The organism is Rhodobium gokarnense (assembly GCF_025961475.1).
Classification (GTDB): domain Bacteria; phylum Pseudomonadota; class Alphaproteobacteria; order Rhizobiales; family Rhodobiaceae; genus Rhodobium; species Rhodobium gokarnense.
The window spans coordinates 1-115,343 of the sequence record NZ_JAOQNS010000010.1 but is presented as its reverse complement, the minus strand read 5'-3'; the positions used below and the strand labels follow the sequence as shown (position 1 = coordinate 115,343).

At 63.0% G+C, this 115,343-nt stretch carries 93 protein-coding genes, 1 tRNA gene and 4 pseudogenes (1 of these 98 running past the window's edge); 36 read left to right on the top strand and 62 right to left on the bottom strand.

All coding sequences use genetic code 11. The features are described from left to right. The 3 genes in view from M2319_RS16845 to M2319_RS16835 are tightly spaced (at most 49 nt apart) and all read right to left on the bottom strand, a layout consistent with a single transcriptional unit that may run on beyond the window. Window positions 1-467: the 5' portion of a molybdopterin guanine dinucleotide-containing S/N-oxide reductase gene (locus tag M2319_RS16845; RefSeq protein ID WP_264602627.1), read on the bottom strand. 1,837 nt of this gene lie to the left of the window's left edge; 467 of the gene's 2,304 nt are visible here — the first part of the coding sequence; the start codon lies at window positions 465-467; its stop codon lies beyond the left edge, outside the window. 49 nt (window positions 468-516) lie between these two features. Next, window positions 517-1,416, bottom strand: coding sequence for a PCC domain-containing protein (locus M2319_RS16840; protein WP_264602626.1), 900 nt, complete (start codon window positions 1,414-1,416; stop codon window positions 517-519). 20 nt (window positions 1,417-1,436) lie between these two features. Beyond that, window positions 1,437-2,264 (bottom strand): IclR family transcriptional regulator, encoded by an 828-nt coding sequence (locus M2319_RS16835; RefSeq protein WP_264602625.1) that lies wholly within the window; start codon window positions 2,262-2,264, stop codon window positions 1,437-1,439. 200 nt (window positions 2,265-2,464) lie between these two features. On the opposite strand from M2319_RS16835, the gene M2319_RS16830 reads away from it, so the two are divergent. From M2319_RS16830 to M2319_RS16805, 6 genes are all read left to right on the top strand, one after another. After that, window positions 2,465-3,484 carry a TRAP transporter substrate-binding protein gene (locus tag M2319_RS16830; protein ID WP_264602624.1) on the top strand — a complete coding sequence of 340 codons (1,020 nt, stop codon included), beginning with the start codon at window positions 2,465-2,467 and terminating at the stop codon, window positions 3,482-3,484. A 95-nt stretch (window positions 3,485-3,579) separates the two neighbouring features. Further along, complete coding sequence (locus M2319_RS16825) at window positions 3,580-5,454, top strand: TRAP transporter large permease (protein WP_406682186.1); 1,875 nt, start codon at window positions 3,580-3,582, stop codon at window positions 5,452-5,454. A 95-nt stretch (window positions 5,455-5,549) separates the two neighbouring features. After that, window positions 5,550-6,404: a transketolase gene (locus M2319_RS16820; protein ID WP_264602623.1), complete on the top strand. Its 855-nt coding sequence runs from the start codon at window positions 5,550-5,552 to the stop codon at window positions 6,402-6,404. After that, on the top strand, window positions 6,401-7,405 hold the full coding sequence (locus tag M2319_RS16815) for a transketolase family protein (RefSeq protein ID WP_264602622.1): 1,005 nt from the start codon (window positions 6,401-6,403) through the stop codon (window positions 7,403-7,405). Before M2319_RS16820 ends, M2319_RS16815 begins: the two co-directional genes overlap by 4 nt. Before the next feature lie 25 nt (window positions 7,406-7,430). Continuing rightward, a complete protein-coding gene (locus M2319_RS16810; protein WP_264602621.1) occupies window positions 7,431-8,180 on the top strand; it encodes an SDR family NAD(P)-dependent oxidoreductase in 750 nt (249 codons plus the stop codon). A gap of 116 nt (window positions 8,181-8,296) precedes the next feature. Continuing rightward, complete coding sequence (locus M2319_RS16805; RefSeq protein ID WP_264602620.1) at window positions 8,297-9,913, top strand: acyl-CoA synthetase; 1,617 nt, start codon at window positions 8,297-8,299, stop codon at window positions 9,911-9,913. A gap of 14 nt (window positions 9,914-9,927) precedes the next feature. Here M2319_RS16805 and M2319_RS16800 read toward each other — a convergent pair whose 3' ends face one another. Then, complete coding sequence (locus tag M2319_RS16800; RefSeq protein ID WP_264602619.1) at window positions 9,928-10,587, bottom strand: GntR family transcriptional regulator; 660 nt, start codon at window positions 10,585-10,587, stop codon at window positions 9,928-9,930. 237 nt (window positions 10,588-10,824) lie between these two features. On the opposite strand from M2319_RS16800, the gene M2319_RS16795 reads away from it, so the two are divergent. From M2319_RS16795 to M2319_RS16775, 5 genes are all read left to right on the top strand, one after another. Next, a complete protein-coding gene (locus tag M2319_RS16795) occupies window positions 10,825-11,811 on the top strand; it encodes a TRAP transporter substrate-binding protein (RefSeq protein ID WP_264602618.1) in 987 nt (328 codons plus the stop codon). After that, complete coding sequence (locus M2319_RS16790) at window positions 11,811-12,311, top strand: TRAP transporter small permease (RefSeq protein ID WP_264602617.1); 501 nt, start codon at window positions 11,811-11,813, stop codon at window positions 12,309-12,311. The genes M2319_RS16795 and M2319_RS16790 overlap by 1 nt, the downstream gene beginning before the upstream one ends. 5 nt (window positions 12,312-12,316) lie before the next feature. Continuing rightward, complete coding sequence (locus tag M2319_RS16785; RefSeq protein ID WP_264602616.1) at window positions 12,317-13,582, top strand: TRAP transporter large permease; 1,266 nt, start codon at window positions 12,317-12,319, stop codon at window positions 13,580-13,582. 10 nt (window positions 13,583-13,592) lie between these two features. After that, on the top strand, window positions 13,593-14,492 hold the full coding sequence (locus tag M2319_RS16780) for an amidohydrolase family protein (RefSeq protein ID WP_264602615.1): 900 nt from the start codon (window positions 13,593-13,595) through the stop codon (window positions 14,490-14,492). Window positions 14,493-14,570: 78 nt separating this feature from the next. Then, on the top strand, window positions 14,571-15,410 hold the full coding sequence (locus M2319_RS16775; RefSeq protein ID WP_264602614.1) for a fumarylacetoacetate hydrolase family protein: 840 nt from the start codon (window positions 14,571-14,573) through the stop codon (window positions 15,408-15,410). A gap of 142 nt (window positions 15,411-15,552) precedes the next feature. Here the strand turns inward: M2319_RS16775 and M2319_RS16770 are convergent, their stop codons facing one another. Then, window positions 15,553-16,794 carry a Zn-dependent hydrolase gene (locus M2319_RS16770; protein WP_264602613.1) on the bottom strand — a complete coding sequence of 414 codons (1,242 nt, stop codon included), beginning with the start codon at window positions 16,792-16,794 and terminating at the stop codon, window positions 15,553-15,555. Between the two features lie 134 nt (window positions 16,795-16,928). Here M2319_RS16770 and M2319_RS16765 point away from each other — a divergent pair, with 134 nt between their 5' ends. From M2319_RS16765 to M2319_RS16745, 5 genes are read left to right on the top strand one after another with little or no spacing between them, the layout of a single operon-like run. Further along, entirely contained in the window at window positions 16,929-18,488 is a 1,560-nt protein-coding gene (locus M2319_RS16765) for an ABC transporter substrate-binding protein (protein WP_264602612.1), read from the top strand. Between the two features lie 58 nt (window positions 18,489-18,546). Then, window positions 18,547-19,491: an ABC transporter permease gene (locus M2319_RS16760; protein WP_264602611.1), complete on the top strand. Its 945-nt coding sequence runs from the start codon at window positions 18,547-18,549 to the stop codon at window positions 19,489-19,491. Beyond that, window positions 19,491-21,419, top strand: coding sequence for a dipeptide/oligopeptide/nickel ABC transporter permease/ATP-binding protein (locus tag M2319_RS16755; RefSeq protein WP_264602610.1), 1,929 nt, complete (start codon window positions 19,491-19,493; stop codon window positions 21,417-21,419). Before M2319_RS16760 ends, M2319_RS16755 begins: the two co-directional genes overlap by 1 nt. Then, window positions 21,412-22,395 (top strand): ABC transporter ATP-binding protein, encoded by a 984-nt coding sequence (locus tag M2319_RS16750; protein WP_264602609.1) that lies wholly within the window; start codon window positions 21,412-21,414, stop codon window positions 22,393-22,395. The genes M2319_RS16755 and M2319_RS16750 overlap by 8 nt, the downstream gene beginning before the upstream one ends. A gap of 6 nt (window positions 22,396-22,401) precedes the next feature. Beyond that, window positions 22,402-23,187 carry a FadR/GntR family transcriptional regulator gene (locus tag M2319_RS16745; RefSeq protein WP_264602608.1) on the top strand — a complete coding sequence of 262 codons (786 nt, stop codon included), beginning with the start codon at window positions 22,402-22,404 and terminating at the stop codon, window positions 23,185-23,187. Between the two features lie 78 nt (window positions 23,188-23,265). Here M2319_RS16745 and M2319_RS16740 read toward each other — a convergent pair whose 3' ends face one another. Further along, window positions 23,266-29,361 carry an SIR2 family protein gene (locus tag M2319_RS16740; protein ID WP_264602607.1) on the bottom strand — a complete coding sequence of 2,032 codons (6,096 nt, stop codon included), beginning with the start codon at window positions 29,359-29,361 and terminating at the stop codon, window positions 23,266-23,268. Window positions 29,362-29,529: 168 nt separating this feature from the next. Between M2319_RS16740 and M2319_RS16735 the strand changes: the two genes are divergently transcribed. Beyond that, on the top strand, window positions 29,530-31,755 hold the full coding sequence (locus M2319_RS16735) for a hypothetical protein (RefSeq protein ID WP_264602606.1): 2,226 nt from the start codon (window positions 29,530-29,532) through the stop codon (window positions 31,753-31,755). A gap of 28 nt (window positions 31,756-31,783) precedes the next feature. Here the strand turns inward: M2319_RS16735 and M2319_RS16730 are convergent, their stop codons facing one another. The 7 genes from M2319_RS16730 to M2319_RS16700 form a co-directional block, all read right to left on the bottom strand. Next, window positions 31,784-32,734, bottom strand: coding sequence for a carbohydrate kinase family protein (locus M2319_RS16730; protein WP_264602605.1), 951 nt, complete (start codon window positions 32,732-32,734; stop codon window positions 31,784-31,786). A gap of 114 nt (window positions 32,735-32,848) precedes the next feature. Beyond that, the gene (locus M2319_RS16725; RefSeq protein WP_264602604.1) at window positions 32,849-33,877 is read right to left on the bottom strand and encodes an ABC transporter permease; all 1,029 of its coding nucleotides are present in this window, start codon (window positions 33,875-33,877) and stop codon (window positions 32,849-32,851) included. After that, a complete protein-coding gene (locus M2319_RS16720; protein WP_406682180.1) occupies window positions 33,874-35,460 on the bottom strand; it encodes a sugar ABC transporter ATP-binding protein in 1,587 nt (528 codons plus the stop codon). Before M2319_RS16720 ends, M2319_RS16725 begins: the two co-directional genes overlap by 4 nt. A gap of 139 nt (window positions 35,461-35,599) precedes the next feature. Continuing rightward, window positions 35,600-36,604: a substrate-binding domain-containing protein gene (locus tag M2319_RS16715; protein ID WP_264602603.1), complete on the bottom strand. Its 1,005-nt coding sequence runs from the start codon at window positions 36,602-36,604 to the stop codon at window positions 35,600-35,602. Window positions 36,605-36,678: 74 nt separating this feature from the next. After that, on the bottom strand, window positions 36,679-37,662 hold the full coding sequence (locus M2319_RS16710) for an ABC transporter permease (RefSeq protein ID WP_264602602.1): 984 nt from the start codon (window positions 37,660-37,662) through the stop codon (window positions 36,679-36,681). Window positions 37,663-37,715: 53 nt separating this feature from the next. Then, window positions 37,716-38,366: a dihydroxyacetone kinase subunit DhaL gene (gene dhaL, locus M2319_RS16705; protein WP_264602601.1), complete on the bottom strand. Its 651-nt coding sequence runs from the start codon at window positions 38,364-38,366 to the stop codon at window positions 37,716-37,718. 15 nt (window positions 38,367-38,381) lie between these two features. Beyond that, on the bottom strand, window positions 38,382-39,380 hold the full coding sequence (locus M2319_RS16700; protein WP_264602600.1) for a dihydroxyacetone kinase subunit DhaK: 999 nt from the start codon (window positions 39,378-39,380) through the stop codon (window positions 38,382-38,384). 572 nt (window positions 39,381-39,952) lie between these two features. On the opposite strand from M2319_RS16700, the gene derI reads away from it, so the two are divergent. The 4 genes from derI to dhaL (M2319_RS16680) all read left to right on the top strand — a co-directional run bounded on the left by derI (window position 39,953) and on the right by dhaL (M2319_RS16680) (window position 44,735). Further along, a complete protein-coding gene (gene derI / locus M2319_RS16695) occupies window positions 39,953-40,426 on the top strand; it encodes a D-erythrulose-4-phosphate isomerase (RefSeq protein WP_264602599.1) in 474 nt (157 codons plus the stop codon). A 392-nt stretch (window positions 40,427-40,818) separates the two neighbouring features. Beyond that, entirely contained in the window at window positions 40,819-41,625 is an 807-nt protein-coding gene (locus M2319_RS16690; protein WP_264602598.1) for a DeoR/GlpR family DNA-binding transcription regulator, read from the top strand. 250 nt (window positions 41,626-41,875) lie between these two features. Beyond that, window positions 41,876-43,951 (top strand): bifunctional sugar-binding transcriptional regulator/dihydroxyacetone kinase subunit DhaK, encoded by a 2,076-nt coding sequence (locus M2319_RS16685; protein WP_406682178.1) that lies wholly within the window; start codon window positions 41,876-41,878, stop codon window positions 43,949-43,951. Between the two features lie 133 nt (window positions 43,952-44,084). Continuing rightward, complete coding sequence (gene dhaL / locus M2319_RS16680) at window positions 44,085-44,735, top strand: dihydroxyacetone kinase subunit DhaL (RefSeq protein WP_264602596.1); 651 nt, start codon at window positions 44,085-44,087, stop codon at window positions 44,733-44,735. 13 nt (window positions 44,736-44,748) lie between these two features. Here dhaL (M2319_RS16680) and M2319_RS16675 read toward each other — a convergent pair whose 3' ends face one another. The 6 genes from M2319_RS16675 to M2319_RS16650 all read right to left on the bottom strand — a co-directional run bounded on the left by M2319_RS16675 (window position 44,749) and on the right by M2319_RS16650 (window position 51,348). Then, window positions 44,749-45,912: a serine hydrolase domain-containing protein gene (locus M2319_RS16675; RefSeq protein WP_264602595.1), complete on the bottom strand. Its 1,164-nt coding sequence runs from the start codon at window positions 45,910-45,912 to the stop codon at window positions 44,749-44,751. 19 nt (window positions 45,913-45,931) lie between these two features. After that, window positions 45,932-47,344, bottom strand: coding sequence for an amidase (locus M2319_RS16670; protein WP_264602594.1), 1,413 nt, complete (start codon window positions 47,342-47,344; stop codon window positions 45,932-45,934). Window positions 47,345-47,385: 41 nt separating this feature from the next. Continuing rightward, a complete protein-coding gene (locus tag M2319_RS16665) occupies window positions 47,386-48,417 on the bottom strand; it encodes an extracellular solute-binding protein (RefSeq protein WP_264602593.1) in 1,032 nt (343 codons plus the stop codon). Window positions 48,418-48,515: 98 nt separating this feature from the next. Further along, the gene (locus M2319_RS16660; protein ID WP_264602713.1) at window positions 48,516-49,265 is read right to left on the bottom strand and encodes an ABC transporter permease; all 750 of its coding nucleotides are present in this window, start codon (window positions 49,263-49,265) and stop codon (window positions 48,516-48,518) included. Between the two features lie 46 nt (window positions 49,266-49,311). Continuing rightward, complete coding sequence (locus M2319_RS16655) at window positions 49,312-50,238, bottom strand: ABC transporter permease (RefSeq protein WP_264602592.1); 927 nt, start codon at window positions 50,236-50,238, stop codon at window positions 49,312-49,314. A gap of 3 nt (window positions 50,239-50,241) precedes the next feature. Continuing rightward, entirely contained in the window at window positions 50,242-51,348 is a 1,107-nt protein-coding gene (locus M2319_RS16650; protein ID WP_264602591.1) for an ABC transporter ATP-binding protein, read from the bottom strand. 193 nt (window positions 51,349-51,541) lie between these two features. Between M2319_RS16650 and M2319_RS16645 the strand changes: the two genes are divergently transcribed. After that, entirely contained in the window at window positions 51,542-53,161 is a 1,620-nt protein-coding gene (locus M2319_RS16645) for an amidohydrolase (RefSeq protein ID WP_264602590.1), read from the top strand. Between the two features lie 14 nt (window positions 53,162-53,175). On the opposite strand, the gene M2319_RS16640 is transcribed toward M2319_RS16645, so the two are convergent. From M2319_RS16640 to M2319_RS16585, 12 genes are all read right to left on the bottom strand, one after another. Beyond that, window positions 53,176-54,225, bottom strand: coding sequence for a LacI family DNA-binding transcriptional regulator (locus tag M2319_RS16640; RefSeq protein ID WP_264602589.1), 1,050 nt, complete (start codon window positions 54,223-54,225; stop codon window positions 53,176-53,178). A 230-nt stretch (window positions 54,226-54,455) separates the two neighbouring features. After that, window positions 54,456-55,277 carry a sugar phosphate isomerase/epimerase family protein gene (locus tag M2319_RS16635; protein WP_264602588.1) on the bottom strand — a complete coding sequence of 274 codons (822 nt, stop codon included), beginning with the start codon at window positions 55,275-55,277 and terminating at the stop codon, window positions 54,456-54,458. A gap of 77 nt (window positions 55,278-55,354) precedes the next feature. Continuing rightward, entirely contained in the window at window positions 55,355-56,329 is a 975-nt protein-coding gene (locus M2319_RS16630; RefSeq protein ID WP_264602587.1) for an ABC transporter permease, read from the bottom strand. Continuing rightward, complete coding sequence (locus M2319_RS16625; protein WP_264602586.1) at window positions 56,313-57,773, bottom strand: sugar ABC transporter ATP-binding protein; 1,461 nt, start codon at window positions 57,771-57,773, stop codon at window positions 56,313-56,315. Before M2319_RS16625 ends, M2319_RS16630 begins: the two co-directional genes overlap by 17 nt. Before the next feature lie 127 nt (window positions 57,774-57,900). Next, window positions 57,901-59,004 (bottom strand): substrate-binding domain-containing protein, encoded by a 1,104-nt coding sequence (locus M2319_RS16620; protein ID WP_264602585.1) that lies wholly within the window; start codon window positions 59,002-59,004, stop codon window positions 57,901-57,903. Window positions 59,005-59,107: 103 nt separating this feature from the next. After that, a complete protein-coding gene (locus M2319_RS16615) occupies window positions 59,108-59,938 on the bottom strand; it encodes a sugar phosphate isomerase/epimerase family protein (RefSeq protein WP_264602584.1) in 831 nt (276 codons plus the stop codon). A 25-nt stretch (window positions 59,939-59,963) separates the two neighbouring features. After that, window positions 59,964-62,033 (bottom strand): oxidoreductase, encoded by a 2,070-nt coding sequence (locus M2319_RS16610; protein WP_264602583.1) that lies wholly within the window; start codon window positions 62,031-62,033, stop codon window positions 59,964-59,966. Window positions 62,034-62,145: 112 nt separating this feature from the next. Next, window positions 62,146-63,159 (bottom strand): Gfo/Idh/MocA family protein, encoded by a 1,014-nt coding sequence (locus M2319_RS16605; protein ID WP_264602582.1) that lies wholly within the window; start codon window positions 63,157-63,159, stop codon window positions 62,146-62,148. A gap of 497 nt (window positions 63,160-63,656) precedes the next feature. Continuing rightward, window positions 63,657-64,814, bottom strand: a complete 1,158-nt coding sequence (locus tag M2319_RS16600; protein WP_264602581.1) for a mandelate racemase/muconate lactonizing enzyme family protein — start codon at window positions 64,812-64,814, stop codon at window positions 63,657-63,659. Beyond that, the gene (locus M2319_RS16595; RefSeq protein ID WP_264602580.1) at window positions 64,802-66,943 is read right to left on the bottom strand and encodes a TRAP transporter permease; all 2,142 of its coding nucleotides are present in this window, start codon (window positions 66,941-66,943) and stop codon (window positions 64,802-64,804) included. The genes M2319_RS16600 and M2319_RS16595 overlap by 13 nt, the downstream gene beginning before the upstream one ends. 127 nt (window positions 66,944-67,070) lie before the next feature. Further along, on the bottom strand, window positions 67,071-68,084 hold the full coding sequence (locus M2319_RS16590; RefSeq protein ID WP_264602579.1) for a TAXI family TRAP transporter solute-binding subunit: 1,014 nt from the start codon (window positions 68,082-68,084) through the stop codon (window positions 67,071-67,073). 204 nt (window positions 68,085-68,288) lie between these two features. Continuing rightward, window positions 68,289-69,200 (bottom strand): LysR family transcriptional regulator, encoded by a 912-nt coding sequence (locus M2319_RS16585; RefSeq protein ID WP_264602578.1) that lies wholly within the window; start codon window positions 69,198-69,200, stop codon window positions 68,289-68,291. A gap of 375 nt (window positions 69,201-69,575) precedes the next feature. On the opposite strand from M2319_RS16585, the gene M2319_RS16580 reads away from it, so the two are divergent. Together M2319_RS16580 and M2319_RS16575 are read left to right on the top strand one after the other, a co-directional pair. Continuing rightward, window positions 69,576-69,911: a type II toxin-antitoxin system Phd/YefM family antitoxin gene (locus tag M2319_RS16580; RefSeq protein WP_264602577.1), complete on the top strand. Its 336-nt coding sequence runs from the start codon at window positions 69,576-69,578 to the stop codon at window positions 69,909-69,911. After that, window positions 69,908-70,345 carry a hypothetical protein gene (locus tag M2319_RS16575; RefSeq protein WP_264602576.1) on the top strand — a complete coding sequence of 146 codons (438 nt, stop codon included), beginning with the start codon at window positions 69,908-69,910 and terminating at the stop codon, window positions 70,343-70,345. Before M2319_RS16580 ends, M2319_RS16575 begins: the two co-directional genes overlap by 4 nt. A 36-nt stretch (window positions 70,346-70,381) precedes the next feature. On the opposite strand, the gene M2319_RS16570 is transcribed toward M2319_RS16575, so the two are convergent. The 7 genes from M2319_RS16570 to M2319_RS16540 form a co-directional block, all read right to left on the bottom strand. Further along, the gene (locus M2319_RS16570; protein WP_264602575.1) at window positions 70,382-71,107 is read right to left on the bottom strand and encodes a 6-phosphogluconolactonase; all 726 of its coding nucleotides are present in this window, start codon (window positions 71,105-71,107) and stop codon (window positions 70,382-70,384) included. Beyond that, window positions 71,104-71,985, bottom strand: a complete 882-nt coding sequence (locus M2319_RS16565; RefSeq protein ID WP_264602574.1) for an ROK family protein — start codon at window positions 71,983-71,985, stop codon at window positions 71,104-71,106. Before M2319_RS16565 ends, M2319_RS16570 begins: the two co-directional genes overlap by 4 nt. After that, on the bottom strand, window positions 71,982-73,100 hold the full coding sequence (locus M2319_RS16560; RefSeq protein WP_264602573.1) for a hypothetical protein: 1,119 nt from the start codon (window positions 73,098-73,100) through the stop codon (window positions 71,982-71,984). Before M2319_RS16560 ends, M2319_RS16565 begins: the two co-directional genes overlap by 4 nt. Before the next feature lie 96 nt (window positions 73,101-73,196). After that, window positions 73,197-74,144 (bottom strand): sugar ABC transporter substrate-binding protein, encoded by a 948-nt coding sequence (locus M2319_RS16555; protein WP_264602572.1) that lies wholly within the window; start codon window positions 74,142-74,144, stop codon window positions 73,197-73,199. Window positions 74,145-74,203: 59 nt separating this feature from the next. Further along, window positions 74,204-75,133 (bottom strand): ABC transporter permease, encoded by a 930-nt coding sequence (locus tag M2319_RS16550; RefSeq protein WP_264602571.1) that lies wholly within the window; start codon window positions 75,131-75,133, stop codon window positions 74,204-74,206. After that, window positions 75,130-76,092 (bottom strand): ABC transporter permease, encoded by a 963-nt coding sequence (locus M2319_RS16545; RefSeq protein ID WP_264602570.1) that lies wholly within the window; start codon window positions 76,090-76,092, stop codon window positions 75,130-75,132. The genes M2319_RS16550 and M2319_RS16545 overlap by 4 nt, the downstream gene beginning before the upstream one ends. Next, the gene (locus M2319_RS16540; protein WP_264602569.1) at window positions 76,089-76,853 is read right to left on the bottom strand and encodes an ATP-binding cassette domain-containing protein; all 765 of its coding nucleotides are present in this window, start codon (window positions 76,851-76,853) and stop codon (window positions 76,089-76,091) included. The genes M2319_RS16545 and M2319_RS16540 overlap by 4 nt, the downstream gene beginning before the upstream one ends. Window positions 76,854-76,935: 82 nt before the next feature. Here M2319_RS16540 and M2319_RS16535 point away from each other — a divergent pair, with 82 nt between their 5' ends. Further along, window positions 76,936-78,129, top strand: a complete 1,194-nt coding sequence (locus tag M2319_RS16535; RefSeq protein ID WP_319801791.1) for an ROK family transcriptional regulator — start codon at window positions 76,936-76,938, stop codon at window positions 78,127-78,129. 26 nt (window positions 78,130-78,155) lie between these two features. On the opposite strand, the gene M2319_RS16530 is transcribed toward M2319_RS16535, so the two are convergent. The 3 genes from M2319_RS16530 to M2319_RS16520 all read right to left on the bottom strand — a co-directional run bounded on the left by M2319_RS16530 (window position 78,156) and on the right by M2319_RS16520 (window position 81,047). Continuing rightward, window positions 78,156-79,424 (bottom strand): TRAP transporter large permease, encoded by a 1,269-nt coding sequence (locus M2319_RS16530; RefSeq protein ID WP_264602567.1) that lies wholly within the window; start codon window positions 79,422-79,424, stop codon window positions 78,156-78,158. A gap of 79 nt (window positions 79,425-79,503) precedes the next feature. Beyond that, window positions 79,504-79,998, bottom strand: a complete 495-nt coding sequence (locus M2319_RS16525) for a TRAP transporter small permease (protein WP_264602566.1) — start codon at window positions 79,996-79,998, stop codon at window positions 79,504-79,506. A 68-nt stretch (window positions 79,999-80,066) separates the two neighbouring features. Next, complete coding sequence (locus M2319_RS16520) at window positions 80,067-81,047, bottom strand: TRAP transporter substrate-binding protein (RefSeq protein WP_264602565.1); 981 nt, start codon at window positions 81,045-81,047, stop codon at window positions 80,067-80,069. A 157-nt stretch (window positions 81,048-81,204) separates the two neighbouring features. Here M2319_RS16520 and M2319_RS16515 point away from each other — a divergent pair, with 157 nt between their 5' ends. After that, window positions 81,205-82,179 carry a LysR family transcriptional regulator gene (locus M2319_RS16515; RefSeq protein WP_264602564.1) on the top strand — a complete coding sequence of 325 codons (975 nt, stop codon included), beginning with the start codon at window positions 81,205-81,207 and terminating at the stop codon, window positions 82,177-82,179. 21 nt (window positions 82,180-82,200) lie between these two features. Here M2319_RS16515 and tkt read toward each other — a convergent pair whose 3' ends face one another. From tkt to M2319_RS16485, 6 genes and pseudogenes are all read right to left on the bottom strand, one after another. Next, the gene (gene tkt, locus M2319_RS16510; protein ID WP_264602563.1) at window positions 82,201-84,183 is read right to left on the bottom strand and encodes a transketolase; all 1,983 of its coding nucleotides are present in this window, start codon (window positions 84,181-84,183) and stop codon (window positions 82,201-82,203) included. Between the two features lie 20 nt (window positions 84,184-84,203). Further along, the gene (locus tag M2319_RS16505; protein WP_264602562.1) at window positions 84,204-85,160 is read right to left on the bottom strand and encodes a D-2-hydroxyacid dehydrogenase; all 957 of its coding nucleotides are present in this window, start codon (window positions 85,158-85,160) and stop codon (window positions 84,204-84,206) included. Between the two features lie 9 nt (window positions 85,161-85,169). Further along, entirely contained in the window at window positions 85,170-86,075 is a 906-nt protein-coding gene (gene ltnD, locus M2319_RS16500) for an L-threonate dehydrogenase (RefSeq protein ID WP_264602561.1), read from the bottom strand. Between the two features lie 73 nt (window positions 86,076-86,148). Next, window positions 86,149-87,165, bottom strand: a complete 1,017-nt coding sequence (locus tag M2319_RS16495; RefSeq protein WP_264602560.1) for a transketolase family protein — start codon at window positions 87,163-87,165, stop codon at window positions 86,149-86,151. Further along, a complete protein-coding gene (locus M2319_RS16490) occupies window positions 87,162-88,013 on the bottom strand; it encodes a transketolase (RefSeq protein ID WP_264602559.1) in 852 nt (283 codons plus the stop codon). The genes M2319_RS16495 and M2319_RS16490 overlap by 4 nt, the downstream gene beginning before the upstream one ends. Window positions 88,014-88,373: 360 nt before the next feature. Then, a pseudogene (locus M2319_RS16485) lies at window positions 88,374-88,817 on the bottom strand (SDR family oxidoreductase); the annotation flags it as partial. Here M2319_RS16485 and M2319_RS23205 point away from each other — a divergent pair. The 5 genes and pseudogenes from M2319_RS23205 to M2319_RS16465 form a co-directional block, all read left to right on the top strand. Further along, window positions 88,740-88,988 (top strand): annotated as a pseudogene (locus M2319_RS23205) (hypothetical protein); the annotation flags it as partial. The pseudogenes M2319_RS16485 and M2319_RS23205 sit on opposite strands and share 78 nt — an antisense overlap. Before the next feature lie 160 nt (window positions 88,989-89,148). Next, window positions 89,149-89,262 (top strand): annotated as a pseudogene (locus M2319_RS16480) (LysR family transcriptional regulator); the annotation flags it as partial. A gap of 573 nt (window positions 89,263-89,835) precedes the next feature. Next, window positions 89,836-90,312 (top strand): hypothetical protein, encoded by a 477-nt coding sequence (locus M2319_RS16475; RefSeq protein ID WP_264602558.1) that lies wholly within the window; start codon window positions 89,836-89,838, stop codon window positions 90,310-90,312. Beyond that, on the top strand, window positions 90,309-91,412 hold the full coding sequence (locus M2319_RS16470) for a relaxase/mobilization nuclease domain-containing protein (protein ID WP_264602557.1): 1,104 nt from the start codon (window positions 90,309-90,311) through the stop codon (window positions 91,410-91,412). The genes M2319_RS16475 and M2319_RS16470 overlap by 4 nt, the downstream gene beginning before the upstream one ends. Beyond that, window positions 91,409-91,567, top strand: a complete 159-nt coding sequence (locus tag M2319_RS16465) for a hypothetical protein (RefSeq protein ID WP_264602556.1) — start codon at window positions 91,409-91,411, stop codon at window positions 91,565-91,567. The genes M2319_RS16470 and M2319_RS16465 overlap by 4 nt, the downstream gene beginning before the upstream one ends. Before the next feature lie 28 nt (window positions 91,568-91,595). Here M2319_RS16465 and M2319_RS16460 read toward each other — a convergent pair whose 3' ends face one another. Continuing rightward, window positions 91,596-91,793 (bottom strand): hypothetical protein, encoded by a 198-nt coding sequence (locus tag M2319_RS16460; RefSeq protein ID WP_264602555.1) that lies wholly within the window; start codon window positions 91,791-91,793, stop codon window positions 91,596-91,598. A 98-nt stretch (window positions 91,794-91,891) separates the two neighbouring features. Then, on the bottom strand, window positions 91,892-92,278 hold the full coding sequence (locus tag M2319_RS16455) for a hypothetical protein (RefSeq protein ID WP_264602554.1): 387 nt from the start codon (window positions 92,276-92,278) through the stop codon (window positions 91,892-91,894). Between the two features lie 332 nt (window positions 92,279-92,610). On the opposite strand from M2319_RS16455, the gene M2319_RS16450 reads away from it, so the two are divergent. After that, entirely contained in the window at window positions 92,611-94,290 is a 1,680-nt protein-coding gene (locus tag M2319_RS16450) for a type IV secretory system conjugative DNA transfer family protein (RefSeq protein WP_264602553.1), read from the top strand. Between the two features lie 21 nt (window positions 94,291-94,311). Here M2319_RS16450 and M2319_RS16445 read toward each other — a convergent pair whose 3' ends face one another. Continuing rightward, complete coding sequence (locus M2319_RS16445) at window positions 94,312-94,704, bottom strand: hypothetical protein (protein WP_264602552.1); 393 nt, start codon at window positions 94,702-94,704, stop codon at window positions 94,312-94,314. Between the two features lie 17 nt (window positions 94,705-94,721). Continuing rightward, window positions 94,722-95,546, bottom strand: coding sequence for a hypothetical protein (locus M2319_RS16440; RefSeq protein WP_264602551.1), 825 nt, complete (start codon window positions 95,544-95,546; stop codon window positions 94,722-94,724). 267 nt (window positions 95,547-95,813) lie between these two features. Here M2319_RS16440 and M2319_RS16435 point away from each other — a divergent pair, with 267 nt between their 5' ends. Next, a complete protein-coding gene (locus tag M2319_RS16435; protein WP_264602550.1) occupies window positions 95,814-96,371 on the top strand; it encodes a recombinase family protein in 558 nt (185 codons plus the stop codon). A gap of 37 nt (window positions 96,372-96,408) precedes the next feature. On the opposite strand, the gene M2319_RS16430 is transcribed toward M2319_RS16435, so the two are convergent. Then, window positions 96,409-97,068 carry an Abi family protein gene (locus M2319_RS16430; RefSeq protein ID WP_264602549.1) on the bottom strand — a complete coding sequence of 220 codons (660 nt, stop codon included), beginning with the start codon at window positions 97,066-97,068 and terminating at the stop codon, window positions 96,409-96,411. Between the two features lie 92 nt (window positions 97,069-97,160). Beyond that, window positions 97,161-97,652 (bottom strand): helix-turn-helix domain-containing protein, encoded by a 492-nt coding sequence (locus M2319_RS16425; RefSeq protein WP_264602548.1) that lies wholly within the window; start codon window positions 97,650-97,652, stop codon window positions 97,161-97,163. 548 nt (window positions 97,653-98,200) lie between these two features. Between M2319_RS16425 and M2319_RS16420 the strand changes: the two genes are divergently transcribed. Further along, window positions 98,201-99,367: a Fic family protein gene (locus tag M2319_RS16420; RefSeq protein WP_264602547.1), complete on the top strand. Its 1,167-nt coding sequence runs from the start codon at window positions 98,201-98,203 to the stop codon at window positions 99,365-99,367. Window positions 99,368-99,372: 5 nt separating this feature from the next. After that, window positions 99,373-99,522, top strand: coding sequence for a hypothetical protein (locus tag M2319_RS16415; RefSeq protein WP_264602546.1), 150 nt, complete (start codon window positions 99,373-99,375; stop codon window positions 99,520-99,522). Here M2319_RS16415 and M2319_RS16410 read toward each other — a convergent pair. The 5 genes from M2319_RS16410 to M2319_RS16390 all read right to left on the bottom strand — a co-directional run bounded on the left by M2319_RS16410 (window position 99,506) and on the right by M2319_RS16390 (window position 110,618). Next, window positions 99,506-99,916 (bottom strand): hypothetical protein, encoded by a 411-nt coding sequence (locus M2319_RS16410; protein WP_264602545.1) that lies wholly within the window; start codon window positions 99,914-99,916, stop codon window positions 99,506-99,508. The two genes, M2319_RS16415 and M2319_RS16410, sit on opposite strands and share 17 nt — an antisense overlap. Window positions 99,917-100,249: 333 nt before the next feature. Further along, on the bottom strand, window positions 100,250-102,322 hold the full coding sequence (locus M2319_RS16405) for a UvrD-helicase domain-containing protein (protein WP_264602544.1): 2,073 nt from the start codon (window positions 102,320-102,322) through the stop codon (window positions 100,250-100,252). Then, entirely contained in the window at window positions 102,304-104,373 is a 2,070-nt protein-coding gene (locus M2319_RS16400) for an ATP-dependent nuclease (RefSeq protein WP_264602543.1), read from the bottom strand. The genes M2319_RS16405 and M2319_RS16400 overlap by 19 nt, the downstream gene beginning before the upstream one ends. A gap of 425 nt (window positions 104,374-104,798) precedes the next feature. Then, entirely contained in the window at window positions 104,799-109,415 is a 4,617-nt protein-coding gene (locus M2319_RS16395; RefSeq protein ID WP_264602542.1) for a hypothetical protein, read from the bottom strand. 672 nt (window positions 109,416-110,087) lie between these two features. After that, window positions 110,088-110,618, bottom strand: a complete 531-nt coding sequence (locus tag M2319_RS16390; protein WP_264602541.1) for a hypothetical protein — start codon at window positions 110,616-110,618, stop codon at window positions 110,088-110,090. A gap of 517 nt (window positions 110,619-111,135) precedes the next feature. Here M2319_RS16390 and M2319_RS16385 point away from each other — a divergent pair. Next, window positions 111,136-112,152: pseudogene (locus M2319_RS16385) on the top strand (recombinase family protein); the annotation flags it as partial. 604 nt (window positions 112,153-112,756) lie between these two features. Here M2319_RS16385 and M2319_RS16380 read toward each other — a convergent pair. The 4 genes from M2319_RS16380 to M2319_RS16365 form a co-directional block, all read right to left on the bottom strand. Continuing rightward, a tRNA-Met gene (locus tag M2319_RS16380) sits at window positions 112,757-112,833 on the bottom strand. 620 nt (window positions 112,834-113,453) lie between these two features. Beyond that, entirely contained in the window at window positions 113,454-113,921 is a 468-nt protein-coding gene (locus M2319_RS16375; protein ID WP_264602540.1) for a hypothetical protein, read from the bottom strand. Beyond that, complete coding sequence (locus M2319_RS16370; RefSeq protein WP_264602539.1) at window positions 113,918-114,193, bottom strand: hypothetical protein; 276 nt, start codon at window positions 114,191-114,193, stop codon at window positions 113,918-113,920. Before M2319_RS16370 ends, M2319_RS16375 begins: the two co-directional genes overlap by 4 nt. Before the next feature lie 316 nt (window positions 114,194-114,509). Continuing rightward, window positions 114,510-115,079, bottom strand: a complete 570-nt coding sequence (locus M2319_RS16365; protein WP_264602538.1) for an O-acetyl-ADP-ribose deacetylase — start codon at window positions 115,077-115,079, stop codon at window positions 114,510-114,512. Between the last annotated feature and the right edge of the window lie 264 nt (window positions 115,080-115,343).

Sequence of the window (115,343 nt, the reverse complement as noted above, 5' to 3'; positions counted from 1 at the left end):
GTCGCCACCACATGGGGCAGGATCACATGCGCCGCGCCGAGGCTGTAGGAGTTGAGGTGGCGCACATAGCCGCCGATGGTGTTGAGGAAGCGATGGACCTGGCTCTGGGCGTGGTGGAACCGGCCGGCGCTGGCCCAGCCATAGGACCCGCCGAAGATCGCCGCATTGCCATATCGGGTGCGCACGCGCTGAAGCTCGGCGGCAACGAGGTCGAGCGCCCGGTCCCAGTCCACTTCCACGAACGGCTCGCGGCCGCGCAGATCGGTCCGGGCGCCGGGACCGTGCTCCAGCCAGCTCTTGCGCACGGCAGGCCGCCGCACCCGTGTGCGGTTGAGCGCCGGGTCCAGTTGATGAAGGCCTATGGACGACGGGTCCGGATCGCCGGCGACCGGCCGGATGCGCGGCCCCTCCGCCGCGGACGGCTCCACTTCATAGACGCCCCAATGGGCTGCGGTGTAGGTCGTCATCGGCAAGGCCTTCTTGTTGCGGAAACGGTATCGCAGTCCGGCAGGCGCCTCAGGACGCCGTTTCCTCGACCACCAGTTCCAGCGAGATGAGGATCGGGTTGTCGCCGCGCACCGGCTTGCCGGTGTGGACGGCCCCGGACGCATCGATCAGAAAGATCTCCACATCTGCCCTCGGCTTCCCGTCGGCGCCGGTCGAGACCCGTCCGTTGAGGACGGCAAGTTCGGTCGGCGGCTCGTCATTGGCAAGGCCGTCCTCGAACCGCACGCCGACGGTGCTGCCGATGCCGCTGCGCACGACAGCTTGTCTGAAGCCATGGCGGGCGCAGAGCGCCTCGATGGCCTCGATCATGTCCTCGTTGGGCCGTACCCGGGCGATGACCGCGCGCGGGCCGGTCTCGCCGGCCGATGCGTCTCCGGCCGAGGGCTGGAACAGCGTGAAATTGGTCTCCGGGTCGTAGGTCGCGGCCATTCTCGTCCCGGTGACGCCATAGAGAACCGCGGAGCCCGGCTCCGCGATTCGCGTCATATGCGGCCAGAGGTGTCCGCCGCAAACCGTGCCGTCGGCGTCGCGCCACAGCGCATGGCAATGCAGGAACGTCTCGCCCTCGCGCTCGCCGACCGTCGCATAGGCGCGCTCGATGCGCACCACGCCCTCCGGCTTGTGGGTTTCGCTGTAATAGGCGACCCGCTCCGGGGTGTCGGAATAGGTCGGCTTGACATATTCCATCGGCGAGAAGGCGACGTCTGAAAATTCGAGGCACCCGGCGGCGAGGCCGGCCGCGCCGAGCGCCTCCGTGACCGCCTCAAGCAGCGTCTGACCCTGCCGGAACGCGACGTCGACGCGCCGCGCATGCCCTTCTGAGCTTGCGATGCGCTCAGGATCGACCGGTCCCGGATGGACGAGGCGGCGATCCCCGGAGGAAGCGGCGGACGTGTTGATCTGTGACATGGGTGCTGTCCTTTCGACTTCTAAGCCTGTTTGGCCGGCCGGGCCGGCGCACCGCGGCGAACCTTGCCCACCTGCCTTGCCAGCTTCGCCTCGATGGTGTTGGCCTCGGTGCGCAGGAGCTCGGCAAGTTCCTGCTGGCGCGCGCCCTGCAGGCGCTGCTCGATGGAGCCGATGGAAAGACCGCCCACCGGAACGCCATCGGCATTGCGCACGGCAACGCCGATGGCCCAGGAGCCGGGATGGAAGATCCCCGGATTAAGCGCAAAGCCGCGCTCGCGCGTCTCGGCGATGACCTGGCGCAGGAGTTCATCCGTCAGCATCGGATAGCGCTCCCGGTAGACGGGCGTGTTGGCCTCGATCACCGCATTCATTTCATCGTCGGGCAGCGCCGCCAGGATGGCAATCCCGTGCGCGGCGACGCCAAGGGGATGGAACTGGCCGACGCTCAGAACATGTGAGCGGATCGGGTGCTGGCCGTCCTCGCGGATGAGACAAGTCGTGTGGTCGCCCCGCCGAAGCGAGAAGAAGGCCGTGTCTTCTGAGGCGCGCGCGAGGCGAATGACGCTGGCATGCGCGAGCGGATGCAGGCCGAAACGGTCGGACGCAATGACGCCGAGAATGTAGCAGCCAGCGCCGAGGCGGTACTGGCGGGTGTCCTCGTCCTGATCGACGAGGTCGGCACGCATCAGGGCCACCAGCAACCGGCGGACCGTTGCACGGGTCAGCCCGCTGGCCGAAACGAGGGTCCCCAGCGAAGCGCCGGAGCGGTGGTGTTCCGCGACGATGGCAAGAAGGCTTGTCGCCCTCTCGATGCTCTGGCTGCCGGTCGCGTCCTTTGTGGTAGCCATCGTTTCCATTCCCAAGTAATTTCTTATATGTCCATATTATGGACTTCCAAAAATTTGTAAACATCATAAAAACCTAGACATATATGTCAATTGGATATAGCATTAGATCGTCGTTCCACATTATGGACATCTTTAAAGGGCGAACGACAATTTCGCGACGGCCGGCAAGCGGCCGCACAGACGTTCCCTGGGAGGAAAGAATGGCTCTTACGATCGATCGGCGACGCTTTGTTCTGGCTGGTGGCACCGCTGCCCTTGCGGCACCCTTTATCCTGTCCGGCAAGGCCCGGGCCGCCGAGTTCAATTACAAATTCGCCAACAACCTGACCACCGACCACGCGCTGAACGTTCGCGTCAATGAGGCGATCGAGCGGATCCGCGAGGAATCCGGCGGCCGGGTCGACATCATGGTGTTCCCGAACAACCAGCTCGGCTCCGACACCGACACGCTCAGCCAGCTCCGCTCCGGCGCCGTTGAGTTCTTCACGCTTTCCGGCCTCATCCTGTCGACGCTGGTCCCGATCGCCTCGATCAACGGCATCGGCTTTGCCTTCCCGGATTACGAGACCGTCTGGAAGACCATGGACGGCGACCTCGGCGCCCATGTGCGCGCCGGCATCGAGAAGTCCGGCCTCCACGCCATGGAGAAGATCTTCGACAACGGCTTCCGCCAGGTCACCACGTCGACCAAGCCGATCACCGGCCCCGACGACCTCGCCGGCCTCAAGATCCGCGTCCCGCCGAGCCCGCTGTGGACCTCCATGTTCCAGGCCCTCGGCAGCGCCCCGGTCTCCATCAACTGGAACGAGGTCTACACCTCGCTGCAGACCCACGTCGCCGACGCCCAGGAAAACCCGCTGTCGACGATCAAGATCGGCCGCCTCTACGAGGTGCAGAAATACGTCTCGATGACCAACCACATGTGGGACGGGTTCTGGTTCCTGGCCAACAGCCGCGCCTGGGGCGCCCTGCCGGAGGACCTGCAGGAGATCGTCTCGCGCAACATCAACCAGGCGGCCGTCGAAGAGCGGGCAGACTCCGAAGAAAACAACCACAATCTCCGGGCGGAGCTGGAAGGCCTTGGCCTCACCTTCAATGCGCCCGAGACCGGACCGATCCGCGAAAAGCTTCGCTCCGCCGGCTTCTACGACCAGTGGAAGAAGGAATACGGCGAAGAAGCCTGGTCCTTGCTGGAACAGACCACCGGCAAGCTCGGCTGACCGCCGCCTTTCGCAGCGCCGGGCTCCGAGCGGGCACGGCTGGCGCAACCGCCCGTGCGTGAGCGCGCCGGGCGCAGCAGAACCGGTCCTTCATCATGCAAAGCACCACAATGGTTGCGGACGACGATACGTTGCCGCAAGTCAGCGAAAACCCGGAAGCCCGCAAGGGCTCCCGGTACCTTTGGCCGGTCGAGTTCGTCGCTGCGATCCTCATGGTCGGCATCGTGGCGCTGCTGTTCCTCGGCGTCGTCACCCGCTACTTCCTGAACCTGCCGCTGATCTGGGTCGAGGAAGCCGCCTCCCTCTGCTTCCTCTGGCTGGCCATGCTCGGCGCGGCGATCGCCATCGACCGCAACGAGCATCTCCGGCTCACCCTCGTCGTGCACCTGCTGCCGAAACGGCTGCAGGACTTCGTCGAGGCCCTGGCCCTGGCCGTGGTTGCGGCCTTCCTGATCGCCCTCTTCCCATCGGCCTATGAATATGCCGTCGCGGAATGGGCGATCACCACGCCGGCCCTGCAGATCCCCGGCACCATCCGCGCCGCGGCCATTCCCTTCGGCATGGGGCTGATGCTGCTGCTGGTCGCCGTCTATGCCCTGCAGACCTGCAAGCTCTGGCATCTCCTCGCCTCCGCAGCGATTCTTGCCGTCATTGGCGGACTGCTGTGGCTGACCTCGCCGGCCCTCATCTCCATGGGCTCGTCGTCGCTGTTCCTGTTCCTCCTGGCCTTCGTCTCGCTGGCGCTCGCCGCCGGCGTGCCGATCGCCTTCTGCTTCGGCATCGGCACGCTGACCTATCTCGCCTTCGGCACCCACGTCCCGGTCTTCGTGATGATCGGCCGCATCGACGAGGGCATGTCCGGCGTCGTGCTGATGGCAGTTCCCATTTTCGTGCTGCTCGGCTGCATCCTCGATGCCACCGGCATGGGCAAGGCGATCGTCTCCTTCCTGTCGGCGATCCTCGGCCATGTCCGCGGCGGCATGTCCTATGTCCTGCTCGGCTCGCTGTTCGTCGTCTCCGGCATCTCCGGCTCCAAGGTCTCCGACATGGCGACCGTCGCGCCGGCCCTGTTCCCGGAGATGAAGCGGCGCGGCAACAAGCCGCCGCAGATGGTGGCGCTGCTCGCGACCGGCGCGGCGATGGCCGATACCGTGCCGCCGAGCATCATCCTCATCGTCATGGGCTCGGTCGCCGGCATCTCGATCGCTGCTCTCTTCACGACCGGCATCGTCATCGCCCTGGTGCTTCTGATGGTGCTCGCCATCCTCGCCCGGTTCCTGGCCCGCACCGACGACATGACCGGCATTTCCAAAGCCCCGCGCTCGGTCGTCAAGCAGACCCTCGTGGTCGCGATCCCGATCCTCATCCTGCCCTTCATGATCCGCTTTGCCGTCACCGACGGCATCGCCACGGCAACCGAGGTCTCGACCGTCGCCGTGCTCTATGCGCTGATCGTCGGCGCCACGCTCTATGGCGGGCTCAGCGGCAGGAAGCTCTACGAGATCCTGGTCGAGACCAGCGCGCTGACCGGCGCCATCCTGCTCATCCTCGGCACGGCGCTCGCCATGGCCTGGGCGATCACCCAGGCCGGCGTCGCCCACCAGCTCGCCCGCATGATGTCGGACCTGCCCGGCGGCTGGATCTCCTTCATGGCGCTGTCGATCGTCATGTTCATCGTCCTCGGCTGCGTCCTTGAGGGCCTGCCGGCGATCGTGCTCGTCTCGCCGCTGGTGTTCCCGATCTCGCGCCAGCTCGGCATCCACGACGTCCACTACGCGATGGTGATGATCACGGCGATGAACATCGGCCTGATGACGCCGCCGGTCGGCATCGGCTTCTACCTCGCCTGCCGCATCGGCGACGGCCGGCCGGACGAGGCGATCAAGGCGATCTGGCCGTTCCTCGGAGCGCTGCTCGTCGGCTGCCTGATCATCGCCTTCCTGCCCTGGATTTCGACCTTCCTCCTGTGAGGACCACCGTTTCCGACCTGGCCCGCCGGCCGCCCGTTGCGGCGGCCGCGGCGGGCCTCGGGCGCCGCCCGCAAGAACCGAAAGGACCGCATCCGATGGACGCACCAGCCCTTGGCGACAACAGCCAACTCGCCGAACACTCCTACCGGGTTCGAAAAAATGCCATCCGCATGGCGGAGGTGCACAAGCAGGGCTACATCGCCCAGGCGCTCGGCGTCGCCGACGTCCTCACGGTGATGTATTTCCACGCCATGAATGTGCGCCCCGAGGAGCCGGACTGGGAGGAGCGCGACCGCTTCCTGCTCTCCGTCGGCCATTACGGCATCGCCCACTATTCGATCCTGACCGCGGCCGGCTACCTGCCGGAAGAAGAGCTCGTCACCTACGGCCTCGACGACAGCCGACTGCCGATGTCGGGCATGACCCACTACACGCCGGGCGCGGAAATGTCCGGAGGCTCGATCGGCCTCGGCCTGCCGATGGCCGTCGGCATGGGTCTCGGGCTGAAGCGCAAGAAGTCCGATTCCTTCGTCTACACCCTGATGGGCGACGGCGAACTGGCCGAAGGGCCGACCTGGGAAGCGGCGATCTCCGCCTCCCACTACAAGCTCGACAACATCATCGCCGTCGTCGACTTCAACGCCATCCAGGCCGACGGGCCGTCGCGCGAGGTGATGCGCACCGAGCCGCTGATCGAGAAGTTCGAGGCCTTCGGCTTCTTCGCCCAGCGCGTCGACGGCAACGACCTCGACGCGCTCGTCAAGGCGTTCGACGCCGCCCGCGAATATGACGAGCCCAAGCCCCGCATCATCATCTGCGACACCCGGCTCGGCAACGGCGTGCACTTTCTGGAAAACCGCGAGAAAAGCCACTTCGTCCGCCTGACCCAGGAAGAATGGGACGACGCCTACGAAGCGCTTGATGCATGGAAGACGACGAGGACCCGATGAGCACTGCCCAGACCGAAACGGCCGCACCGGCCAAGAACGCACCCGCCATCATCGCCTCGTCCGTCGACGAAGGGCACCGCACCAAGCAGGCGCCGTTCGGCGAGACGCTGGTCAGCCTTGCGCGGACCATGCCCGAGATCGTCGGCATGAGCGCGGATCTCGCCAAATACACCGACATCCACATCTTCGCGGCGGCCTATCCCGATCGCTTCTACCAGATGGGCATGTCGGAACAGCTCATGATGACGGCGGCCGGCGGGCTGGCCAAGGAGGGCTTCATTCCCTTCGCCACCACCTACGCCACCTTCGCCGCCCGGCGCTGCTACGACTTCATCTCCCAGGCGGTCGCCGAGCAGAACGCCAACGTCAAGATCGTCGGCGGCCTGCCGGGCCTGACCACTGGCTACGGCCCGAGCCACCAGTCGACGGATGACCTGGCGATCTTCCGCGCCATGCCGAACCTCACCGTCATTGACCCGTGCGACGCCCACGAGATCGAGCAGCTTGTGCCGGCGCTCGCCAAGCATGACGGACCGGTCTACACGCGCATCCTGCGCGGCGCCGTGCCCCTGATCCTTGACGAATACGACTACCAGTTCGAGCTCGGCAAGGCCAAGCTCCTGCGCGGCGGCCGCGACGTCCTCATCATCGGCACCGGCTTCATGACCATGCGCGCCCTCGACGCCGCCAAGAGGCTGGCCGCCGATGGCGTCGACGTGGCCGTCCTCCACGTGCCGACGCTGAAGCCGCTCGATGAGGCGACCATCATCCGCGAGGCGAGCCGCACGGGCCGCCTGGTCGTCACCGCCGAGAACCACTCCTGCATCGGCGGCCTCGGCGATGCGGTGGCGAGCCTCCTGTTCCGCTCCGGCGTGACGCCGGCCATGCGCCAGATCGCCCTGCCCGACGCCTTCCTCAAGGCCGGCTCGCTGGAGGTCCTGCAGCATCGCTACGGTATCTCGACCGATGCGATGGTCCACTCGATCAAGTGCTGGCTCTGACGGCCACGAACGGAGACGACTAGCGATGCCGGACAAAACCATCGTCATCACGGGCGCCGGATCCGGCATCGGACTGGCAACCGCCGAGCTTCATGCGGCCAAGGGCTGGCACATCGCCGCCGTCGACCGCGACGCCGCCGCGCTGGAGCGTATGAAGGACCAGCTCGGTGACGCGTCGGTCAGCATCCATGCCGCCGACATCACCGACGAGGCCGCAGTCGAGACCGTCGCCGCGGAGTGCCGCGACGGGGCGCCGCCGGTCGCGGCGCTCGTCAACAGCGCCGGGATCGGCGCCGCCATGCCGATCGCCGACACCACGTCGGAGATGATGCGGCGCATCTACGAGGTCAACGTCATCGGCGCCTTCCAGCTCGCCAAGGCGCTGACCCCGCTGATGACCGAGGCCGGCGGCGGCGCCATCGTCAACATCGTCTCGGTCTCCGGCATCAAGGGCAATTTCGGCCGCTCGGCCTATGGCGCCTCCAAGGGCGCGCTGATCACGCTGACCAAGATCATGGCGGTGGAGCTGGCCTCCGCCGGCATCCGCGTCAATGCGGTGGCGCCGGGGCCCATCGAGACGGCGATGTCGCGCGACCACCACAGCGAGTCGACCCGCGAGGAATGGCACCGGACCATCCCGATGCGCCGCTACGGAACGCCCGAGGAAGTCGCCGAGGCGGTGCTCTTCCTCGCCGATCCGCACACCTCGTCCTACGTCACTGGCCAGATCCTCAGCGTCGACGGCGGCTTCGTCAGCGCCGGCCTGATGGTCTGAAGCGCCGCGCGGGAGCGGGCGGGCGACATGCGGCTCGACGGTGGGCGGAGTGCCGGTGTATGGAGGATCGGCGGCGGTCCCGTCGCCGATGATTTCCGCATTCTGGAACGGGTGACATGAAAGCTGGTCCCGACAGCAACCGCCCCCCTTCGACGAAGGTCTCCAACCTCGCCCACTTCCTGACCCGCAACGCGGCCCGCCTCGGCGCGCGGCCGGCGATCGTCTGGGGCGACACGGTCCTCACCTGGGCCGACCTCGACGCCCGCGTCTCTGCACTGGCCGCTGCGATGCGCGAGGACTATGGCATCGGCTTCGGCGACCGGGTGCTGCTGCATTCGCCCAACAACACCGAGATCACGGAGACCATGCTCGCCTGCTGGCGGCTCGGCGCCGTCTGGGTACCGGCGAATTTCCGCCAGAGCGCCGACGAGGTCGCCTTCCTCGCCGAAAAAGCCGACGTCTCGCTGATGGTCTGCGAGGCCGGATTCCCGGACCACGCCGCTGCCTGCCTCAAAGGGAGGCCGCAGCTTCAGAACGTGCTGCGCATCGGGCCCGGCGATTTCGGCGACGACTATGGGGACGCCGTCGCCCGCCACCTCGGCACCGACGTCGCCAATGCCGAAGTCGACCGCGACGACCCCTGCTGGCTGTTCTTCACCTCCGGCTCCACGGGCCGGCCCAAGGCCGTGGTGCTGACCCACGGCCAGCTCACCTTCACCGCCCTCAACCACCTCGCCGACCTGATGCCCGGGACGGCGCCGGAAACCGACGCCAGCCTCGTCGTCGCGCCGCTCTCGCACGGTGCCGGCATGCACCAGCTCACCCAGATCGTCGCCGGCGTCACCAGCATCCTGACGCCGAAGGGAAAGTTCGATCCGGCGAAAGCCTGGGAACTGATCGAGCGCTATCGGATCACCAACCTCTTCACCGTCCCGACCATCGTCAAGATGCTCACCGAGTCCCCGGCCGTCGACGCCTTCGACCATTCCAGCCTGCGCTATGTCATCTATGCCGGGGCGCCGATGTACCGGGAAGACCAGAAATATGCGTTGAAGAAGCTCGGCAAGGTGCTGGTGCAGTATTTCGGGCTTGGCGAGGTCACCGGCGCGATCACCGTGCTGCCGCCGGGCGAGCACTTTGAGGAGGACGTGCCGGAGGCGCGCATCGGCACCTGCGGCATCGAGCGCACCGGCATCGAGGTCAGCATCCAGGACGATTTCGGAAAACCGCTCGGGCCGAACGAGACCGGCGAGATCTGCGTGACCGGACCGGCCGTCTGCGCCGGCTATTTCCGTGACGACCATGCCAATGCCGCGGCCTTCCGCAATGGCTGGTTCCGCACCGGCGACCTCGGCCATCTGGACGCCGAGCGCTTCCTCTACATCACCGGCCGCGCCTCCGACATGTACATTTCCGGGGGATCGAACGTCTATCCGCGCGAGATCGAGGAGATCCTCCTCTCCCATCCGGCCTTGAACGAGGTCGCCGTGCTCGGCGTGCCCGACCCGCAATGGGGCGAGTGCGGCCTGGCGGTCTGCGTGCCCGCATCGGGCGCCGCGCCGTCCGCGGAAGAGCTGGCCGAATTCCTTTCCGCCAGGCTGGCCCGCTACAAGCTCCCGGCCCGCTACGTCTTCCTCGACGAAATGCCGAAGACCGGCTACGGCAAGATCACCAAGAAACTCGTCCGCGAGCACCTCGCCGCCGAGGGCCTGTTGGAGACCGCCCCGTCCTGAGCGGCTAAGGCCGGCTATTCCTCCGACAAATGATCGCGAATGAAGGACGCCGTCGCCTCGTAATGGGCGGCGAGCAGGTCCTTTGCCTTGTCGGCATCGCGCGCAAGGGCGGCGTCGAGGATCGCCCGGTGCTCGGCCGCCACATCGCGCGAGCCCGTCTCCATCGACAGCGAAAACCGCCGATAGCGATCCGCGCGGCTGTAGAGCGTGCGGCAGAATTCCAGAAGGATCGGCGAGCCGCATGCCGACACCAGATTGTCGTGGAACTCCGCGTGCCGCGCCTCCCAGCGTTCGTCGTGCAGATTGGCGCCGTTCTCGCGCCGCCGCGGCAGGTGCTCCAGCAGGTGCAGGCTGGAGATCAGCGCCGCCTCCCAGTGCTCGTCGCCGAGCCGGATGGATTCTTCCAGCGCCCAGCCCTCCACTCGGCTGCGCGTGCGCACCAGATCGTCGAGCTCCGAGACGACGAGCTTGGTCACCCGGTAGCCGCGATTGTGCTCGACCTCGACGAGGCCGGCCGCGACCAGCCGCGTCAGCGCCTCGCGCACCGGCGAAACGCTCATGCCGCAGAATTCCTGCAGCTCCTGGAACCGGAGCTGCGCCCCGGGCGGGAACTCGCCGTTGATGATGGCGGATTGCAGGATCCGCCACGCCGTTTCGCTTCGACTGCCTGTCATGCTCTCGTCACCGATTTTCGAAAATCTTGACCTTCTTTGAAAATCATGCTCCTTTTCAATAGTGCCTGGCGTCGGGATTGAAAAGGAAAATGTCTCCGGCAGCCCCGATTTCCGCCAACCGGCAGCGGCCAAGTGACGGCCCTTCCGGGCGTGCGGACCTGGGCACAGGAATTCCCGCGGCGCCGGACGGTGCGTCCAAGGCAATAGAAGAATTTTGCAAGAAGGGAGAAAGAAGCCGTGTTCAAACCCATTATTGGCGTGCTCGCGCTGGTTGCCGCATCCGCGATCAGTTTTACGGCACACGCCGCGGAAGTGACAATTCGCTTCCCCATCGAGTACTCGCTGGAAATCACGCCGGGCAAGGCGAACGCCGAGTTCAAGCAGCTCGTCGAAGAACGCTCCAACGGCCGCATCGAGGTCAAGCTGTTTCCCAATGGCAGCCTCTACAAGGGCCTCGACCTGGTGCAGGCGGTGCTGCGCGGCGATGCGGAGATGACGACGCTGATCCAGGCCTACTGGAGCGCCCTGTCGCCGAAGACGGCCGTCTTCGAGCTGCCTTACGTGTTCCCGACCAAGGAATCCTTCTACCGCGCGGTCGACGACGGCTTCTTCCAGGTCGCCTACAGCGAGGTCGAGGAAAAGGGCGCCAAGCTGATCACGGTGCTGCCCTTCGACTATCTGGTGCCGGGCGCCCGCGATACCGCGATCATCGAGCCGACCGACTTCAAGGGCCTGAAGTTCCGCGGCCTCGGCAAGGTCAACCTCGCCATGCTCGAGCTTCTCGGCGCCACGCCGGTGTCGCTCAACTTCGCCGAGGTCTCGCCGGCGATCCAGCAGGGCCTCATCGACGGTCTCAACGTTCCGACCGACAACTACATGATCTACAAGTGGAACGAGACCATCAAGAACGTCACCTACGCGCCCTATTACATCGCCTACTACCCGTGGACGGTGAACGCGGAATGGTGGAACGGCCTCGATCCGGAACTGCGCGACATCATCCAGAAAGCGGCAACCGACGTCGCCGTCAAATACCGGCCGATCGCCGCCGCCAACTCCGAAAAAGCCATCGCGGACATGCAGGCCGCCGGCGTCAACGTCCACGTCCAGACGCCGGAAGACATCGAGAAGTGGATCGCCGCCACCCAGCCGGTCTGGGACCAGTTCAAGGGTCAGATCGGCGAGGACTTGATTGACCGCGTGCTGACCTACCGCGAGGAATGATGCTGCATCGCTTCGAGCGCATCCTGGCACGCCTGGAGGACGCCCTTGCCGGCGTCCTCCTTGCCGCCGTGCTCTTCGTCATCACCTACGAAATGGTCCTGCGCGGGCTGTTCGGCCACTCCAACCTGTGGACCGACGAACTCTCGCGCGTCCTGCTGGTGACCATGGTCTATATCGGCGTCATCGGCGTCACCCGCGACGGCTCCAACATCAAGGTGGAGCTGATCGTCTCAGCGCTCGGCGAAAAGACCCAGAAGGTGCTGGTCAAGGTCGTCGACGTGCTGTGCCTCGTCTTTGCCGTGACGGCGACCTGGCTCGGCATCGAATATGTCGCGGAATCCATCCGCTTCGGCATTTCCTTCGCCCATTCCAACCTGCCCTTCCCGGTCTGGGTCTCGCAGCTCGTCGTCCCCATCGCCTTCGGGATGATCAGCATCCGTCTCGTTCTGCGCATTGCCGGCATCGGCCCGAGCGAGCCCGCGCCAAGCGTCGAGGTCTGATCCCGGTGGCCGCAACCCTCATCATCCTCGTCCTCGGCTTTCTGGCCATCGGCATGCCCGTCGCCTTCGCCCTGTGGCTGACCGGCCTGATCACCGTCGTCCTGTTCGGCGTCACGTCCTTCACCCAGATTGCCCAGTCGATCTATTCCGGGCTCGACAGCTTCATCCTCTTGGCCATCCCGTTCTTCATCCTCGCCGGCAACATCATGCTGCACTCGGGATTCGCCCGGTATCTGTTCGACTTCATGCAGAGCCTCGTCGGCGGCATTCCGGGCGGCGCCTCGGTCGGCGCCAGCGGCTCGGCCGCCGTCTTCGGCGCCATGACCGGATCGTCGGTCGCCTCCGCCGCGGCGCTCGGCCGGGTCATGATCCCGGTGATGGAGACCCTCGGCTATCCGCGCCGCTACACCGCCGGCCTGATGGCCGCCGGCGGCACCCTCGGCCTGTTGATCCCGCCGAGCGTCACCCTCGTCATCTATGGCGAAATGGCCCAGCAGTCGGTCCGCGACCTGTTCATCGCCGGCGTCGTGCCCGGCATCTTCGCCGCCAGCGTCATCTCGCTCGTCGGCTTCGCCATCGCCATCCGCAAGCGCTACGGCCTCAGTTCAGAGGCCTTTTCCTTCGAGCGCGTGCGCAAGAGCTTTGTGAAGGCCGCCCCCGCCCTCGTCATGCCGGTGGTCGTCCTCGGCGGCATCTATTCCGGCGTCTTCACGCCGACCGAGGCGGCGGCCGCATCGGTTGTCTACGGCCTCGTCGTCGGCATGCTGGTGTATCGCAGCATCAAGGTCTCCGACCTGCCGCGCATCTTCGTGGAAAGCGCCCGCGGCACCTCGTCGGTGCTGTTCATCCTCTCCGGCGCCCTCTTCGTCGGCTTCCTGGCAACGCTCGCCGGCATCCCGCAGTCGATCGTCCATGCCATCGAGGTGCTGGACCTTTCGCCGCTTGCGTTCCTGGCCATCACCAGCATCATCCTGATCGTGCTCGGCTGCTTCCTCGACGGCTTCACGCTGCTGACGGTCGTCGCACCGCTCCTCCTGCCGAGCGTCGTCAGCCTCGGCATCAACCCGATCCACTTCGCCATCGTTCTCGTCCTCAACATCGAGATCGCGGCGATCACCCCGCCGATCGGGCTCAACCTGTTCGTGATCGCGGGCATTTCCGGCACCACCATGCAGGAGGTCGTCGTCGGCTCGACGCCCTTCGTGCTGGCCCTGTTCGCCGTGCTCGTGGTCGTCATGCTGTTCCCGACCCTGTCGCTCATTCTAATCTAGAGGTTGACCGGTGACCCTCCCCATAGTCGATGCCCATCACCACGTCTGGCGGCTGGCGGACCAGCCCTGGCTCCAGGGCCCGCCCGTGCCGCGCATCTTCGGCGAATACGACCCCATCAAGCGCGACTACCCGATGGCGGAATATCTCGACGACATCAAAGGCTCCAACGTCGTCAAGTCGGTCTATGTGCAGACCAACTGGGCCAAGGACCGCGCCGTCGAGGAGGTCGAGTGGGTCCAGTCGATCGCAGATGAGACCGGCTGGCCGCACGGCATCGTCGGCTTCGTCGACTTCTTCGCCGACACGGCCCTTGAGACCCTGCAGCAGCACGCCCGCTCGCCCCTGATGCGCGGCGTGCGCCAGCAGCTCCACTGGCACGAGAACCCGCAATACCGCTTTGCGAGCGGCCCCAACGACATGGCCTCCGAGACCTTCCGGGCGAACCTGGCGCACCTTCAAGAGTTCGGCTGGCTGTTCGAGCTGCAGGTCTTTGCCCCGCAGATGGCGGATGCGGCGGACCTCGTCAAAGCCTTCCCGGACATCACCTTCGTGCTGGAACATGCCGGCATGCTGGAGGACACCTCCGACAAGGGCCGCGCGGACTGGCGCGAGGGCATGAAGCGGCTCGCCGAGCACGCCAACGTCCACACCAAGCTCTCCGGCCTCGGCACCTTCGTCCATGAGAACGACCCCGAGCATATCGCCAAGATCTTCGCCGACACGGTCGAGATCTTCGGTGCGGAGCGCTGCGTCTGGGGCTCCAACTTTCCGATCGAAAAGCTCTGGACTGACTACGCCTCCCTCGCCGACGCCGCGAGAGCGGCCGTTGCCGGGCTGCCCGAAGCAAGCGCCCGGGCGATCCTCCACGACAATGCGGTGACGCTTTACGGGCTCGATAGCGCGGGCTGATCCCGCGCATCGCTCCCGGACGCTTCACTCCACGACCCTCCCAAGACACACGACTACGACATTAGAAAGGACATCAGCATGCGGTTGGTCCGCTATGGTGCGCCGGGTAAGGAAAAGCCCGGCATTCTCGACAAAGACGGCCGGGTGCGCGACCTATCTGGCACGCTCGACGATTTCGGCGGCGCCTCCCTCGGCCGCGACGCGCTGGAGCGCCTCAAGGGCGTCGACGTCGCCGGCTTGCCGCTCGTGCCCGAGGGCACGCGGCTCGGGCCGTGCGTTGCCAATGTCGGCAATTTCGTCGCCGTCGGCCTCAACTACTCCGACCATGCGGCCGAGACCGGCGCCGCAATCCCGGCCGAGCCGATCCTTTTCAACAAGGCGCCCTCCTGCGTCATCGGTCCGAACGACGACGTCGTCATCCCGCGCGGCTCCACCAAGCTCGACTGGGAGGTCGAACTGGCGCTCGTCATCGGCGAGACCTGCAGCTATGTGAGCGAGGAGGACGCCCTGTCCTACCTCGCCGGCGCCTGCCTCTGCAACGACGTCTCGGAGCGCGCCTTCCAGAACGAGCGCGGCGGCACCTGGACCAAAGGCAAGGGCTGCCCGACCTTCGGCCCGCTCGGCCCCTGGCTCGTCACCCTCGACGAGATCGAGGACCTTCAGGACCTCGACATGTGGCTCGACGTCAACGGCGAGCGGCGGCAAACGGGCAATACGTCAACCATGATCTTCGGCTGCGCCTTCCTCGTCCACTACATCTCGCAGTTCATGATCCTTCGGCCGGGCGACGTCATCACCACCGGCACGCCCCCCGGCGTCGGCCTCGGCATGAAGCCGCAGACCTTCCTGAAGGCGGGCGACCGCATGAGCCTCGGCATCAAGGGCCTCGGGACCCAGGAACAGACGGTCCGCGCCTGACACGAAATCGTCGGGTCGGCTGGAGCGTATTCCCGAAAAGTGGGAACCGGTTTTCGGATGAGAATACGCGTCAAAACAAAAAGTTAGAGCGTTTCGGGCGATTTCCTAATCGCGTGAAACGCTCTAAGTCCTCCAGCATCCATTAGCCGGCAAGGCGCAAGAGGGCGTTCAGCAGAAGCTGGGCGCCCTTTTCGATGTCGGCCCGGTCGCTCCATTCGGAAGGCGCATGGCTGATGCCGCCGCGGCTCGGGATGAAGATCAGCCCGGAGGGGCAGAGCGACTGCATGGTCTGGGCGTCGTGACCGGCGCCGGACGGCATGGAGAGGGCCTCGATGCCGAGCGTGTGAGCCTCGCCCATCAGTATCTCTTGCAGGCCTCCATCGAGCGCGACCGGCGACAGCCAGCTTTTCTCCGCCATCGTATGCGCCAACCCGTGCGCCTTCGCGGCAATCTCGATGTCGCGGACGATGCCTTCGCGCAAGGCCCGCATAACCTCTTCCGACGTATCGCGGATGATGACCGAGAACTCGGCAACGCCCGGAATCGTGTGGGCGAAATTCGGCTGCACATCGACCTTGCCGATGGTGACGCGGCTTTCCTCCGTCCCGAAACGCCCGATGAGGGCCGGGATGCCGGCAGCAACGGAGGCAAGGCCGGCGAATGCGTCGGCGCGCATGTCCATCGGCGTCGTGCCGGAATGGTTGGCGACACCGTCGAACCGCACCTGCAAGAAGCAGACGCCGGAAATGGCGGTGACGATCCCGAGCGGGATGTCGACCCGCTCAAGGATCGGCCCCTGCTCGATATGAAGCTCCAGGAATGCCTTGATCGCGCCCGGCGGCCACGCCGCATCGAGGGCCCCATACGCATCGAGCCCCTGTGCCGACATCGCATCGACGAGACGAATGCCATCGGCATCCGACGCCCTGTCGATCCAGTCGCGCGTCACCCTTCCGGCAATCGTCTGCGAGCCCAGCATGCCGCCGAACCGGCCTTCCTCCTCGGCGGTGGCGACGACCGTAACCGCCGTCTTGGGGTCGATCCCGGCATCCTTCATCGCCCGCACGCATTCCAGCGCGACGCTGACCCCGAGCGATCCGTCGAAAGCCCCACCCTCCGGCACCGTGTCGAGGTGCGAGCCGACCATCACGCATGGTCCCTCAGCCGGACCGAAGCGGCCGAAGAGATTGGCGACGGCATCGCGGCTGACGGCGAGCCCATCAGCCATCATTTCGCCGGCTAACCACTCCCGCGCCGCCATATCGGCATCGGAATAGCCGATGCGATTGTGGCCGCCGGTCGCCGCGTTGGCGCCGAAGGCGTTGACGCCGTCCAGAAGCCGGCGGAGGCGATCCATATCGATGGCGGGAAGCGGTGTGGGCATGGCGCGCCGGGCGTTCTCTCAAGGACGGCTGTTTGGGAGCATCAGGATTGCACAAAAATTTATCATAATAAATTGTTGCGCATATTTTAATTTTCAGGATTAATTGACTCCGGTCCGAAACGAAGGAGATCGCCATGAAGACCCTTCTGGCTGCCGCGATGACCATTGCCGCGCTGGCATTCGCTTCGCCGTCCCTCGCCCAGACGCCCCCGAACGTTTTGATCGTCGGCCAGATTGCCGAGCCGAAATCCCTCGACCCGCACGCGGTGACGGCGGTCAACGACTTCCGCATCCTGATGAACGTCTATGACGGTCTGGTCCGCTACAAGGACGGCACGCTTGAGGTCGAACCCGCGCTGGCCGAGAGCTGGACAATCTCCGACGACGGCACGGTCTACACCTTCAGCTTACGCGACGGCGTCACCTTCCATGACGGCACGCCCCTCGACGCGGAAGCCGTGAAGTTCAATTTCGAGCGCATGCTGAACGAGGACCACCCGTTCCACGACACCGGCCCGTTCCCGCTCGCCTTCTTCTTTTCCGCGGTCGACACGGTCACGGCCGCCGACGACCTCACGGTGGAGTTCAAGCTGAAGGAGCCCTACGCCCCGTTCCTCTCCAACCTTGCCTATCCGACCGGCCTCATCGTCTCGCCCGAGGCGGTGAAGCAGTACGGCAAGGATTTCGGCCGCCATCCGACCGGCACCGGCGCCTACAAATTCGCCGAGTGGGACGCCAACGCCAAGGTCGTCGTCACCCGCAACGAGGACTACTGGGACGGCGCGCCGTCGCTGGAGGCCGTCATCTACCGGCCGATCACCGACGCCAACACCCGCATCGCCGAAATGCTTTCCGGCGGGCTCGACATCATGGTGGAAGTGCCGCCGGACAGCCTGCAGCAGTTCCGCAGCGATGCCGCCTTCGCCGTCCATGAGCAGGCCGGCCCCCATCTCTGGTTCCTGATCCTCAACGCCAAGGAAGGCCCCTTCGCCAAGAAGGAAATCCGCCAGGCGGCGAACTACGCCATCAACAAAAAGGCCCTCGTCGACAACATCCTCCAGGGCACCGCCGAAGTCGCCGCCGGCCCGACGCCGCCGGCCTTCGCCTGGGCCTACAATGACGGCCTATCGCCCTACCCCTATGATCCGGAAAAGGCCAAGGCCATGCTCGACGAGGCCGGCTATGACGGCAGCCCGGTCACCTTCTACGTTACCGAAGGCGGCTCCGGCATGCTCGATCCGGTCGCCATGGGCACCGCCATTCAGGCCGATCTGGAAGCCGTCGGCATGGACGTGAAAATCGAGACCTACGAGTGGAACACCTTCCTCGGCAAGGTCAATCCGGGCCTGGAAGGAAAGGCGGACCTCGCCGAAATGGCCTGGATGACGAACGACCCGGACACCCTGCCGTTCCTCGCCTTGCGCACCGGGGCCTGGCCCGACAAGGGCGGCTTCAACTCCGGCTACTACTCCAACCCCAAGGTCGACGAACTCCTGGAAAAGGCGCGCAGCGCCACCGACCAGGACGCGCGCGCGGACCTCTATAAGGAGATGCAGGAGATCGTCCGCGAGGACGCCCCCTGGGTCTTCGTCGCCAACTGGAAGCAGAACGCAGTCACGAAGGCGAGCGTCGAGAATTTCAAGCTGCAGCCGTCCTTCTTCCTGATGCTGCAAAAGGTCGCCAAGCCGCAGTAGCATTTGAGGGCCGCCGTCTCCGGCCGGCGGCCTTCTTGCGTCCAGGGGAGCAGCACCCGTGTCGGCCTATATCGCGAAACGGCTTCTGGCGGCGATCCCGGTGCTTTTCGGGCTGACGGTGATCGTCTTTCTGATCATGGCGATGATCCCCGGCGATCCGGCGACCGCCATCCTCGGCTCCTACGCGACGCCGGAGAACGTGGCACGCCTCAACCGCCAGCTCGGCTTGGACAAGACCCTCGTCGAGCAATATGTCATCTGGCTCGGCAATATGCTTGCCGGCGACTTCGGCCGCTCCTACACGCTGAACCGGCCGGTGATCGACGAGGTCATGGAGCGGTTCTCCGCCACCCTCGTCCTTGCCGGCACCTCGCTGCTGCTGTGCTCCGTCTTCGGCCTCATCGCCGGGGTCATCTCCGCCGTGCGTCAGTTCTCCTGGGCCGACAAGCTCATCACCTTCGTCGTCCTCATCGGCATCTCGGTGCCGTCCTTCTGGCTCGGCCTTCTCTTGATCCTCGTCTTTGCCGTCAACCTTCGATGGTTCCCGGCGTCCGGCATGTTCGCGATCTATGGCGGCGGCGACCTGCCCGACCTCCTCTACCACCTCGCCCTTCCGGCCGTGACGCTCGCGGTCGTCGCCACCGGCGTCATCGCCCGCCTGACCCGAACGGCGATGCTGGAGGTGCTGCGCCAGGACTTCGTCCGCACGGCCCGCGCCAAGGGCGTCACGGAAAACGCCGTCATCTACCGGCACGCCTTCAAGGCCGCCCTCGTCACCGTCATTCCGGTAATCGGCATCCAGGCCGGCTTCGTCCTCGGCGGCGCGGTCTATATCGAGACCGTGTTCCAGTGGCCGGGCATCGGCTCCATGCTGGTGAAGGCGATCTCCACCCGCGACCTGTTGCTGGTCCAGGGCGGCGTGCTGGTCGTCGCGGCCGCCTATGTGCTCTTCAACCTTGCCGCCGACGTCGTCCAGACCCTGCTCGACCCGAGGCTGCGCTGATGACCGACGCGAGCGCCCCGGCAAAGAGACCCTCCGCACGGCCGGACGCACTCCGGCTCCTCCTCAACAACACGCTGGCGACAGCGGGCTTCGTCATCTTTGCCCTCATCGTCCTTGTCGCACTCGCCGCTCCCCTCCTCCCGCTGCCCGATCCGGACGTCACGGCCCCCGTCGACCGACTGCTGAGGCCGTTCATCGACGGCCATCTCCTCGGCACCGACGCCCTCGGCCGCGATATCCTCTCGCGCCTCGTCTGGGGCACGCGGGTCAGCCTCCTCGTCGGCATTTCCGCAACGCTGATCGCGGCCTTTTTCGGCTCGCTCATCGGCCTTGTCGCCGGCTATGCCGGAGGGCGCATCGACACGTTTCTCATGCGCGGCATCGACATGGTCATGGCCTTTCCCTACATCCTCTTGGCGCTCGCCATCGTCGCGGTGCTCGGCCCCGGCCTCCTCAACGCCCTCTATGCGATCGCCGTCGTCAACATCCCGTTCTTTGCCCGCAACATCCGCGGCATCGCCCTCGGCCTGTCGCGCCGGGAATTCGTCGACGCCGCCCGGCTTTCCGGCAAGTCGAACGCCCAGGTCCTTTTTCTCGAAGTGCTGCCGAACGTCCTGCCGGTGATCATCATCACCATGTCGACCACCATCGGCTGGATGATCCTGGAGACGGCCGGCCTCTCCTTCCTCGGCCTCGGCGCCCAGCCGCCCCAGGCCGATCTCGGCTCCATGCTCGGCGACGGCCGCAAGATCCTCTTCACCGCACCCCATGTCTCGATCATTCCGGGCCTGATGATCTTCGCGCTCGTCATGAGCATCAACCTCCTTGGCGACGGCGTCCGCGACGTCCTCGACCCGCGCCTGAAATCCGGCGCCCTGACCCGGCCGGTGGCCCGCACCGCGGTCGCCGGCGGGAATACGCCGGACGACGTCGCCCCCGTCCCCGATGCCATCCTCGACGTGCGCGACCTCAGGACAGAATTCCGCTTCGGCGGCGAGGTGTTCAAGGCGGTCGGCGGCGTCGATCTGCATGTCGGCCGCGGCGAGTGCCTCGGCATCGTCGGCGAGTCGGGCTCCGGCAAGTCGATCTCGGCGATGTCGATCATGGGGCTGGTGCCGACGCCGCCCGGCCGCATCGCCGGCGGCGTGGCCCTGCTCGACGGCGAGAACCTTTTCACGGCAACGGACGAGCGCATCCGCCAGCTTCGCGGCTCGGCCGTCTCCCACGTCTTCCAGGATCCGCTGTCGACGCTGCACCCGCTCTTCACCGTCGGCGCCCAACTCGTCGAGGCGATCCAGGCCCACCAGCCGCTGACGAAGGCGCAAGCGCGCGAGAAGGCCGCCGAACTTCTTAAGCTGGTGCGTATCCCGAACCCGGCCGAGCGCCTGAAGTCCTATCCGCACGAGCTTTCCGGCGGCATGCGCCAGCGCGTCTGCATTGCCATGGCGCTCGCCAACGACACCAAGATCATCATCGCCGACGAGCCGACCACCGCATTGGACGTCACGGTGCAGGCCCAGGTCCTGGCGCTGCTGGACGCCCTGCGCCGCGAAAAGAACGCCGGCATCCTCTTCATCACCCACGATTTCGGCGTCGTCTCGGCGATCTGCGATCGTGTCGCGGTGATGTATGCCGGCAAGTTCGTGGAGACCGGAACGACCGGCGAGGTCCTCAAGGCCCCCGCCCATCCCTACACCGCCAAGCTGATCGACTGCGTGCCCGTCCTCGGCCAGCCGGAACGGCGGCTCGATGCCATCGAGGGCCGCCCGCCCGTCGTCAACGCCCTGCCGGAAGGCTGCGCCTTCGCGCCGCGCTGCCCACGGGCAAGAGACGATTGCCGCGCCGCGCCGATCCCGCTCGCCGAGCTTGGCGAAAACCGTACCGTCCGCTGCCTCCACCCCTTGACCGGGGAGGCCGCCGATGGCTGATGCCACGCTCCTTCAGATCGAGAACGCCGGGCGCGTCTTCGGCGGCGGCCGCACGCTGTTCGGGGCGAAAAAACCCGCCGTCCATGCCGTCCAGGACGTCAGCTTCCGCGTCAGGAAGGGAGAAACCCTCGGCGTCGTTGGCGAATCCGGCTGCGGCAAGTCCACGCTCGCCCGCATGATCGTCGGCCTCGATGCGCCGACCGGCGGACGCATCGTCTTCGACGGCCGCGATCTCGTCGCCGAGGCCGGCCGCGACCTGAGGCGCCTGTCGCGCGAGGTGCAATACGTCTTCCAGGACCCGGTCGCCTCGCTCAATCCGCGAAAGACGATCCGCACAATCCTCGAAGCCCCCCTCATCCACCTTCTCGGCCTCGACAAGGCGGCGCGGGAACGGCGCCTTGGCGAGCTGATGGACGCCGTCAATCTCGCCCCGGAATTCCTCGACCGCTATCCGCACGAGTTCTCCGGCGGCCAGGCCCAGCGCATCGGCATTGCCCGCGCGCTCGCCGCCGACCCCAGGCTCATCGTCCTCGACGAGCCGGTCTCTGCCCTCGACGTCTCGGTGCAGGCGCAGGTGCTCAACATCCTCGACGATCTGAAGGACCGCTTCGGCCTCACCTACATCTTCATCAGCCACGACCTGTCGGTGGTCGAAAGCGTCAGCGACCGGGTCGCGGTGATGTATTTCGGCCGGCTCGTGGAGATCGGGCCCGGCCGTTCGGTCTTCCGCGCGCCCCGCCATCCCTATACACATCTTCTGCTGCAATCCGCGCCGGCGCCTGGCCGCCGCGCGCTGATTTCCGAAGATGCCAATACCGAGCTTCCCGACCCCTACAATCCGCCGCCCGGCTGCGCCTTTCATGCCCGCTGTCCGCGCGGCACTGACGTCTGCACCGCTAAGATCCCGCCGCTTGAGGCAATGCCCGGCGATGCCGACCACCGGGCAGCCTGTTTCCATCCGCACGAGGCACGATAGGCAGGAATGAGCGATACGACCGACAGCCCGGCCCCGGTGGTGCCGCCGCAGGGCGCCAGGAGGCGCAAACGGCCGGACATCGTCGCCGAGGCGATCCGCGACCGGATCATGCAGTCCGGCCTTGTCCCCGGCGACCGCATTCCGGCCGACTGGCTCGATACCGAGGCGCTGAAGGTCTCCCGCGGCACCTTGCGCGAGGCGTTGAAGGTGCTGGAATTCGAGGGCCTGATCGCGACCAAGACCGGCCCCGGCGGCGGCGCCTTCGTGGCGGCCATCGTGCCGGAAAACGCGCTCCGGATGCTCGACAATCTGTTCCTGTTCTCCCCGCCCTCGATCGCCGATATCTATGCGATCCGAAAGCTGCTGGAGCCGGAGCTTGCCGCCTCCGCGGCCGACGGCTCCCTGTCGCCGGAGGCTTTTGCGGCCCTTGAGGCGACGATCCGGCTCTACGAGGCCGAGCCGTCATCCGGTGAAGAGGAATACCGCCAGCGCATGGCCGAGCTCGACTTCCACGCCGAACTTGCCCGCAGCAGCCCCAACCGGCTGCTCGGCTTCATCGCCGTCTTCCTGCTCAGCCTGTTGCGCGACATGACCGTCTGCCGCGAGATCTACCGCGAGCCCCACCCGGAGCTGCGCGAGACCGGCCTCAGCTACCAGGTCCTCCTGATGCGCGCGATCAGGGCACGCGACGCCGAGCGCGCCCGGACGATCATGCGCGAGCACATGATCGAGGCCGAAAAATACATGCTGGAGCGCGCCGTCATGCGCGAGCGTCCGGCCTCAAAGTCTTAACACCCGGCCGGATCGTGACGGGAAAAACGTGGGTGCTCAGGCGCGTTGGATGTCTCCAATGTAAGCGCCTAAAGCGTGTCAAATTGCGAGCCTGGACAGGACACTCTGCGCGCGCGTGGTCTCGATGTTGTCGCCCGTCGATTTCGCCATCTCCAGCGATGATTGAGCGAGCATCTTCGCCCCCTTTCGATCTCCGCGAAGCAAGAGGGTTTCGGCATAAAGGGTCAACGCACGGTTCAACCGCAGACCCATGGAATGCCTCCGCGCGACGGCCATTGATCTTGACAGCAAACGGCCGGCGGTCGTCGTCTCCCCCTGCCGCAGAAGCACACTCGCCCGCAGCATCTGGGCGTCGCATTGCAGGCTCCAGATCGACATGGAGCGGCTGTAGTCCTCGACTTCCTGCAAAATATCCAACTGTTCCTGCTGCAGGCCGGAGACCTTGTCGGGATTGACCAGTCCGAACTTGACGCGCGCGAGGTTGCATTGCTGGCGCACGTCTTCATGGCCTCCCGTCTCCGCCAGCTCGCTGGCCTGCCGGATCAGCCGAATCGACTTCTTCGGGTTGCGTCCGGCCAGCAATCGTCCACGATGGATGAGGAATATTGCAGCGGCCCGGGTCGCCTGCCTTTGCTGAAGCGCGTTGATCACCCCTTCAAACTGATCGTCGAGGTTCTCGAACCGCCCCGTGACATGGTCAAGCAGGCACTGATATCCCTTGGCGACGTAGTAGATCACGCAATCGCGCCGTTTCGTGCCGCTCATGACACGATTGAGCCGCGTCCGGCTCGACGTCAGTTGGCCGCGCTCGAACTGCACGATGGCATGGTTCAGATCGATGTGATGGAAGATCGGCCCATTATAGGACCTGCCCTCGATCTCCTCGTTGAATTCTGCCGCCTGGCGCAAAAAACCCAAGGCGTCCGTCAAGGCTCCCTGGGCCAACGAGACCACGCCAAGCTCGTTGTACAGCCAGACGATTTCATCCCGGTAGAGCGCCCGCAGCGGGAACGGCTTTGTCTTGGCGTGACCTTTCTCTTCTGAATCATCTTTTTCGTAAACTTCCCATGCCAGCCGGATGAGCCAGCGCAGACGGACCCGATACGTTTCGAGATGTCCGCGCTTCTGCCCCCCTTTTTCCGGCCACTTGCGCTCGGCCAGTCGCGAGACGACCGCGACCGAGAAATTGGAGCGGGCGAGAGACAGCGCAGCACGCAACGCCTGAATGCGAACCGTGACGTCACGCGTCGTAAACAGCCAGGGCTCGATACTCTGGTTGGCATTGGGCACGTCGGGATACTGGCTCAGTCCCACCATCAGCGAGCGCAGAAAGCGGTACGAGTCGGACGACAGACGCGGACCGGCCGAGGGCATCGACGCATAGAGCGTCGGGGCGAAGCCATTGATCTCCACGGGGTCGGCGTTGCCGGGGGCCAGTTTCGAAACCGCGAAACGCTGCACGATCCTGTGCAACGCGTAGCGATACTCCTTCGCCGCGGGCCAGGGCTGTTCATGATCGTTGCCCTGCTGCTGGGACCTGCGGACCAGGGAGGGATGCGGATCGAGCCGAAAGACGAGCCCACGGTGTGCAAGGGCCGTCAGCGCGCGTACGACGAACCGCCGGCGGCTGACCTCCAGTTCGACCCCGAGACGCTCGAAATAGTCGCGGAACTCCGGCAGCCGGACCAGCACCGCCGACCCGGTCGGACTGCCGATGACGCCGAGGTGACGCAGGATCATCAAATGGAGATTGCAGTCGAGTTCAGGATCGCCGATGCGGTGCAGGCTCCGGTATCCGTCCAGGACGGCCTCGACAACCATATCGTCGCGCCGGTCCTGACCGACGTTCCGGATCTTGTCGAGGGTGCCGCGGATAAAGCGTTCCGCCTCCCGGCCGCCCTCGAACGGATCGATCGCCTGAATGACCAGGTGTTCGGAAATCGCCAGCAGGATCGTCATCGAATACCGGCTGCTGCCGATCCGTTGGCGAAGTGCGCGCCACTCTTTCTCGTGCGGCAGTTTCGGATCTTTCAGACGCGCCAGCAGGATATCCTTCAGGCCTTCGTCCGCGAGGCCGCTCCTCCACCGTTCGGCGTGCTCGCGGAGCCACCACGCGGTCCCCGGCGGTCCCGATGCGCCGGATATTCTATCCCAAACGAAAGTGCGCTCGCTCACCAGCTCGCCTTTCCCCGGCACCGTCTTCGATGACCAGAGCGATTCCGAATAAGCCTGGTAGGATTTTCGGCCCTCTTCGACCTCCTTGCGAAACATCCTGGCGGCCGCGTCGATGATGTCGCTGCCACCCTTCGCCTCGGGCGGATTGACGAGATAGAGCGCGGCGGCGAGCACAGGAAAGTTGTCGATCAGAAAAGAGATGGGGCTGACCGGGCGTGCAAAATGAATGTGGTGGAGCTGGATTGGAGCCTTGTCGTCGACAATTTTCCCATCGCCGCCCCCACCGGCTGATGCGGGGGTGATCGTATCCTCGTCCACCTTGATCCGCCCGAGAGACAGGCGCCGCTCGACCTGCTCAATGGCCCGCATTGGGAGGTTGTCGCGGTCCAGCCGCCGACGAACAGCAATTTTCTCTCCGTCCGCTTTTTTCGCGGACCAGTGAAACCCTAACCCGCTCTCGGAGCCGACAAACACCACGTCCATGGGCACATCACGGGTGGCCGTTCCCATCAAGAGGCGCAAGAACGCCTCGATCTCGCCATTCTTCGTCTGCCCGTTGGAATCGAACAGAAGCTCCGCGGCGCTGATATTGATCAACAGCCGGACCCGCTGGCCCGTTTTCTCCCAGTAAGCCTCGGATACATCACGGAACGCCATGATCATGCGCTCCAACCCGGCGAGACGTGAGACCCCTTCTACCGCTTTCTTCAGATGCTTTGCCCGGCGCACCGGCGACCCGCGGTCCACCAAGACCTCAAGCTTGGCCACTTCGCCAGTCAGCGCTTCGTTCAGCATGTCGTAGACCGAACCGATTTCGGGCGAAAAGCTGATATTGACGAAAATTGCGGTCGAATAGCAGACCGCGAGAGGTCGCCGTTTTTTGTTGTCTTTCGGATCCCAGATGGCCTTGGCGTAGCAGGAAAGGCCGAGGTGCGTCGTGAAGGCGCTCATGAAGGTGCCTTTGCCGAGACCCCGGTGCGCGGCAACGGTGAACAAGATGCGCTGCTCAGGACCGGGCCGATCCTCGAAGTCGGAATCCGGATCGAACTTGCAGGCAATGGCGGCGATGAAGGTATCGAACGCCCGAACGCCCGTCCGATTGCAGGCCTGCAGTTGTGCCGGTTCGCCCGGCTTCTCGGCCAGAAGAGGGCCGCTGCAGAACGTTTTCTCGGCCCGGGCAAGGTCAGTGATGACGCTGTCCACACGATGGCGCACAAAGCGTTTGGGCCCCTCCCTGCGAAAACCGGGCATGGCCTGAAACAAGGCGATCCGATGCTTGGGAGGGTCCTGCCAGCGCTTCCACCACGCGCGTTGTTCGCGCGCCAGGCCTTCCAGGCCGGCATTCAGACTGCCGGTGATGAATGCACTGCTCAAGCCCTGAAGGGCGATGATGCGGGCCGACAAGTCCCGTATCAAATCGCCGTCGGCCCGGTCGCTGAACGTTGCCGGCGTCTTGAGCGCCATTCGGAGCAGTTCGTTCAGGATACTGGTGTAGCGACCGACATATGGTTCGCCGTCAACCAGGCTGTCCTCGTCAGTGTGCCGGCTCTTGGCACGATCCGCCTTGGGTCGGGTCGGCGAAAACCGGCACGTCCGCAGCCGCACGTCCCCACGCTTGCCACGACGATCCGGTCCGCTGACGAGAAGACCTTGTGCGAGATCCTTACAGGACGTCGTCCCATCGACACCAAGCAGGAAATGCAGCGCAATTTTGTCGTTCGCTTCGTTCGGTGTTGAAGCGAGATCCGATCCCAAAGGCCCCAGCGCATCGCAAAGGTGCTTGGCCACATCTTCGGCCGAGGTCAAAGTATTTTTCGAACGATCGCCGTCCCTGACGTGCTCCAGCCACTTCTCGGCCATTTTCTTGAGCGCCCTTGTGAGCGCCAGCATGCGGTTAAGCCAGTCTAGACCGCGCTCAGGCGCGTCCGACGTCGCTCCTTCGCCCTCGCCCTCCGGTCGCGACGGCAGACCGATCCTCCCACTTCCGTAGAAAATGGTGTGAACGCCGTAGCGAAGATAAAGCGCCGAAGCGAACTTCGTGCGGGCCCCGATCGAGCCATCTGCTGGCAGAAAGGCGATGGAAGTGTAACCGACGGTCCGGTCGCGGTTCGATATGAACTGCCGCAGCGGTCGAAGAAGATCCGTTTCGCCCATGCCGAGCCCGAGGAACAACAGCGGCGCCCCCGAAAACACCATCGATATGCCTTCGTCCACCGTGTCGCGATGCTCGTCCTGCGCAAGGTAGAGATTCATGTAGTCGCGCTCGGTGATGACGAGGGAATCCTTTTGGGTCGCCCGGCCGTGCAAATGATAAACGCCCGCATCCTGCCGGCCGTTTTCGAGCGCAAAACGGGTGAGACCCGCCGCCCGGCTGCGGGTGAAGGTCTGGTCACGCAGCTCGCCGCCGATGCCGTCCCGCCTGAACATGTCCGGGTTCGTTCCATCCCAACCGGAAGCGCCCCCATCGGGAGTGGCTTCCCGCGGCGGAAAGTTCCGGTAGCCATGGTCCTGAAAGAAACGTTCGATTTCGAAGTCGTAGTTCGTCGTAACGTAACGGCGAATTCCCAGGCTCTGGAAAGTCGTGGCAAGGGGATCGAGGCGTTGATGGAGGATCGAACGCCGGTTCTTGAAGTCACCCGCTTCCGGTCTCAGGAAATATTTGGAGTTGGTATCTTCCGCATCGATCGCCTTGTCCGGCCTTGGACAGAGCGCCAGATAGACCGGCACGAGAAAACGGGAGCTCGGCGTGAGGTAAGTCTCATCTCGCTGCGGATCGTAGCGCGGCAGGCATTTCGACAAAACGGCATCGAGATCGCGCCAGGTCTCGGGACTATCCATCTTCTCAACGGCTTTCGCACGGATGGCATCAAACCGATCGAACCGAAAAGGCGTGAGAACCCGGTAGCGTTCCGGCCGCTCTCGAATACCGTCCAGATCGCGCTTCAGGTTCTCCGTCCCGAACACGTCAAGCCGTCTCTCCAGGTCGTTTACAACCTCGCGGATTTGCTTGCTTTCCTGCGACCCGTCGTCGACCTCGTCGAGGTCGCGACCACACAGCAGCCCCTTGCGGAGCAGCAACATGGCGTGCGGACACTCGTCGACCAGCAGAACCTTGGCCAGCGTCTCAAAGGCGAGACGGGCCTCCGGTCGCAGCATTGCTTTCGCGAACTCTCTAAAACAGTTTTCATAGGGTTCCCGATCGAGTATGCCCGAGCGGCTGTTCACGATTTTCTTGAGTTCGTCCAACGTTTCGATCGGAGCTGACTTTTTCTCATCTTGAAGCGCGCCGGACCAAGCGTTCTTGAGCCATTTCTCGACATTTGCAGGATTCTCATCGCAAGGTTCGTCCCTCCGTGGAAGGAACAGTTCCAGGTGCCGGCGCAATTCATTGTGCAGTTGCTGGGCGATCTCAAATTTCACCGGGAGATCTTCACCACCTGGAAAAGTTCCCTCTTCCTCTCCGACCAGCGAGAATGTCCCATTCAGACGCGACACCTGGTGGCGGGCATGGGCGAGGGCGCGGCCCCGACTGCGCAGCCAGCTCCAGGCGTTGTGACGCCGTTTCTGTCCAAAGTCCTTGAACTTGTCGTCATGAATGTCGTCCCAAAGAGCACGCCGCTCCCGGTCATTCGCCCAAGGCTCGGCGGTCCCCCAGTCGATCGCGGGCCGAACGAGGTTCGTGAGGATAAGGTTCCGTTCCTGGGCCTTTTCCACCACGTCGAGGAAGGCCCGTGCGTTCCGCCGCGCCACGCGCAACTGCTCGTCCTGCCATTCGCGCCAGCCGAGCCGGCCATAGGCCACCGATAGGCCCGAGCCGGCGAAGGCCGTGAGATTGCGGGCGTTGATCGCACGAAAGAGTAGCTGTTTGCCCCGCCCCTCGATCAGACCGATGTCGAGCGTGTCGTCGATCTGGTGTATCGTGTAGGGCCAGTAGCGCAATTGCTCGCGTACTGCTGCAAAAAACGCTTCGTTGTTTTCGTCGGAGTCTCCGGACGCCATTCATCCCCCCAAAAACGCAATAGACTTCTTCGCGAGCCTGGTCCGGCCGACACAAAGGAAGCAAAACGCTTGCAAGGACGGCCGGGATTGCGAGCAACAATACTTCCCAAAACAACTGCAAGATGCAAGATTAAGATTTAGATCAAATTGGATGTGGGGTTTGCAGACATGCCTGGTGGCACGCGTCGGCGACAGGTCGTCCTTTTCGGTGACCGCACGAAGGACGAGTACATTCTCAGGCTGCGGCGGCAGGGAGGTTATGCCGCGAGCAAGGACACGGAAACGCCGTCGCGAGACTGGCAGAACCACGACCAATGGCGGCGTTTCACTCCTGCGCAGGCCGGTGTCGACATGGCTGCCGAGATGCTGGGCTGGTATTCCGATACCCTGGACGTGATCCGGCCAACCATCTCGCCGCGGGAGGCGTCCCTGACATCGCTGGCGTTCCTGGGACAGTGCAAGATCGACGAATCCACAGGGCGTCCCACGTCATTCCAGGGCGTGCAAACCAACCACGAGCCCGAAACGTCCCGGCTGCGCGTGCGGGAGTTTGCCGGCTACAAGGGCCGCCCGTCGCCGAGAAAGATCGCCATCACCGTTCCGGACCGGAATGTCCGGCCGGATGTCATTGCAATCAGCGACGCAGGCAATGAATTGCGTCATTCGCAGGACGACAAGGACAACGCGTTCTGCGCGCTGATGGACCGCCTTGCCAAGAAGCACGGCGACCCTGCCCAGATCGTCATGAAAATGCACCTGCCGCTCGCAGAGGGGTTGGCCTGGAAAAAGTTCGCCGGTGCCAAACACGCCGCGCGCAGAGTGCTCGTCGTCCATGCCGACGACCTGCGGCATCACGGCATGCAGATCGCCCGGTGCCCGTCATGGGACCGGATTGTCGAGGACACGCACAATTCGCTTGTCTCCGGCCACGTCGGATCAGAGTTGCTCGATGAAAGCGATGATCTCGTCGTGCTTTTTGACGTCGAAGGGGCGATGGTCGTGACCGGGAATGCCGCAAATCCCTCAATCGCGCTGATCTGCGACCCGATGCGCGCCGAATACGAGGTTTCCCGTCTGCTCCCGGGCTACATGGTGGGCAAGATGAACTGTTTCCTTGCTGCCCTGGTGAATGCCCTGCCCGCCCCGAAAAAGAGCTTGCACGACGCGGTTGCAAAGGCGCTGCTGGCGTCGCGGCTCTACGCCGAGAGCTACTTTTTGGAAGACGGTACCGACCTCAGGATGCCGTCCGTTCCAAATCTTCTCATGGAGCACGAGAAACGGGCGGCAGAGGCCAAGCCCGGATCGGACCATGCCCGGTACATTACCCTGATCCCGTCCAAAGACGCGGCCAACATAAGCCTTCTGGCGACCAGCGTCAGCGCAGTCGCTCCCTCGAGCAATACGCCGGACGTTTTCCGCGAGCTCGGGCGAAGGATCATCGTCGAGGGTGTCGAAAGGGTACTCGAGAACCTCCCGCACGGACGGTTCAAGGAACTCTGGACGGTGGACCGGGAAGAGATCGAGGGCTTGCGTGCCATCGACGTCCTGATCAAGGACTACCTGGCACGCACCTCTTTGACCAAACCCCTGTCCATTGCAGTTTTCGGCCCACCGGGAGCAGGCAAATCGTTCGGCGTCAAACAGTTGGTCTCCGAGGATGAGGTTCCGATCCTGGAGTTCAACCTTTCCCAGGCGGACGAGGTCCAACTGCCGCGCTTCTTTCACGACATCCGGGATGCGAATCTGAAAGGCAAGACGCCGCTCTGCTTCTTCGACGAGTTCGACTCCCGCGACCGCGAGTTGGTCAAATATTTCCTCGCTCCGATGCAGGACGGTCTGTTCCGCGAGGGCGATGCGCTGCGGCCCGTTGGCCGGGGGATCTTCGTCTTTGCCGGCGGAACCGTCCATCGGATGCAGGACTTCTGCCCACGCATCCCGGCCAACGCCGAGCCAGAAGAAAAGGATCCGCACGGCCAAGATCAGACCGAAAACAAGCAAGCGCCTTCCAAAGAAGTCTATTCCAAGGAAGACAAGCGCAAGAAGCTTCCCGATTTCGTTTCACGCCTCAGCGGCTTTCTCAACATCAAGGGACCGGATCCGCAGACCGAACCAACGGGCGCAACCCCGGACCATGAGCATCTTCTGCGCCGCGCCATCCTGATCCGCCGGCAGATCGAAAAGCACCTTCCCTGCATCATATCCGAGGGCGGCAAAACCGCTTCGATCGAACCTGCGCTCGTGGATGCCCTTCTGATCGAGTGGACATATCGACACGGAGCACGCTCGATAGAGCTCGTGCTGCGTTCCATGGCGTCAGGGCCGGAAAAAACCACCCTCGGCCTGTCGGACCTGCCGATTGCCAGCCAGCTCAATCTCCATGTGGCCTTGGAATAGGGTGCAGTAGTACTTCCCCGATCCCGCCTCAGGCGACGAGGCTTCGCTCGCGCGCGGAGTTCATGAACGCCTCGGTTTCCTCGAAGCTGACGATGCCGGCGTCCGAGCCGAGGCCGGTGGCGACCAGGGCGCCGCAGGCGGAGGCGAAGCGGACCGATTTCTCGATGTCCCAGTCGTGGGAGAGACCGGCGATGAGCCCGGCGGTGAAGGCATCGCCGCAGCCGGTGGTGTCCTTGACGTCCACATCGAAGGCCGGCAGCCGGATCACCGTGTCCGCGGTCATCGCCACGCAGCCCTCGCCGCCGCAGGTGATGAGGCAGTTGCCGGCGCCGAGGTCGCGGAAGAACATGGCCGCGTCCTCCGGATCGCTGCGCCCGCTCATCGCCGAGGCGTCCTCGATGCTGGGAACGAAATAGTCGACGTAAGGAAGCGACGGCCGCAGCACGTCGACGGTCTCCGGCGTTGCCGACAACAGATCGAAGGTGGTGGTGCAGCCGGCCTCCTTGGCGGCCTTCAGGAAGGCCGAGGTCGGCGCGCCGTCGAAGGCGGCGAGCAGCGGCATGCCGCCGACATGAACGAATTTGGCGTCGAGCACATCGCCGTAATCCGCCTCATCCAGGGTGAAGGCGTCGGACGCGCCGCGCCGGTGCAGCGCCGGCCGGTCGCCGTTCGGACGCACATTGAGGATGGTGGCCGACGTCGGGATACCGGCGAGCCGGCGCATCGCGCCGACATCGACGCCGAAGGTCTGCAGCGTGTGGAGCACGAAGTCGGCCTTCTCGTCCTCGCCGACGGCACCGACCGCCCGCGTCTTCAGGCCGAGCTTGGCGCAGTCGACCGCGGTGCCGCCGGCCGTGCCGGCAACGGTGAGGCGGATCTCGTCGATGAAGCGCAGTTCGCCGCCGGGGGGAATGCCGTCGACCGGGCGGCCCAGAACATCAAGAATATAAAGCCCGACAACACTGACATCAAAAGCCATAAGTTTTCCTCCAAATCGGTCGCGGGCCTTCAAAGCGCCGCGATCCCTACCGTTCCGTCTTCCCGGTTTTTTTCTTGGTTATTGGTGGTCTCAAATACCCGGTCGCCTCCGGTCTCAGGCCGACTTGCGCGTTCCGAACACGGCACCGGCCAAGACGATGAAGCAGCCGACGACGAGGGTCTGCCAGGTGCTCGGAATGCCGGCGAGGATCAGCACGTTGTTGACCAGCGTCACCAGGACGACACCGAGGATGGTGCCGATGACGCTGCCGCCGCCGCCGGTGATGCGCGCACCGCCGAGGACGACGGAGGCGATGACGCCGAGCTCCGTTCCCATAAGATCGAACGGATTGGCGATCCGGTTGGCGGAGACGTGCAGCATGCCGGCGATACCGGCGAGGAACCCGGAAAAGGCAAAGACGAAGACCTGCACCTTGCGCGCGTCGTAGCCTAGCCGCTCGGCGATCGACGAATTGCCGCCGATGGCGAAGATCGCCCGGCCCATCAGGGTCCGGTTGAGGATCCACCAGGTGACGATGGCCGCGGCCACCAGCATCAGCACATAGGCCGGCAGGATGGCGATCGATCCGGTATCGGTCTGCACCCGCCACAGCTCGTATTTGCCGAATTCCTCGATCGGCAGCGGGATGTTCACGAACAGTTCGGTGCCGATGAACGTCAACAGGAAACCGCGGATGACGTAGCTTGTGCCGATGGTGACGATCAGCGCCGGCGCCCTCAGGTAATGGACGAGGAGGCCGTTGCCGATGCCGATCAGCGTGCCGCCGAGGGCCGAGATGAGGAGGATCACCGGCATCGGCATCCACGGCGCAGACGCCGCGATCGCCGTGGTGATCCAGTACATCATCAGGGCGGCGATCGCCGTGAACGACAGGTCGATGCCGCCGGCCGCCAGGATGACGAGGAAGCCGAGGCCGAAGAGGCCCGTGACCACCGACGCGCGGGCCATGTCGAAGATGTTCGAGACCTGCCAGAACTCCGGCGCGATGGCGCCGATGGTGACGCTGACGAGCACGATCAGGATGAGGGTGAAGACGGGCGGGTTGCGGATCAGCCAGCGGCCGATGCGCTTCATGGAGGACTGGTCCTCGGAGGTGGCGCTGCTCCAGACGAAATCGCTCATGATCCTGCCTCCGGGGCCTTCTCGCTGGCGAGCGCGTGATAGAGCATGTCCTCGTCGACCCGTTCGGCATCGAACGTCTCGGCGATCCGGCCCTTGCGCATCACCATGATGCGGTCGCAGTTCTGCAACAGCTCGGGCAGGTCGTCGCTGACGATGATGACGCCCATGCCCTCGCCGGCGAGCTTCTGGATGATGCGGAAGATGGTGTCCTTGGAGCCGACATCGACGCCGACGGTCGGGCCGTGCAGGACAAAGAGCTTCGGCTGGGTCGCAAGGCCGCGCCCGATCAGCACCCGCTGCTGGTTGCCGCCGGACAGCGACTGCACCGGGTTCTTCAGGTCGGCGGCGACGATGTGCAACTGCTCGGCAATCGCCTCGGACAGCTTGCGGCTTTCGCCGGCATCGATCATGCCGAGCCGGTTCTTGATGCGGTCGAGGATCTGCACGACGATGTTGGCGCTGATCGGTTTTTCCAGGAACAGCCCTTCGGACAGGCGATCCTCCGGCACATAGCCGATGCCGGCGTCAATGGCATCGACCGGTTGGCGCAGCGCGACGGCTTTGCCGTCGACCCGTATCTCCCCGCCGTCGGCGGGCGTCACTCCAGCGAGCGCCCGGGCGAGTTCGTTGCGGCCGGAGTCGAGCAGGCCGGCGATGCCGAGGATCTCGCCCTTGGCGAGCGAAAAGCTGACATCGGCGAAATCCCGCCGGCGCCGGAGGTCCTTGACCTCAAGCAGGCCGGGCGCGCCGATATCGGCGCGGCGATAGCGCGAGGCGTCCAGCCTCTTGCCGGTCATCCAGAAGCTGAGTTCGTCCTTTTCGTGATCCTTGATGTCGCCTTCCTTCACCAGTTCGCCGTCGCGAAGGACGATGAAGCGGCCGCCGATCGACTTGGACTCGTCGAGCTTGTGGGTGACGAAGAGGACGGCGACGCCGCTTTCGCGCAACTGGCCGACGACCTCGATGAGGTTGTCCACCTCGCGCTTGGTCAGCGCCGAGGTCGGCTCGTCCATGATGACGAGCTTGGCCTTGACGGCGATAACGCGCGCGATCGCCACGAGCTGGCGCGTGGCGATCGGAAGCTCTTCCACCAGCAGCGAGCGGAACGCCGGATCGGTCGGCAGGCCCACCGCCTCCAGCGCCTTGACGGCGGTGGCATCGAGCCGCGCGCGGTCGATCTGCGACGACAGCCGGCCCTTGGCCTCGACCAGTTGCTGGGAGAGCGAAATGTTTTCGGTGACGGTGAGGTTCGGCAGCAGCGACAGGTCCTGGTAGACCGTCTCGATGCCGGCCGACAGCGCGCCGAGCGGCGTCAGCGAGGTGACTTCCTTGCCGTCGATGAGGATGCTGCCCTCGTCGGCTGGCTGGGCGCCGGAGATGATCTTGATCAGCGTGCTCTTGCCGCTGCCGTTCTCACCCATCAGGTGATAGATCTGGCCGGCCTCGATCGTGGTGCTGACGCCGCGCAGGGCATGGACACCGGCAAAGCGCTTGTGGATGCCGGAAAGCTCCAGAAACGGCGTGGCGCCGACCGTCGATGCGCTGCCCTCGGGCATCAGTGGAGAAGTTGCGCTGCTATCCATTCCAGGCACCCGGGAAATCCGGCTTTCTTGAGGTTCGTTCGGGCGGCGCACCGCCGGCTGTTGTCCGGCGACGGGTCCCGGCCGAAGGGCCTGCGGGGCGATTGCCCCGCAGGAGTTTGGCAAGGCGACTTCGGGAGGATCAGAAGTCGTACTTGTCGAGGTTGTCCTTGTTGACGTCGATCCAGGCCTGGCCGGTCAGGATGATGCCCTTGCCCGGACCCTGCTTCAGCTTCATGTTGGTGTAGCCGGGAACGCCGAGGTCCATGCCGTCGGTGAACTCTTCGCCGTCGATCAGCATCTTGGCGATCTTGTTCATGACGAAGCCGGCGTCCTTCGGATCCCACAGGCTGATGCCGGTGACCGCGCCGCTCTTCAGGTAGCGGCTGGTGTCGTTCGGCATGCCGATGCCGTAGACGCAGATCTTGCCGACGAGGCCGGCTTCCTCAAGCGCGCGGCCGATGCCGATCGGATCCACCGCGGAACCGCCCTGGATACCCTTCAGGTTCGGGTACTTTTTCAGCAGTTCCTTGGTCTTGTTGTAGGCGGTGTTGGCGTCGTTGAAGGACTCGTTCTTCGGCGAGACGAGCTTCATGTCGGGGTATTTTTCCGCAGCGTTCGCCGCCGAGGCGTCGGCCCACTGGACGTGGGTCAGGCTGCCGAGCGAGCCGACGAAGCTCGTCCAGGTGCCCGTCTTGCCCATGCAGTCGGCGAGCTGGTCGTTGAAGTGCGCGCCGAAGGCGGCGTTGTCGAACGCCTCCATGTCGACCTGAGTGTTCTTCAGGTTGTCGGCCTCGTGCGTCATCACCTTGATGCCGCGATCCATGGCGCGCTTCAGCACACCTTCCAGCATCGGCGGGTCGAAGGGAACGACGGCGATGGCGTCGACATTCTTGGCGATCAGGTCTTCGATGAGGCGGACCTGCTGGGCGGCGTCGGCCTTGCCCGGGCCGATTTCGTTGGTGGTCACGCCGTCGGTCTCTTTGCCGTACTGGACGACACCCTCATCCATGCGGGTGAACCAGGTCTCACCGGCCAGCTTGACGACGGTGGTGATCTGCACGTCGTCGGCAGAAGCAATGCTGCTGGTGCCGACCATGGCGCCGAGCGCGACGGCGCTGAGAGCGAGTTTTTTCCATAAGGTCATCTGTTTTTCCTTCCTCTCCTATGAACCCTCTTTCTTCATTGGTGTGCACAAGAGGGCGAGTGCGCTGAGCCGTGCTATCCGCCGGGTTTGGTCTGCGGCGAAAGCAGGGTTCGAAAGTCGAATCTCGAAACCGCCAGGAAAATCAGCAGCAGCAACCCCCAGGCGAAATCCCGGAAGAAGTTCGAGATGTTGAGAAAGTTGAACATGCTGGAGAGCATCTGCAGGGCCGCCGCGGACAGCACCACGCAGGTGATCTTGCCGTAGCCGCCGCTCGGCCGGACGCCGGCCATGACGGCGATCAGGATAGCGATCAGCACGTAGGACGTGCCGTAGTCCCACTTCACGCTGGAAATCCGGGCGGCGATGATGAAGCCGGCGACCGAGGCCAGAACGCTCGACAGCGTATAGGCGGTCATCAAGAGGCGCTTCTGGTTGAAGCCGGCAAACCGCGCGGCCTTGGCGTTGCTGCCGAGCATGTAGAGGCGCATGCCGAAGGGCGCGAACCTGAGGGTCGCGCCGATCGCAATCGCGATTGCCAGGAACACGGCAAAGCAGATCGGCACGCCGAGGATCGGCGTGTGGATGAAGTTGTCGAGCGGCTCGATATAGCCGAGGCGCACGCCGGAGCCGTTGGTGAGCACGACGCTGATGCCGGTGAAGGCGAGCGAGGTGCCGAGCGTGGCGATGATCGGCGTCAGGCCGGCGCGCGAGATGAGAAGCCCGTTGACGAGGCCGCAGGCAAGCCCGACGACGAGGCAGACGCCGGCAAAGACGAAGGCATAGGCCATCGGCAGTTCGTCCGGCGAGACCATCATCGGAACGAGGAGCGCCGAAACGATGCCGGCGAGGTTGGCGACCGCGATGCCCGACAGGTCGATGCCGCCATTGCCGGAGATCATCGCCAGCGTGACGCCGATGGCCAAGAGGCCGAGTTCCGGGATCTGCGTCGCCATCGACTGCAGATTGTAGATGTTGATGAAGCTCTGGCCGGCGATCGCGACGGCCGCGACCAGCACCAACGCGTTCAGCGCGACAAGAAAGTTCAGTTGGCGATCCATCTCGTCCCTCGCTCATCCTGCCCGTTGGACTGACCCAGCATCGGCATCACCGTTCAGCTCGCCGCCGCGAGCTTTTCTTTGGCGTCGGTCGCCAGCACCTTGAGGATCAGGGCGCAGGAGGTCGCCCCGGCATCGAGGACGCCGATGGAGCGCTCGCCGAGGCGGCTTGCGCGCCCGACCCGTGCGGTCATTTCCTTGGTGCTGTCGCGGCCCTTTTCGGCGGCAACGACCAGCGCATCGAGCGCCTCGGCAAAGGATTTGCCGTCGGCGAGCGCACCGTTGAAGGCGGCGAGCGCCGGAACCAGAGCGTCGAGCAGTGTCTTGTCGCCGACCTGGGCCGAGCCGATGGACTGGATGCCGTCGAGCCCGCTCGCCAGCATGGCCGCGAAGAGTTCGGCGTCGATCTGGTCCTTGCCCTCGATGGTCTCCGCGCACTGCATGAAGAGGACGCCGTAAAGGGGCCCCATGGAGCCGCCGATCTCGGTCAAGAGCACGGTGCCGAGCGTGTCGAGCGCGCCAGCGAGCGACATGTCGTGGCCGCGAATGCGCTCCGCCGCCATGGTGAAGCCCTTGGCCATGTTCACGCCGTGGTCGCCGTCGCCGATCTTGCCGTCGATGTCGCTGAGATAGCCCCGGTTCTTGATGATCTCGTCGGCCATATTGAGGACGATGTCGCCGGACGAAGCGTTCGCGAATGTCTGCATCACTCAGCCCCCCGCCTACAGCAGCCGGGCCGGGCACCGGACGTCGACGTCCAGCAGGCCCTTCAGTTCGTCGTCGAGCGCCATCACGGTCAGCGTCGCGCCGACCATTTCCAGCGACGTGAAATAGTTGCCGACATAGGTCTTGTGGACGGTGAGGCCGCGCGCCGCGATCTCCGTCGCAATGGCGTCGTTGAGGATGTAGAGCTCGTCGAGCGGCGTCGCGCCGAGGCCGGAGATCAGCACGGCAACCTCCGTGCCGGCCTCAAGGCCGTGGTCGTCAAGCACGATGTCGGCCATTTCCTTGCCGACCTCGGCCGCCGTCTTCAGCGGCTCGACGCGGACGCCCGGCTCGCCGTGGTGGCCGATGCCGACTTCCATGGTGCCGGGCTCGATCGTGAAATTCGGATGCCCGACCGCCGGCAGCGTGCACGGCCCGAGGCCGACGCCGATGGAGCGGCAGGCATCGATCGCCTTCTGCGCGGTCTCGCGCACCTCCTCCAGGCTCGCGCCTTCGGCGGCCTTGGCGCCACCGCACTTCCACATGAAGATCTCGCCGGCAACGCCGCGGCGCTTTTCGCGCTCGTCGGGTGCGGCCGAGCAGACGTCGTCATTGGCAACGACGGTGGCGATCTCGATGCCTTCCTTGGCGGCCAGCTTGATCGCCATTTTGACGTTCATGTTGTCGCCGGCGTAGTTGCCGTAGAGGCAGACGACGCCCTTGCCGGAATTGCACGCCTTGGCGGCGTCGAGGAAGCTTTTGGCGGTCGGGGAGGAGAACAGTTCGCCGACGGCGACAGCGTCCAGGAGGTTCTGGCCGGTATAGCCCAGGAAGGCCGGCTCGTGCCCGGAACCACCGCCGGTGATCACGCCGACCTTGCCGTCGACCGGCGCATCCTTTGCGATGATGACGCGCGAATTTTCCTCGGAGAGGCGGACGATATCGGCATGGGCCTTGACGAAGCCCTTGAGGGTATCCTCGACAACCTCATCCGGATCATTGACGAAACGCTGCATTGCGCCTTCCCATTTCCTCGGATCAGTCGATCAGTCGGTTTTCGTTGAGATGAAGCCGGGCGGCACCGCCCCGCGAGCCGTCCGCACGGCGGCGCGCATCGCGCCGGTGCGAACCCCAGTGCCGGACGAAAGCATCGCCGACAGGCGGCCGACACGGCCGCCGCCACGGGCCGCGGTCGGCCCTTCGGCTCTGAATTGGGGTCCCATTCGACTTCCTCCCATCCGCCCTGGCCGCGTCGGCCGTACGGATTCGCTTCGTCAGCCCGTTGTTTGTTGTTCGCTGACATTGACAATGTTCGTCTTATTGCTGACATTTGTCAACAACCCGTTTTAACGGTCAAAACGCCGCGGCGCTCGACCCACCGTCAGCCGCGCCGAAACGCCGGCCTTTCCGCCCCTTTCAGGCCCGAAATATCATCACATGTGATCAAAATCACATAGAGATGTTGTTTTCTCAGCCCTGATGTTACATCTATGTTCTGTTGACGGCTCACGGCAGCCGGAGACCGCCGCGCGGCACCGAAAGGGCGACGCCTGGCGGTCCGGCTCGATTTGCAAGGAAAGGACATCCCGTGAAGGTGGCAGTTGCGGGCGACAGCGCCGGCGAGGGCTTGGCGCACATTCTCGCCGAGTATCTCAAGGCGAATAAGGCGGACCTGGAGGTTTTCGAGGTCTCGCACACCGAGAACGGCCCCGATCCGTTCTACGCCAACATGGCCGATCGCGTCGCATCGGCGGTCATGGACGGAACCTACGACCGGGCGATCCTGATCTGCGGCACCGGCATCGGCGTGTGCATCAGCGCCAACAAGGTGCCGGGCATCCGCGCCGCGCTGACCCATGACACCTATTCGGCCCAGCGCGCGGCCCTGTCGAACAACGCCCAGATCATCACCATGGGCGCCCGCGTCATCGGCGTGGAGCACGCCAAGGTGATCGCCGATACCTATCTGGGGCTCGCCGAAAGCTTCGATCCCGAGGGGCCGTCGGCCAAGAACGTCCAGGCCATCGACGGCATCGACGTCAAATACGAAAAGGCGTCCTAGGCGGCGGCGGTAGGTTCGAAACCCAGACGGGCCAGATCGATCGGTATTGCCCAACGCCCATTCGGTTGAGCGTTTACCCCTCCGGCGCCACACACTCCGCGTCACCACCGGGCGTGACCCGGTGGTCCATGAGGCCTCATGGCTTACATCGACTTTCGTGTTTGAAATCAAAGCCCTATGGATTGCCGGGTCAAGCCCGGCAATGACGCAGTTGTGTGAAGCAAGCCGTTGCGCGTTCAACGCAGATCCTGACGTGATCGCCCCGGCGCATCCGCGCCGACTTCGACCGCAAACTACCGGGGCGCAAGCGCGCAGGTCACAACCACCCCGGCGTGTGCTAGCGTCGCGGACGACTATCCGTGCCGTGCCTTTCGGCCGATGGACCCGACGCGATGCAGGATGACAGCGACGCCCCCGAAACCATGAGGCTGCCCGCCGGCCCCGGCGAGCGGCGCAAGGCGCTGCTCGACTACCTGCTGCCGGCTGGCTCGGCCCAGGTCGACGAACTCGCCAGCCATTTCGGCGTCAGCCGGATGACCGTCCACCGGGACCTGAAAATCCTGGAAGATCAAGGCATTGTCCGCCGCGTCCATGGCGGCGTGACGGTCCACTCCTCGAACCTGGAAGACAGCACCTTCCTCTACCGCTCGCTGCTGGCCGATGCGGAAAAGGACGCGCTGGCGCGCGCCGCCGTCCAACTCGTGGAACCGGGCCAGGCCGTCATCCTCGACGACTCCACCACCGTGCTGCACATGGCGTCCCACATCGTCACGCGCAAACCGCTGACGGTGATCTCGAGCGGCCTGTCGGTGATCGAGCGGTTGAAGGACGCCCACGGCATCGAGACGATCTGCCTCGGCGGCCACTACAACGCCCGCTTCAACGCGTTTTTCGGCTATTTCTGCGAGCAGGCCATCGGGTCCCTCCGCGCCAACATCCTGTTCATGTCGACATCGACTGTCCTCGGCGCCACCGCCTATCACCAGCAGGAGGAGATCGTCAAAACCAAGCGCGCGCTGATGAACGCCGCCGACAAGACGGTGCTGATGATCGACAGCTCCAAATTCGGCAAGACGGCGCTGGTCAAGCTCGCGGCACTCACGGAATTCGACCAGGTGATCACCGACAGCGGCATCGCGCCGGGAGAGGCCGAAGCCCTCAGGAAAGCCGGCGTGCCCTTGCGCGTGGTCGATGTCTAAAGCATGCTGCGTTTTTCCTAAAACACGCAACATGCTTTAGGTTTTTGTTTTGACGCGATTTCTTATCCAAAAAGTCTGTCAACTTCTTGGGAAAGCGCTTTAGGACCCTGCCGGCGCCGGCTCCGATATACAACTTCTACAAGAAAAAACTCGACACATGTCGGAAAGTCGTTGAACTATGATGTCAAAGACCGAGCTGCGCTGGTATCATCCGCGCGCCCCGGGAGGATTGAAGTGAGATACCGGTGATATGTCGACTCGTGTATCGTCACCGCTGCGCAAGGCAAGCGTAGGACGCCCCATGGGAGACACCCCACATAGCATTCCGTTGCGGTTCGGGGATGATCCTTACGTCTGGGCGTGCTGGCTCTACTACCAGGACCGGCTGACCCAGAGCCAGATCGCCGAGGCCATGGGCATTTCGCGGGCGACCGTGAACGCCTATCTCTCCGAGGCCCGCGACCGCGGCATCGTCAACATCTTCCTCGATCCGGCGCGCCTTGCCTCGCTCACCGTCGCCGACGAGATCAAGCGCCATTTCGGCCTCGAGAGCTGCCTCGTCGTGCCGAGCGAGGAAACCCAGCCCCTGATTGACCGTCTCGGCCGCGCCGGCGCGCTCGCCCTGCAGAGTTTGCTCAAGTCCGGCGACACGCTTGGGGTCGCCTGGGGCCGCACGGTGATGGCCGTGGCCGAGCATTTGAAGATGCCGCCCCTGCAGGACATGACGGTGGTCCAGGCGACCGGCTCGACCCAATCGACCTTTTCCTATACCCCCGACCTCTGCTCCTCCGCCTTTGCCGACGCACTATCGGCCAAATGCATCAAGATCAGCGCGCCCGCCATCGTCGGCTCGCCGGAGCTTGCCCGCGCCCTGATGGGCGAGACGCTGATCGCCGACGAGCTTGCCGAACTCGGCAAGGTCAACCGCATCATCTTCGGCATTTCGTCCCTGAGGCCGAATTCCACCATCCACGCCAGCGGCTTCTTTGAGCAGGTCTCCCTGCAGCACTATCTCGCCCGCGGCGCCGCCGGCGTCCTCGCCGGGCGCTTCATCGACCAGAACGGCGCCCCGGTCGATGGCCCGCTCCATGCCCGCACCATCGGCATCCCCCTCGATGTCCTGACCGGCATCAAGACGCGCATCGCGGTCGCCGGCGGCTTCGACAAGGTGCCAGCCCTGCTCGCCATGCTGCGCGGCGGCTATGCCAACATCCTGATTACCGACGCCGCCACAGGCCGCGGCATCCTCAACGCCGAGGGCGTCGCCCCCGCCCGCCCGCAGACCAAGACCCCGAAGCGGGCCCAGCCGATAGTCCGAACCCAGATCAAGAAATTTCTCAACCGGCCGGACGATGCGGTCGACGAGATGCTGGAAGGCGCCATCAACGCCCACCGGCGCTATCTGAAGCCGGTTGGCGGCTCCAATCGCGCCCTCGTCGCCCGCCACGGGCCGCGCCCCGGCAAGGTCGGCCTCGTCATCGGCGGCGGCTCCGGCCACGAGCCCTGCTTCCTCGGCTATGTCGGCCGCGGCCTTGCCGACGCGGTCGCCATCGGCAACATCTTCTCCTCGCCGCCGCCGGACCCGATCGCAAAATGCGCCGAGGCCGCCTCGGGCGATGCCGGCGTCCTGTTCGCCTATGGCAACTACAGCGGCGACGTCATGAACTTCGAGATGGCCGCCGAACAGGTCGAGGAACGGGGCATCAAGGTGCGCACCGTGCTGACCACGGACGACATCGCCTCCTCGCCGGTCGAGGACCGGGACGGGCGGAGGGGCGTCGCCGGCAACGTGCTGATCTTCAAGGTGGCCGGCGCCGCCTGCGACCTCGGCCTGCCGCTGGAGGCCTGCGAGGCCGTGACGCGCAAGGCCAACGCCCGCACCTACACCATCGGCGTCGGGCTGGAGCCCTGTTCGCTGCCGCAGATCCGCCGGCCGACCTTCGAGCTCGGCCCCGACGACATGGAGGTCGGCATCGGCATCCACGGCGAGCCCGGCGTTGCGCGGGAAAGCCTGAAGGCGGCCGATGCCATCGTCGACACCGCCATCGACGCCATCTTCAAGGAGATGGAAGCCAGGCCGAACGAACGGGTCGCCGTCCTCGTCAACTCCTTCGGCGCGACGCCGATGATGGAGCTCTACATCCTCTACCGAAGGGTGGAGCAGAGACTGTCGGCGCGCGGCATCGTCGTCGAAGCCAACTGGATTGGCCCCTATTGCACCTCGCTCGACATGGTGGGCGCGTCGATCACGATCATGCACCTCGACAACGAGCTGTCGCGGTTGCTGAGCCGGCCGTGCGACACGGCGGCCTTCAAGGTCTTGTGATGGAACGCGAACCATGTCCAGCCAGCAGCAACCGTCACGGGACACGGGAACCGGAATAACAGTCGGACCGCGGGTCCTGTGACCCGCACGCTATCGAAGCCGGGTGGGAAATCCGGCACGATGGGAGAGAAAGATGACCACGAGTGTCGTTGAGCATCTGATCGGGATGTTCGGGAGGATTTCCGCGGCGATCGACGACGCCGTCGACGAGCTTTCCGAACTGGACGGCGCCATCGGCGACGCCGATCACGGGATCACCATGGTCCTCGGCTTCCACGCCGTGACCGCCGCGCTGCAGAGCGCGCGCTCGGACCTTTCGAGCGCGTCCGCGGTCATGAACGCGGCGGCGACCGCCTTCCTCAACGCCGTCGGCGCCTCGACCGGCCCGCTCTATGCGACGGGCCTTCGCCGGGCGGCGCAAAGTCTCGACGGAGTCGAAAAGCTCGACCAGTCGGCGGCGACCGCCATGCTGACGGCGATCCCTGCCGGCATCCGCGAGCGCGGCAAGGCCCAGCGCGGCGACAAGACGATGCTGGACGCCTGGCTTCCGGCATCCGAGGCGGCGGCACTGGCGCTCGCCAACGGCGCCGAAATGAAAACCTTCTGGAAAGAGGTCGTCGCCGCGGCCGAGCATGGTGCGGAAGCGACCCGCTCCATGGTCGCCGCCAAGGGCCGGGCCGCCCGGGTCGGTGGCCGTTCGCTCGGCCACATGGACCCCGGCGCCGCCTCGACCGTCATCATCATCAAGGCGATGGCCGAGGCACTGTCCGGCGACGACGCCTGAGCGGCGATTGCGCCTAAAGCGCCTGCGCCACGGCCCGGAAGGTGGCGATCAGGAGATCGTCCGTCGCTGCATCTTCCGGCAGCGGCTGACAGGACTGCTTGGCGATGACGACATCGCGTGCAAAGTCGATCCATATCCACTGGCCGTGGATGCCGATGGCGGCGAGTTCATGTTCCGACGGGCAGTACCAGTAGCTCCGGTAGCACCCGCCATCGAAGAGCTTGGCCTGGTCGCCCGCCGCCCAGATCGCCTTGTCGCCGGCGGTACGGATGTCGTCGATCCAGCGCATCGGGACGATCCCCCTGCCGCCGACGCGGACCAGCTCGCCGAGCCGGGCGAGATCGCGGGCCGTCACCGAGATGCCGCCGGCGGCGCGCGCAACGCCGAGCCGGTCGACGGTAATCGCCGCATCGCTGTGGGCGCGCATCGGCTGCCACAAAAGGGTCTCGACCATCTCGTGGAACCGCTGCCCCGCCGCCCGTTCCAGCACGAAGCCGGCAAGGTCGGTGTTCGGCGAGCGATAGGCATGGATCGTGCCGTGTTCGGCCGGTCCCTTGCCGATGGTCGCCAGGAACGTCAGCAGATCGCTCGGCCCCTCCCCCGGCTTTTCCGGATTCCAGGCCGTTGCCCGCCGATAGCGGTCGTAGCCGCCGGTCTTGTCGAGATAATCCTCGGAAAAATCGACGCTGATCTGCATATCGAAAAGCTGCCGGACGCTCGCATCTTCATAGGCCGAGCCGGCGATCTCCGGCACGTGATCGACGATGGGTTGGTCCATCGACAGGTCGCCCCTTGCCTCCAGGATGCCGGCCATCAGGCCGGTGACGGATTTGGAGACCGAGAAGATGAGGTGCGGCTTTGCCGGATCGCAGGTCGGTCCGTACCATTCGCCGGCGATGCGCCCCTTGCGGAGGACGACGAAGGCATCGGTGTGGGTGGCCTCCAGGACGCCCGGCACGGAGAGGAAGTCGCCCGCCGCGTCTTTCCAGATGACCTTGGCGACATCGCCGAGATGAAGCGGAGGCCGTTCCGCCTTGCCGGTGCCCTTGATGATCGCCGAGGGCACCATTTCGCTGACGTTCTGGAACGACCACGACGAATAGGGCGCGGTGCGCCAGTTGCCGAGGTCGATGTCGCGGCGCTCAAAGCCGCCGCCTGCCGAATGTGCCGTCGTCATCGTGTTTGTCCGTTTTCTGTCATTTGTCCGGCCGCCGGTGCGGCCAGCGCGTTGCCGCGTCATAGGCGTGGCCGAGCCGCAGGATGCCGAGATCGTTGCCGCGCCGCCCGAAAAGCTGCACGCCCGCCGGAAGGCCCGCGTCACCAAAGCCGGCCGGAAGCGCGAGCGCGGGAAGCCCGGCGAGCGAGACCGGCACGACCACCTCCATCCAGCGATGATAGGTGTCCATCACCCGCCCGGCGACCGACGTCGGCCAATGCATGTCCGCATCGAAGGGAAACACCTGGGTGCTGGGAAGCGCAAGGGCGTCGAAGCGCTCAAACAGGCGGGCAAGCGAGGCGAACCATTCCGACCGGATGACGCTCGCCTCGTGAATATCGACCGCGCTCAGCGACAGGCCGGCCTCGATCTCCCACAGCGCCTCGGGCTTCAGGAGGTCGCGGCGGTACGGGTCGTCGAAATGGACACGCAGGCCCGAGGCGATGGCCCAGCTCCGAAGGACCGTCCAGGATCGCCACAGCGCCGCCGGATCGAAGGGCGGGATGACCGGCTCGACGCGGCAGCCGAGGTCCGCGAACGTTGTGAGGGCCCGCTCGCACAGCGGCAGGATGCCGGGCTCCATCGGAAAATACCCGTTCCAGTCACCGATCCAGCCGATGCGTTGGCCCGCGACCGGCGCATCGAGCCTGTCGGCGAACGGCGCTTCGGCGGGAAGGGAATGGGGAAACCGCCCGTCCGGTCCGGCGATGACGTCGAGCAACCGGACAAGGTCGCGGACGCTGCGGGCCATCGGCCCGTCGGTGGCGAGCTGGTGGAGGAAGGTGTCGCCCTCCGGCGTCGGCGGCACGCGGCCGAAGCTCGGGCGGAACCCGAAGACGTTGCAGAAGGCGGCCGGATTGCGCAGCGAGCCCATCATGTCCGAGCCGTCGGCAAGCGGCACCAGCCGGGCGGCGAGCGCCGCGGCCGCGCCGCCGCTCGACCCGCCGGCGGTTTTGGTCACGTCGTACGGATTGCGCGTGGTGCCGTGGACCGGATTGTAGCTCTGGGAGCCGATGCCGAATTCCGGCGTGTTGGTCTTGCCGAGGACGATGGCCCCGGCGCCGCGGAGGCGGGCGGCAAGGAGGTCGTCGATCGCGGGCACATGGTCGGAAAAGATCGGCGAACCGTGCGTGGTACGGATCCCGGCGGTCTCGACGAGGTCCTTGATCGCGATCGGCACGCCGCGAAGGGGCAGATCGGAGGAAGTGTCATCCGCGTCCCGCGCCTCGGCGATCAGCACGTCGCGGTCGCGCAGCGAGACGATCGCCGTCAGCGCAGGATTGACCTCCGCGATGCGATCGAGGACCGCGGCCATGACATCGACGCAGGAGACCTCGCGACGGGCGATCGCCGCCGCAAGGTCGATGGCGTCCAGATCGGGAATGTCCTGCATGGGGATTGGCGGGGCCGCGACCGGCCCCGCCCGTCACGCACCTATTTGGAAATGTCGGTCCAGATGCGGGTGTAGAGTTCGATGACCTCCGGGCTGCAGGTGTCGATGAAGGCGCCGGACGCCTCATACTCGGCCGGCACGTTCAGCTCAGGCGCCGTCCGCAGCGCCTCGTCCATGAATTCCTCGGAGCCCTTGATGCCGTTGGAATATTTGGCGAAGTCGGAGATCAGCGCCGCATTCTCCGGGTCCATGATGAAGTTCATGAAGAGCTTGGCGTTGTCCGGGTTCTTGGCGTCCTTGAGGATCGCGACGGAGTCCATGAAGAAGGGGAAGCCTTCCTTCGGATAGCCGAAGGCGATGTCCGGGTTCTTCAGCCGCGAGCGCATGATGGCGCCGTTCCAGTAATAGACGGCCGCGTAGTCGCCGGACGGCAGCTTCTCGGTCACGCTGTAGTCCATCGCCAGCCATTTGGTCTTGGCTTCGACCAGCTTGTCGTAGACCTTCTTCAGGAGCACCTTGTCGTCGGTGCACCACTCGCCGCCCATATATTTGATGGCGGCGTACATGACGTCGTTGCGTTCCGGCGCCACGTTGATCTTGCCGGCCAGTTCCTCCGGCGGATCGAGGAAGATCGCCGAGGTGTTGATGTCGCCCTTGTAGACCGAGGTGTTGACGCCGATACCGGTCAGGCCCCACTGCCACGGCACCGTATAGTGCCGGCCCGGATCCCAGGACACGTTGACCCAGCGCTCGTCGACATTCTTGAAGTTCTCCATCTGGTCCGGCCGGGCTTCCAGCAAGAGGCCCTCCTTGATCCAGATTGGCACGTAGTTGGCCGAGGGCACGACGATGTCGAAGCCGTGGCCGCCGGCCCGCACCTTGGCAAGCGCCGTGGAGTTGGAATCGTAGTCGGTGATGGTCACCTTGACGTCGTAGGCGGCTTCGAACTTCTTGATCAGCTCGGGGTTGGTGTAGTCGCCCCAGTTGAAGATGTTGAGTTCGCCTTCCGCGTGGGCAGCGCTCGCCACGAGCAGCGCGCCGGCGGCGGCGAATGCCGTTTTCAGGGATTTCATGGCGGTTATCCTCATTTTGCCTGTCTTTTTGTTATGTGAGTTGTTGTTGTGTCGGTTCTTGTTGTCTGGCTTTTTTCGGGTCGAGGCAGAGAATGGCCTCAGGTTTTCTTCCGGGTCATCAGGAAAAAGGCTGTCACGATGACCACGGAGAAAGCAAGGAAGACGGTGGCGATGGCGTTGATTTCCGGCGTCACCACCCGCCGGAGCTGACCCAGCATGTAGGTCGGCAGCGTGTCCTGGCCGCCGGATTTGACGAATTCGGTAATGACGACGTCGTCGAGCGAGATGACGAAGGCGAGCATGAAGCCGGCGATGATGCCGGGGCGCAGCAGCGGCAGGGTGATGTAGCGGAACGCCTTCCAGGGCGTCGCGTAAAGGTCGGCCGCCGCCACTTCCAGCGACAGGTCCATGCTCTCCAGTCGCGCCCGGATCGGCAGATAGGCAAACGGCACGCAGAACGCCGTGTGGGCCGCGATCAGATAGCCGAGGCCCGAATAGTCGGTCCACACCTTGATCCGCGAAAAGACGATCAAAAGCGCGACGGCGGTGACGATCTCCGGGATCATCAGCGGCTGGTTGATCAGCGCATAGGTAAGGGTCTGACCGCGATAGGGGCGCGTGCGGGTCGTTGCCAGCGCCGCCATGGTCGCCGCGCTGGTGGCAAGGACGGCGGCGCACACGGCGATGATCACCGAGCGGATCGTCGCGTCCTGGACCGTATCGTTCTGCCAGGCGGAGACGAACCAGCGCAGCGAGAAACCCTCCCACAGGGCGAGGGAATCGCCCGCGTTGAAGGCATAGACCACGAGCAGCGCCATCGGCAGGTAGAGCGCGAAGAAGCTGAACATCGCCACGAAGGCGAATCCCGGCTGCCGCCGGACGTCGAAATGCCGCTTACCTGCCACGGTCGTCGCCTCCCGCCCGCGCGGTGGCGCGCACATAGATGAGGAGCGCGACCATGACGACGACCATCAGCGTGATCGAGATCGCCGCGCCGAGCGGCCAGTTGTTGCCCTTGCCGAACTGCAGGCCGATCAGGTTGCCGAGCATCATGTTCTTGCCGCCGCCCAGCACCCGCGGCGTCACATAGGCGCCGAGCGAGGGAATGAAGACGAGGATCGATCCGGCGATGATGCCGGGCTTGGTCAGCGGCAGGATGATCCGCCTCAGCACCTTGAACCGGTTCGCATAGAGGTCATAGGCCGCCTCCACGAGGCGGAAGTCGAGCTTTTCCATGCTCGCATAGAGCGGCAGCACCATCAGCGGCAGGTAGACATAGGTCATGCCGAAGAGGACCGCCCAGTCGGTGTACATGATCTGGATCGGCTCCGAGATCATGCCGAGCCGCATCGCGACGGTGTTGATGACGCCCTCGTTGCGGATCACCTCCTGCATGGCGAAGGTGCGGATGAGAAGGTTGGTCCAGAACGGGATGGTCACCAGGAAGACCCAGATCTCCCGGGTCTTGCGCGGCCGCGTGGCGATGAAATAGGCCGTCGGAAAGCCGAGCACGAGCGTCAGCGCGGTGGTGATGATGGACAGCCGCACCGAGCGCCAGAAGATCGACAGATGGGCGTCGGCAAATCCGAGCTCACCGGTGAAGATATCGTGCTGGAAGAAAACGTTGGCCCAGCCGTCGAAGGAGAAGGTCCACGGCTTGACGCCCCCATAGTCGCCCTTTTCCAGGACCGAGAAGGCCAGCATGACGAAGAGCGGCCCGAACGAGGCCAGGAAGATGATGACGAGCGCCGGCGCCGACAGCAGCCAGCGCCGCATCGTTCCCCGCCGGATCGCTGCCTGTTCGACCTCGTGCGGCTGCATCGGTCAGTCCTTCAGGGCCTGGGCCGCGTCGGCGTGGAGCCTGACGCCGACCTTTTCGCCGATGGAAAAGCCCGATCCCTCGCCCGGCGTGTTCTGCTGGCGGACGATGAACGGAACGCCGTTGTCGAGCGTCATGTGGAAATGCGTGTCGGTGCCGAAATAGACGATGTTCTTCAGGACGCCGGCAAGGTCCGCCGGCCCGTCGCCGGGCACCAGGTCGGCATGCTCCGGCCTGACCGCGACGGTCGTGCGGCCCGCATGGAGGGCAGCGTCCGGGGCCGTCGCCTTGACAGTGGCGCCGGCATCGAGCCGAACCTCGAGCAGGTGATCGCCGACGACCTTTGCCTCGCCTTCCAGGAAATTGGTCTCGCCGATGAAGTCGGCGACGAACCGCTCGGTCGGCCGGTCGTAGATCTCGCGCGGGCTGCCGACCTGCAGGATGCGCCCCGCCGACATCACGGCGATGCGGTCGGACATGGTCAGCGCCTCTTCCTGGTCGTGGGTGACGAACACGAAGGTGATGCCGGTCTCGCCCTGCAGCCGTTTCAATTCGATCTGCATTTCCTTGCGCAGTTTGAAATCAAGCGCCGACAGCGGCTCGTCGAGCAGCAGCACCCTGGGGTTCGGCGCAAGGGCGCGGGCAAGGGCCACGCGCTGCTGCTGGCCGCCGGAGATCTGGTCGGTCAGCCGGTCGGCCATCGGCTCCATCTTGACCAGCGCCAGCATGCGCTCGACCGTCGAAGCGATCTTTGCGGCCGGCCAGCCGAGCATCTCCAGCCCGAAGCTGATGTTCTTGGCGACCGTCAGATGCGGGAACAGCGCGTAGCTCTGGAACACCGTGTTCACCGGCCGCCGGTACGGCGGCAGCGCGGCGATATCCTCGCCGTCGAGCAGGATCTGTCCCTCGGTCGGAAACTCGAACCCGGCGATCAGCCGCAGCAAGGTCGTCTTGCCGCAGCCCGACGGGCCGAGAAGGGTGAAGAACTCGTTCTGGCGGATGCTGGCCGAGACCCTGTCGAGGGCCCGAAAGCCGCTGTCCGCTGCACCAAATACCTTCGTTACGCCGAGGACATCGATCGCAACGTTGTTCCCCCGCGTATCGCCGGTCACTTTGTATACGCCCTCACAACGCGGCGCTGCCGGGAGCCCTTTGAACCGGTCCGGGAACGCCAATCGGCGAAAACTCTATTCAATGGAATCCTGCTTCACAAGCCTGTATGCAAGGCAGGCTTGCATCTTTTTTGAGCGGGAAAACCCAGTGCAGAAAGCAGATATTATTGTTGAAAACGGTGCGGTGCGGACAATGGACCCGGCCCGGCCCGGCGCCCAATCCTTAGCCATTTCCGGCGACAGGATCCTCGCGGTCGGCACCCACGACGACGTCGCCGCCTGCCGCGGCGAAGGGACCCGGATCGTCGATGCGGGCGGGGCGTCGGTGCTGCCCGGCTTCATTGAAAGCCACATGCATATCTTCCCCGGCGGCGCCCAGCTCGACCGGCTGTCGCTGGCCGGACTGCCGGACCCCGAGGCGGTCGCCAGGGCCGTCCGCGAGCGCGCCGCCACCGAGCCCGGCGATGGCCTGATCCTCGCCGAACAGGCCCACTATGCGACCCTCGGCGACGGCGTCGCGATGACCCGCCACCTGCTGGACAGGATCCTGCCCGACCGCCCGCTCGCGCTCTATGCCGGCGACCACCACACCATGTGGGCGAACACCGCCGCGCTGAAGGCCGCCGGCCTGCTGGAGGGCGCCGAAACGCCCGCCGGCTGCGAGGTGGTGATGGGCGACGACGGCCTTGCCGGCGGCGAGCTGCGCGAGTTCGAGGCCTTCAGCCCGGTCCTCGCCATGACCGCCAATGGCGGACGCGACGGCAACGGCCTCGCCAACGGCCGCGCCCTGCCGAAGGAGCCGAGCGCCGAGGAGCGCGCCCGCGACCGGGTGACCATCGAGGCCGGGCTCGCCTATTGCGCCTCGCTCGGCATCACCTCGTTCCACAACATGGACGCCGATCCGCACCAGCTCGACATCCTCGGCGAGATCGACCGCGATGGAAAAATGCCGTGCCGGGCCTACATGCCGCTCCGCATGCTGCCGGGCCATCCGCTGTCCGACTTCCAGACGGCCGTCGCCGACCGCCAGCGCTATGCCAGCGCCCACCTCAAATGCGGCTTCGTCAAGATGTTCATGGACGGCGTCATCGAGGCGACCACGGCCTATATGCTCGACGACTATGGCGGCAAGGCCGGCATGCGCGGCGCGCCGCTGTTCGAGACGGAAGAGTTCGAGGCCTTCTGCATCGAGGCCGACCGCCTCGGCCTCCAGATCGCCGTCCACGCGATCGGCGATGCTGCCGTGCGCCGCACCCTCGACGGCTACGCCGCAGCCAGGAAGGCCAACGGCGCCCGCGACAGCCGCCACCGCATCGAGCACATCGAGACGCTCGATCCCGCCGACCTGCCGCGGTTCAAGGAGCTCGGCGTCGTCGCCTCCATGCAGCCGACCCACGCGCCGGGCGCCTATTTCCCGTTCGAGCCCTCCGCCTCGCTGATCGGCCGCAAACGCCTCGGCCTTGCCTTTGCCTGGCAGCAACTGCGCGAGGCCGGCGCCCGGCTCTGCTTTGCCAGCGACTGGCCGGTGGCCCCGCTCGACCCGCTGATGGGCATCAAGACGGCGCTGACCCGCAAGCCCGCCTTCGACGGCGCGCCGGACGAACGCCAGAGCCTCGACGATACGCTTGCCGCCTTCACCCGCGACGGTGCCTGGGTGGAGTTCGCCGAACAGGACAAGGGCATGCTGCGCCAGGGCATGCTCGCCGACGTCGTGCTGCTGACCGGCGATATCGACAAGACGCCGGCCGAGGAGGCCGACGGCCTCGCCGTCGCCATGACGCTCTGCGGCGGCAAGGTCACCTATGCGCGCTGACTGGCGCGATCCGGCTAGAGGCAGGCGGTCTCGGAGGCCGCCTCGCCACCAGCCTTCGCGGCTGCGCCGCAGCTCTCGCGGATGATCAGCTCGGCGTCCATGACCATGCGCACCGGAGGGCTGGCGCGGTCGCCGGCAATCCGGTTGAAGAGCAGGCGCACGGCCGCACAGCCGATCTCGTAGCTGGGTTGTGCGACGACCGTCAGGTGCGGGTGGAAGGCGGTCGTCCAGGGAAAGTCGTCGAAGCCGACGACGGCGACATCGTCCGGGCAGGCAAGCCCCAGATCGGCAATCGCCTGCATCATGCCGAGGGTCATGAAGTTGTTGGTGCAAAAGACCGCATCTGGCCGCGGCGAGGCCGTCAGGAGCGACAGGCCCTCGCGGTGCGCGTCCTCGACGCTGGACCGGCTGGTGCGGACATGGGCCGGATCGAACGTCATCCCCGCTTCCCGCAGCGCATCCTTGTAGCCCTCCACGCGGTCGACGATGCTGTCGGCATCGAGCTTGGCATGGGCGAGCGCGACGCGCCGTCGGCCGAGGGAGAGCACATGGGAGACGATGGCGTGGGCGGCCTCCCGGTTGTTGACCCGGACGGAATCGACCTCCACACCCTCCAGCACCCGGTCGACGAAGACGATCGGCACGCCGAAATCGATGGTGTCGCGGAATGCCTGCTCGTTGCCGCCGGCCGGCGCCACAATCAGGCCCTCGACGCGTTTTTCCTGCAGCACGTCGAGATAGAGCCGCTCCTTCTCAGGGTCTTCATCGGTGTTGCAGAGGATGAAGTAGTGGCCGTCGTTCCTTGCGTAGATCGTGTCCTCGATGCCCCGCACCAGATCGGAGAAGTAGGGGTTGGTGATGTCGGAGATCATCACGCCGATCGTGCCGGTCTTGTTACGGCGCAGGCTGCGGGCGATGCCGTCTCGCCGGTAGTTGAGATCGCGGATCGCTTTCAGGACGCGCTTGCGCGTATCTTCGGCCACGAACCGCGAGCCGTTGATAACGTGCGACACCGTCGCAACCGATACGCCGGCGGCCTTCGCAACATCGCGGATTGTAGCCATCTACAAGCAGACCTTCTCAAAAAGCTTCGAACCGGAAACCGGCACGCACCGAAAATCGATGCGGTTCAAAAGCGGCGGACACAAGGCTTGCGGAGCATCAGGCCCGCCGAAACGCCAAGCATAGGCGATGGGGCGCCAAAAGGCATATCGCCGGGCGCCGGAAAGGCCGGCTTTTCAACAGGCAGGCGCGGGCGGCATGTGCCGCCTCGCCCGCCCGTCCCCTCACCCCCTCAGCCGATCCGGGCGTATTGCTGCTCGACATAGGAAAGATTGTGCCTGGCGAGCCCGAGCAGGTCGCCGGGCAGGTCGTTGGCCTCGACCGTCACCTGGATCTCGTCGAGGCGCGGCGCCAGCACATCGAAGAAGGCATCGAAATCGACACCGCCCTTGCCGAGGATCTGGAAATCGTCGTCATAATCCTTGACGTGCACATAGGACAGGCGATCGAGATAGGTCTTGGCAACGCGGACAGGATCGCCGCCGGCGGCATAGATGTGCGCCGTGTCGATGCACAGATTGATGCCGGTCAGCTTCATGATCCGCGCGATCTCTTCCTCGGTCTGGATCAGCGAGTCCAGATGGTGATGGAAGCTTGCGATCAGCCCGTTGGCGCGCGCCAGCTTGTCGAACCGGTCGAGCCCCCGCGCCAGCCGGTCGAAATCGGTGTCCCGGATGCCGTCATGCCGGAGCGCCCCGCCGCCCACATTGATGTACGGCGCCCCGAACATCTTGGCGAACTCGACGGCGAGATTCATCTTGTAGAATTCCTCTTCCAGGATTTCCTCGTAGATGAAGTTCGCGGCCGTATAGACACCGATCAGCTTGAGGCCGTATTTGGCCAGCATGCCGCGGAACTTGTCCGGATCGTCGCGGTATTTGGAGAGGTTGCCGTCGAACATCTCGATGCATTTGAAGCCGGCACCGGAGATGTCGCGCATCGCGTCTTCGTCGGACCCCGTCGAGATGTAGAACAGGTCCTTAATCGACGGCACGCCGACGTGATATCCCGCGCACAGGCCCCAAGCGTTCGTCATATATCCAACATCGGCCATCTTCAGCTCCCTTTGAATTCGCTGCGCCCGGAGGCCCGCCGCAGGTGTCGCGACCGGCCCGCGCAACCCCGTTGAAATCAGCGCTTGCGCGCGCTCAGTCCGAGTGCGGCCGCCAGAATGACGATCATGCCGCGGACGATGATCTGCTGGCTGACGCTCAGCCCCAGGATGATCAGCCCGTTGTTGATCACCCCGATCAGTAGCGAGCCGACGACCGCCCCGACGACCCGCGCCGTGCCGCCGTAAAGATTGGTGCCGCCGAGCACGACCGCGGCGATGACGGTGAGTTCGTCGCCCTCGCCGAAGGTGAAGCGGCCGGCCTGCATGCGACCGGCATAGAGGATGCCGGCGAACGCTGCCGCCGCTCCCGTCAGGCACATCGCCAGCATCTTCACGCGTTCCACGTTGATGCCGCTGTAGCGCGCGCCCGTCTCGTTGCCGCCGACGGCCAGGATCTTCTTGCCGAAGGGAGTCTGGTGCATGACGAAGACGCCGGCGATCAGCACCACCGCCGTCCAGATCAGGAGGATCGGGATGCCCGCCACCGTGCCGAGGCCGAAGATGACGTTGTAGTCCTTGTCCATGATGGGGACGGCCATCGTGTTGGTGATCCACATCGCCAGTCCCTTGGCGATGCCCATCATGCCCAATGTCACAAGGAAGGCGGGCACCCCGACCTTGGTCGCCAGGATGCCGTTGGTGCCGCCGATCAGGACGCCGACGAAAAGGCCGACCAGGACCGAGAGGATGACGCTGTCGGTTTCCCTGAGACACAGCGCGACCACCAGGGAACTGAGCGCTGCGATGGATCCGACCGACAGGTCGATCTGTCCGCTGGCGATCACGAAGGTCATCGCCACCGCCATGATCGAGATGATCGCCGTCTGGCGCGCAATGTTCAGGATGTTGACGACCGACAGAAACCGGTCACCCAGCGTAAAGGCGAAAAATATGACGACGATGACAAAGGCGAAATAGACGATATTCTCCTGAATATTGATCTTGGACGCGCCCCGGATCAGCCGTTCCATGTGATTACCCTTGTATGGCATGCTGGATTTCCTCCTCGGACTGAATGGCCTCTCGTTTCAGGCTTCGGACCACCCGGCCGTCGTTCAGCACAAGTATTCGGTCGCAGACGGCAAGGAGTTCCGCGATCTCCGAGGAGACGAGAATGGCGCTCGTGCCGGTCGACGACAGTTGTCTGACGAAGTTGATGATTTCCGCCTTCGACGCGATGTCGACGCCGGCGGTCGGCTCATTCAGGAGCAGGATGTCGGGATGGGTGTTCAGCCATTTCGACAGCAGCACCTTCTGCTGGTTGCCGCCGGACAGCATCCCGACGATCGTATCGATGGAGCCGGTCTTGATCGAATGCTCCGCAACGCTTTCTTCGACGATCTCGGTCGCCTTCCTGTTCTGAAGGAGCCCGTTCCTCGTCACCTTCTTGAGGCTGGCGATCAGGATGTTGTCCTTGACGCTGTGGATGAGGGCGAGGCCCTTGCGGCGCCGGTCTTCGGGCACGAGGGCGATGTTTTCCCCGATCGCATCCTGGATGCTGGCGATGCGGACGTCCTTGCCCTTGATCCTGAGCCGTCCGCCCGCGGCCTGCCGGAGGCCGAAGAGGATTTCCAGGAGCTCGGTGCGCCCGCTGCCGATCAGGCCGGCAATGCCGAGGACCTCGCCCGCGTTCAGCGAGAAGCTGACGTCTGAGAGAATTTTGCCGGAAAGGTGTTCGACCTCCAGCCGGACCTCGTCGCCGACGGGCACCTCTCGCGGCGTCCATTCGAAATTGCGTTCCGCCGCCTTGCCGATCATGGCGTCGATGACGGCGCCGATGTCGAGGTCTTCGGTTCGGGCCGTCATCACCTTGCGGCCGTCTTTCAGGACCGTGATCCGGTCGGAGATCTCGAAGATCTCCTTCATGCGGTGGGAAATGTAGACGATCGACACGCCGCGTGATTTCAGCAGGCGGATCAGCTCGAAGAGCTTGTCCACCTCGCTGGAGGTGAGCGAGGCCGTCGGCTCGTCGAACACCAGGATCGAGGCCTGGGCCGACAGCGCCTTGGCAATCTCCACGAGCTGGCAATATCCGACGCTGAGGTCGACGATCTTCTGGTGCGGCTCCAGGTCGATCCCGAGCTCCTTCAGCAGCTCTTCGGTCTTGGAGACGATCAGCGCCTTGTCGATCGTTCCCCGGCGCATGGGCTCGTAGTTGAGGAAGATGTTTTCCGCCACCGTCAGGTAAGGAATGAGGCTGAGTTCCTGATAGACCATGCGGATGCCGTTCCTCATGGCATCGGTCGGATTGCGGATCTTGCCCACCTTGCCGGCCACCTTGATGGTCCCGGCGTCGGCCTGGTAGACGCCGGTCAGGATCTTCATGAGGGTCGATTTTCCGGCGCCGTTGCCGCCGACCAGGGCATGGACCTCGCCTTCGACGAGGTCGAAATCCACGTCGTCCAGCGCCTTGACGCCGCCGAACGCCTTGCTCATGCCCTCAAGCTCTAGCGTTTGATGTGTCACCGATACCACCGCCTGAAATCTGTTGGCCGTCCGGTCCGGATGCGCGGGCGGTGAAAAGGCCCGCGCATCCGGTTTGCGACTTGCCTTCTCGCGAAGGCTATTTCATCAGCTCGGCGATATTGTCCGGTGCCGGCTCGTGATAGGCCTCTTCCCAGGCCTTGAGGAGATTGGCCCGGACCACCGGCAGCGGCGGCACGGCGACGAACTCGGGCGCCTTCTTGTCGATCAGCGCATAGGCCGCCGTCGTGGCGATGGCGACGCCCTGGTCATAGGGACGCTGCGCGCCGAGACCCTTGATCATCCCGTCTTCGGCGATGATGCGGGCCGCATTGGCGCCGAGGTCGATCGTGGTGACGATGAGATCGCCGCGCCCGGCCGACTTGGCCGCCGCGATGGTGCCTTCGGCCGGGATATCCCAGACCGCAAAGATGCCGTCGATCTGCGGATGGTTGACCAGGATGCCGTCGACGACTTCGGTGACCCTGTTCTGGTCGGTGAAGCCGCCCTCGGCGACCACCTTGATGTTCGGATATTTCTCGGCGATCCGGTCCTTGAAGCCTTCGGCCCGCTGGTCGGTCACCCAGAAGTTGGCGTCGAAGAAGACGACGCCGACCTCGCCTTCACCGCCGATGGCCTCGGCCATGATGTCGGCGGCGGCAACGCCGTTGCCGTAGTTGTCGGCCGCGATGCAGCTCACATAGTCCTTGCCGGCGACCATGCCATGGGCGATGTTTTCGACGAAGACGAGCTTGGCGCCCTGTTCCGCCGCGGCACGGTAGCTCGCGGCCGTGGAGATCGGATCGATCGGCGTGCTGAGCAGCAGGTCGGGCTGCAGCGCCATCAGGCTTTCGATGTTGCTGACCTGGGTTTCGACCTTCATCTGCGCGTCGGTGACGCCGACCAGCTCGACCCCCAATTCATTGAAGGTATCCTTGATCGCGGCCAGTTCGGTCGTGGTCATTTCGTTGGAGAGCATGTGGAAGGCAAAGGCCACCTTGAACTTGCCGTCCTTCAGCTTCTGCCGGTCCTCGGCGGTCAGTTCGAGCGACATCGCGGATGCCGCCGGCTCGCCGTTCGGCCCGGTGCTCTTCAGGTCTTCCGTGGAATAGGCCGGGACAGAGAGTTCCTTGGCGAGCGGGCTCTGGGCCGCCATCGCCGATGCAAACAGAACGCACGCTGTAACTGCTAGATATTTTCTCATCTTGGCACCTCCTTTGAATGTTGTTCCCCGCCTGGTTTTTGTTGCGACGGGATTTATTGCGGAGCCGAACGGTTCGGCTCCTTCTTCGCCCCCTTTTCCATCGTCACCCCACGAGGGGCTTCAGATATTCGTAGGCGCTACGCGCCACGTAGTCGGGATCCACGTCCCGCCTGTTGAAGCCGATCTCCATGGTGACGTAGCCCTTGAAGTCGATGTCCTTCAGCGCAGCGACCAGCGCCTCGTAGTCGACCTTGCCGGATGCGCTCGGCGCGTTCCGGTTGACGTCCGACAGGTGGATGTGGTGCAGGTCCGCGCCCATCCTGTAGGCGTAGTCGGTCGGCACCTCGCTGCGGTAGAGCACATGGATGGTGTCGAACATCAGCTTGACGTTCGCCGCCCCGACCTCGCGCATCATGCGGATCGCGTCGTCGCAGGATTCCACCAGATTGCTGTCCATGGACGTCGGCTCGATGGCGACCGTCACGCCCATGTCCGCTGCCCTTGCCGCGATCGTCGTCAGCGCCTCGCGGCTCCAATCCCAGGCCTCGTCCGTGGTCGTGCCGAAGACCTGCCAGCCGGCGACGTAAAGAAGGGTCTTGCCGCCGAGATCGGCGCAGAGCCTCGCCACCTTCACATACTGGTCGATGGCGTTGGCGCGTTCCGCTTCCAGCGGCGAGGAGACGTTGAAGCCGGGTCCGCCACCGGGCGCCGGCAGCATGCTGGAGCAGGCGATGCCGTTGTCGTCGAGCACCGCCTTGATCTCCCGGCGCCGGTCGGCGTCGATATAGTCGGGATAGGCATGCGGCGCAGCGGCGCCGATCTCAATGCCGTCATAGCCGATCCTGGCGAGCCGCCGGATCGTCTCGTCGAGCGGATAGGACGGCACCCAGACCGGAAAGCTGGAATAGACCCAGGTATTGAACGACAGTTTCATTTTCGTTGTCCTCCCATGCGGCGCCCTAGAGCGTTTCGGCCAGCTGATAGGCCTCCAGGATGTTGCTCTGGATCAGCCGTGGCGCGACGCAGTCGCCGACCCGTTCAATGCGGACGGACTTGAACGCCTGGTGTTTTTTCAGTGCGACATAGAGATCGTCCCGCGATCTTCGGCCGATCACCGGCACGACCCAGTCGACCTCTTCGATGGTGCCCTCGTTTCCGGGAATGAGCAGGTACTGGCCCCAGCCGATCGCATCCTCGGAGGAAAACACCTGCGCGGTGCGGACCCGGCCGGGTTCGATGGCGGTAACGACCGTCGAGGTGACGAGGGAAAGGCCCTTGATGGCCGCCCGGCGGAAGAACAGCGTGCGCGTCCCGTCCTCAAGCTCGGACCCGACGACCTCATAGGACGCCACCACGGTTACCCGGCAGCCATTGTCGGCGAGGAACTCGGCCGTGCCGGCAGCCTCCCAATGCCCGTTGCCGTCGATGACCACCACATGGCCGGAAAGCGCGACGTCGCCGGACAGCACGCGGTCGACGGAGACGACATGGCCGAGATCCAGACCCGGCGTGTCCGGCAGGACCTGCCGTCCCGCGACCTCCGCCGCGTACGGCGCTCCGTTGCGTCCCGGAAGATTGGTCTCCGAGCCGGTGGCGACGACGATGGTGTCGCAGCCGAGGTCGGCCAGGGCCTCCGGCGTTGCCTCGAAGCGCCGCCGGACATCGACACCGAGATCGCCGAGCACGGCTTCCAGATGGCTCGTCACCTCGCCGATATCCTCGTGCTCCGGCTGCTTCATCGCGAGCCGGACAAGGCCGCCCAGCGTGCCGTCCCGTTCCAGGAGCACCACCTCATGCCCGCGCCGCGCGGCGATCTCGGCCACCTTCATGCCGGCTGGTCCACCGCCGACGACGGCGATCCGGTGCTTCTCGGAGGCGGGAGCGAGGTCGCGATCGTTGAGCGTTGCCTCGCGCCCGGCGCTCGGGTTCTGGATGCAGCGGATGCCCTTTTCCTGACCGACCTGGTGGATGCAGGCATCGTTGCAGGCAATGCAGATGCGGATCAGATGGCCGCGCCCGGTCCTGAGCTTTTCGACCGTCTCCGGGTCGGCCACCAGTTGCCGCGCCAGCCCGATCATGTCGGCATGGCCGTCGCGGATCATCGCCTCGCCGCGCGAGGGCGGCGTGATGCGCCCGAACGCGACCACCGGCAGCTTCGTCGCCTGCTTCAGGGCAACGTTCAACCGGTCGAATTCTTCCGAGGCGACGGCAGCCGGCGGGATTTCCATCCAATAGCTGGAAAACGATCCGGCATCGGCGTTGAAATAGTCGACGAGCCCGGTCGCCTCCAGCGCGGCGACCATCCGGAGGCCGTATTCCAGGTCGTAGCCGAACGGCGTGAACTCATCGAGGCAGATGCGCACGCCGAGCGGCACCGACGGGCCGGTCGCGGCCTTGATCGCCTCCATGACCGCAATCGAAAGCCGCATGCGGTTCTCGAAGCTGCCGCCCCAGCGGTCGGTGCGGCGGTTGAAGTAGGGGGACGCGAAGGAGCGCAGGAGGCCGTCATGGGCGATCTTGATCTCGATGCCGTCGTGGCCGGCCGCCATGACGTTGCGCGCCGCCGCCGCGAAGCCGGCGATCACGGCGGCAATGTCGTCCTCGTCCACCGCCTTGGTGTTGAAGTGGCTCGACGGCTCCGGCATCTGCGTCGGCGCCCACATGATGTGGGGCGGGCGCATGAGCGACGTATGACCGCCATGGGTGAGCTGGCTAAAGATCTTGGCGCCGTGGCCGTGCACGGCCTCCGCGATCTCGGCAAGGCCGGGGATGACGGCGGGATCCCAGGCATTGAGGAACCGGTCCGACATCTTGCCCGTGGGGTGGATCGCCTGGCTTTCCATGACGATCAGTCCCACTCCCCCACGGGCCCGCTCGCGGTGATACGCGGTGAGCGCCGGCGACGGCATGCCCTCCAGGGTTCCAAGCGCGGTGAAATGGGGCTGGAACACGAAACGATTTCGTATCTCGACCGCCCCTAAGCGGAACGGACTGAACAAGAGGGGGAAACGTGTTGCCGGATCTGACATGTCGACCGGTGCCCGTTACCTCTCGTAGCGGCCGAAAGGCCCTACGTAATCGTTTCAATCACCTGACAACCGAAAGCCGCGCCTGTTCGTGATTGAGCGATGCCAAGATGCGTCAGGAGACGTCCGCACTCGTTCCGGAGTGGGCCGACCGCGCCATGGCGTCGAGGACGCGCATGTTGGCGACGGAGTCCTCCAGCGGCAGCGGCGCCGGCTTGCCGTCCAGGATCGCCTCGGAGAAAGCCTCCACCATCAGGCTGTACTGGTCGACCGCCGCAATGGTCTCCTCCTTGCGCGCGCCGTCGCCGTCGCACAGGATGACGAGGGTTTCCGGCACCCGGGTGTCCAGGCCCGGAATGATGCCGCGCGGCACCTCGATCGAGCCCTTGCTGCCGACGACCGTATAGGAACCCTGGGAGTTGCCGGAGAACGAGCAACTGACGATGCCCTTGCGGCCCTCCGCGAACTCCAGGATCGCGGCGAGGTTGGTGTCGACGCCGAAGCGCGGATCCACGTGCCAGCGCACGGTCGCGGTCAACGGCTCCTCGCCGAACACCATCCGGCAGACGCTGACGACGTAGCAGCCCATGTCGAGGAGGGCGCCGCCGCCGAGCTCCGGAATGAAGCGGACGTTGGAGGCATCCGGCGGGCTCATCATGTCGACGCACAGATGCGCGCGGACTTCCTGGATGTCGCCGATGGCGTCCTCGGCAATGAGCTGCTTGACCCGGGCATGCTGGGGATGGAAGCGGTACATGAACCCTTCCATCATCGGTCGCCCGACCTTCTTGGACTGTTCCAGGAGCTGGATCGCCTCGTCGGCGTTCATCGCCAGCGGCTTCTCGCAGAGCACCGCCTTGCCGGCGTCGAGCGCCTTGCCGGCCCATTCGGCGTGCAGGCTGTTCGGCAGCGGAATGTAGACCGCATCAATATCGGGATCGGCGATCAGCGCCTCGTAATCGAGCACGCGGATGCCCGGAAGACCGAGATCTTCCGGCTTCACCTCGTTGGGGCGGCGCGAGGCCACGGCGACGAGCGATGCGTTCTTTGCGGATTGAATGGCCGGTATCAGCGCCATCTTCGCGATACCGGCGAATCCGAGCACACCCCAGCGTACTGAACGGTCCATGTTACCCCCTCCCGTGGGTTTCCGCATGCTGAGCGGAGGGTCCGTGAATTTGTCCGTCATTGGCGACGTAAACGATTACGTCGACAGTAGAGGGGTGCCCTTATCGCGTCAACAGCAAAACGTTTTCGCCTCTGGAAAGGCCGGTTCGTACCGGAATCCGGGCAGGAAGTTGCGCCCGCACCCGCCGGAATCGGGCCGGCGTCCCGTTCCGCGCGGAAAAGCGGCGCACATCGACGGGCGCAGGCGCCCGCGACATGCCGGGCAGCACTTTCTTCCGGTTGTCGAGCGCGAAAGGGACAGGCCGCCGCGCGCTGCCAATATGTCGCGGCCGACTGGCTCGACGGCCAACCGCATCGGGCAGACAGCGTCGGGCAGGCGCATTCGGGAACGGAAGACAAAAGGGGAGGCCGCGCACGGCCTCCCCGGTTATGCGGCAGGCGGGGCTCCTGCCGGCATCGCGGGCTCGGGGACCGCGAAAGGCCCCGAGCCGGTTCGCATCACGCGGCGATGTCGTAGGCGAGGAACGGCTTGATGCGATCCGTATCGACCTCGACACCGAGGCCGGGCTCCGTCGGCACCTCGATCGCGCCGTTGCGGATGCGGTCCTCCGGCGGATTCTTCAGCACCTGGACGTACTCGTTGACCTCCGGGAAATAGGGGTAGGTTTCCAGAGGCATCGGCGCCGCGGTCGCCAGCCAGGCCTGCATGGAAACCGCCGTGCACAGGGACGAGGCGCAGTTGTGCGGCGAGACGCGGGCGTTGTAGGCCTCGGCCATCGCCGCGATCTGCACCAGCTCGAAGATGCCGCCGCAATTGCCGACATCCGGCATGACGATGTCGACGCCGCCGGTCTCCAAGAGGTTCCGGAACCCGGCACGGGTGTAGATCCGCTCGCCGGCCGCGATCGGTACGCTCCAGCGCCCCTTCAAGTCTTTGAGGCCGCCGAAATTGTACGGGTCGAGCGGCTCCTCGACCCAGGAAACGCCGAGCTCCTCGCAAACGGACATGAAGCGGATCAACTGGTCGTTGTTCATGCCGCCGCTGAGGTCGAGCAGGATCTCCGCATCGTCGCCGACGACGTCCTTCAGCGTCCGCACGCGCTGGATGGCGACGTCGAACGCCTCCATGGAGAGCGCCCGGCGCGTCACATGGCGCAGCGTGCCGCTCGGCTGGCGGTTGGCCAGCGGATAGGTCTTCAGGATCTTGTATCCCTCTTTCAAGGGACGCTCGGCCGCGCGCGCCCATTCCACGACGTCGTCATGGCGGTAGTTCCAGCCATTGGCGTAGACGGGGATGTTGTCGTGAAAGGCGCCGCCGAACAGCTCCCAGACGGGAACGCCGAGGGCCTTTGCCTTGATGTCCCAGAGCGCCTGGTCGATGGCGCTGAGGGCGGCAAAGACGATCGCCCCGCCGCCCTTGGTCCAGAACGAGTGGTCGTAGATCTCGTGGTAGACGTTGCGGGGGAACGACGGATCGGCGCCGATGACCTTGGGCGCGAAGTCGGCGAGCATGCCGGCAGCGGCCTTGGCGCCGATGCCATAGGCGACGGCCGCCTCGCCCCAGCCGCTGATGCCCTCGTCGGTGACCAGTTCGACCAGGACCGGATGAAGCTCACCCCTGGTGATGCAATAGACTTTCATGTTCACGACACGCACGTCGAATTTACCCTTCTGTTTTTCTGGATGTAGAAATAGCCGGCGATCGGGAGGAACAGCGCCAGGCCAACGACGTCGGAAGTGGTTCCGGGGACGGTGATCGTGAGGCCGATGAGGAAGACGATCGCGGACTGCCAGGTCTTCAGCGTCCCGAACAGGTAGCGCGACAGGCCCGCCGACATGATGATGACGCCGATGGCACACGTGCCGCCGTCCTGGATGAGGCTGCGCCAGGTGAAGCCGTCGGTCACCAGCAGCAGCGACGGCGCGTAGCAGAACACCATCGGCACGACGATCTTGCCGATGCCGAGCTTGAAGGCCTCGACGCCGGTCCGGAACGGCGGCGACTGTGCGATGGCAGCAGCCGCAAACGCCGTGGTGCACACCGGAGGCGTCAGCTCGGCGATGATGCCGTAGTAGAAAACGAACATGTGCGAGGCGATCGGCGGAACGCCGAGCTGGGACAGCGTCGGCTGGGCGACGGTCGCCAGCAGGATGTAGAGCGCTGTCGTCGGCAGTCCGGCACCCATCATGATGCAGACGATGGCGATCAGGACCAGCGACAGGAACATCTGGATGTCGGGGATCGCCAGCGGCAGCAGCACGTGCAGGGATTCGGCCAGTTGCGCCGCGCCGTTGGTGACCATGAAGCCGACCCGGAAGCCGACGCCGGTGGTGTTGATGACGCCCACCGTAATCCCGACGACGGCCGCGGCGACACCGACGACGACCGAATATTTCGCCCCGACGGCGAGCGCGTCGGCCAGCTGGCCGATCGGCTGCGGCTCGTCGCTGCGCCAGGCGGCGATGATCGAGGCCGCCACGAGGAACACGGTCACCGGCACCCCGAAGGAGCCATCGAGGCCCTTGGCAACGACGAAGGCGATGAACCCGGCATTGAGCAGAAGCGTGAGCGGCCGGCGCCAGGACGTGAACCCGAAGAGCGCGGCGACCGAGATGCCGACGAAGGCCGACATGTAGGGCGTGTAGCCGGAAAAGAGGATGATCAGGAGGGCGGCGAGCGGGAAGATGTGCCGCCAGCCCCGGCGCCAGACCCCGATGACGTCGGACAGCCGGCTCGTCGCATCAGGCGCAAGGCCGAGCCGCAGCGCCGTGAAATGCACCTGCGCATAGACACCCGTATAGTGCATCAAGGAAGGTACGATCGCCGCAATGACGATGGTCGTGTACGGCACTTCCAGGAACTCGGCCATGATGAAGGCGGCGGCCCCCATCAGCGGCGGCGTGATCTGGCCGCCGGCACTGGCGGCAGCTTCCACGGCCGCGGCGAACATGCCCGGATAGCCGAGACGCTTCATGTTCGGGATGGTCAGCGAGCCGGTCGAGACCGTGTTGGCGATTGCCGAGCCGGAGATCGAGCCGAACAGCGCCGAGGAAATCACGCTCACCTTGGCCGGGCCGCCGATCTGCCGGCCGGCAATGGCGTGCGCGGTATCGATGAAGAACTCGCCGAGGCCGGTGCGCTGGGCGATCACGCCGAAGATGACGAACTGGATGACGATCGTTGAGACGACCCAGACCGGAAGCCCGAAGATGCCCTCGGAGGGGAAATAGATGTTGTTGACGAACTGGCGCCAGTCGACGCCCGGATGCTTGAGGATGTCGACCGGAATACTGGGGCCGAACAGGGCATAGCCGATGGCACAGAACGAAATGATCGGCAGCGCCCAGCCGAGCGCCCGCCGCGACATCTCGATGGTGATGGCGATGAGGACGGTGCCGAAGAAGAGGTCGAAGGCGTTCGGATTGCCCTGCCTGAGCGTCTGCGGCGAGATCTGGTAGGAAAGCGCACCGAAGCCGATGGTGCCGCCGCGCCAGAACATCGGCAGATAGAGGAGCGCGGCAATCGCCAGCCCCATCAGGACGATGTCATAGACGGGAATATGGTTCGGCCCCTCGCCCGGCCGCGCCGGGCGGATCAGCGGATAGTAGGCAAACGCAAAGACCACGATGCCGGAAAGGTGCAGGGCGATGTGGAGCCGCTGGACCGGAACGCCGAAGCCTGCCCCGGCGATGTGATAGACCGCGAAGACCAGCGCCAGGACCCAGAGCACATTGCGCACGCGCGGGTTCGGACGCCGGATCTCTGCGAAGTCTTCTGCATCCACGGTTTGGACGGGTATGGAAGGATCGCTCTGGGCCATGTCTATACCCGCCAAGGTGACGCCGCGCCGGGGATTGCCGCTCCCGGCGCGGCGCGGACCTGTTGAGGGAGGGTTCCCTTGAACGCCCGGCTTACTTCGCCAGGAGTTCGTCATAGGCGCGCTTGGCACCCGGATGCAGCGGCACGCCGAGATTGTCGACGCCGTTGAGCGCCGTTTCCAGCCGCATGGTCGCGGCCTTCGGATGGCCGGCATCGAACAGCTTGCGGGAGTTCTCGTTCCACAGCGCCTTGGTGATGTTGTAGATCAGCTCTTCCGGCTCGTTGGCGTTGACGACCAGGATGGTGCTGACGCCGAAGGTCGTGACCGGATAGTCCTGACCCTCATAGGTGTTCGGCTTGATGGTCGTGCGCGCGTAGTACGGAAATTCCTTTTCGATCTGCGCCAGTTCCTCATCGGTGAAGCTCATCAGCTTCATGCCGGAGGTTGCGGCCAACTGGACGATCGCAGCGGTCGGCGCGCCGGCCATGGCGAAATAGGCGTCGATCTGGCCGTCGGCCAGCCGTTCGGCCGCCTGGGCGTTGTTGAGCTCGACCGGCGTGAAGTCGTCGCGGGTAATGCCGAAGGAATTGAGGATCTGCAGCGCGGTCATCTGGAGGCCCGATCCGGCCTCGCCGATGCTCACGCTCTTGCCGCGCAGGTCGTTGATGTCCGAAATGTCGGAATTGAGCGGCAGGACGATCTGCGCTTCTTCCGGAAAGAGATTGGCGACGACCCTGAGGTCCTTGGTCTCGTTGCCCTTGAAGTCGCCGACGCCGTTGTACTGGTCGTAGAGCGCCGAGGAGCCCGTCAGGCCGGCTTCCAGGCCGCCGGATTCGACCGCGGAGTTGTTGTGGACGGAGGCGTTGGTGGACTGGGCGATGGCGACCAGACCCGGCACGCCGCAGCTGCCGCCTTCCTCGCAGGGCCGCGAGCCCGGAGGATTGGAGATCGCGTTGGCGATCAGCGCGCCGAGCGGATAGTAGGTGCCGCCGGCCCCGCCGGTTCCAATGCGGAAGAAGGTCGTTTCCTGCGCGAGCGCAGAGGTTCCCATGGTCATCGCCGCCAGCATGGCCGCCCCGACAGCGCGGGCGAAGAAATGTTTCATTTGCGAAGTTCCTCACAGTGGATGGTTGCCGACCGGTTTCCCGGGCCGGAAGCTCGATTGACCAATCATTGGGACTGCTCAATATAAATGCAAAACGAAAGCGCTGATATCCGCATAAGCGATTCTTATGGGGTAGGCTGATTTGCAGCCGCGCGGGCGGAAGGGCCACGCGCGCGAACGGCCGGCAAGGGCGTTCCGCCCGGATCAGCGCTCGCCGGGCGCCATCTGGCTGTGCTCCAGCATCGCCGCCCTCAGCACCGCATGGCAATGGTCGATGCGCTCCGAGCGCGGACGGAAGCGCGGCCGCAGCAGGTGATAGACCGAAGGCTGGTCGACGTCCAGCCGCCGCCAGTCGACCTCCGGATTGCCGGCGTTGAGGGCTGAGACGGTGGTGCAGGTGATGTAGTCGACGAGCGCGACGCTGCCGGAGTGGAGCGCGTAACAGGCCATCGGATAGAAATTCTGGAACTCCATCTGCGGGCGGCCGTAGAGCTCGCTCAGCCGCGGGCCGAGCTTGTGCTCGTAATAGATGGCGCAGATCCGGTGCGGTCTGAGGTCCTCGGGGCCGACGGTGTCGCGCGAGGTCTCGATCAGCCCCCTGGGAAAGAGCGCATACATCGGCACTTCGAAGCGCTCAGATTCATACAGCGGCGAGTCCGGCGGGGTCGAGCCGAGGCCCTCGTCCATGATGGCGATGTCATGCTGCTGGGCTTCCATCGCCGACAGGATGCGCGAGGCCGATCCGTTCATCACCCGTATCGACTGCCCTTCTGCTGCGAGCGGGGCGATGCGCGAGGGGACGAGATAGGTCCCCACATTGTTGGCGGCGATGATCGACATCTGCGGCATGACGCCGGGTGCCAGTTGCACCAGGCTGCGCTCGATGTCGTGCAGTTGCTCCATCACCGGCCGCAGCCGCTCGAACATGACCTTTGCCTCGACCCGCGGCTTCAGGCCCGTTGCCGTGCGCTCGAACAGGGAAAACCCCAGCTGCCCTTCCAGCGTCTTGATCGTCATGCTGACCGCCGGCTGGGTCCGCCCCATATTGCGCGCCGCCTCGGTAATGCTGCCCGTCAGCATCACCTGATAGAACGCCTCGAACTCATGGTTTTTCATCCGCGCTCCCCGCGACCGCCCCGCAAAACCCGCTTCGAACTTTGTTACACCCGATCCGGTCGGATACGACAAGAAACGGAGCCTGGCGTCTCATCAAATCTCTGCCGGGGCCACCACGGCCCTTGAGAGGAAAGAGCGACCGAACGGTGGCGCTTACAGAAGGGGATCAAGAACGTTCGCCATCTGCATGTCCACGAACGGAAAGGCCTCGTCGCAATGCTGCCGATCGCCAAACGCTCGATTTGAGCAAGACCCAGGCAGACAACGACCAGACACAGATGGGCCGACAGCGCTGCCGCCCGAGCATGATGCCGTCGGCGACCTTGCAGCGGGTAAATCGAAGCGCTCTCAAGAAATACAGAAAATACGTAAATTATGGAAAAGCTGGAATTTCTGCTTTTCGCCGCATATATTGGAAGGATGACGGAAACAGGACCGATCCATATGCCCTCCGTGTCTTCCACCGAATTGATCCGCAAATTCGGCCGCTATCGTGACATCGCCCGACGGGAACCGGTCACGATCGTCAATCATGGCCGCGAGAGCCTCGTTCTCCTTTCGAGCGAGGAATACCAGCGCCTGAAACGCCGCGACCGCGAGGTCCTCCGCCTTCAGGACATGGACGAAGGGTTTTTGGAAGCATTGGAAAAGGCCGAGGTCCCGGCGGAGCACGCCCACCTCGACGACATGCTGGACGACTGGAAGCCGTGAGCCTTCCGCGTCCGGAGCCGGGCCTCGTCATCCGCTATTCCTATCTCTGGTGGCAGGAACAACGGGCCGGACGCGAGGAAGGCACCAAGGACCGACCCTGCGCGGTCGTCCTGACCAGCGAACAGCGCGACGAGGATATTCTCGTCGTTGTCATCCCGATCACGCATGCCGAACCGAGGGACAAGACCGGTGCGACCGAGCTTCCCCCACGGGTGAAAGCCCATCTCGGCCTCGACGACGAGCGCTCCTGGATCGTCTTCAGCGAGGCCAACCGGTTCATTTGGCCGGGGCCCGACCTGCGCCCCCTGCCCGGCAGCGCGCCACCGGAATTCGCCTACGGCTTCCTGCCGCCGAAACTCTTCGCCGTTCTCAAGCAGCGCATGATCGCGAAAATTCGGGCGCGGCACTTCAAGGCCGCCAACCGCACGGAATAATCGGCACGCCCGCAGCAGGCGCGACGCACGGGAGCCCTACGCGTGAAGCCCCAGTGCCGCGCGGTCGGCGACCACGGTGAAAGCCGGGTGCGCGCCGAGGATCGCTGCCGGAATTGCGTCCGACGGCGCGGCATTCAGGACGCGCTCCAGGATGGCGGCCTTGCCGCCGCCGGCAACGAGGAGCACGAGCGCGCGGGCCTCTGCGAGCGTGCCGAGGCCGAGCGTCAGTCCCTTTCTCGGCACCTTTGCCTCGCTCCCCCAATAGGCGGCGTTGGACCGGATGGTCGCGGGCGTGAGCGTGACCAGCCGCGTGCGGCTGTCGGCATCGCTGCCCGGCTCGTTCATGGCGATGTGGCCGTTCGGCCCGAGACCGAGGACGGCGAGGTCGATGCCGCCCTGCCGGGCGATGCGTTGCTCGACGAAACGGGCTTCGCACTCCGGATCCGCTTCCGGGTCGAATGCGATCACCGCCCCCGGCCGCACGCCGAGCGGATCGAACAGCTCCTTGCGAATCCAGTGATAGAGCCGTCGCTCATCGTTCCGCCCGATGCCGGCATATTCGTCCAGCATCGCGAACCGCGCCCTGGAGAAATCCACATCGCCGTTATGCGCGGCCGCCACCAGGTCGCGGAACATCCCGACGGGCGTGTTTCCGGTCGGCAGCACCAGCAGCGAGTCCGGCCGTTTCCGCACCTGCTCGACGACGATCCCGGCGGCCGCCCGGCTGAGTTCTGCGTAGTCGGCCGCGTCGATGAGTTTCATGCCGGCACCTCCTCACGCAACAAGGCCGCCGCGCCGATCGCCCCGGCCAACGGCCCGAGGTCGCCGAAGGCGATCCGGACGCCGCCTCGAAAGCTTGCCGGACAGGCCGCGTCAAACCCTTCCTCGACCGCCCGCCGGAAGGGCTCGCCGAGCCCGACGACGGCGCCGAACAGCACCACCATTTCCAGATCGAGCAGCAGATGGACGTTGGCGATCGCCCGGCCGACCTGTTCGAAAACCGCGTCCATGCCGGTCTCCGCGTCGCCGCGTTGCCACCGCTCGAAACGGTCCGAGAACGCAGCACCGCCTTGTGCCGCAAGCCGTCCGGGCGCCGCGACATCCTCCAGCGTCCGCCACGCGCCGGTCGCCGGCGGCGGCGTCATCCGCCACAGTCCGAGCTCGCCGCACGCAAGGTGCCTGCCGCGATAGATACGCCCATCGAGAAGCAGTCCGGCGCCGATGCCGGTGCCAAAGGTGACGATCATGGCGTTGCGCCGCCCGCGCGCCGCGCCCGTCCAGGCCTCGCCGCGCATGGCCGCGCGGCCGTCGTGATCGGCACGGCAGGGCACGCCGAGAAGGTCGGCAAAGGCGTCGGCCAACGGCAGGTCGACCAGATTGGCAAGATTGGTGCTGTCGGCGCGCATCGTGCCGTCCGTCTGCACCGTTCCGCCGAATGCCAGGCCGACACCGACCGGCGTCTGGCCGGCCGAAAGCGTGTCGACCGCCGTTGCGACGACATCGAACAATTTGTCGCGCGGTATCCGCCCGCCGGCAGGGATGGTGAGATGATCCTCGACCACGCCGCTCGGAGCGACCCGCACGCCCTTCAGATTGGTGCCACCGACATCGAGCCCGATGAGCACCGGGGATCGACTCATTTGCGGAACGCCCTCAGGCGGTCGATGCGCCGGCGCCCGTCGGCCGTGTCGCGCATGTTGAGGAAGTCGGTGAAGGTGAAGACGCACACCCCGTCCGCATCGCTCGCCTCGACGGCATCGACCATGTGGATGAATTCCTCGGTGCTGATCGTCTCGGATCGGCCGCGGCCGGCATGCATGCCCTCGAGATAAAGGGCGCTGCCCTGGATCGTGCAGACCGTCGTCCTGCCGCCGCTGCGCCGTTTGACGTCCGCGCCGATCCGGCCGGGCCATTCCGCATCGCGCCCGAGGATCTGGTGATAGGTCATCACCTCGAACACCTCCGCCACGCCGGCAAGGCCGGGAACGCTCTGTCCGAACACCTCCTCGACCGCATTGTCGAAGTCGTCGGTGAAGAACGGCAGGGTATTGATGGCGATCTCGACATCCGGCTTGATCGCGGCGGCCGCCGCCTTGATGCGCGTGACCGCACCGGTCGTCACGCCGCACTTCCAGTCGCGCCATGCTGCCGGGTAGCGCTCGGCGATGACCTTTGACGCCGCGCGCGGATCGTTAAGGGGAATGTCGGCTCCCGTATCGCTGCAAAACCGCGACAGCGTCCCGGGACCATAACAGAAATCCGGCATGTCTTCGCGCCGCACGTCCGGCAGCCAGATCTCCCACAGGCCCGGCCAGCGGATGAAGCCGAGATGGACGCCGTCGGGCATGAGCGCGCGCACCGCCGGTTCGATCATGCCGATCTTGTGGTCGATATTGGCCGTCCGGTCCGGCGGCAGGCCCATGTACCAGTCGACCTTTTCCTCCCGGCGGCCCGTCTGATCGATCGGGACGAGGTCGGGATGGGCGCCGATGAAGGCGGGGTCGAAGCCGATATTGATCGACGCGAAATAGAAGATGCCGCGCGCCGCAAGCGCATCGCGGAAGGCCCGGTCGTCGAGTGTGGCCAGGCGTGCCGCGTCGGCCGCGGTGGCTGCGCTTTCGATCGCCGTGTCCTGCATCGGCAGGATCCTGCTCTGGGCCATGACATAGGTCACGCCCATCACGGCAAGGATGTCAGCGGCCTCCTCCGGCTCCAGGCGGAAACGCGTGTACCAGACGTTGTCGTAGATCTTCATTCCGACATGGGGCGTGAGCATTGGACGGCCAGCAGTGATTCTGTGAATGGAAATCGGGGCCGGCCGGAAGGCTTCCGGCCGGCCGGTTCGGTCGCGTTACCATTCGCCCTTGAAGTTGGCGACGTTGTCCGCGGTGATCTTGGGCATCGGGATGATGTTCCGCTTTTCAGGCAGGCTCTCGCCCTTGGCGAGCTTGATGGCGAAGTCGAGCGCCTGCTTGCCGTCGGTGGTCGGCGACTGGTCCATGGTGCCGTACATCAGGCCTTCGCGGATCGCCTTCAGGCCGTCGATGGTGCCGCCGGTACCGACGACCTTGATGTCGCCACGCCCGGCCGCCGCGAACACTTCGGCCGCCGCCGCGCCGGAATTGTCATCCTGCGCGAAAACGCCGTCCAGATCGTCGCCATAGGCGGTCAGGAAGGCCTGTGCGACTTCCTTGGCCTTGACCGGGTTCCAGTCGGCAGTCTGCGAGCCAATGATCTTGATGCCGGAGTTGAGCTCGGCGAGCCGGTCCTTCAGGCCGTCGGTGCGCAGGATGGTGGTGCTCTGCCCGGGCGAGCCTTCGATGATCGCGATGTTGCCCTTGCTGCCGAGCACGTCGTCAAGAAGCTCGGCGGCAATCCGGCCCTGCACGTAGTCGTCCGGTCCGGAGTAACCGGCGAGCAGGGCCTGACCCGCCTCGGCCGGCTCGTTGGACACGGCAAGGATCGGAATGCCGGCATCGTGCGCCTTGCGCAGCGCCGGAATGACGGCGTTGCCGTCGAGCGAGGTCACCAGCAGAACGTCGACCCCGCGGTTGACCAGCGACGCGATGTCGGTGCTCTGCTTGGCGATGTCGCCCTCGGCGCCGAGGGTGATCACTTCGACGCCGTCCATGGCCTTGGCCTCGGCCTCAATCACCGCGGTCACCGCCGCGATATAGGGCCAGCCGAGATTGGGCTGCGAATGGCCGATCACGATGCCGTCCGCCGAGGCGGCCGGAATGGTCGTGGACAGTGCCGCAACGACGGCAGCGCCTGCGAGTAGTGACTTGAAGCCGGGCATTACTGGTGTCTCCTCTTTCTTGCTCAGTGGCCGGATCGCCGGCCGCGGCGGCCGTTTTCTCAACTTGACCGCATGCGCAGAAACGCGCCGTCCGCAACCACCAGGGCGAACAGCATTCCGCCGATCACCATGCTCTGGTAGTAGGACGCCACGCCCAGAAGGTTCATGGCGTTGACGAGACCGCCGACGAACAGGAGGCCGACCATCGCGCCGCCGACCGAGCCCTCGCCGCCGCGCAGGCTCGCGCCGCCGATCAGGGCCGCGGCGGCGGCCGACAGCGGCGTCGATTCCCCGATGATCGGAGACCCGGTGCCGAGGCGCGCGGCAAGCAGCAGGCCGGCGAAGCCGGCAAGGGCGCCCGAGATCAGGTAGCATTGCAGCTTGAGGCGGCCGACGCGCAGGCCCGACATCGCGGCCGCGGTCTCGTCGGCGCCGACGGCGTAGACATGCCGGCCCCAGGGACGGCTGTTGAGCCAGACATGGGCGGTGATCGCCACGGCGACCATGATCAGGAAGGCATAGGGAACCGGCCAGCCTTCGCCGAGCGCGAGGAACATGTCGTCGAGGCTGACCACCGGACGGGTATCGGTGTAGGCAAGGACGGCGCCGCGCACCATGACCATCACGGCAAGGGTCGAGATGAACGGGTTGATGCGCAGCCGCGTCACCAGCGTCCCGCTGAGCGTGCCCGCCAGCGCACCGAAGGTGCCGGCCGCGACGACGGAGACCCCAAGGCCGTAGGGCAGCAGCACGACGGCAACGACGCCGCCCATCGCCATCACCGCGCCGACCGACATGTCGAAGCCGCCGGCGATCATGACGATGGTCATGCCGATGACGACGATGCCGTCGACCGACACCGCTTCCGCCAGGATCCGCATGTTGCCCATCGACCAGAAGCCGGGGATGAACGAGGCAAGGATCAGCAGCGGCACGAGCGGCGGCTTGATGAAGAAGCGGGAGAACAGGTCCTGGGCGCGCGGGCTCATGCGTCACCCCGCCAGTTGTAATAGGCGACCGCCCCGGTCAGCACGAGCCCCTGAACGAGAAGCTGGATCGGATACTGGTAGTCGAGGATCGTCATCACATTGGTGATGATGGCGATGACGAGGATCGCCGCGACGGTGTCGATCGGACGGCCGACGCCGCCGGTGAGGCGCGTGCCGCCCAGAACCACCGCCGTCAGCGCGGGAAACTCGTAGCCGCCCACTCCGGTCGGGTCGAGATGGCCGACCAGAGCCGCGATGATGACGCCGGACGTCGCCGCAAGCGCGCCGGAAATCGCGAAGGTGGCGATGCCCGTGCGCACGACGTTGACGCCCGACCGTCGGGAGGCATCCGCATCCCCGCCGATGGCATAGACGTGGCGGCCGAATACCGTGGAACTCATCACGACCACCAGGACGATGACGAGCGCGGCGAAGATGAACACCGGAAAGGGAATGCCGAGGGGCCGCGCCTGGGCAAGGGCGGTGAAGGTGTCGCCGATCGCCGTTGCCCGCACATGCCGGCCGGAGACCGTCGCCAGCACCGCGCCGATGAGGAAGAACTGCATGCCGATCGTGGTGACGATGGAATTGGCCCCCGCGCGGTAGACGGCGAGGCCGTTGACGACGCCGACCGTGGCACCGGCGAGGATCGGCAGGACGACGGCAAGCGTGATGCCGAGCGTGCCGTCCGGGCCGATGAGCAGGGCCATGACCGCCGCCATCATGACGATCGCGCCCGTCGAAAGGTCGAGTTGGCCGCCGATCAGCACGACCGTCATGCCGAGGGCGACGATGCCGGTGATCACGCCCTGCTGGAGCACCGAGGCGATGTTGTAGGAGGTCAGGAAACGATCGGACACCAGCGCCGCGGCAACGATGACGGCGACGAGCACGAGCCAGATCGGAGAGAGGCGGGGCACTCCGGCACGAGCGAGCGAGACCGACCGGATGCTGGTCATGGCGCCGGTCCGTCCGCAGGCTCGAGCCGGCGGCCGCGGATGATCATGTCGACCACGCGGTCCTCGTCGGTCTCCGCAGCGTTCACGGTGCCGACGACCTCGCCGGCCTTCAGCACGACGATCCTGTCCGCCAGGTCGATGACGCTGCGCACGTCGTGACTGACGAGGAGAATGCCGATGCCCTGCTCCCGCAGGCGCCGGATGAGCGTGCTGACCTGCGCTGTTTCGTGCGGGCCGAGGGCCGCCGTCGGCTCGTCCATGATGAGGACGCGCACGTCGAAATGGATGGCGCGCGCGATGGCGACCGCCTGGCGCTGGCCGCCGGACATCTGCCGCACCGGCCGCTCGATGTCGGTGAAGGCCGGATTGAGGTCGGCGAGCGCCTTGCCGGCAGCTTCGGCCATGCCGCGCTTGTCGAGGAAGCCGAACCGCGTGCGCAATTCGCGGCCGAGAAAGAAATTGGACGGCGCGTCGAGATTGTCGGCGAGCGCCAGCGTCTGATAGATCGTCTCGATGCCCTGGTGGCGGGCGTCGTTCGGCGAATGGAAGCTGACCGGCTTGCCCATGACCCGGATCTCGCCCGAACTCGGCGGAAAGACGCCCGACAGGATCTGGACGAGGACCGACTTGCCGGCGCCGTTATGGCCGACGAGCGCCACGACCTCGCCCGACGAAATGTCGAGATCGACGCCTTTCAGCGCATGAACGCCGCCAAAATTCTTGGTGATCCCCGTCAGCCGGACGACCGTCTGCGCGCTCATATGCGCCTCCCATTCTGCCGAGCTTAGGCCGCGCCCGGGGTCGAGTCAATAAATCAAGTTCATTGCTTTACTCTAATCCCCTATGCTCCCGCACATGTCAGAACATACGATTCCCGAGCACGGCAAAGCGTCGACAAATCCGGCCACGCAGATCCGCCGGCAGAACCGCCGAATGCTGCTCCACGCCTTGCGGGTGCGGGGCTCGCTGTCCCGGGCCGAGCTCGCCCGGGCGACCGGCCTGACGCCCCAGGCCGTCGCCAATATCATCAGCGACCTGATTGCCGGCGGACTTGTCCGCGAGACGGGACGGCGCAAGGCCCCGCGCGGCCAGCCGCCGATCGCCATCGAAATTGCCGGGGACGGCGGCTATGCCATCGGCATCCGCATCGACGACAAGCATTACCATGCGGTGGTGGCGGACCTTTCCGGCTCCCTGATCGAAATGATCGACGGGCCGGTCACGGTGACGGCCGGGTCGGACTGGCTCGATTTCGTTGCAAAGCTCCATGCCGGATTCACCGCCCGGTTCGGCGTCGACCGCTGCCTCGGTCTCGGCCTGGTCACGCCCGGGCCGTTCGATGTGACCTGGCCGGGCGTGCCGTCGCCGGGTGCCGTGCCTGCGCTGCAGAGCCGGGCGGTGGCGGGGGCGCTCTCCGCCCTCACCGGCGTCGACATCTTCATTGAGAACGATGCCACCGCCTCCGCGCTCGGGGAGAAGCTCTACGGCGAGGCCAGCGACATCGACGATTTCTTCTACATCTTCATCAGCGAAGGCGTCGGCGGCGGCATCGTCATCGGCGGCGAGCCCTATCGCGGGCTTCGCGGCAATGCCGGCGAATTTGGCCACTTCATCGTCGATCCGGCGGGACCGCCCTGCTATTGCGGCAATCGCGGCTGTCTCGGCGAGTACCTGTCGCTGCGGGCGATGCGGGCGTTTCTGGCGGAGGCCGAGGCCGCCGGCGAGGAGACCGGAGCCGCGACGAAGCGCTGGATGGAGCGGGCCGCCGGGGCGCTGTCGATTGCGCTGGCCAGCGTTGAGAACCTGCTCGATCCGGAAATGGTGATCATCGGCGGCGCCGTGCCGCCTGCGTTCCTCAAGGACCTGGTCGGCGAACTCGGGGACCTCAGACCCTCGGTCTGCGAGGCCCAGGGCCGCGAACGGCTCCGCCTGAGCGCCCTCGGCGAGCGCAGCGCGGCCCTCGGCGCCTCGGCGCTGCCGATCCTGGCGGCAACGACGGCCGCCAACGGGCTGGAAGACGGCCCGGCCGGCCACTGACCGGTCGCGGTCGTCGCCTACCCGGCCTACAACAGAACGCTCGTGATTGCCGGAACGAAGCTGACCAGCGCCAGGATCACGATGGCGGCGAGGTAGAACGGCAGCAGTTCCATGACGGCCTTGCCCATGCTGACGCGTTCGATGGAGATCGACACGAACAGGGTCGTTCCCACGGGCGGCGTGTAGAGCCCGATCGCCAGGTTGACGACCATCATGACGCCGAGCTGGATGGGGTCGAGCCCGATCTCGCCGGCGACACCGATGAAGATCGGCGCAAGGAGCAGGACGGCGGCCGGCAGGTCGAGGAACGTCCCGATCACGATCAGCAGAACGTTCATGGCGATGATGATCAGCCATTTCGACTGCAGCGCACTCAATATCCACGCCGACAGGTTCTCCGGCACGCTTTCGGCGGACAGGATCCATTGCAGGACGCCGGATCCCATGATCACCAGCATGATCACGCCCGTCATCATGCCCGAGGTCAGAATGCAGCGCAGGATGATGGCGACGGTCAGGTCGCGATAGATGAAGATGCCGACGAACAGGGCATAGGCGACCGCAAAGACGCTGATTTCGGTCGGCGTGACGACGCCGCCGCGGGCCAGGACGATGATCAGGACGGGCATCAGCATCGCCGGGAAGGCCTTGAAGATGTCCTGTCGGAATGTCTTGAAGCCGCCGGGCAGCGGCGAGCGCGGCAGATCCTTGCGCGAGTTGATGACGAAACAGATCAGGAAGATCGACACCGCGAGCAGGATGCCCGGCAGGATGCCCGCGATGAAGAGTTTCGGGATCGAGACTTCCGCAACGAGGCCGTAGAGGATCAGCGGGATGGAGGGCGGGATCAGGACCGAGATCGTCGACGACGCCGCGTTGACCGCCGCCGGATAGCCGGGCGGATAGCCTTCCTTCTTCTGGACCGGGATGATGGCGTTGCCCAATGCCGAGGCATCGGCGACGGCGGACCCGGAAACGCCGCCGAAAAGCAGGGATCCCAACACGCTGACCTGCGCCAGGCCGCCCTTGAGGTGGCCGACGACGAGCTTGGAAAACTTGATCAGGTAGTCGCCGAAGCGGCCCGACATCATCAGGTCACCGGCGAGGATGAAAAAGGGAATGGCGATCATCGGGAAGCTCTGCGTCGGATCGTAGAGCGAGATGATCGTCTGCCCGAGCATGTAGCTCTTGCCGATCGTCACCATGCCGGCCGAAGCGGCAATGAACAGGGCGTGAGCCACCGGGACCGACAGGAAGAGAAGGACCAGAAAATACAATCCGGCATAGATCGACATCGCATGCTCCCTAGTCGCCGGCGAACTGGCTTCATGCTGTCTCGATCGCAAGGCCCGTGGCGAGCCGCGGGCGCGACAGTCAGGAAACCGTGCTGGTCTTTATTTTTTCACTGTAGGCCGGGTCGGTGACGAGCCGGTAGATATTGGTCAGGCAGGTCAAGGCCAGGAACACGTAGCCGACGATGAGCGCCAGATAGCTCCAGGACTGCTTGATGCCGATCAACGTGTACATGCTGTCGTCGCTGAGAACGACGTCGACGGCAAAGTCGAAGACGACGGCACAGGCGCCCAGAATGATGAGCTGCACGACGATCTGCAGCCGCCGGAGGTTGCCCCGCCCGAGCAGGTTCGTCAGGACCGATACGCCGATATGCCGATTGTGCTGCGCCGCGATGACCGCGCCGCCGAGGATGAACCACGGGAACACCAGCCTGACGGCCTGCTCCGACCATACGATGCTCGCATCCGTCGTGTAGCGAAGGAAGGCGTTGGCAAAGGTCGGCAGGAACATGACCAGGAACGTGGTCCAGAGGATGATCGCGCACACCCACCGGATCGAGGTATCGATCCACATGACCGCAGGGCCAAGGGGCCCTGCGGCGTCCGGTGCTCGAAGAATCTCTCTCATGCCCGTGGCTTATATCACTTGCCGCCGGCTTCCGCAGCGGCCGCGCGGATCTCGGGCACGATGCTGCCGATTTCCTTTTCCCACTTGTCGTAGACGCTGGCGGTCGCTTCCTTGAAGGCATCGATGTCGACGTCGTTGAATTTGGCGCCTTCGGCCTTCAGGGTCGCTTCCAGTCCCTCGTCCTTCATCACGAAGCTGCCGCGGTCGTACCAGGACGCCGCGGTCGCAGCGCTCTTGATGGCATCCTTGTCGGCATCGGAGAGCGAGTTCCACCAGGCCTTGGAAGCCAGCACCGGCGTCATCTCGTATTTGTGGTTGGAGCGGGCGATATAGGGCGTCAGTTCGTGCAGCCGCGCGCCGTAGATGTTCGCAAGCGGGTTTTCCTGCCCTTCGAACACCCCGGACTGCAGCGCGGCCGGCAGTTCCGACCATGCCAGCGGAGCCGGATTGGCGCCCATGGCGTTGAACGCATCGAGCGTCACCTGGGACGGCGGCGTGCGGATCTTCATGCCCTTGATGTCGGCGGGAGAGGTGATCGGCTTGGAGGTGTGCGTGATCTTGCGGATGCCGTTGTCGAACCAGGCAAGAACGACATAGCCCTTGTCGTCGAGGAGGGCGGCGATCTTGTCGCCGGTCGGACCGTCCAGCACTTCCCAGGCCTGCGGCAGCGAACTGAACAGATAGGGCAGGCCGAACGCATTGAGCTGCGGGACGATCTCGGCCACGGCGCCGTCCGAATTGACGGTGATCTCGATCGAGCCGGCCTTGACCGATTTCAGCATCTGGCGGTCGTCGCCGAGGGTCGCGGAATGGGCGACCTTCACTGTGTATTTGCCGTGCGTCGCCTGCTCGATAAGCATGGCCATGAAGACGGACGAGATCGCTTTTTGCTGGGCCGGCTTGCCGTTGGTCGCGATGGTGATCGTGTCCGCCGAGGCGACGGAAACGCCCGCGAAAATGCCCAGAACGCATGCTGCTATGAGGGTTCGCTTCATCGTTTTTCCTCTCTAGATGGAGCCCTCGGGCCCCATGCTAAATTTGTTTATGAACTCGAAGGGTTCTTGTCAGCGCCGAAATGAAATCTTGAATCAGAATTTAGCTCAATTACAATTCGCTACGCATTTATGAAGCTGAACTTAAAAAGGTGCCGCGATGCGCGATATCGGCCTGAATGGCATGGTCTATTTCGAGGCCGTCGCGCGGCACTCGCGCGTGACGACCGCAGCCCAGGAACTGTCGGTCTCCCCGTCGGCCGTGAGCCAGCAGCTCAAGGGCCTTGAGGAAGTGCTGGGGGTGAAGCTGTTCCGGCGCGTCAAGCGCAGTCTGGTCCTGACCGAGGAAGGCGAACAGCTCTTCGGGGCGGCGACCGAGGCCCTGTCCATCCTGCGCGACGCCCGCCGCCAGGTCGCCCGCAAGCGCGAAAACCGCAAGCTCATCCTGCGCGTATCGGCCAGTTTCGGCGCGCGCTGGCTGGGCCGGCGCTTCGCCAAATTCATCGCCGCCAATCCGCTCTGGGACCTGCACGTGGATGCGACGCCCGAACTGACCGAATTCGAAAAGGAGAACGTCGATCTCGACGTGCGGTACGGGGTCGGCAGGTGGAAGGGTCTTTATGCGGAAGCGATCGTCAACGACATGGTCATGCCGCTCTGCAATCCGGCATTCCTGAAAGACTGCCGGGAGCGCGGCACCACGCCCGAAGCCATGCTGTCCGATGTCCGCCTCATCCATACGGTCAAGGCCAACCTGACCTGGAAGTGGTGGCTGAACCGGCACGCTATCGAGAACGTTCCCTCCGACGGTGGCCTGAAGTTCGACCGCTCGTCGATGTCGCTGCAGGCGGCCAAGGACGGCGCCGGCGTCGTCCTGGAGACCGCCACGCTCGCCATGGACGAACTCCACGCCGGGACCTTGGTGCCGATGTTTCCCGCGCTCGGCGCGGCGCGGTTCCCGGCCTACTGGATCGTCTGTCCCAACAGGAACCTCAACCGCCGCTATGTCAGCGTCTTCTGCGAGTGGCTGCGCGAGGAAGCGGCCGAGCACGAGGACGAAAAGCTCGACCTGCTCGCGTCCCTTGGCTGCACGTCCTTCTACGATGTCGACATGGAGCGGGCGCGACCTGTCTAGAAGGCGCGCGCCCTCAAGATGTCAGGCACTTATCCGTGCTTCGACGGCGCCGGCGACGGCCTGCGGCGTGATGCCGAAATGCTCGAACAGATCGGGATAATCGCCGGAGGCGCCGAACGACGCCATGCCGAAGAACGCGCCATCGCGCCCGATATAGCGGTCCCATCCGAGCCGGACCGCCGCTTCGACGCCGATCTTGATGGTGTCGTCGGGCAAAACCTCTCTGCGATAGGCCTCGTCCTGGGCCTCGAACAGCTCCCATGACGGCATCGACACGATGGCCGTCGGCGTGCCCTTTCCGTGCAGCAGCGCCTGGGCCTTCAGGGCGACGCCGACCTCCGACCCGGTGGCAAGGATGGTCGCGACCGCCCGGCCGCCTTCGGCAGGTGACAGGACATAGGCACCGCGGGCGCAGAGATTGTCGTCGACATCTTGAGTGCGAACCGGCTCCAGGGGCTGGCGCGAACAGATGATCGACGTCGGCCCGTCGCGGTGGGTCAGGGCAAGCTCCCAGCACTCGGCCATTTCCACGGCATCGGCCGGCCGCAGGACCCACATGTTGGGATAGGCCCTGAGCGACGCCAGGGTCTCGACCGGCTGGTGCGTCGGTCCGTTCTTGCCGATGCCGATGGAATCGTGGCTGAAGACGAAGACCCCGGGGATCTTCATGAGCGCGGCCATGCGCAGGGCGTGGCGCATATAGTCGGAGAACACCAGGAAGGTCGTGCCGACGGCAACGATGCCGCCATGCACGGTCATGCCGTTCATCATCGCGCCCATGGCGTGCTCGCGGACGCCGTAGTGGATGTAGCGCCCGGCGCGGTCGTCGCGGGTGAAGGGGGCGAGCTGCCGCTTGTGCTGGGTCGCGGCTTCAAGGTCCGGCGCACCGCTGATCAGTTCGGGAATGGCGTCGGCGACGAGCGACAGAACTTCGCCGGACGCGCGAATGCCGGCCCGGGCGGTGCCTGCCTCGGCCTCATGCCGCTTGAACGCCCTGAGGCTCGCGTCCCATCCGGCCGGAAGCCGCCCGTCCATCAGGCGCCGGAACTCCGCGCGCTCCGCCTCGGGCAGCGCCGCCAGGCGGGCCTCCCAGGCCTTTCGCGCCTGCTCGCCCCGGCGGCCGGCATAGCGCCACCTGTCAAGGATATCCGCCGGAATTTCGAAGGGAGCGTGCGGCCAGGAGAGGGTTTCCCGCGCCGCATCGGTATCCTCTTTGGAGATCTTGCCGCCATGGGCGGCGCGGTCGTTCTGGATGCGCGGAATGCCGAAGCCGATGAAGGTGCGGCAGGCGATCATCGACGGCCGGTCGTCCGCCTTCGCGGCCGCAATCGCGTTCGACAGGGCCTCCGCATCGTGACCGTCGACCGACTGCACGTGCCAGCCGGCGTTTTCGAACCGGGCCACATTGGATTCGCTGACCGTCTGTTCGGTGACGCCGTCATCGGTCATGCGGTTGTCGTCCCACAGGAAGATCAGCTTGCCGAGCTTCAGATGACCGGCGAGCGCAATGACTTCCGCGGCAATGCCCTCCATCAGGCAGCCGTCGCCGGTGTAGGCGTAGGTGTAGTGGTCGACGATGTCGTCGCCGAAGCGGTTGTTCAGGACCCGCTCCGCGACCGCCATGCCGACGGCATTGGCGATCCCCTGGCCGAGCGGACCGGTGGTGGTCTCGATGCCGGCTTCCGGGTGATGCTCGGGATGACCCGGCGTGTTGGAGCCCAGCACCCGGAAGTTCTTCACCTCCTCGATGCCCATCTCCTCATAGCCGACCAGGTGCAGCACGGAATAGAGCAGCATCGACCCGTGCCCGGCGGAGTGGACGAACCGGTCCCGGTCCGGCCAGGTCGGATCCGATGCGTCGAATTTCAGGTGGTTGGCAAACAGCGCCGTGGCGATATCGGCCCCGCCGAGGGGCGTCCCCGGGTGCCCGTCGCTGGCACGAACGATCGCGTCCATCGACAGGAAACGGATGGCATTCGCCATGTCTTTCATGGTGGCCGTCATGGTTGGCTCCGTTGTTCTTGTTAGCCCACGACGTTGCTGGGCGATCCTTCTTGGAAATTCTCGATGTGCCGTACGACCTGGTCCCAAAGGGTCTGCATGGCCTCCGCGCTCGACCATGCCACATGGGGCGTGACGATGACGTCGGGGCGTTCCATCACCCGGAGCAGCGGATTGTCGGCAACGGGCGGCTCGACAGAGAGGACGTCAAAGCCGATGCCGGAGATGAGGCCCTCTTCCAGCGCCCTGACGACGTCTTCCTCGTCGACGAGGCCGCCGCGCGCCGTGTTGATGATCAGCGGCTTCTTCTTCATCTTCCGGAATTCGGGCATGGCGATCATGTTTCGCGTCGCCGGCATCAAGGGCGCATGCAGCGAAATGACGTCCGCGGTTTCCAGCACCTCATCGAACGGCGTGTAGAGCGGGCCGAGGCCCTCGACGCCCTTGTGCGCCGCGAACAGCGTCCGCATGCCGAAGGCCCGCCCCAGCGCGGCAACCGACTGGCCCAAGGCGCCCTCGCCGAAAATGCCGAGGGTGGCGCCGGCGAGATCCTTGATCGGGTGGGTGAAAAAGCAGAATTGACCGGATCGCTGCCATTCGCCGTCGATGACGTCCTGGCGGAACCCGATCAGCGAGCGCCGCAAGGCCAGGATCAGCGAGAAGGTGTGCTCGGGAACGGTGTTCAGCGCGTAGCCGCGCACGTTGGAAACTGTGATCCCGCGCGCGGCGCATGCCGCGACATCGACGCAGTCATAGCCCGTCGCGGCGATCGCGATCAGCTTCAGGTCGGGCAGACTGTCGAGGATGGCCTCGCGGATCGGCGCCTTGTTGGTGATCGCGACGGTCGCCCCCTTGAGGCGCTCGGCGACCTTGTCCGCGGGCGTCTTGCCGTGCTCGATCCATTCATGGTCGAAGGCCGGGCGGTTGATGGTCACCGACGGGCCGATGGTGTCGCGGTCGAGGAATACGATTGTCGTCATCGCCCGCCCCTAGTTCTCGCGCCGCTTAACCGGCGAGCCGGTGGCGCTTTCGTAGACCTTGACGACGGCGGAATCGTCGATCTGCCCGTGGCCCATCGACGAGGCCGCGAGGAAGAGCTGGTGCGCCGCCGCGGCCAGCGGCAGCGGCGTCTTGCTGGCGTGCCCGGTCTCGATGACCAGACCCAGATCCTTGACGAAAATGTCGACCGTGCTGCGCGGCGCGAAGTCGTCGTCCAGCATGTGCGGCACGCGGTCGGTGAACATCCACGACCGGCCGGCCGATTTGGAGACGATGTCGGCAAGGACACCCGTGTCGCAGCCGGCATGGGCGGCAAAGGCCATGACTTCCGCTGCAACGGCGAGATGCACACCAGCGGCCAGTTGGTGCACGACCTTGTAGGTCGAACCCATACCGGGCTCGTCGCCGAGCCGATAGACGGTCTGCGACACGGCCGCAATGACCGGCGCGGCCAGATCGAAGGCGGCCTCGGGACCCGACGCCATCAGGGTCAGGGTGCCGGCTTCCGCGCCGACCTTGCCGCCGGAAACGGGGGTATCGATGACGAGGAGGCCCGCCTCGGCGAGGTCCCGCCCGATCTCGCGGGCGTCCTTCGGGGCGATGGTCGAGCAGACCATGACGACGGCGCCGGGGCGCATTGCCGCCGCCGCGCCGTCCGGGCCGAAGACGGCGTCACGAACCTGGGCCGCGTTGACCACCATGACGATGAGGACGTCGACATCGGCGGCCGTTTCGGCGACCGAGGCCGCCGGCGTTCCGCCGGCTGCAGCGAACGCCTCGCGCGCGGCGGGGAAAATATCGTAGCCCTTGGTGGCGATGCCCGCGGCGATGGCGTTGCGCGCCATGCCCAGCCCCATCGATCCCAGCCCGATTACGCCCAGCTTCACATCACTCATGAATTTCAAATCCAGTTCCAGATAGCCAGTCCGCTCCGGCCACTCGGGCGGACATGGTTCACCATCGGAGCCCTCATCCGAGCCACGCCTTCACCGCCCCGCACACCTTGTCGACCGAGAGGCCGTAGCGGTCGTGCAGCGTCGGCAGCGCGCCCGGATCGAGGAACGCATCCGGCAGGCCGATATGGCGGAAGGTCGGCGCGACACCCGACGAGAGCAGTGCCCGCGCGACCGCTTCGCCGAGGCCGCCGACGACGGTGTGGTTTTCGGCAACGACCACCATCCGGCCGCTTCTGCCCGCGGCCTCCAGGATCGTTTCGATGTCGAGGGGTTTTATGGTGGGGACGTGCAGCACCGCGCAGTCGATGCGCTCGCCGGCGAGCCGCGCAGCCGCGTCCAGCGCGCGCATGGTCATGATGCCCGTAGAAACGAACAGCACGTCGCGCCCGTCGCGCAGGAGCCTGGCCTTGCCCAATTCGAATTTGTAGTCGTAAGGGCCGAGGACATCCGGAACCCGGCCGCGCAGGAGCCGCATATAGACGGGCCCCTTGTGATCGGCGATGGCCGCGGTTGCCTGCGCCATCTCCACCGCGTCGCAAGGATCGACGATCGTCAGATTCGGCATGCCCCTAAAGATGGCGAGATCTTCCGTCGCCTGGTGGCTCGGGCCGTAGCCGGACGTCAGGCCCGGCAGCCCGCCGATGATCTTGACGTCGAGATTGTCCTCCGCGATCGCCATGCAGATGAAGTCGTAGGCCCGGCGCGAGGCGAAGACGGCATAGGTCGTGGCAAAGACCGTGAACCCCTCTCGCGCCATGCCGGAGGCGGCGCTGAACAGGAGCTGCTCGGCCATGCCCATCTGGTAGAACCGGTCGGGGAACGCCTCCGCAAAGACGTGAAGGTCGGTGTATTTGCCGAGATCGGCGGTCATGCCGACGACCTCCTGCCGCCGAGCGGCGACCCTGCAAAGCGCATGGCCGAACGGTGCCGACACGGTCGGACGGCCCTCCGCCTCCAGCGAGGCGATCATCGCCGAGGTCCTGAGCTTGGCGCCGCCGGGACCGGCGGCGGGACGATCGGAACCCGTCATTGCGGCCTCCCGTCGTCGAGGGCCGCCAGGGCCAGTTCCCATTCCTCCGGCTCGATGCGGATGAAATGGGTCTTCTCCCGGGCCTCCAGGAACGGCACGCCCCTGCCCATCAGCGTGTCGCAAATGATCACCCGGGGTCTGGCGGCGTCGCAGGCGCGCGCCTTGTTGAAGGCTTCGGTGAGGGCGTCGATGTCATTGCCGTCGACCCGCTGCGCGTACCAGCCGAAGGCTTCCCATTTCTCCGTCAACGGCTCGGCGCAAAGGATGTTGGTCGATGGCCCGTCAGCCTGCTGGTTGTTGAAGTCGACGACGGCAATCAGGTTGTCGAGGCCATGATGCGCGCCGGACATCGCCGCTTCCCAGGTCGATCCCTCGCCGAGTTCGCCATCGGAAAGAAGGTTGTAGATGAAGCTTCCCGAGGCCTTGCGCTTCAGGCCCAGGGCGGCGCCGACGGCAATGCCGAGCCCGTGACCGAGCGACCCGCCCGTGATTTCCATGCCCGGGGTATGGGAGGTTATCCCGGACATCGGCAGGCGGCTGCCGTCGGCGCCATAGGTTTCCAGTTCGCTCTCCGGCAGGACGCCCGCTTCGATCAGGGCCGCATAGAGCGCGATCGCGTAATGGCCGATGGAGAGGTAGAGCCGGTCCCGCCCCTCCCAGTCCGGATCGCGCGGATCGAACGCCAGAGCATGGAAATAGAGGACGGCGAGAACGTCGGCGAAACCAAGGGCCTGGCCGACATAGCCCTGGCCCTGCACCTGGCCCATGCGCAGCGCATATCTGCGGATCCGGCGGGCACGCTCCTGCAGGCTCACATTGGCCCGGTGGCTGGGATTGGCCGACGTCATATGGCCGTGCGTTTCCGTGCTGGCCGCGCACGTCCTCGCGCAAAGGCACCGGAACGCAAGGCGGCGTTTGAAGGACGACCGAGGGACCATCTGGAGATTTCCCTTGGACACGCCGCCTATTAGGTCGGAAGAATTCTATTAGCTCAAATTCAAAGAAATTACGCTCTGTGTAGTGCAGCTAAACAAACTGAACCCGGCATTGCCGCCTGAGAATGGACGCCAAAATGGCTGCGAGGGCAGGGAACCGCGCCCGTTGAGGTCACCACCGTCTCGTCAGGTGACCGCGGCAATCGTGCCTGGTCTGGCTGCCGGCGTTTTCGCCGGCAGCCAGACCGCCTTGCCGGGCGGACAGGAGACCCGTCAAAGCTCCTGCGACGTCGGGCGGAACAGGACCTCGTTGATATCCACCTCTTCCGGCTGGCCCATCGCGAACAGGACGCAGCGGGCGAAGCTGGACGCCGGGATTGATCGTGTGTCCGGCAACGGACGCAACGTTGATGAATTGCCCGGCCTTCTGTTCCTTGAAGTACGGCAGGGCAGCGGCGATGCCCCAGAGCACCCCCTGGTGTTGACGTCGATGCACCGGTCCCATTCCACGAACCGCATCGCCTCCAGCGGCCCGAGCGGCATGACGCCGGCATTGTTGATCATCACATCGATCCTGCCGAAGGTCTCTGCGGCCCTGTCGACGAACGCCTTGACCGCGTCGCGGTCGCTGACGTCGACCTGGAAGGCCATTGCGTTCTCCGCGCCGAGTTCCTCGACCAGTGCCGTCAGCCGGTCCCGAAGACCCCGCACGACCGTTCCGAGCACGGCTTTATCAACCTGCGGCTGGCGACCTATGGGGCCCCCTATGCATGGGAGTTCGAGAAGAACGGCAGGCCCGTCAACATCCGGGTCGACGGCCAATTCGTCTGCAACGAAGCGGACACCGTCGTCGACGCGGCGATCGCCGGCCTCGGCCTTGCGTGCCTGCCCGACGCGATGGTGGCCGAGGCGACCGGCGACGGCCGGCTGGTCCGTGTGCTAAAGCACGTTGCGTCTTTTCTGAAACACGCAACATGCTTTAGGTCTTTGTTTTGCCGCGATTTCTCATCCAAAAAGTCTATCAACTTTTTGGGAAAGCGCTTTAAGGCCCTGGTGTCCGCCGTTCCCGGGATTCCATCTCTATTGCCCGAGGCGCCGGCAACCGTCTCCCGGCTTTCTCCTGCTCGTCGAGGCCCTACGCTATCGCGGAAAGACGGCCTAGCCTCCCAACAAGAACAACGCGCATCGGCTACCCATGCGCGTTTTGCTTTCGAGAGATCGGTTTCGCACCCCGGCCGCACGGCCATGCCGCATCGCGTGCCTTTTGAGCGCTTCCGAACCGCCCGAAAATGTTCCCATCGGCAGTTTGCGATGCCAAAGGAACAAGCGTCGGCGTGTTCAACGCCGACAGGGCGAGCATGTCGTCCAACAATTGGCGTTGACACACTTCAAACACGCTTACGGCATCCGCCAACGCCCAGGTCTGCGCGATCTCGTCCGACCACGACCGACGGCCGGCCATCCCAAACCCGGATATTTCGGTTCCGAACTCCCCCGATGCCGACCCGGAATGCTAAGCTATTGATGCCGAAAAAGAAAAACCCCGCCAACCGATCAGTTGGCGGGGTTTTTTCTACGTCGATTGGTTGCAGGGGCTCACCCTAAACTTAGCGAGCTGTTCTTTGCGCGTGACCTTTCGGGCATCCTAAAATCAAGCCTTTCTCTCTGATTTTGCAGTGTTTTCAGGAAAGGGCCTGGTATAGGTGTCCGAAAGTGATCGGCTTGCGAGCAGATCATGAAGGAACAGACAAACAAGACCCGCCCCTCCCCTATTTCCATCCGCGTGAGCGAGGGCGAACGCGATGAGCTGAAGCGCCGGGCGGGAAGCCTGCCGCTTTCGACCTTCATCCGGCAGGCGGTGCTTGGGGAAGGTGTCGCACCGCGCCGCAGCCCGCGGGCCGTGTCGGGCGACCGAGTGCTGCTGGCCAGGGTGCTCGCGGCGCTGGGCCAGAGCCGGATCATCGGCAACCTTCACAGGCTGGCCGAAGCCGCCGAGTCCGGCTCGCTGTATGTCGATGACCAGGTGAGCGCCGCGATCCGGCAGGCGTGTGAGGACGTCCGCATTCTCCGGCTGGCCGTGTTGCAGGCGCTGGGCAAGCGCAAGCCCGGCGATCCGGCGGACGGACCGGGCGCCGGGTTCAACGTGGCGGCTTGCGGCCGGGACGTCCGGCCCTCCGATGCTGCCGATCCTGGGCGGGAGGGCTCGGAATGATTCTCGTCGGCTCCCAGCGCGGCGGTGCGAAGCAGCTCGCCGTGCACCTGATGAACGACCGCGACAACGACCACGTCACCGTGCAGGAACTGCGCGGCTTCTCGGCCCGGAATCTGCCGGGCGCCTTTATCGAGGTCGAAGCCATTTCCTCGGCGACGCAATGCCGCCAGCCGCTGTTCTCCCTGTCGCTCAATCCGCCCAAGGGCGCCGACGTACCGGTCAAGGACCTGATGGCGGCCATCGACCGGGCGGAGGAGCGCCTCGGCCTGTCCGGCCAGCCGCGGGCGGTGGTGATCCACGAGAAGGAGGGCCGCCGCCACGCCCATGCGGTGTGGAGCCGGATCGACGGCGCGAAGATGACGGCGATCAACCTGCCGTACTTCAAGACGCGGCTTAAAGGACTCTCGAAAGAGCTGTATCTCGATCATGGATGGGACCTGCCGGAGGGGCACCGGACCAATGGCTGGAAGAACCCGCTGAACTTCACCCTGGCCGAATGGCAGCAGGCCAAACGCCTGGACCTCGACCCCAGGGAGATCAAGCAGGTCTTCCGGGATGCCTGGGCGCATTCGGACAACAAAAAGAGCTTCGGGGCCGCGCTGGAACAAAGCGGCTTTTACCTGGCCAAGGGCGACCGGCGGGGCTTCGTGGCGCTGGACCTTTACGGCAATGCCTATTCCGTCTCCCGCTGGGCGGGGTTCAAGGCCCGCGAGGTCCGGGATCGCCTCGGCGATCCGTCCGGCCTGCCTTCGGTCGCGGACGTCCGGGCCGCCACGCGCAGGCGGCTCGGCCACACGGTGCGCTCCTACATGCAGGAGATGCGCGACGAGCAGCGCCACGACGCAAAACCGCTGGCGGACGAGCGCAAGGCGATGGTGGCGGCGCAGCGGACCGAGCGCAGGAACCTGGACCAGGGCCAGGACACACGCCGCAAGGCGGAAGCCAGGGCCGCGCCGCCCGGCTGCATAGTGGCCTGCGCGGGGCGTGGGAGCTTCTCACCGGCAAAGCGCGGGCGATCCGCAGGCAGAACGAGGCGGACGCCTACCGGGCCTTCCTGCGCGACCGCGACCAGCGCGAGCGCCTTCACCGGGCGCAGATGAAGGACCGGGCGGGATTGCAAGAGCGGATCGAGGCGCAGCGCAAAGCCCAGCGCCAGGAACGCCTGCGCCTGATGCGCCGCGTCGCGGAGGTGTTACAAAAAGGAAAAAAAGCTCAGAAAAACAGATCAGACAGCCTTGAACTTCATCGGTTGTAATGAAAACGATTTTTTAAATGTAATAATATCAAATAATATTATGCTCACGTTCCATTTTTACCCGCTCGCTAATATATGAATAAACAGCTGTTCTGAAGCACTCGTCAAATCGCCTAAAATCTCCACTATTTTCTTGAATAGCATCAATAACATCCTGTGCCACACCTTCAACGGTGTGCCCTCGCTTCATCATGAACTCCAGAGAATACCAATGCAAATAGGTCATCTCGATTTCATGTTTCGATCCGTCCGGAAGAGTGATGGGCCCAATAGCCACGTCTTCTGGATCGACTTTGTTCCAATCAGTGCAAAATAATATTCTTCTCATATATCCAATTCCGGTCCGTTATTCTTATTCTTATTCATATTTTTTTCAAATTCTTTTTTTAAATCATTTTTGCCCCATTGCCTCGTGGCGTCCTTGCTTGATTTGCCTCGGTATTGCTCCGCTAGTCTTTCATTTTCTTTGTATACCTCCCTCCCACGAGCCGTTTGATCGAGTTTCGATTGGCCACCGAAATTGTATTCCCATTTCCAAACGGTGAGGGTGAAATTCTTGTCGGCGTTGCCTAATCTCAAATGACCATTTCGACCTAAGCGCGCATCATCAAAATCTCGAAGCACCTTCCTTCCAGCTTCACGTTCTTTTTCCGAGTAAGTGTGCTCACTGTGGCGTTCCGGCACCCACTCGCCCTTTTCGTTACGCGGCATAGTTGCTCTCCCGCTTGCACGCAGTGTTCGATACCAATAAAACCGATGGTTGTTAGGATTGTTCCCAGTAGGAGTGATTGATTGTGAATGCACGTCATGGTTCGAAAAGCGGCCACGGGGGCACGCAAGAGTCAAGACCTACACGTGGAAAAAAAGCAGATAGGTCGACTCCCCGCAAAACCAGATTTAATGCCCTTTTACGGGCTGGTTGGTTTCGGGGTTTGATCGTATTTTTCGCTGGTACAATTCCAGTCTACCTGTTGAGCCGAGCAAGCGGATCGCATTTTTCTCGTTTTGGATCAGTCGCTGAGATACAGTTAAGCCAGCTAGGCATGTTTCTTCTGACATTATTTGGAGGGCTGCTAGTCGGTTTTCTCCCTGTTTTGATTCTCTTTCTCGCTCGCAGAACCATCGACATTGCACTGGCTGTGTTGGCTCTTTCGGTTCTTTATATCGTTTTGGTGCCTGGAAGTGGCATAGGCGTATCCACGATATCGGCCGTCGTTGGGTTTTGGGTCGGATTAGCAGGGGCCTGGATTTGGCTTTTTGGAATTCCAAGGGTTCCCAAACTAACTACCTTTGGCTCATCTGAGTGGGCAAATTACGACCATCTTGATGAAGGCGGATATTTTGTTCCGAATGGATTTCTACTGGGAGAATTTGAACTACCAAAGCAAGAAGCAAAAAAGGTCGGCGAAACACGAAAGACTATCTATTATGGAGGTGACCGCCATTTATTAACGATAGCACCGACAAGAGCAGGAAAAGGGGTGAGTGCTATTATTCCAAACCTATTGACCTATTCCGGATCAACTATCGTTATTGACCCCAAAGGCGAGAACGCTTTGATAACTGCCATACAAAGAATTAAGATGGGGCAGGATGTTTTCTTGATTGATCCGTGGAGAATATTGCCCAAGGCTTTAGATCAATATCAAGCTTGCTTTAATCCTCTTGAATGGCTACAGGCGGATAAAGACGATTTGGCTGAGAATGCCATGTTACTTGCCGATGCGCTTGTGCTGCCAAGCACAGGATCAGATAAATTTTGGGACGAGGAAGCTAAGGCCCTGCTAATGGGTCTAATTCTGTACGTAGCGACGTCTCCGGCGGAAAAGAACAATCGTCATTTGGGTCGTGTGCGTGAACTTCTTACTTTGGGCAGTGAAGAATTAAATAATCTATTTGTAATAATGAGCAATTCAAAGGTACCAATTGTTTGCAGCACCGGGGAACGAAGCCTGCAGAAGGACGAACGACTTTTTTCGAGCGTTCTTGCGGTCGCTCAATCGCATACACATTTTTTGGAAAGCCCTCACATTAAAAGAAACCTCATGTCATCGGACTTCCAGTTCGAAGAGCTAAAAGAAAGGCCTATTACAGTCTATCTAATACTTCCAGCTGACAGATTAGACACATTTGGACGTTGGCTGCGTCTTTTGATTCAGCAAGCTATCACAGTGAATGCGCGAAATATCAGCGCACACCCCGCCAAACCTCTTCTATTTATGCTGGACGAAATGTCCGCACTAGGCCAGCTAAGGATGGTAGAACAGGCATACTCCCTGATGGCGGGGTTCGGGATGCAGCTCTGGGGCATCGTGCAGGACTTCTCGCAGCTGGAGCGCATCTACGGCACCAGCGGCTGGCAGACATTCATCGCCAATGCCGGGGCGATCCAGTATCTGGGCTCCCGCGACGAGAAGACGGCCGGTTACGTCTCCAAGCTCTGCGGGGTCACCACGATCCTGTCGCTCAGCACGGCGATATCAAACGCAGTTACCTCCGCCATGAAAGGGGGATCAAGCACCGAGACCACCACCAAAACCCGGTCCGAGGCGCAGCGCAGCCTGGCCTATCCCGATGAGTTGATGCGGCTATCCAAGGACCGGCAGATTCTGCTGTTGGAAAACGCCAATCCGATCAATGCCGGGCGCATCGTCTGGTACGCCGATCCGCGCCTCAAATCCCTCGGCGTTGATCTGGCGAAAGTCCGACACCAGCAAACATAAAGCAATGGGAGGAAATGCGCCTCAGCGCATTTCCTGGTAGGTCCAGCCGTCATTGGTCTCGAAAAACCGGCCCTTGATCGGCGGGCTCATATTGACGGGTCCCTTGCCGGTGCCGTTGCCCATGCGGAAGTCGCAGACATAGCCGGGCTGGCCCTGGGCCTCCTTGCAGCCGGATTTCTCGATGATGGCCTTGTCCAGGAATTCCTGCGCGGTGACGCCGCTGGTGGCCTGGCCGCGCCTGCGGGCAACCCCCTGCACACCGCCGAACAGGAGTTCCAGCCCGGCACGGGTTCCAGGGTCGCGCTTGATGGCATCGCGGATATCGTCCTCGCCGGGCTCGCCGGAGCATCCGGCAAGCCCCAGCGAGGCGGCGATCAGGAGGACGATGGCGAACGGATGGTGGCGGATCGTCATGGCGTCTGTCCTCCCGCTCACAGCTTGGGGCCTTGGCCGCCCGATTGGCGCAGCCGGTTGACGTAGTCGTCGAAGAATTTGAAATCCGCCTGATGGTTGGCCTTGGATCGAGCGGCGTCGAACAGGGAGAAGGCGAGCGTCCGGGCGTGGTCGTCGGACAGCCCGTAATCCACATGAACCCTGAGGGCGATATCGCAGTTGCCCTTGCGGTTGATTGCCTCGATATCCCGCTCGGTGAAGGCCATCTGCGGCTTGATGTAGCCGCAGCCGGTCAACAGGATGTCGTTGTCGGAGAGCTTCACCGGCGCGCCGTCGTCAAAGACGTAGAAATAGCTGTTGGAGCCGTGATTGTTGTAGGGCGTGAGCGGATCGGTCCCGAACTTCTCCCGCAGGCGCGGCAGCAGCTCGGAGATTTTCGGTTCCACAGTCTTGTCGAGATAGCTGATGGCCCGAAGGATGCCGTAGACCTGCGCCCCCGAGGACGGGGCGCTCATATAGACGTTGATCTCTTCGGTCCGGTGCTCCGGAAAGCGGTGAATCTGCGCCGCGATCATGCTGGGATAGCTGGTCTCGACGAAGCTGCCGCCGCCGGTGGGAAGCTTGAAGCGGGTGGTATGGACGCGGATATTGCCGTAGGCACCGTCCGGCAGGTCGGCGACGATGCGTTCCAGCTTGGCCTTGGCGTCCTCGAACCGGTCGCCGATCTCGATGCCGAGAAGGTCGAGGCGGACGCCGTCCGGGGCGCCCTGTCCCTTCGGGATGTCGAGTATCTTTTCCCATTTTATGCCGTCATCGGCCAGCGCCTGTGAAGCAATGCCGAAGACGACGGCAAGGCCGATCAATGGAATCGAAAATAATCGGGAGAAAGAAAGGTGTTTAGAAAGGGGTCCCTTTTGTCGTTATTGCGGGAATACGGAAATTAGACTTGATCCGGCCGCGTTTCAATGATTCAACGGGGTCCCATCGCCCTCAAACCAAGGGAAACCGCGCCATGCAAAAGGGACCCCTTTCGGGGGCATCCTCCGCATGGCCTGCCAATCCCCTATCCCCCTGAATTCACACGCCTGTTTTCGTTTGCCCCCGGCATCCCCCTGCGCCAGATTGTCCGCATGAAGATCGGATATGTCCGGGTCAGCGACCATGAACAAACGGAAGCCCTCCAGATCGACGCTCTGCACCAGGCCGGGTGCAGCGTCATCTACGGCGATCACGGCGTCTCGGGCGCTGTTGCCGACCGGAAAGGGCTGACGGAGCTTCTGGCCGACTTGAAAGACGGCGACACGCTGGTGGTCTGGAAGATCGACCGGCTGGGGCGGTCAACCGTTCACCTCCTTTTGCTCCTCGACGAACTACGCAAGCGTGGCGTGGGGTTCATCTCGGTCACCCAGGGCATCGACACCACGACCGCCATCGGCCGGATGGTCTACGGCCAGCTTGCCCTGTTCGCCGAGTTCGAGCGGGAGCAGATCAGTGAACGCACCAAAGCGGGCATGGCAGCCGCCCGCAGGCGCGGAAAGCATATCGGACGGCCGAGGAAGTTGAGCGATGAACAGGTCGCATTTGCGCGCAAGCATTTTGCGGATGGTTCGCGGACGGTCACGGCTTTGGCTGCGACGTTTAAGGTCTCACCAGGCACTGTGGTGCGAGCACTTGAAGGTGTTCTTTAGCCACAGTGGACGTAGAAACGATTTGCATCGCTTTAGTTCAGTTATCCATAACGAGGACGATTCGATCGGGAGGATGAACTTCATCAAAACGACAATGCTCACTGCACCATGCGGCGGCAGGTGGGGAGAGCCATCCGGTTATTTCAACGATATTCGAGTAGTGCTTTGGAAGATTCCAAGCGATGATCGGCTCATGATGCGCCGTGCGATTCCGAATGACTCGAATGGGCGTCAATGGACCAGACAAATCTTTCCGTCTCAGGCCCTTTCCATCGGGCTTGCGGGCAATTTTGTGAAGGTTCTGTTGCCAAAGCTGTTCGTAGTTTGCGCCTAGCATCCCAGTCCAAAACCCGAAGGTGAGTTCAGCCACGATCTGTCCTGATGTTCCTTCTTTTCCCTGTTCGGCGATATCGGTCAAGGCTTTTTGGAGTTGTTCGGGCTGACGATCGCCCAGTAAACAGCCGTCGTCTTGAAACCACCTCTCGTGAAAAGCCTCGGACATGACGGTATGAATACGGTTTCGCAGCGCCACTTCCAGCATTTGCAAGGGAACATAAAGCGCTTCCGATAACTTTGTGTTCAGGGTATAAAGTTCGATAGCCCGCGCACGGTCACCATCCGACCAAGCCAGATAGCGGCTGAAACGCTCGGTTGAGAGGGCCTCTTCTAAGCCCTTATGTGGTTCGAACTTCTCCATAAGTTGACTTTTTTCCCTACCTCACCTATCCTGTAAGAGTAAGCCCCGGTACCGTCTCTGCCTCTGGCACGCGGCCGGGGTAAATTTTTTATCTAAGCCTTTCCTAGCTTACCTTTAGGTGTTTCCAGTGCCGCCTTCGCAGCCTTGCGCCTCTTTTTGTCCGCTGCAAATTCCGGTTCCAGCTTCTGAACCCGCTCAACTAGACCGTCGAGATGATATATGTTGCTGTTGAAATCGCCTGCGGCTGTACGACGGATTTCGCGCTTGATTAGGCCGGCCTGTTCCAACGCACGAACATTGTTCTGAATCGTCTTTGGCGTTACGGCCATGCGTTCAGCAAGTTCCTTTTTGGACGGAAACGGCCGCCGGCTGGGCTCAAACCAATAATCCAGCAACTGCACAATGATATTCATTTGCGTCGGATTGATCCCAAGCCGCCTTTGCGCTTGGATCAGAATCGAGGGGATACCGGCATAGCCGTGAGAATAGACCGGCTTTCCCCAAATTTTCTCAGTCGATGATTTTCCCTTTTCCGATGATTTGGGAAATTTGACTACTTCAGCCGTTTTTTCTTGGTCGGACATGATGAAAACTCCTTTCCACTGAGAATAAAGGAGTTCCAGCGGGCAATACAATATCTGTACGCCGTCTGGGTGAGGAAAATGGCGAACCCACCTGACTACAGCTTATTGATCTGGTTCTCCGAATAGCGCTATTAGGTCCACGGTCCTTCTGTGGTCATTTTTCGACCTTAGGTCAGGAAAAATTCTTCCCTATTGGTAGGGTTGTCAATTTCCACACCTAACACCCGAACTCGCACCGCCGTTATAAATCTCAGCTAACGACAACAAGTCGATGGCTTTTCGCCGAGTCCTTTGTCGCCTTGCCAACCACCGCAAATGGCAACCATTTAAAATCTTCACGCAAAGCAATCGCTCCGCCATCTCGAACCTCCGAATCCATTCGCCTCAAGGATTCAGACTCTCTCCTGTGGAAATTCAAAATCTGAGCCGCGATCATCGCAGCTTCGTATTACGCGACCGAGCCACGGTCCGTGTCGTGGGCCGGAGGCCTGTTTTCCTTGCGGGGAGAGAGGAGGCGAAGCCTCCCGGCTTCCCCGATACGCCGTTGAATGAACAATAAGGACGGTGCGGCAAGCCCTGTTTTTGGGCTGTTTTGGATATCTATTCGGGTACTTCGCCGAAAATATTGGCATTTACGGGTGTTTTTGGATATATTTTCAGGTATGAGATTCGATCCCGACACCCTGACAATCACCCCGCAAATCCTCTCCCTCATTGCCGAGATCGACGAATTCAAGGGCGCGTGGAAAGCGCTGGGCACGCTGGCGCCGGAACGCCTGTCCGCGCTGCGCCGTGTTGCTACCATTGAAAGCATTGGGTCATCGACACGGATCGAAGGCAGCAAGCTGAGCGACCGCGAGGTGGAGCGCCTGCTTTCCAACCTGGAAATCCAGAAGTTCGAGACCCGCGACGAACAGGAAGTCGCAGGCTATGCGGATGTGATGGAGACGGTTTTTGCACATGCCGACGCCATCGACATCACCGAGAACCACATCAAGCAGCTTCATCGGGACTTGCTGGCTCACAGCGCCAAGGACGAGCGGCACCGGGGGCATTACAAGACCAATCCGAACCATGTCAGCGCGTTCGACGCCGAAGGGAAGGAAATCGGCGTCGTGTTCGAAACGGCCTCGCCGTTTGAAACGCCGCGCATGATGGCGGAACTGGTCGAATGGACCCGGGCCGCTCTGGACGAGCGAACGACCCATCCCCTGTTGGTGATTGCCATCTTTACCGTCGTGTTCCTGGCTATCCATCCCTTTCAGGATGGCAATGGCAGGCTGTCGCGGGTTTTGACGACGCTGCTGCTGTTGCGTTGTGGCTATGCCTATGTGCCCAACAGTTCCCTGGAAAGCGTGATTGAGCAGAGCAAAGAAAGCTACTACATGGCGCTCCGCCGCACCCAGGGCACCATCCGCGGCGACGCGCCGGAATGGGAGCCGTGGGTTCTGTATTTCCTGCGGGCCTTACAGCAGCAGAAACAAAAGCTGGAAGCGAAGATCGAGCGCGAGCGGATCGTGATCGGAACGCTTCCCGCTCTGTCGGTGCAAATCCTCGAACTGGCCAGGGATCACGGCCGACTGACCATCGGCCAGATCGTCAAGCTGACCGGCGCCAACCGCAACACCATCAAGAAACACCTGAAGGATTTGGTGTCGTCCAATCACCTGGCTCAGCACGGAACGGGAAAAGGGACGTGGTACGGGAGGGGATGAGGAGGATGAAGTTCATCGCCCCCCCATTCTGCTTTTCATTCATCGAACGAGTGATCTGCTGGAGACGTTCGAGCGCGGCGATGCTCACCGGCATGACCGCCCGGCTGGGCGTCTCGCCCCTGACACTCTCGCGGGCGCTCAAGACCGTTCCCTGAATGCTGCCTCGACCGCGCCGCACTCCCGGAACCATTCCCAGAGGTCCGTCAGCAAACGGCCGTCTTCCGGATCGGGGTGGCGCGAGGTACCGTCGAACCAGTCGAGGAACCAATATTCGATACGGTGGACGGTGAAATCGGGATTGACGTAGAACCGGAATTCATCGGACGGACCGCCCCAGGACAGCTGGTAGCGGAAATAACCCTCCGGCTGGTCCTCGAAGGTGTTCGGGGCAACATAGTCGAAGCACAGGCCATAGTCGGCCAGGGTTTCTTCGTCGTCTTCCATACCGTCGCATTCATTCCGCCACAGGCGGCAGAGATCGGCCATTCGGCTGCGGTAGTGTTCTTCCAGCCTCTCGGCGCAGGTGGGGTAGGCATCGTTGCGGGACATCTCATCGTCCTTTCATGGTTATTCGGTTTGCTGCTGCAAACCGGCTAGCCACGCGGCAATGAGCGAGGGAGAGCCGTCACAGGCCAAAAACGGCCGGGACTGGTGCGGGCCGGAGCCCGCCAGGGCGACTACACGGTCCGGCCGTTTTTGCCCGGAGCGAATGCGGAGGGGTCAGCCTTGATGGCACGGGGCCGCAGGCCCTGAAGAACAAGGAATTTCAGCCGACTGGCTGTCCGGTCAGATGCGCGAGGGATGGAAGCCGGACGGCCGAGACCATGAAGTAGGCTCGGTTCACGACAGCCCGACCCGCAGGGTGCGACCAACAATGAATCGTCAATGCACTTGAACGGCCTCTGGAAAATATGGAGATATGCGCTCCATCTCGGCCTGATCGTTCATCAATCTAACGCAAACCAAGTTCTTTTTCGTTCTGGAAGCGGCCACGTATAAAAGTTTCCGCGACGCAACGTCCCTTTTCGTATCGGGGGGATCAGCTGTAAAACAATTTACAAAGTCGTATTCCGTAGTCCATCCGTATTCGTCTATTACTAGAAGCACATTATCTATCCCAGTTCCTTTCGTTTTATGCATCGTTGCGAAGCCGCCATCATTTTCCTCGTAGTCATAGAATGACAAAACTTCGTTAAATGGAAGTTCGTCCGCAAATAATGCGGTGAAGAATATCTTTTGCTTGAGTTCGTTGGCTCTGTCCTCGTATTCGGATTCGACCAAATCCGCATTGAGGCTCTCTCTAGGTGCGGCTCCAAGTTCCTTGAGCATCTGCGCTTTGGTTCGGTAGCCACTGGCGTGAAGCGCTTCAAAAGCCGCGAATACGGGATCGTCCTTAAGACGTGCCAACAGATCGTTGCGGCGAGCTAAAAAGGCTGCGTGGCTTTCCGAAATTCTTATCAACCCAGCTTTTGCTGCGAATTCCACTGCTTTGTAAGCGGAAAGGTCTTCGGCAGTGAATGAACGTAGCATCTCGTCAAGCTTAGCTTTGTCAGAGACCGAAGAAATGGAAAAGCCCCGCTTTCGAAGCGTGGTGATCAAGCGATTGTATGAGCGCCTGTCCCCAGGCAAGCTCTGATGCAATGTCGTCAAATCGACTATTTCATCAAGCTGCAATCGATCAAGCGTTTTGCGCATTCGTTCTCGGGGCTCCGAGTATCGATTGTCAAATATCTGATAGAGTCGTCCAAAACCCACATCATTGGCAATCGATTTGTTTGTGAGCTTTAGCTGGACGTAGCCTGGAAAATCTTGACTGACCCTTTCAACGAGAGCATCGAGCGCTTCACGGAACAGCGCGGCATTAGCTTTCCGATCTAGTGGTTTATCGCCCGTGTCTACTTTCTCTGGCGCGAAGTCATACAGCAGTTTTACGCTACCGTCTCGGCTCTCACGGCTTTCAATCGTGCCGTCATCGAGCGTTTTGAGCGCTACCTCTTGCTTCAATCCGTCTGTGCGAAATTGATTGGCAAAGGTTATGACCTGCTGGGAGCAGCGGTAATTGTCGTCTTTCTCTACAAGAATGATTTCCTTTGCGTCGATGTACTCTTGAGCGCTACCTATGCCATCTGAGTAAATTGCCTGCTCCGAATCCCCAAACAAACCAATGATTGTTCGAGATGGCTTGGATAGGCAGCGGAGCAAAACGCGGATAACGTCCGCGTTCGTATCCTGATATTCATCAATGAATATACAGTCATGCCGATCCGAGACAATTTTCCCCAATATTGGGAACTCGTCGAGCATCTTGCAGGCGATTGCGATTAAGCCGTCATGCCCAAATGACGGCTCGTTGAAATTGTCGAATTTCGTTTCGTTGTAGACGAATTCATCAGGATTTCGGGCTGTCAATTTTGCGCGGATTTCTTGATTCAGCTCACAGATCAATTCGTTCATCTGGGTGATGTACGCACCCGGTTCCTTATCGTATTCGCGCTTCCCGGTTACCTTCGGGGTTAATTCGCCAAGGACAGTTTGGCGGCGGTTCTCCAATTTTCCGTAAGCCTTCTTATAGCGCCTGTGTTCTTCAGATTTTCTGAGCTTTTCGTCTCCGCCATAGTGCTCATCTCCCAAGCCAACAAAAAGGGGGAGCTCGAACAGGGTCGGAAAAACATGCTGAATGTTCCGTTTGAATGGCGAGATAATCTCGCCCAGAAACGAGTGGATGGTTGAGACTTTTATGTCAGCCGAAATGCGGTCGGCAATCTCGTCGGCAGCTTTGTTCGTATGGGTTATGCATGCAATTTTGAGCTTTTGGTCGACGGAGAGCACTTTCTGGACAACCCTTTTTAGGCTCTCAGTTTTGCCGCTCCCCGCGCCGCCTTGAAGGAGAAAGCTCTCACCTCCGAGAACGAGTTCCGCAATCCGATCTACCGGATTCAATTTCGGTGAATCCATTTCAGACCATCCATTATATATTCGGGTGCTTCCCAGATATATTCTTGCGTTTCGTCGTCTTTGCGCTCAACTAGCTCCGCATATAGAATCGACCCGGCGAAATCAGATTTCTTGCTGAGAATTCTTTCCGTCAGAGCGTAATAGTCATCCCCATCAAAGCTATCTAATTCGTGCACATTCTTTAGCCCATCTAAGTCCGCTCTTTTAATTTTTATCTTTTCGAAATTCTTCGCAATGAAAGCATCCTCGAAACTTCTTGCGTGATAGCCACTCTCTTCCGTTTGGTAGACAAGCTTGATTTTCCCGTCATTGGATGCAGCTTTGCCGCTCAGAAGACGCTTGTGCCAATCCTGGTGCTCGTCGGCATTCTCAATCGCCGGAGCCGAAAGGAAGTGTTTGAGAGTCTCATTCGAGGTGTGCGTGGAGCCTTCGACCTTGTGTGCTTGATAGCTCGGCTTACCGTTTTTTTCATTGGGTACGGCCTTGGTCGTGTCGATATCTGTGATGATAAGAGTACGGACACCAATGAACTCAAGGAATGGCGCAAACGCTCGCGCGTTCGCACCGACCTCCAGCACGGAGATGTTCTGAGAGGAAAGGCCCCCTGTCTCGGCGGCCTCTTTATTCTTTTTATCGTGCATTTCAATAAACAATGGGAGGAGGATGCGTTCAGTTGTACCCTCGATAAAAATTGCCTTATTAGCAAAAAACAGCTCTGCCGAATTTATGGTGAGATATTGCTTCAAGAATTTGAATAGTGACTTTCCGTCTGCGCCAAGCTTATCGTATTCCCTGCAGAGGTCAGTGTGAAAATTCTTGATAGAGACCGGCCCTGAAGCAGATGATCTTGATAGATAACGTATGTCCTCGAAGTCGGATTTCGATACGATATGAGAGGAATGCGTGGTGATGAGGGCCTGTAGGCTAGGTATTGCAGATATAAGGCCGTGGATTTTGTCTGCAAACACATACTGCATCTGTGGATGGGTATGCGCCTCGGGCTCCTCAATCAATAAGAGATTTAATGGCGCATTTCGTCTTGAAAAGTCGTCACGACATAGTTCGATTTGCAGAAGGAGATAAAGGATATTCAGATAGCCAAGACCGCTGTAATGCTCGGGAAGGAAGTTATCTGCGTCGCCGTATATGACTTGAGAGGAATTTTCGATAAGAGACTGCGACTGGATATTGGAGACGACTTTCAAGTCGCCAAGGTCTAGAAAGTCGCGTGAATTTCTCAAAAAACTCCCGAAAACCTCAGCATACTGCTCACCTAGCTGCGCGTCGATCTCAGCCAAAATCGATCTCAGCTTTTCAATGCTTCCAGCCCCGGGCTTATCTGCGCTGGCGTCCTCTTCGTTCTCATCGTCGGCATCTGCCTCAACATCTCGCTTTCGAAAGAACTTGGTCGATATCGCAGAAAGTGGCTTTGAACCACGCCCGGCATCCTCTGAGCTCGCAACGTTCCTGCGGGCGTGGATAACTTGAAGATTTATGAGCGCGTGAAGGCTGGTACGCTCCTTTTCCTCCAGCTGACTACGATGAGACATGTAATACGCTTGCTCACCGACGTGCCCGAAATCATCAAATGCATAAACTCTTACGTCGAGAAATTTTCCTGAAAGGTTGTTTTCGATGAACTTCTTGCGTTCTTTTTCGTCTTCCGGGAGAACGCGAACAAGCTTTTTCTTATCGATGGTGCATTCGAAGAGAATGCTCGTGTGTCGCCGATCTGGATCGAGGTCGAGCATGAATTCGGAGAGAATTCCCAGGTCATCTGCTTCAGTGTAGGCAATGCGAAGAACCATTCTTATCGCAAGGTCTTCGACGTTCGTATCGGCGTCTATTTTGAAGATGGCTTCGCGTAGGCTAAGTGGAAAATCAGTGAATGAAAACGTGTCCGGTTTTTCCAGGAATTTGTCCAACAACACAGCGAATGATGTCTTGCCAGTATTGTTTTTTCCTACAAGCAAAGTCGTTTTTTGCCGCATATCTATGCAGCATTCCTGCAGTAACCGAAAATTCTCAATTTTTATCTGCTCAATATGCATGTGTCTATGGCGGTTTATTATTCGCCGAAGCGTCTGAATACATGTGATTTAATTGAGATTAGCACCATGGAGTCAGCGGCGCAAAGGGTTGTTGCTCCTTTTAGTAGCGCCCACAGGTCGTCGGCTCCTCGTCTGCGCATTGGCCCGACAAGCCCATTCTTTAGCCATGGCGCAGGCGCATGATGGAGAGGGAATTCTCCGGGTCCTGCTCGTGGTTCCAAGGGCGGTGAAGCGACTTTGGTCGATGGGATGGTTCCAAGGAAAGGGCAGCGCGAAAGCTCCCTTCCTGGTTTCCATGAAATGGCCCGGGCCTTGGTGCTATTCACAGCGCCATCGGTCGCCGCCAATCACATCGCCCAACACGGCGCGTGCAAGGGGACTTGGTACGGCCAGCTGTAGGTCGCGACTTGCAACGATCCCTTCACTCAGTCGGTGGCGCTATCCGCGAACGCTACTTCAGGGAGGAAAAAGTCCGCAGGCGACTTATCTCCGAACAGATAGTCTTTGCGCTTTTTTTGCCACTTTTCGGCACGGCGGTCGATTGACCGCAACACCGTGGGAAGGAACGCGCGGAAGACATTCGTCTCTGGTCCTGCATCTTTCGACCAGATATCGAAGCGCCCGTCGACGATCTTATTAAATAGAACAGAGGCCCGCCAGAACACCAACGCCGTTTTGGCGCCTTTCATTTGCTCATACCATTTCCGTGCCCACAAATTGCGTTGGTAGGCTCCACTGGCAGCCTTGTGGGCGATCCCGATATAGCCCTGCGCCTTTTCGAAGCGTGCGAGAACTCTGCTTGCATTGGCACTTTCATCACAAAAGCCAGAAAGCGTAAGCGCCAAACATGTATCGGCGGGCTGTCCGGATGCGAGCAGGCCGTCGATTGTCTCCTCAACAAGCGCAGACTTCCCACTCAGACTTGCGGCAAGAACCTCCAGCGCGATCTGGCCATCATCACGACGCGTGATAAGACGGTGCTTACAGATTTCTTTGATACCGGGAACGTCCGCTTTGCCCCATAGGGCAAGTGAATGTGCGGGAACCTTCGCTATGCCCGCCACGCGGTTGATCGAGGGACTGATAGCTTCAAGCCGGGCGAGCAGTTTCCTGGCGTTGTCTCCGGCTGGTAGGGAAACCGCGACTTGCGTTGCAACATGGTGGACGTGGCACAACTGAGCATCCTTGGCACTGCTTAGTATGGTAATCCAACGCTTTCCCGCTTCTTCATCAGCCTCAATGAGCGCCTTCATCCCACCCAGGGTAAGGTCTGAAAGAACAAGCCTCGCATCAGCCGATGTCAGATCTTTTGTGAACCGATCGAACGACTGGGCAAGGCGATCTTGCCGTGCATCAAACTGCTCACTCGTCTCACCCAAGCGATCGAGCCTATCTGCAATATCTTGGCTCGGAGGTGGATCACTCAGCGAGATCATAGGCGGGCTCGAACTCGCAGCATCTGGCGTTGATGTAACCATTTCTGGCATATCGGGACCCTGCGTGTAGCCAATCGCGTTGATAAGCGCTGCTTCAACACGCTTTGCGATCTCTTTGGCCGCAGCTTGACCTAGCGCCTGCGCAGCAAACCCATAGTGATGAAGGTCCATCCGATCGAGTGCTTCATCAAGAGGGATAAGCCCCGATTTCGCAGCTTCAAGAATCGCAGAAGAGCCATACCACCGCTCAAACGTCTGCTCACCTGTTCGGAGCGGACGTGCATCCCATCCACTCGCAACGACCAGCTTCAGCAGGGTGTCATCGCCACCAGCCGCAGCGGCTCCTAAGGCCTGAGTGCGCACGCTTGCATCGCCCGAGTTAAGAAATTCTCCGATGATCGCACGAGAGCGCGGCGAGAGGTCGGGACGGGAATATCCGATCGCAGCAAGTGCCGAGATTTGCTTGTTGCTGTCTGTTGACTGCAGAACACGTTCCAGCACGCGCTCGGTCGTTTCTTTTGATGCCGGAAGCAGAGCGTCGAGAATGTCCAAGAGAACGTTGTTACTATTTATGCCAGCGATGGCCCCGAGCTGCTCGTCTGCGGTGAGATGGGCGATTGCGGCATAGATACAATATTGAGCAGTAAGCCATTCATCCCGACCGTCACGGTTATCTTTGTCGAGTTTCGCCTCAGTCTCTTGTCCTACCTTCAGAATATCGCGCGCCTGCTGCTGCGTTAGCGCAGAGCTATGTTCAAGCAGCGTGAGGGCGGCTTGCCTTTTGGCGAAACCCGTTCTCTTTAAAAAATCGTCTGCCAACCCGCGATGTGGGACGACCGCATCGTCAAGATGAAACCGCACTACCCCCGCTCGCGCCATGTTAAAGAAATGATCTTGCTCTCCTTGGCCCATGTGGGTTGCAAGTTTGGATGCATCGATCTCGCGGTACTGCTTTGCAGTCTCGTCGACATTGTCAGGCTTATTCGTGCCTGGATCGCATGGATCGACTGCGCAATAGTCCTCAATACGCGACCATCCTTCGAACTTCTCTCGATCACGCGTGAGCCATTCGGCGAGGTCTTCGGCCTCCCTTGCATCCTCCACCGCACCGGTTCCGCGCAGAATCTCAACGATCGCCCATTTACCAACGGCCAAAGAATTGTCGCCCTCGAAAACCTTCAGCTCCTTGATAAGCGCTGCCCGCGTCTCCTTCCAGTCTACGCGATTGAAGCGAATTAGCTGCCGAAACTCTTTGTCAGGGGCGTGTATGGCGGGTCCGAGAGCATCTGAGAGGCTCCATTTTATTAGGTCACAAGCAAATCCTTCCAACGGCTTACCCGCAAGCAGAAAGAAGGCCAGACGTTGCAGCGTTTCGAAGCGCCAGTAATCTGTCTCAACAAGATTTTCTTTGATGTATTTCCTCTCAACCCCTGTCAAAGACGCGGACTTCTTGTCGAGGACATCCTGACGCTTGGCGCGCTCCTCACTCACGTCCGCATCAGAGTCACGCCCCTGCGATTTGAACATCATTCGCTCGGGGGCAAGTGAATAGAGGGCTAGCCAGCGCCGCACAGCAGTGGATATTTCTGCCCAAACCTGGGGATGGTCCCGATGCTTGAGAAGCGAATAAAGTAGCCAATCGGCATTGGGGACGTGGGAGCTGCTGGTGTGCACGCTCTCAGCCGCGGCAAGAAAAGACGACGCTGCTGTTCGCGCCAAAACAGCGAAGGCTTCGGCCTCGCTGATGGGCAAGTTTTGCAACGATACGAAATGCTCGATCAGGGCTTCCCTGACTTCCGGGCTCGCTTCATCATCCAGGCATGCGATTTGGATTGCCAGGAAGACGACGCTCGCGGCTTCATCGAGGGCACTTACTGGCTCCAAAATACGAGCGAGGCGATCTTTGGGATTACGCCCGTTCCTCAGTTCCTTTTCAAGGGCGTCGATCAGAGAAAGCGCAAGCCCAAGATTGAGGCCCTCGTTTTTAATCTCATATTGCAGATTGCCTTTCACTGGCTCAAAGAAGCGGCAAGACGCTGCGTCTTGCAGGCCCTGATGGTTCTTCTCCTCAAATAAACGAAGATCATCAGTCTGCTGCCTTTGCGCACGTGCCAAAGTTTCGTTCGCAAGCTCCTTCAGGAGTTCGGCGAACTGAGCGCCAGACATTGGTGCAGCACCCGTCGTTTGAGCTTTGCGCATATGCTCAAACATAAGACGGCCAACACTAAGCTGCTCGATCGTTTCGACATCCTTCTTCGAGAGAAGATCCACGGCGATACCAAGTATCCTCGGGTTACGAAGTGATTCGAGAACATCAGGCTTTACCTCGCCTGAATCGATACTTCGGCTACGAAGAATGGCTTGCACTTCTGCTACGGTCCATTGGCCCACTCGGACCTCGGCAACCTTGCTAGCAAGCGTGTTTTTGAGGTGTTTCCAATGCGCTGTTCTTGTTGTGATGACGAGACAGCCGCCGATCTTCGCAAGCTCTGATGCTGCATAATCCAGCCGTCTTGACCAGTCGTTCCTAAGGGACTGATTGAGCCCGTCGATAACCATGGTGACGCGCACATTGTGAGGTCTTGGGTTGGCGCGCCATCCTTTGATTCGCCGGCTCCATCGCTCAGATGCCCGTGGAGAGACACGCCCTCCCGTTTGCTGTACCAGCTTGTCGATAAGGTATGTCTCAAAACTGCTGACAACTTCTGGTGCGAGCAGGTCTTCTGCGGGAATCAAGAGAAAAACTGATGCTGGGTCGCTGGCAAGCCAGGTAGATGCTGCTAACCACGATTTCCCGACTCCCTCTTCACCGATGACGGCGTATATCTCCGCTTCAGGAGTTCCTTTGAAGGCTCCAGCTAGCTTGCCCTCGATTGGTCGCGCTATTGCTGTGAGCCCTGAGTTATCTCTCGGTGCAAGTGGTTGGCCAAAGTGAGCGCGTGCAGAGACCCGGTTCGAGAGGATGGAAGTCATCCATTCGCGATTGCGCTTTCGCGCATAACCTAGTCCTGCTTCCTCGGCTGATAAGGCGCTGTGAAGCGATTCCAGTCGAGCTGGCAGATCGGGATGTTTTGCAAAATGGTCAATCGCGCTACGCGCATTCTTGATTAGGGCTGGCTTTGCTTTGCCATTGAGATTTTTGCTGATGAAGTCTTTCGCCTTTTGACCCGTTTTGGCTATTGCCACCAGAAGCGGGCCAAGGTCATTTTCATTCCAGTCTAAAAGGACCGAGCCTATACCCTGGCTCTCACAGACACGGCGCATGTCCGTCGCAGTCTGCGCTGCGATCTCACAGGTTGCACCAAGTACCCAAAGGTCTACTTGTCCTGCGTCGTCACTCAAAAGGTCGAAGAGCTTAGCCGTGATCTCAGCCGGCTTCGGGCTTTGCTTGTACCGCTTGCCTTCGAAGTAAGTCGCACCGCCATCAAAGGCACTGTCGCCATCACGCCCGCGTTGCGAGCCGGACTTGGCGAGACGAAATGACTGCCCTGTGACCTCGCCCAGAACTATGCCGAGTAACCCCTCAAATCCGTTATGGCCGGAGTGATGAAGTGCGAGCAGCGCGCTCCTCAAAATATCGGAGTGTTTCTTATCTACGGGATTCATTGTCCTACGCTACAACAGTCTGGTTTTCAGGAGTTACAGAAAAATCGTCTTCAGTTTCCATAGCGCAATGTTTCAGTAATTTTTGAGTTCAAGGTTGGTCCGGCTCATTGGTAGGACCGGATGGCAAGGGTTATCAGTAAGGGCTCCCGCAAATGCGGGAAACCCGTTGACCCGCGCCAAGGGGCTGCCGTGGGGATAAATCCGACAGTTGACTGAGCATGGTTTCGGTGCAGGTGGAGAGGCAAATCTCCAAGCCCTGCTCGTGGGTCCAGGGGCGGCGAAACGCCCTTGGTCGGGTTCAGCGCCGATGCGCTGACGGCATCCAATCGGCGAACGGTTGGCCCCTCGGGAGAGTCGGGGTTCCACAGGGGTGCGAAGGCCCTTTGGTCGATGGGTGCAGGGAGATCGAAATCTCCTGCGAGTGGTCAACCGACGATACGGCTGATTGGCGCGGCGAGGCTCAATGCCGAGCAAGCGCCAAGGGCGAGAGGGATGCAACGGGAGAGCGCAGCGTCTCCCTTGCCAAGATGGTGCGGTGTCATACCGCACACATCTTGCGTTCAGTCCGAAGGGCTCGCTATGACCTTTGCCACGTGTTCATGTCGGTTCAATTTCGGGCCAGGTGTTGCCACGAGCTTTTGCAGCGTCGGCCCAGCGCTCGTCCCAGGCCCGCTACTCTCCATCCGATGAGATAGCCCGGATTTCTCTCAGGGCTGCGCGCCGGTGGTCCTGACGGAAGCCGGGTGCGTTCCTTTCCAACCAGAGGATGCGCCCATCCATCTGCCGCATGACCGCCCGCAGGCCCAGGGCCCTGTTCTCCGGCTTCCGGCCGACCGGGCCGCAGATGCGGATGATCTCGACCAGGTGGGCGAGCATCATGTCATAGACCTGCTCGGAGCGGCGTTCCTTCATCATGACGTGGAAGTCGTACCGCCAGCAGCTTTCCGCGAAATGATAGGGCGGCTCGGTCGTCGGCGACCGCAGCCCCATCTTCGTCCGGTGCCGTTTGAGGTAAAACTCCAGGAGTTGGAATTCCAGCAGCGGATTGTCACTCTCATAGGCGAGCGGGTCCTGGCCGCCGTAGAAGTCCGTGAACAAGCCCGCCTCATAGAAATAGACCCGGATTTTCCGGAAGATCGCATGGACGCTGTTCAGGCTGAGGCCGGTCTGGCGCGCCGTTTCGGTCGCGGAATGGTCGCGCACGAAATGCCATAATATCTTCCGGAAGCGGTATGCGCTGATTTTTGCCGAATGGTAGAGGGGGCGGGCCCGGTGCTTGGTTTTCGCTTTTCGTGGCATCGTTCGGCCAAAATTCCGACTTTGAATTCAAACATATAGGGCTGTGTCCTATGCCCTGCTCCAGGCTTTTGCTTGTAGAGCATTCTTGATGCCAAAGGCTGCCTTTCACAAGATTACAGAAAATAGAACCCCGCGCTGGGCAAAATAAAACTTGCAAATACTAGGACCATAATCCTATTATGTTCCTGTTTTGTTCTAATCAGCAAAACAGGAAAGGAAAGAGCACGGAACGACAATGACAAAGCGCGATGAAGACAGGCCCGGAGCCTCCGTTGGGCATCCGGAGCCCACTCCAAGACCGACTCCCCATGAAATCGCGCTCGTCCGTACGTTGCGAGGATAGCTGCGGAAAAAGATTACAAAACGTTCCTCATGACCGGTCAGATTCCCTATCATTCCAAAGATAGGAAGGGGAATTAAGATGATTAAAGTTGCCAGCTACGCCCGCTATTCAACGGATTTGCAGAATGACCGCTCGATTGAGGATCAGCTTCGCATTTGCCGAGAGCGAGCCGATGCCGAAGGCTGGCAGATTGCTCATAGCTATTCCGACCGGGCGATTTCCGGAACGACAATGCTGCGTGCCGGCCTTCAGGAATTGCTTGTCGGCATTCGCGACCGCAAATTCGATATCGTTCTGACGGAGGCGCTGGATCGCCTCAGTCGCGACCAGGAAGATATCGCCCACATCTATAAACGCATCAAACATGCGGACATGAAGCTGATCACGCTAACGGAAGGCGAGATCACCGAGCTTCATGTCGGCATGAACGGAACATTCAGCGCGGTCTATATCGACAATCTGGCGAAGAAAACGCATCGCGGCCTTAAGGGCGTCGCGCTTTCCGGCAGAAGCGCCGGCGGCAAGTCCTATGGGTATGACGCCGTGCGCAAGCTCGACAAGAACGGCGAACCCATTCGGGGAGAGCGCAAGGTCAATCCGGACGAAGCGGCAATCGTCAACCGCATCTTCCTCGATTACGCGAACGGAAAATCGCCGAAGAAAATCGCGTTCGATCTGAATAAGGAAGGCGTTCCCGGGCCGCGCGGTGCGGCATGGGGACAGTCTACCATTAACGGCAACCGTAAACGCGGGAGCGGCATCCTCAACAACGAACTCTACATCGGACGCCAGGTCTGGAACCGTCAGCGATACAAGAAGAACCCGGACACGGGAAAAAGGGAGTCGTTCCCGAATCCGGAAAGCGAATGGGTCACGGTGGAGTTGCCGGAGCTGCGCATCGTTGAGCAGGAGCTTTGGGATCGTGTGAAAGCCCACCAGCACTCGCTGGAACACAGCAAGGAAGGGTTTTGGAAAAACCAGCGCCCGAAAGGCCTGCTCTCCGGACTGGTGAAATGCGGGTGTTGCGGCGGTGGATTCTCGAAGGTATCGGCCACGCATCTCGGTTGCTCGACGTGCCGTAACAAAGGCACCTGCGACAATCGCCTGACCATCAAGGCCGACAGGCTCGAAGAGATGGTCATCGGCGCTCTGCGCGGTCGGCTGATGAACCCGGAGCTTTGCCGTGAATTCTGCAACGAGTACACGGCCCATCTGAACCGTCTGCGCATGGAACACAATGCGGCACTGACCGGGTATCAAAGCGAGTTTGAACGGAACAAGCGCGAAATCGACAAGATGCTGGATGCCATTGCCGATGGCGTCAGCCCATCGTTGGTCAAGGATCGATTGAATGCGCTGTCCGTGCGTCAGGATGAGCTAAAGGCCCTTCTGGACAAGACCGAGGAAGCGCCTGTCCTGATCCACCCGAACATGGCGCATCGATATCATGTCGAGGTGCAAAAGCTGATCGAGTCTTTGAATGATCCCAAACACAGGGCTGAGTCGGCCCAGATCATTCGCAGGCTGGTCGACAAGATTGTCCTAAGCCCCAACGAGGACAAAAGTGCCCTGGTCGTTGACCTGCATGGTGATCTCGCAGGAATCCTGCAGATCGCCCACGGAAAACGCCCGGAGGTTGGTGTTCAACCCTCTGACTTCGTTGACCAAAAAACGAACTCGGAAATACAGCAAGTTAAGTTGGTTGCGGGGGCAGGATTTGAACCTGCGACCTTCAGGTTATGAGCCTGACGAGCTACCGGACTGCTCCACCCCGCGCCAAAGCGGCGCCCTTTCGGCGCCGCGGGACACTCATGTAGCAAATTGATTTGCCGATTGTAAGGGGGCGCGCGTCATTTTCCTGTCATAAAATGCTGCACTGCGGCGCCGTAACTTTAAGTCATTGGAAAAGAAAGGCCTTCCGGCGTTCCGGCGAACCCGGGCCGGCATCCCGGCCGGACCCGGACCGGACCCCGGCGGGCCGCATGGCTGCCCCGTCGTGGGCGCATGGCGAACGACAGGAAGGCGCCCTCCCACGCCGGCCGTTTGTTCCGACGCCGGACGATGCGTTTTCCTGCCAAGGCATGTTCCCAAAATGTGAGGAATTTGGCGGACAAAAAATCGCGCAGAACAACGGCCTGACGCATGCGGCGTGGTTGAGAAAAGATGCGATGGTGCTTTGGCCGAGGGCGCGCAGGCAGCCCTCAAGCGAGCCCACGATCGTTCCCCGCGACCGACCCCTCAGCCTCAACAGCGCATGCCGAGGCCGGGCAACGCCCGGCTCCCGGACTTGGCCCGCATCCTGACACAGCTAGTTGATAACGATCACCCGCCCGCAGCCAAGCGCTCGCCTCGCGCGCCGGCGTGGCGCAGGAAATCGCGTTCAGGCGCTCTCTTCCTCACGTCGCGGGGTCCATTCCGGCCAAATCCCGCATCGCGTCGTCCTCCAGGTCGAAATTCGTCGTCACCTGCGGGCAGCGCAGGCAGACATCGGGTCCTTCCTGGGCGTGCCAGCGACAGGTCTTGCGAATGGTGCAGGCCGGCAGCGACGAGACGACTTCGGTCAACCGAGACGCAATCCGGCTCGCCAACTGACAGTCCGCACCGTCGAAATGGCGGCATTGCGAACTCATGCATGTCCCGGCAAACCGGAACACCTCGGTGGGACGCATCGGCTCTGCAAGCTTCAGGACGGCCTCGTCGACAGGACGGTGGCCTGCAAGATAGGTCAGGTGCGGGCTGCCGTCCTGCTCTTCGACGATCCCGAGCACGCGCGCGCCGGAAACATCCGGCTGCGTGCTGGGACAGGCATATTCGACGGCGATGGTCGCCTGTTCCGGTTTCGCCGCGCCGCGCGCGTCGGTCAAACCGGGAAATACCCCATCGTGCCGCCGCGGTCGCGCAACAGCACGACCGGCTCCGCGCCGCCGGCCAGATCGCCGAGGCCCGACACGACGCCGCTTGCCAGCTTCGACAAATCGGCCGCGCGCGCCTTGCCCAAGGCGTCGTCGCGAATGATGAAACCGACGATGCCAGGATCGGGCAGGAAGCCGAATTCCAGATCCTTGACGGTGAGCGCACTCTGACCGGCAAGCGCTTTGGCGACCGCTTCCTTGGCGCGTTCGCCCAGTTGCTCCATCGAGATGCTCTTGGGTTTCCGTGACGTCATCGTGAAGTCTCCTCCCCCGACAGCCATCTAAAGTAGCCGTCATGTTTTTTACTATTATTGATTGATCAGAAGTACAGCATCTTTAAGTTGAAGTCCAGGACAATCTCTTCCGGATACCTTGCCGCGCGATGTCGGGAGGCAGCACCGGACCGCCAGGCCAGGGTGTTTCCGAGTAGAGATGGAACGCTCCTGGCCGAAGACATCGGGAGAACCGACGAGACGCCGGCCAGGCCGCCGGTCAGGCGCCGTCCGGCGGGCGGCAATCAACGTCTGCCGATCATGGCCCTCAGCCGTCCCGGCGCGCTGTCCGTCCCGGCAACGCCTCCAGCGCCGCGACGTGATGGGCGGCGCTTTCCGGCGAAAAACAGCAAAAGACGATGCGTTCCAGCGCAGCGGTTCCGGCGTCCACATGGCCGGCCACCGTCGCCGCGGCAATGCGCGCCGCATGGTCGGCCGGAAAGCCGTAGACGCCGGTGGAGATCGCCGGGAAGGCAACGCTCAAAGCGCCCGCCTCCTCGGCAAGCATGAGCGAATTGCGGTAGGCGCCGGCGAGGAGATCGGGCTCGCCACTGCCGCCGCCGCGCCAGACCGGACCGACCGTGTGGATGACGTGGCGGGCCGGCAGGCGATAGCCGCCAGTGAGCCGCGCCTCGCCCGTCGGGCAGCCGCCAAGCGTGCGGCATTCGGCGAGAAGCTCCGGCCCCGCCGCCCGGTGGATCGCCCCGTCGACCCCACCGCCGCCGAGCAGGCTCTCATTGGCCGCGTTTACGATGGTGTCCACCTCAAGCGTGGTGATGTCGGCGACGAGGACCTCCAGCCGCACGCCCGATCGTTCAATCGTCAGGCCGTCGCGCATCGCGTGTTCCTTTCCTGCCGGTGCTCCCATAGCCTCACACCCGACCCGCCGGAATCGCAAGCCACCAGATGAATGCCGTCATCGCGAGGAGGCCGTGAGGCCGACGCGGCGATCCAGAACAACATATTCGGAACGCGTGGCCCTGGATTGCCGCACTCGCTTCGCTCGTTCGCAATTGTGCAAGTTCACGAATTCGGTGATGGGTTTTCGGTTTTCTTTTGATCGGCGAAGGCCTTTGGGGGGATGTTTCCGATCGCCTGGTGG

Coding starts and splice junctions, on each gene's coding strand:
- M2319_RS16840 (WP_264602626.1), bottom strand. CDS start 1,416: ATGTCACAGATCAACACGTCCGCCGCTTCCTCCGGGGATCGCCGCCTC.
- M2319_RS16835 (WP_264602625.1), bottom strand. CDS start 2,264: ATGGCTACCACAAAGGACGCGACCGGCAGCCAGAGCATCGAGAGGGCG.
- M2319_RS16830 (WP_264602624.1), top strand. CDS start 2,465: ATGGCTCTTACGATCGATCGGCGACGCTTTGTTCTGGCTGGTGGCACC.
- M2319_RS16825 (WP_406682186.1), top strand. CDS start 3,580: ATGCAAAGCACCACAATGGTTGCGGACGACGATACGTTGCCGCAAGTC.
- M2319_RS16820 (WP_264602623.1), top strand. CDS start 5,550: ATGGACGCACCAGCCCTTGGCGACAACAGCCAACTCGCCGAACACTCC.
- M2319_RS16815 (WP_264602622.1), top strand. CDS start 6,401: ATGAGCACTGCCCAGACCGAAACGGCCGCACCGGCCAAGAACGCACCC.
- M2319_RS16810 (WP_264602621.1), top strand. CDS start 7,431: ATGCCGGACAAAACCATCGTCATCACGGGCGCCGGATCCGGCATCGGA.
- M2319_RS16805 (WP_264602620.1), top strand. CDS start 8,297: ATGAAAGCTGGTCCCGACAGCAACCGCCCCCCTTCGACGAAGGTCTCC.
- M2319_RS16800 (WP_264602619.1), bottom strand. CDS start 10,587: ATGACAGGCAGTCGAAGCGAAACGGCGTGGCGGATCCTGCAATCCGCC.
- M2319_RS16790 (WP_264602617.1), top strand. CDS start 11,811: ATGCTGCATCGCTTCGAGCGCATCCTGGCACGCCTGGAGGACGCCCTT.
- M2319_RS16775 (WP_264602614.1), top strand. CDS start 14,571: ATGCGGTTGGTCCGCTATGGTGCGCCGGGTAAGGAAAAGCCCGGCATT.
- M2319_RS16770 (WP_264602613.1), bottom strand. CDS start 16,794: ATGCCCACACCGCTTCCCGCCATCGATATGGATCGCCTCCGCCGGCTT.
- M2319_RS16765 (WP_264602612.1), top strand. CDS start 16,929: ATGAAGACCCTTCTGGCTGCCGCGATGACCATTGCCGCGCTGGCATTC.
- M2319_RS16755 (WP_264602610.1), top strand. CDS start 19,491: ATGACCGACGCGAGCGCCCCGGCAAAGAGACCCTCCGCACGGCCGGAC.
- M2319_RS16750 (WP_264602609.1), top strand. CDS start 21,412: ATGGCTGATGCCACGCTCCTTCAGATCGAGAACGCCGGGCGCGTCTTC.
- M2319_RS16745 (WP_264602608.1), top strand. CDS start 22,402: ATGAGCGATACGACCGACAGCCCGGCCCCGGTGGTGCCGCCGCAGGGC.
- M2319_RS16740 (WP_264602607.1), bottom strand. CDS start 29,361: ATGGCGTCCGGAGACTCCGACGAAAACAACGAAGCGTTTTTTGCAGCA.
- M2319_RS16735 (WP_264602606.1), top strand. CDS start 29,530: ATGCCTGGTGGCACGCGTCGGCGACAGGTCGTCCTTTTCGGTGACCGC.
- M2319_RS16730 (WP_264602605.1), bottom strand. CDS start 32,734: ATGGCTTTTGATGTCAGTGTTGTCGGGCTTTATATTCTTGATGTTCTG.
- M2319_RS16725 (WP_264602604.1), bottom strand. CDS start 33,877: ATGAGCGATTTCGTCTGGAGCAGCGCCACCTCCGAGGACCAGTCCTCC.
- M2319_RS16720 (WP_406682180.1), bottom strand. CDS start 35,460: ATGGATAGCAGCGCAACTTCTCCACTGATGCCCGAGGGCAGCGCATCG.
- M2319_RS16715 (WP_264602603.1), bottom strand. CDS start 36,604: ATGACCTTATGGAAAAAACTCGCTCTCAGCGCCGTCGCGCTCGGCGCC.
- M2319_RS16710 (WP_264602602.1), bottom strand. CDS start 37,662: ATGGATCGCCAACTGAACTTTCTTGTCGCGCTGAACGCGTTGGTGCTG.
- dhaL (WP_264602601.1), bottom strand. CDS start 38,366: ATGCAGACATTCGCGAACGCTTCGTCCGGCGACATCGTCCTCAATATG.
- M2319_RS16700 (WP_264602600.1), bottom strand. CDS start 39,380: ATGCAGCGTTTCGTCAATGATCCGGATGAGGTTGTCGAGGATACCCTC.
- M2319_RS16690 (WP_264602598.1), top strand. CDS start 40,819: ATGCAGGATGACAGCGACGCCCCCGAAACCATGAGGCTGCCCGCCGGC.
- M2319_RS16685 (WP_406682178.1), top strand. CDS start 41,876: ATGTCGACTCGTGTATCGTCACCGCTGCGCAAGGCAAGCGTAGGACGC.
- dhaL (WP_264602596.1), top strand. CDS start 44,085: ATGACCACGAGTGTCGTTGAGCATCTGATCGGGATGTTCGGGAGGATT.
- M2319_RS16675 (WP_264602595.1), bottom strand. CDS start 45,912: ATGACGACGGCACATTCGGCAGGCGGCGGCTTTGAGCGCCGCGACATC.
- M2319_RS16670 (WP_264602594.1), bottom strand. CDS start 47,344: ATGCAGGACATTCCCGATCTGGACGCCATCGACCTTGCGGCGGCGATC.
- M2319_RS16665 (WP_264602593.1), bottom strand. CDS start 48,417: ATGAAATCCCTGAAAACGGCATTCGCCGCCGCCGGCGCGCTGCTCGTG.
- M2319_RS16660 (WP_264602713.1), bottom strand. CDS start 49,265: ATGTTCAGCTTCTTCGCGCTCTACCTGCCGATGGCGCTGCTCGTGGTC.
- M2319_RS16655 (WP_264602592.1), bottom strand. CDS start 50,238: ATGCAGCCGCACGAGGTCGAACAGGCAGCGATCCGGCGGGGAACGATG.
- M2319_RS16645 (WP_264602590.1), top strand. CDS start 51,542: ATGGACCCGGCCCGGCCCGGCGCCCAATCCTTAGCCATTTCCGGCGAC.
- M2319_RS16640 (WP_264602589.1), bottom strand. CDS start 54,225: ATGGCTACAATCCGCGATGTTGCGAAGGCCGCCGGCGTATCGGTTGCG.
- M2319_RS16635 (WP_264602588.1), bottom strand. CDS start 55,277: ATGGCCGATGTTGGATATATGACGAACGCTTGGGGCCTGTGCGCGGGA.
- M2319_RS16630 (WP_264602587.1), bottom strand. CDS start 56,329: ATGCCATACAAGGGTAATCACATGGAACGGCTGATCCGGGGCGCGTCC.
- M2319_RS16625 (WP_264602586.1), bottom strand. CDS start 57,773: ATGAGCAAGGCGTTCGGCGGCGTCAAGGCGCTGGACGACGTGGATTTC.
- M2319_RS16620 (WP_264602585.1), bottom strand. CDS start 59,004: ATGAGAAAATATCTAGCAGTTACAGCGTGCGTTCTGTTTGCATCGGCG.
- M2319_RS16615 (WP_264602584.1), bottom strand. CDS start 59,938: ATGAAACTGTCGTTCAATACCTGGGTCTATTCCAGCTTTCCGGTCTGG.
- M2319_RS16610 (WP_264602583.1), bottom strand. CDS start 62,033: ATGTCAGATCCGGCAACACGTTTCCCCCTCTTGTTCAGTCCGTTCCGC.
- M2319_RS16605 (WP_264602582.1), bottom strand. CDS start 63,159: ATGGACCGTTCAGTACGCTGGGGTGTGCTCGGATTCGCCGGTATCGCG.
- M2319_RS16590 (WP_264602579.1), bottom strand. CDS start 68,084: ATGAAACATTTCTTCGCCCGCGCTGTCGGGGCGGCCATGCTGGCGGCG.
- M2319_RS16585 (WP_264602578.1), bottom strand. CDS start 69,200: ATGAAAAACCATGAGTTCGAGGCGTTCTATCAGGTGATGCTGACGGGC.
- M2319_RS16580 (WP_264602577.1), top strand. CDS start 69,576: ATGGAAAAGCTGGAATTTCTGCTTTTCGCCGCATATATTGGAAGGATG.
- M2319_RS16570 (WP_264602575.1), bottom strand. CDS start 71,107: ATGAAACTCATCGACGCGGCCGACTACGCAGAACTCAGCCGGGCGGCC.
- M2319_RS16565 (WP_264602574.1), bottom strand. CDS start 71,985: ATGAGTCGATCCCCGGTGCTCATCGGGCTCGATGTCGGTGGCACCAAT.
- M2319_RS16560 (WP_264602573.1), bottom strand. CDS start 73,100: ATGAAGATCTACGACAACGTCTGGTACACGCGTTTCCGCCTGGAGCCG.
- M2319_RS16555 (WP_264602572.1), bottom strand. CDS start 74,144: ATGCCCGGCTTCAAGTCACTACTCGCAGGCGCTGCCGTCGTTGCGGCA.
- M2319_RS16550 (WP_264602571.1), bottom strand. CDS start 75,133: ATGAGCCCGCGCGCCCAGGACCTGTTCTCCCGCTTCTTCATCAAGCCG.
- M2319_RS16545 (WP_264602570.1), bottom strand. CDS start 76,092: ATGACCAGCATCCGGTCGGTCTCGCTCGCTCGTGCCGGAGTGCCCCGC.
- M2319_RS16540 (WP_264602569.1), bottom strand. CDS start 76,853: ATGAGCGCGCAGACGGTCGTCCGGCTGACGGGGATCACCAAGAATTTT.
- M2319_RS16535 (WP_319801791.1), top strand. CDS start 76,936: ATGCTCCCGCACATGTCAGAACATACGATTCCCGAGCACGGCAAAGCG.
- M2319_RS16530 (WP_264602567.1), bottom strand. CDS start 79,424: ATGTCGATCTATGCCGGATTGTATTTTCTGGTCCTTCTCTTCCTGTCG.
- M2319_RS16525 (WP_264602566.1), bottom strand. CDS start 79,998: ATGTGGATCGATACCTCGATCCGGTGGGTGTGCGCGATCATCCTCTGG.
- M2319_RS16520 (WP_264602565.1), bottom strand. CDS start 81,047: ATGAAGCGAACCCTCATAGCAGCATGCGTTCTGGGCATTTTCGCGGGC.
- M2319_RS16515 (WP_264602564.1), top strand. CDS start 81,205: ATGCGCGATATCGGCCTGAATGGCATGGTCTATTTCGAGGCCGTCGCG.
- tkt (WP_264602563.1), bottom strand. CDS start 84,183: ATGACGGCCACCATGAAAGACATGGCGAATGCCATCCGTTTCCTGTCG.
- M2319_RS16505 (WP_264602562.1), bottom strand. CDS start 85,160: ATGACGACAATCGTATTCCTCGACCGCGACACCATCGGCCCGTCGGTG.
- ltnD (WP_264602561.1), bottom strand. CDS start 86,075: ATGAGTGATGTGAAGCTGGGCGTAATCGGGCTGGGATCGATGGGGCTG.
- M2319_RS16495 (WP_264602560.1), bottom strand. CDS start 87,165: ATGACGGGTTCCGATCGTCCCGCCGCCGGTCCCGGCGGCGCCAAGCTC.
- M2319_RS16490 (WP_264602559.1), bottom strand. CDS start 88,013: ATGACGTCGGCCAATCCCAGCCACCGGGCCAATGTGAGCCTGCAGGAG.
- M2319_RS16475 (WP_264602558.1), top strand. CDS start 89,836: ATGAAGGAACAGACAAACAAGACCCGCCCCTCCCCTATTTCCATCCGC.
- M2319_RS16470 (WP_264602557.1), top strand. CDS start 90,309: ATGATTCTCGTCGGCTCCCAGCGCGGCGGTGCGAAGCAGCTCGCCGTG.
- M2319_RS16465 (WP_264602556.1), top strand. CDS start 91,409: ATGAAGGACCGGGCGGGATTGCAAGAGCGGATCGAGGCGCAGCGCAAA.
- M2319_RS16460 (WP_264602555.1), bottom strand. CDS start 91,793: ATGACCTATTTGCATTGGTATTCTCTGGAGTTCATGATGAAGCGAGGG.
- M2319_RS16455 (WP_264602554.1), bottom strand. CDS start 92,278: ATGCCGCGTAACGAAAAGGGCGAGTGGGTGCCGGAACGCCACAGTGAG.
- M2319_RS16450 (WP_264602553.1), top strand. CDS start 92,611: ATGTTTCTTCTGACATTATTTGGAGGGCTGCTAGTCGGTTTTCTCCCT.
- M2319_RS16445 (WP_264602552.1), bottom strand. CDS start 94,704: ATGACGATCCGCCACCATCCGTTCGCCATCGTCCTCCTGATCGCCGCC.
- M2319_RS16435 (WP_264602550.1), top strand. CDS start 95,814: ATGAAGATCGGATATGTCCGGGTCAGCGACCATGAACAAACGGAAGCC.
- M2319_RS16430 (WP_264602549.1), bottom strand. CDS start 97,068: ATGGAGAAGTTCGAACCACATAAGGGCTTAGAAGAGGCCCTCTCAACC.
- M2319_RS16425 (WP_264602548.1), bottom strand. CDS start 97,652: ATGTCCGACCAAGAAAAAACGGCTGAAGTAGTCAAATTTCCCAAATCA.
- M2319_RS16420 (WP_264602547.1), top strand. CDS start 98,201: ATGAACAATAAGGACGGTGCGGCAAGCCCTGTTTTTGGGCTGTTTTGG.
- M2319_RS16415 (WP_264602546.1), top strand. CDS start 99,373: ATGAAGTTCATCGCCCCCCCATTCTGCTTTTCATTCATCGAACGAGTG.
- M2319_RS16410 (WP_264602545.1), bottom strand. CDS start 99,916: ATGTCCCGCAACGATGCCTACCCCACCTGCGCCGAGAGGCTGGAAGAA.
- M2319_RS16405 (WP_264602544.1), bottom strand. CDS start 102,322: ATGGATTCACCGAAATTGAATCCGGTAGATCGGATTGCGGAACTCGTT.
- M2319_RS16400 (WP_264602543.1), bottom strand. CDS start 104,373: ATGCATATTGAGCAGATAAAAATTGAGAATTTTCGGTTACTGCAGGAA.
- M2319_RS16395 (WP_264602542.1), bottom strand. CDS start 109,415: ATGAATCCCGTAGATAAGAAACACTCCGATATTTTGAGGAGCGCGCTG.
- M2319_RS16370 (WP_264602539.1), bottom strand. CDS start 114,193: ATGGAGCAACTGGGCGAACGCGCCAAGGAAGCGGTCGCCAAAGCGCTT.
- M2319_RS16365 (WP_264602538.1), bottom strand. CDS start 115,079: ATGCGCGACGGCCTGACGATTGAACGATCGGGCGTGCGGCTGGAGGTC.